The 115343-nt window shown below is 64.8% G+C and carries 102 protein-coding genes, 1 tRNA gene and 1 pseudogene (1 of these 104 running past the window's edge); 39 read left to right on the top strand and 65 right to left on the bottom strand.

Going from position 1 to position 115343, the window contains the following annotated elements; genetic code table 11:
* On the bottom strand, positions 1 to 856 hold the 5' portion of the coding sequence (locus J7359_RS14965) for a type III PLP-dependent enzyme (protein WP_209057806.1). 299 nt of this gene lie to the left of the window's left edge; the window shows 856 of its 1155 coding nt (coding positions 1-856); its start codon is at positions 854 to 856; its stop codon lies beyond the left edge, outside the window.
* Positions 857 to 1034: 178 nt separating this feature from the next.
* Between J7359_RS14965 and J7359_RS14960 the strand changes: the two genes are divergently transcribed.
* The gene (locus tag J7359_RS14960; protein ID WP_209057805.1) at positions 1035 to 1466 is read left to right on the top strand and encodes an Lrp/AsnC family transcriptional regulator; all 432 of its coding nucleotides are present in this window, start codon (positions 1035 to 1037) and stop codon (positions 1464 to 1466) included.
* A gap of 15 nt (positions 1467 to 1481) precedes the next feature.
* Here J7359_RS14960 and J7359_RS14955 read toward each other — a convergent pair whose 3' ends face one another.
* Positions 1482 to 2132, bottom strand: coding sequence for a winged helix-turn-helix transcriptional regulator (locus J7359_RS14955; RefSeq protein WP_209057803.1), 651 nt, complete (start codon positions 2130 to 2132; stop codon positions 1482 to 1484).
* Positions 2133 to 2207: 75 nt separating this feature from the next.
* Here J7359_RS14955 and J7359_RS14950 point away from each other — a divergent pair, with 75 nt between their 5' ends.
* From J7359_RS14950 to J7359_RS14920, 7 genes are read left to right on the top strand one after another with little or no spacing between them, the layout of a single operon-like run.
* Positions 2208 to 2924, top strand: coding sequence for a DUF1428 domain-containing protein (locus J7359_RS14950; protein ID WP_209057801.1), 717 nt, complete (start codon positions 2208 to 2210; stop codon positions 2922 to 2924).
* 12 nt (positions 2925 to 2936) lie between these two features.
* The gene (locus tag J7359_RS14945; RefSeq protein ID WP_247740432.1) at positions 2937 to 3731 is read left to right on the top strand and encodes a VOC family protein; all 795 of its coding nucleotides are present in this window, start codon (positions 2937 to 2939) and stop codon (positions 3729 to 3731) included.
* Entirely contained in the window at positions 3728 to 4384 is a 657-nt protein-coding gene (locus tag J7359_RS14940; protein ID WP_209057800.1) for a glutathione S-transferase family protein, read from the top strand. Before J7359_RS14945 ends, J7359_RS14940 begins: the two co-directional genes overlap by 4 nt.
* Entirely contained in the window at positions 4381 to 5262 is an 882-nt protein-coding gene (locus J7359_RS14935; protein ID WP_209057798.1) for an alpha/beta fold hydrolase, read from the top strand. Before J7359_RS14940 ends, J7359_RS14935 begins: the two co-directional genes overlap by 4 nt.
* A 1-nt stretch (position 5263) precedes the next feature.
* The gene (locus J7359_RS14930) at positions 5264 to 5611 is read left to right on the top strand and encodes a hypothetical protein (protein ID WP_209057796.1); all 348 of its coding nucleotides are present in this window, start codon (positions 5264 to 5266) and stop codon (positions 5609 to 5611) included.
* Complete coding sequence (locus tag J7359_RS14925; protein ID WP_209057795.1) at positions 5608 to 6276, top strand: glutathione S-transferase family protein; 669 nt, start codon at positions 5608 to 5610, stop codon at positions 6274 to 6276. Before J7359_RS14930 ends, J7359_RS14925 begins: the two co-directional genes overlap by 4 nt.
* Before the next feature lie 60 nt (positions 6277 to 6336).
* Entirely contained in the window at positions 6337 to 9426 is a 3090-nt protein-coding gene (locus tag J7359_RS14920) for a valine--tRNA ligase (RefSeq protein WP_209057794.1), read from the top strand.
* Positions 9427 to 9656: 230 nt separating this feature from the next.
* Here the strand turns inward: J7359_RS14920 and hrpB are convergent, their stop codons facing one another.
* Positions 9657 to 12131, bottom strand: a complete 2475-nt coding sequence (gene hrpB, locus J7359_RS14915; RefSeq protein WP_209057793.1) for an ATP-dependent helicase HrpB — start codon at positions 12129 to 12131, stop codon at positions 9657 to 9659.
* Between the two features lie 107 nt (positions 12132 to 12238).
* Here hrpB and J7359_RS19985 point away from each other — a divergent pair, with 107 nt between their 5' ends.
* The gene (locus J7359_RS19985; RefSeq protein WP_247740431.1) at positions 12239 to 13606 is read left to right on the top strand and encodes a YcjX family protein; all 1368 of its coding nucleotides are present in this window, start codon (positions 12239 to 12241) and stop codon (positions 13604 to 13606) included.
* Positions 13603 to 14670, top strand: a complete 1068-nt coding sequence (locus J7359_RS14910) for a TIGR01620 family protein (protein ID WP_348524397.1) — start codon at positions 13603 to 13605, stop codon at positions 14668 to 14670. Before J7359_RS19985 ends, J7359_RS14910 begins: the two co-directional genes overlap by 4 nt.
* Positions 14671 to 14702: 32 nt before the next feature.
* On the opposite strand, the gene J7359_RS14905 is transcribed toward J7359_RS14910, so the two are convergent.
* A complete protein-coding gene (locus J7359_RS14905; RefSeq protein WP_209057791.1) occupies positions 14703 to 15719 on the bottom strand; it encodes a hypothetical protein in 1017 nt (338 codons plus the stop codon).
* A 202-nt stretch (positions 15720 to 15921) separates the two neighbouring features.
* Here J7359_RS14905 and rimP point away from each other — a divergent pair, with 202 nt between their 5' ends.
* Genes rimP through infB form a run of 4 tightly spaced genes read left to right on the top strand, consistent with a single transcriptional unit; the run spans position 15922 to position 21422 of the window.
* On the top strand, positions 15922 to 16557 hold the full coding sequence (gene rimP, locus J7359_RS14900) for a ribosome maturation factor RimP (protein ID WP_209057790.1): 636 nt from the start codon (positions 15922 to 15924) through the stop codon (positions 16555 to 16557).
* 3 nt (positions 16558 to 16560) lie between these two features.
* The gene (gene nusA / locus J7359_RS14895; protein ID WP_209057788.1) at positions 16561 to 18204 is read left to right on the top strand and encodes a transcription termination factor NusA; all 1644 of its coding nucleotides are present in this window, start codon (positions 16561 to 16563) and stop codon (positions 18202 to 18204) included.
* A gap of 18 nt (positions 18205 to 18222) precedes the next feature.
* Complete coding sequence (locus tag J7359_RS14890) at positions 18223 to 18843, top strand: RNA-binding protein (RefSeq protein ID WP_209057786.1); 621 nt, start codon at positions 18223 to 18225, stop codon at positions 18841 to 18843.
* 8 nt (positions 18844 to 18851) lie between these two features.
* Positions 18852 to 21422 carry a translation initiation factor IF-2 gene (infB, locus tag J7359_RS14885; RefSeq protein WP_209057785.1) on the top strand — a complete coding sequence of 857 codons (2571 nt, stop codon included), beginning with the start codon at positions 18852 to 18854 and terminating at the stop codon, positions 21420 to 21422.
* A 117-nt stretch (positions 21423 to 21539) separates the two neighbouring features.
* Here the strand turns inward: infB and J7359_RS20175 are convergent, their stop codons facing one another.
* The 4 genes from J7359_RS20175 to J7359_RS14870 all read right to left on the bottom strand — a co-directional run bounded on the left by J7359_RS20175 (position 21540) and on the right by J7359_RS14870 (position 24283).
* Positions 21540 to 21668 (bottom strand): hypothetical protein, encoded by a 129-nt coding sequence (locus tag J7359_RS20175; protein ID WP_280637519.1) that lies wholly within the window; start codon positions 21666 to 21668, stop codon positions 21540 to 21542.
* A 121-nt stretch (positions 21669 to 21789) separates the two neighbouring features.
* Positions 21790 to 22188, bottom strand: a complete 399-nt coding sequence (gene mutT / locus J7359_RS14880; RefSeq protein ID WP_209057784.1) for an 8-oxo-dGTP diphosphatase MutT — start codon at positions 22186 to 22188, stop codon at positions 21790 to 21792.
* On the bottom strand, positions 22185 to 23438 hold the full coding sequence (gene argJ / locus J7359_RS14875) for a bifunctional glutamate N-acetyltransferase/amino-acid acetyltransferase ArgJ (RefSeq protein WP_209057783.1): 1254 nt from the start codon (positions 23436 to 23438) through the stop codon (positions 22185 to 22187). The genes mutT and argJ overlap by 4 nt, the downstream gene beginning before the upstream one ends.
* Positions 23438 to 24283, bottom strand: coding sequence for a peptidylprolyl isomerase (locus J7359_RS14870; protein ID WP_209057782.1), 846 nt, complete (start codon positions 24281 to 24283; stop codon positions 23438 to 23440). Before J7359_RS14870 ends, argJ begins: the two co-directional genes overlap by 1 nt.
* 207 nt (positions 24284 to 24490) lie before the next feature.
* On the opposite strand from J7359_RS14870, the gene secA reads away from it, so the two are divergent.
* A complete protein-coding gene (gene secA, locus J7359_RS14865; RefSeq protein ID WP_209057781.1) occupies positions 24491 to 27208 on the top strand; it encodes a preprotein translocase subunit SecA in 2718 nt (905 codons plus the stop codon).
* A 108-nt stretch (positions 27209 to 27316) separates the two neighbouring features.
* Here secA and fmt read toward each other — a convergent pair whose 3' ends face one another.
* The 4 genes from fmt to def (J7359_RS14845) form a co-directional block, all read right to left on the bottom strand.
* Positions 27317 to 28210 (bottom strand): methionyl-tRNA formyltransferase, encoded by an 894-nt coding sequence (gene fmt, locus J7359_RS14860; protein ID WP_209057780.1) that lies wholly within the window; start codon positions 28208 to 28210, stop codon positions 27317 to 27319.
* Positions 28211 to 28306: 96 nt separating this feature from the next.
* The gene (gene def / locus J7359_RS14855; protein WP_209057778.1) at positions 28307 to 28810 is read right to left on the bottom strand and encodes a peptide deformylase; all 504 of its coding nucleotides are present in this window, start codon (positions 28808 to 28810) and stop codon (positions 28307 to 28309) included.
* The gene (locus J7359_RS14850) at positions 28807 to 29322 is read right to left on the bottom strand and encodes a peptide deformylase (protein ID WP_209057776.1); all 516 of its coding nucleotides are present in this window, start codon (positions 29320 to 29322) and stop codon (positions 28807 to 28809) included. The genes def (J7359_RS14855) and J7359_RS14850 overlap by 4 nt, the downstream gene beginning before the upstream one ends.
* Positions 29315 to 29836: a peptide deformylase gene (gene def / locus J7359_RS14845; RefSeq protein WP_209057774.1), complete on the bottom strand. Its 522-nt coding sequence runs from the start codon at positions 29834 to 29836 to the stop codon at positions 29315 to 29317. Before def (J7359_RS14845) ends, J7359_RS14850 begins: the two co-directional genes overlap by 8 nt.
* A gap of 77 nt (positions 29837 to 29913) precedes the next feature.
* Here def (J7359_RS14845) and J7359_RS14840 point away from each other — a divergent pair, with 77 nt between their 5' ends.
* From J7359_RS14840 to J7359_RS14825, 4 genes are all read left to right on the top strand, one after another.
* Entirely contained in the window at positions 29914 to 31098 is a 1185-nt protein-coding gene (locus tag J7359_RS14840) for a MalY/PatB family protein (RefSeq protein ID WP_209057772.1), read from the top strand.
* Complete coding sequence (locus J7359_RS14835; RefSeq protein ID WP_209057770.1) at positions 31095 to 31640, top strand: L,D-transpeptidase family protein; 546 nt, start codon at positions 31095 to 31097, stop codon at positions 31638 to 31640. Before J7359_RS14840 ends, J7359_RS14835 begins: the two co-directional genes overlap by 4 nt.
* Before the next feature lie 114 nt (positions 31641 to 31754).
* Entirely contained in the window at positions 31755 to 32714 is a 960-nt protein-coding gene (locus J7359_RS14830) for an acetyl-CoA carboxylase carboxyltransferase subunit alpha (RefSeq protein WP_209057768.1), read from the top strand.
* 140 nt (positions 32715 to 32854) lie between these two features.
* On the top strand, positions 32855 to 34126 hold the full coding sequence (locus tag J7359_RS14825) for an MFS transporter (protein WP_209057767.1): 1272 nt from the start codon (positions 32855 to 32857) through the stop codon (positions 34124 to 34126).
* A 211-nt stretch (positions 34127 to 34337) separates the two neighbouring features.
* On the opposite strand, the gene J7359_RS14820 is transcribed toward J7359_RS14825, so the two are convergent.
* The 3 genes from J7359_RS14820 to J7359_RS14810 are packed head-to-tail and all read right to left on the bottom strand — an operon-like array spanning position 34338 to position 36717.
* Positions 34338 to 35120 (bottom strand): lysophospholipid acyltransferase family protein, encoded by a 783-nt coding sequence (locus J7359_RS14820; protein ID WP_209057766.1) that lies wholly within the window; start codon positions 35118 to 35120, stop codon positions 34338 to 34340.
* Positions 35117 to 36046, bottom strand: coding sequence for a cell division protein FtsX (locus tag J7359_RS14815; RefSeq protein WP_209057765.1), 930 nt, complete (start codon positions 36044 to 36046; stop codon positions 35117 to 35119). The genes J7359_RS14820 and J7359_RS14815 overlap by 4 nt, the downstream gene beginning before the upstream one ends.
* The gene (locus tag J7359_RS14810) at positions 36043 to 36717 is read right to left on the bottom strand and encodes an ATP-binding cassette domain-containing protein (RefSeq protein ID WP_209057764.1); all 675 of its coding nucleotides are present in this window, start codon (positions 36715 to 36717) and stop codon (positions 36043 to 36045) included. The genes J7359_RS14815 and J7359_RS14810 overlap by 4 nt, the downstream gene beginning before the upstream one ends.
* Positions 36718 to 36813: 96 nt before the next feature.
* Here J7359_RS14810 and J7359_RS14805 point away from each other — a divergent pair, with 96 nt between their 5' ends.
* Entirely contained in the window at positions 36814 to 37731 is a 918-nt protein-coding gene (locus J7359_RS14805) for a zinc-ribbon domain-containing protein (RefSeq protein ID WP_209057763.1), read from the top strand.
* A 63-nt stretch (positions 37732 to 37794) separates the two neighbouring features.
* Here J7359_RS14805 and hpbA read toward each other — a convergent pair whose 3' ends face one another.
* A complete protein-coding gene (gene hpbA, locus J7359_RS14800; RefSeq protein ID WP_209057762.1) occupies positions 37795 to 39831 on the bottom strand; it encodes an NADH:flavin oxidoreductase in 2037 nt (678 codons plus the stop codon).
* A 142-nt stretch (positions 39832 to 39973) separates the two neighbouring features.
* Between hpbA and J7359_RS14795 the strand changes: the two genes are divergently transcribed.
* Entirely contained in the window at positions 39974 to 40612 is a 639-nt protein-coding gene (locus J7359_RS14795; RefSeq protein ID WP_209057760.1) for a TetR/AcrR family transcriptional regulator, read from the top strand.
* Between the two features lie 16 nt (positions 40613 to 40628).
* Here J7359_RS14795 and J7359_RS14790 read toward each other — a convergent pair whose 3' ends face one another.
* Entirely contained in the window at positions 40629 to 41048 is a 420-nt protein-coding gene (locus tag J7359_RS14790; protein ID WP_209057759.1) for a Fur family transcriptional regulator, read from the bottom strand.
* Positions 41049 to 41287: 239 nt separating this feature from the next.
* Here J7359_RS14790 and J7359_RS14785 point away from each other — a divergent pair, with 239 nt between their 5' ends.
* The 5 genes from J7359_RS14785 (at position 41288) to J7359_RS14765 (ending at position 46923) form a co-directional block, all read left to right on the top strand.
* Positions 41288 to 42190, top strand: a complete 903-nt coding sequence (locus tag J7359_RS14785) for a metal ABC transporter substrate-binding protein (protein ID WP_209057758.1) — start codon at positions 41288 to 41290, stop codon at positions 42188 to 42190.
* An 88-nt stretch (positions 42191 to 42278) separates the two neighbouring features.
* Positions 42279 to 43178, top strand: coding sequence for a manganese/iron ABC transporter ATP-binding protein (locus J7359_RS14780; protein WP_209057757.1), 900 nt, complete (start codon positions 42279 to 42281; stop codon positions 43176 to 43178).
* A complete protein-coding gene (locus J7359_RS14775; RefSeq protein ID WP_209057756.1) occupies positions 43175 to 44038 on the top strand; it encodes a metal ABC transporter permease in 864 nt (287 codons plus the stop codon). The genes J7359_RS14780 and J7359_RS14775 overlap by 4 nt, the downstream gene beginning before the upstream one ends.
* Entirely contained in the window at positions 44038 to 44877 is an 840-nt protein-coding gene (locus J7359_RS14770; protein ID WP_209057755.1) for a metal ABC transporter permease, read from the top strand. The genes J7359_RS14775 and J7359_RS14770 overlap by 1 nt, the downstream gene beginning before the upstream one ends.
* 126 nt (positions 44878 to 45003) lie before the next feature.
* Positions 45004 to 46923: a BTAD domain-containing putative transcriptional regulator gene (locus tag J7359_RS14765; protein ID WP_209057754.1), complete on the top strand. Its 1920-nt coding sequence runs from the start codon at positions 45004 to 45006 to the stop codon at positions 46921 to 46923.
* On the opposite strand, the gene J7359_RS14760 is transcribed toward J7359_RS14765, so the two are convergent.
* From J7359_RS14760 to J7359_RS14750, 3 genes are read right to left on the bottom strand one after another with little or no spacing between them, the layout of a single operon-like run.
* Positions 46920 to 47642, bottom strand: coding sequence for a hypothetical protein (locus J7359_RS14760; protein WP_209057752.1), 723 nt, complete (start codon positions 47640 to 47642; stop codon positions 46920 to 46922). The two genes, J7359_RS14765 and J7359_RS14760, sit on opposite strands and share 4 nt — an antisense overlap.
* Before the next feature lie 4 nt (positions 47643 to 47646).
* The gene (locus tag J7359_RS14755) at positions 47647 to 49077 is read right to left on the bottom strand and encodes a hypothetical protein (RefSeq protein ID WP_209057750.1); all 1431 of its coding nucleotides are present in this window, start codon (positions 49075 to 49077) and stop codon (positions 47647 to 47649) included.
* A 24-nt stretch (positions 49078 to 49101) separates the two neighbouring features.
* Positions 49102 to 49989 carry a YcaO-like family protein gene (locus tag J7359_RS14750; RefSeq protein ID WP_209057748.1) on the bottom strand — a complete coding sequence of 296 codons (888 nt, stop codon included), beginning with the start codon at positions 49987 to 49989 and terminating at the stop codon, positions 49102 to 49104.
* A gap of 229 nt (positions 49990 to 50218) precedes the next feature.
* Here J7359_RS14750 and J7359_RS14745 point away from each other — a divergent pair, with 229 nt between their 5' ends.
* Together J7359_RS14745 and J7359_RS14740 are read left to right on the top strand one after the other, a co-directional pair.
* A complete protein-coding gene (locus tag J7359_RS14745) occupies positions 50219 to 51325 on the top strand; it encodes an efflux RND transporter periplasmic adaptor subunit (protein ID WP_209057746.1) in 1107 nt (368 codons plus the stop codon).
* Positions 51322 to 54396 carry an efflux RND transporter permease subunit gene (locus J7359_RS14740; RefSeq protein ID WP_209057744.1) on the top strand — a complete coding sequence of 1025 codons (3075 nt, stop codon included), beginning with the start codon at positions 51322 to 51324 and terminating at the stop codon, positions 54394 to 54396. The genes J7359_RS14745 and J7359_RS14740 overlap by 4 nt, the downstream gene beginning before the upstream one ends.
* 21 nt (positions 54397 to 54417) lie before the next feature.
* On the opposite strand, the gene J7359_RS14735 is transcribed toward J7359_RS14740, so the two are convergent.
* The 6 genes from J7359_RS14735 to J7359_RS14710 all read right to left on the bottom strand — a co-directional run bounded on the left by J7359_RS14735 (position 54418) and on the right by J7359_RS14710 (position 63019).
* Positions 54418 to 56355 carry a DEAD/DEAH box helicase gene (locus J7359_RS14735; RefSeq protein ID WP_209057743.1) on the bottom strand — a complete coding sequence of 646 codons (1938 nt, stop codon included), beginning with the start codon at positions 56353 to 56355 and terminating at the stop codon, positions 54418 to 54420.
* Between the two features lie 284 nt (positions 56356 to 56639).
* The gene (gene glyA / locus J7359_RS14730) at positions 56640 to 57905 is read right to left on the bottom strand and encodes a serine hydroxymethyltransferase (RefSeq protein WP_209057742.1); all 1266 of its coding nucleotides are present in this window, start codon (positions 57903 to 57905) and stop codon (positions 56640 to 56642) included.
* Between the two features lie 29 nt (positions 57906 to 57934).
* Positions 57935 to 58462: a sarcosine oxidase subunit gamma family protein gene (locus J7359_RS14725; RefSeq protein WP_209057741.1), complete on the bottom strand. Its 528-nt coding sequence runs from the start codon at positions 58460 to 58462 to the stop codon at positions 57935 to 57937.
* 10 nt (positions 58463 to 58472) lie between these two features.
* Positions 58473 to 61457 carry a sarcosine oxidase subunit alpha gene (locus J7359_RS14720; RefSeq protein ID WP_209057740.1) on the bottom strand — a complete coding sequence of 995 codons (2985 nt, stop codon included), beginning with the start codon at positions 61455 to 61457 and terminating at the stop codon, positions 58473 to 58475.
* Complete coding sequence (locus J7359_RS14715) at positions 61454 to 61753, bottom strand: sarcosine oxidase subunit delta (RefSeq protein ID WP_209057739.1); 300 nt, start codon at positions 61751 to 61753, stop codon at positions 61454 to 61456. The genes J7359_RS14720 and J7359_RS14715 overlap by 4 nt, the downstream gene beginning before the upstream one ends.
* A 12-nt stretch (positions 61754 to 61765) precedes the next feature.
* The gene (locus J7359_RS14710) at positions 61766 to 63019 is read right to left on the bottom strand and encodes a sarcosine oxidase subunit beta family protein (protein ID WP_209057737.1); all 1254 of its coding nucleotides are present in this window, start codon (positions 63017 to 63019) and stop codon (positions 61766 to 61768) included.
* 102 nt (positions 63020 to 63121) lie between these two features.
* Between J7359_RS14710 and J7359_RS14705 the strand changes: the two genes are divergently transcribed.
* Positions 63122 to 64147: a GlxA family transcriptional regulator gene (locus J7359_RS14705; RefSeq protein WP_209057735.1), complete on the top strand. Its 1026-nt coding sequence runs from the start codon at positions 63122 to 63124 to the stop codon at positions 64145 to 64147.
* 182 nt (positions 64148 to 64329) lie between these two features.
* On the opposite strand, the gene J7359_RS14700 is transcribed toward J7359_RS14705, so the two are convergent.
* The 13 genes from J7359_RS14700 to J7359_RS14640 form a co-directional block, all read right to left on the bottom strand.
* Positions 64330 to 65403 carry a flagellar basal body P-ring protein FlgI gene (locus tag J7359_RS14700; protein WP_247740433.1) on the bottom strand — a complete coding sequence of 358 codons (1074 nt, stop codon included), beginning with the start codon at positions 65401 to 65403 and terminating at the stop codon, positions 64330 to 64332.
* Between the two features lie 23 nt (positions 65404 to 65426).
* Entirely contained in the window at positions 65427 to 66443 is a 1017-nt protein-coding gene (locus J7359_RS14695; protein WP_209057731.1) for a hypothetical protein, read from the bottom strand.
* Positions 66444 to 66445: 2 nt separating this feature from the next.
* The gene (gene flgK, locus J7359_RS14690; RefSeq protein ID WP_209057730.1) at positions 66446 to 67903 is read right to left on the bottom strand and encodes a flagellar hook-associated protein FlgK; all 1458 of its coding nucleotides are present in this window, start codon (positions 67901 to 67903) and stop codon (positions 66446 to 66448) included.
* A 33-nt stretch (positions 67904 to 67936) separates the two neighbouring features.
* Positions 67937 to 69244, bottom strand: a complete 1308-nt coding sequence (locus J7359_RS14685) for a flagellar hook-basal body complex protein (protein WP_209057729.1) — start codon at positions 69242 to 69244, stop codon at positions 67937 to 67939.
* A gap of 87 nt (positions 69245 to 69331) precedes the next feature.
* Positions 69332 to 70096 (bottom strand): flagellar motor protein MotB, encoded by a 765-nt coding sequence (locus J7359_RS14680; RefSeq protein WP_209057728.1) that lies wholly within the window; start codon positions 70094 to 70096, stop codon positions 69332 to 69334.
* A gap of 84 nt (positions 70097 to 70180) precedes the next feature.
* Positions 70181 to 71401 carry a phenylacetate--CoA ligase family protein gene (locus J7359_RS14675; RefSeq protein WP_209057727.1) on the bottom strand — a complete coding sequence of 407 codons (1221 nt, stop codon included), beginning with the start codon at positions 71399 to 71401 and terminating at the stop codon, positions 70181 to 70183.
* A 10-nt stretch (positions 71402 to 71411) separates the two neighbouring features.
* Positions 71412 to 72233: an ABC transporter ATP-binding protein gene (locus tag J7359_RS14670; protein ID WP_209057726.1), complete on the bottom strand. Its 822-nt coding sequence runs from the start codon at positions 72231 to 72233 to the stop codon at positions 71412 to 71414.
* A gap of 53 nt (positions 72234 to 72286) precedes the next feature.
* Complete coding sequence (locus J7359_RS14665) at positions 72287 to 73573, bottom strand: ABC transporter substrate-binding protein (protein ID WP_209057724.1); 1287 nt, start codon at positions 73571 to 73573, stop codon at positions 72287 to 72289.
* A gap of 51 nt (positions 73574 to 73624) precedes the next feature.
* Complete coding sequence (locus tag J7359_RS14660; protein WP_209057722.1) at positions 73625 to 74701, bottom strand: branched-chain amino acid ABC transporter permease; 1077 nt, start codon at positions 74699 to 74701, stop codon at positions 73625 to 73627.
* Positions 74702 to 74809: 108 nt separating this feature from the next.
* Positions 74810 to 75793: a branched-chain amino acid ABC transporter permease gene (locus J7359_RS14655; RefSeq protein ID WP_209057720.1), complete on the bottom strand. Its 984-nt coding sequence runs from the start codon at positions 75791 to 75793 to the stop codon at positions 74810 to 74812.
* 24 nt (positions 75794 to 75817) lie between these two features.
* Positions 75818 to 76636, bottom strand: a complete 819-nt coding sequence (locus J7359_RS14650) for an ABC transporter ATP-binding protein (RefSeq protein ID WP_209057718.1) — start codon at positions 76634 to 76636, stop codon at positions 75818 to 75820.
* 4 nt (positions 76637 to 76640) lie between these two features.
* Positions 76641 to 76901, bottom strand: a complete 261-nt coding sequence (locus J7359_RS14645; protein ID WP_209057716.1) for a hypothetical protein — start codon at positions 76899 to 76901, stop codon at positions 76641 to 76643.
* A complete protein-coding gene (locus J7359_RS14640; protein ID WP_209057715.1) occupies positions 76898 to 78874 on the bottom strand; it encodes an AMP-binding protein in 1977 nt (658 codons plus the stop codon). The genes J7359_RS14645 and J7359_RS14640 overlap by 4 nt, the downstream gene beginning before the upstream one ends.
* Positions 78875 to 79099: 225 nt before the next feature.
* Between J7359_RS14640 and J7359_RS14635 the strand changes: the two genes are divergently transcribed.
* Both J7359_RS14635 and J7359_RS14630 read left to right on the top strand, forming a co-directional pair.
* A complete protein-coding gene (locus J7359_RS14635; protein WP_209057714.1) occupies positions 79100 to 80965 on the top strand; it encodes a PAS-domain containing protein in 1866 nt (621 codons plus the stop codon).
* Entirely contained in the window at positions 80962 to 81663 is a 702-nt protein-coding gene (locus tag J7359_RS14630; RefSeq protein WP_209057713.1) for a response regulator transcription factor, read from the top strand. Before J7359_RS14635 ends, J7359_RS14630 begins: the two co-directional genes overlap by 4 nt.
* A gap of 7 nt (positions 81664 to 81670) precedes the next feature.
* Here the strand turns inward: J7359_RS14630 and J7359_RS14625 are convergent, their stop codons facing one another.
* Positions 81671 to 83701: a hypothetical protein gene (locus tag J7359_RS14625; RefSeq protein ID WP_209057712.1), complete on the bottom strand. Its 2031-nt coding sequence runs from the start codon at positions 83699 to 83701 to the stop codon at positions 81671 to 81673.
* Positions 83702 to 83895: 194 nt separating this feature from the next.
* The gene (locus J7359_RS14620; protein WP_209057828.1) at positions 83896 to 85338 is read right to left on the bottom strand and encodes an aldehyde dehydrogenase family protein; all 1443 of its coding nucleotides are present in this window, start codon (positions 85336 to 85338) and stop codon (positions 83896 to 83898) included.
* A gap of 184 nt (positions 85339 to 85522) precedes the next feature.
* On the opposite strand from J7359_RS14620, the gene J7359_RS14615 reads away from it, so the two are divergent.
* Positions 85523 to 86176: a peroxiredoxin gene (locus tag J7359_RS14615; protein ID WP_209057711.1), complete on the top strand. Its 654-nt coding sequence runs from the start codon at positions 85523 to 85525 to the stop codon at positions 86174 to 86176.
* A gap of 63 nt (positions 86177 to 86239) precedes the next feature.
* On the opposite strand, the gene J7359_RS14610 is transcribed toward J7359_RS14615, so the two are convergent.
* The 5 genes from J7359_RS14610 to pnp form a co-directional block, all read right to left on the bottom strand.
* Positions 86240 to 87070: a glycosyltransferase gene (locus tag J7359_RS14610; protein WP_209057710.1), complete on the bottom strand. Its 831-nt coding sequence runs from the start codon at positions 87068 to 87070 to the stop codon at positions 86240 to 86242.
* Positions 87055 to 87849, bottom strand: a complete 795-nt coding sequence (locus J7359_RS14605) for a hypothetical protein (protein ID WP_209057709.1) — start codon at positions 87847 to 87849, stop codon at positions 87055 to 87057. Before J7359_RS14605 ends, J7359_RS14610 begins: the two co-directional genes overlap by 16 nt.
* A gap of 13 nt (positions 87850 to 87862) precedes the next feature.
* Positions 87863 to 88627: a hypothetical protein gene (locus tag J7359_RS14600; RefSeq protein ID WP_209057706.1), complete on the bottom strand. Its 765-nt coding sequence runs from the start codon at positions 88625 to 88627 to the stop codon at positions 87863 to 87865.
* A gap of 127 nt (positions 88628 to 88754) precedes the next feature.
* A complete protein-coding gene (locus J7359_RS14595) occupies positions 88755 to 89486 on the bottom strand; it encodes a glycosyltransferase family 25 protein (RefSeq protein ID WP_209057703.1) in 732 nt (243 codons plus the stop codon).
* Between the two features lie 60 nt (positions 89487 to 89546).
* The gene (gene pnp, locus J7359_RS14590; protein ID WP_209057700.1) at positions 89547 to 91685 is read right to left on the bottom strand and encodes a polyribonucleotide nucleotidyltransferase; all 2139 of its coding nucleotides are present in this window, start codon (positions 91683 to 91685) and stop codon (positions 89547 to 89549) included.
* Positions 91686 to 91963: 278 nt separating this feature from the next.
* On the opposite strand from pnp, the gene J7359_RS14585 reads away from it, so the two are divergent.
* Both J7359_RS14585 and J7359_RS14580 read left to right on the top strand, forming a co-directional pair.
* Positions 91964 to 92776 carry an alpha/beta hydrolase gene (locus J7359_RS14585; RefSeq protein ID WP_209057697.1) on the top strand — a complete coding sequence of 271 codons (813 nt, stop codon included), beginning with the start codon at positions 91964 to 91966 and terminating at the stop codon, positions 92774 to 92776.
* Positions 92777 to 92841: 65 nt separating this feature from the next.
* Positions 92842 to 93435 (top strand): YdeI/OmpD-associated family protein, encoded by a 594-nt coding sequence (locus J7359_RS14580; RefSeq protein ID WP_209057694.1) that lies wholly within the window; start codon positions 92842 to 92844, stop codon positions 93433 to 93435.
* Between the two features lie 244 nt (positions 93436 to 93679).
* Here J7359_RS14580 and rpsO read toward each other — a convergent pair whose 3' ends face one another.
* From rpsO to J7359_RS14555, 5 genes are all read right to left on the bottom strand, one after another.
* A complete protein-coding gene (gene rpsO / locus J7359_RS14575; RefSeq protein ID WP_209057692.1) occupies positions 93680 to 93949 on the bottom strand; it encodes a 30S ribosomal protein S15 in 270 nt (89 codons plus the stop codon).
* A gap of 152 nt (positions 93950 to 94101) precedes the next feature.
* Entirely contained in the window at positions 94102 to 95181 is a 1080-nt protein-coding gene (locus J7359_RS14570) for a calcium-binding protein (protein ID WP_209057690.1), read from the bottom strand.
* Between the two features lie 147 nt (positions 95182 to 95328).
* On the bottom strand, positions 95329 to 95832 hold the full coding sequence (locus J7359_RS14565; protein WP_209057688.1) for a DUF1643 domain-containing protein: 504 nt from the start codon (positions 95830 to 95832) through the stop codon (positions 95329 to 95331).
* 76 nt (positions 95833 to 95908) lie between these two features.
* Positions 95909 to 96034 (bottom strand): type B 50S ribosomal protein L36, encoded by a 126-nt coding sequence (ykgO, locus tag J7359_RS14560; RefSeq protein ID WP_209057686.1) that lies wholly within the window; start codon positions 96032 to 96034, stop codon positions 95909 to 95911.
* Between the two features lie 82 nt (positions 96035 to 96116).
* Positions 96117 to 96191, bottom strand: a tRNA-Val gene (locus J7359_RS14555).
* 156 nt (positions 96192 to 96347) lie between these two features.
* On the opposite strand from J7359_RS14555, the gene J7359_RS14550 reads away from it, so the two are divergent.
* Together J7359_RS14550 and J7359_RS14545 are read left to right on the top strand one after the other, a co-directional pair.
* Positions 96348 to 97214 (top strand): N-formylglutamate amidohydrolase, encoded by an 867-nt coding sequence (locus J7359_RS14550; RefSeq protein WP_247740429.1) that lies wholly within the window; start codon positions 96348 to 96350, stop codon positions 97212 to 97214.
* Positions 97211 to 97690, top strand: a complete 480-nt coding sequence (locus J7359_RS14545; protein ID WP_209057681.1) for an NUDIX hydrolase — start codon at positions 97211 to 97213, stop codon at positions 97688 to 97690. The genes J7359_RS14550 and J7359_RS14545 overlap by 4 nt, the downstream gene beginning before the upstream one ends.
* 3 nt (positions 97691 to 97693) lie before the next feature.
* Here J7359_RS14545 and pyrF read toward each other — a convergent pair whose 3' ends face one another.
* Positions 97694 to 98401, bottom strand: a complete 708-nt coding sequence (pyrF, locus tag J7359_RS14540) for an orotidine-5'-phosphate decarboxylase (protein ID WP_209057680.1) — start codon at positions 98399 to 98401, stop codon at positions 97694 to 97696.
* A 159-nt stretch (positions 98402 to 98560) separates the two neighbouring features.
* Here pyrF and clpB point away from each other — a divergent pair, with 159 nt between their 5' ends.
* Complete coding sequence (gene clpB, locus J7359_RS14535; protein WP_209057679.1) at positions 98561 to 101200, top strand: ATP-dependent chaperone ClpB; 2640 nt, start codon at positions 98561 to 98563, stop codon at positions 101198 to 101200.
* Positions 101201 to 101336: 136 nt separating this feature from the next.
* Here the strand turns inward: clpB and J7359_RS14530 are convergent, their stop codons facing one another.
* The 5 genes from J7359_RS14530 to J7359_RS14510 all read right to left on the bottom strand — a co-directional run bounded on the left by J7359_RS14530 (position 101337) and on the right by J7359_RS14510 (position 107552).
* Positions 101337 to 102089 (bottom strand): FCD domain-containing protein, encoded by a 753-nt coding sequence (locus tag J7359_RS14530; protein ID WP_247740428.1) that lies wholly within the window; start codon positions 102087 to 102089, stop codon positions 101337 to 101339.
* Positions 102070 to 103038 carry an oligopeptide/dipeptide ABC transporter ATP-binding protein gene (locus J7359_RS14525; protein WP_209057827.1) on the bottom strand — a complete coding sequence of 323 codons (969 nt, stop codon included), beginning with the start codon at positions 103036 to 103038 and terminating at the stop codon, positions 102070 to 102072. Before J7359_RS14525 ends, J7359_RS14530 begins: the two co-directional genes overlap by 20 nt.
* A complete protein-coding gene (locus tag J7359_RS14520; protein WP_209057825.1) occupies positions 103032 to 104909 on the bottom strand; it encodes a dipeptide/oligopeptide/nickel ABC transporter permease/ATP-binding protein in 1878 nt (625 codons plus the stop codon). Before J7359_RS14520 ends, J7359_RS14525 begins: the two co-directional genes overlap by 7 nt.
* Positions 104909 to 105856, bottom strand: coding sequence for an ABC transporter permease (locus tag J7359_RS14515; protein ID WP_209057675.1), 948 nt, complete (start codon positions 105854 to 105856; stop codon positions 104909 to 104911). The genes J7359_RS14520 and J7359_RS14515 overlap by 1 nt, the downstream gene beginning before the upstream one ends.
* 115 nt (positions 105857 to 105971) lie before the next feature.
* Positions 105972 to 107552 (bottom strand): ABC transporter substrate-binding protein, encoded by a 1581-nt coding sequence (locus J7359_RS14510; protein ID WP_209057673.1) that lies wholly within the window; start codon positions 107550 to 107552, stop codon positions 105972 to 105974.
* A gap of 64 nt (positions 107553 to 107616) precedes the next feature.
* Between J7359_RS14510 and J7359_RS14505 the strand changes: the two genes are divergently transcribed.
* Positions 107617 to 108318: a DUF1028 domain-containing protein gene (locus tag J7359_RS14505; protein WP_247740426.1), complete on the top strand. Its 702-nt coding sequence runs from the start codon at positions 107617 to 107619 to the stop codon at positions 108316 to 108318.
* Positions 108319 to 108492: 174 nt separating this feature from the next.
* Here J7359_RS14505 and J7359_RS14500 read toward each other — a convergent pair whose 3' ends face one another.
* A complete protein-coding gene (locus J7359_RS14500; protein WP_209057671.1) occupies positions 108493 to 110346 on the bottom strand; it encodes an ABC transporter ATP-binding protein in 1854 nt (617 codons plus the stop codon).
* 204 nt (positions 110347 to 110550) lie between these two features.
* Between J7359_RS14500 and J7359_RS14495 the strand changes: the two genes are divergently transcribed.
* Entirely contained in the window at positions 110551 to 111054 is a 504-nt protein-coding gene (locus J7359_RS14495; protein WP_209057669.1) for a DUF892 family protein, read from the top strand.
* Positions 111055 to 111161: 107 nt separating this feature from the next.
* Here the strand turns inward: J7359_RS14495 and J7359_RS14490 are convergent, their stop codons facing one another.
* The 7 genes and pseudogenes from J7359_RS14490 to tuf form a co-directional block, all read right to left on the bottom strand.
* Entirely contained in the window at positions 111162 to 111575 is a 414-nt protein-coding gene (locus J7359_RS14490; protein WP_209057666.1) for a GFA family protein, read from the bottom strand.
* Complete coding sequence (locus J7359_RS14485; RefSeq protein ID WP_209057664.1) at positions 111572 to 111967, bottom strand: VOC family protein; 396 nt, start codon at positions 111965 to 111967, stop codon at positions 111572 to 111574. The genes J7359_RS14490 and J7359_RS14485 overlap by 4 nt, the downstream gene beginning before the upstream one ends.
* Before the next feature lie 117 nt (positions 111968 to 112084).
* Positions 112085 to 113659, bottom strand: a complete 1575-nt coding sequence (locus J7359_RS14480) for a GMC family oxidoreductase (protein WP_209057662.1) — start codon at positions 113657 to 113659, stop codon at positions 112085 to 112087.
* A gap of 12 nt (positions 113660 to 113671) precedes the next feature.
* Positions 113672 to 114193, bottom strand: coding sequence for a Twin-arginine translocation pathway signal (locus tag J7359_RS14475; RefSeq protein ID WP_209057660.1), 522 nt, complete (start codon positions 114191 to 114193; stop codon positions 113672 to 113674).
* A 62-nt stretch (positions 114194 to 114255) separates the two neighbouring features.
* Positions 114256 to 114651 (bottom strand): VOC family protein, encoded by a 396-nt coding sequence (locus J7359_RS14470; protein WP_209057658.1) that lies wholly within the window; start codon positions 114649 to 114651, stop codon positions 114256 to 114258.
* A gap of 94 nt (positions 114652 to 114745) precedes the next feature.
* Positions 114746 to 115033: a ribbon-helix-helix domain-containing protein gene (locus tag J7359_RS14465; RefSeq protein ID WP_209057821.1), complete on the bottom strand. Its 288-nt coding sequence runs from the start codon at positions 115031 to 115033 to the stop codon at positions 114746 to 114748.
* A gap of 183 nt (positions 115034 to 115216) precedes the next feature.
* A pseudogene (tuf, locus tag J7359_RS14460) lies at positions 115217 to 115343 on the bottom strand (elongation factor Tu); the annotation flags it as partial.

Below are 115343 nucleotides of genomic sequence, written 5' to 3'. Positions count from 1 at the left end.
ACACGCTGCCGCCGTCGCGTACACCCTTCACACGGGTGATCAGCGAGAACGCGTCGGCGCACATGCCGCGCCCCGGCTCGCACACCAGCGCGGGCGCGTCATCGCCGAACGCCTCGGCCACCGTGTCGCCGATCTCGGTGAAGATCGAGGTCAGGTCCGGCTCGACCCCGCTGACGCGATGCGACGGAAAGCCGCCGCCGACATTCAGTCTTTTCGCACGCACCTCTGCGCTGTCGCAAATCTCGCGCGCCACGCTGATATAGCTTTCCCAGGCGATCGGATCGACGCATTGGGTGCCCGGATGGAAGGTCAGCGACGGAACATAGCCGCGATCGGCCACCAGCCGCAGCAGTTCGGCCGCCAGTTCCGGCGTCGCGCCGAACTTCGATCCGAAATCATAGACCGCGCCCAGCACCGGCAGCTTGAAGCGCGGCGAGATTTCGACCCCTTGCCCGCCGATCTGCGTCGGGACCATTTCGAACAGCTTCTCCAGCTCGCTGCGGCTGTCCACCGACCACGACGTGACGCCCGCCTGCACGGCATGAGCGATCTCGGATCTGGCGCGGACGGGGTTGTGGTAGTGCCGGGCGGCCTGCGGCGCCATGCGGCCGATCAGGTCGATCTCGAAGGGCGAGGCGACGTCGAACCCGGTCACGCCCGCGGCCAGCAGGTTCTGGATCACGGCCTCGCCGGGATTGGACTTCACGGCATAGGTCACAAGTCCCGGAAACCCGTCCAGAAACCGCCGCGCCGTGTCCTGCAGGACGGTCGGGGCAAGGACCATCACCGGGTTCTCGGGCTGAGTTTGACGGATCATTTCGGCCGGATTGTCCCAGACGGTCTTGTGATGTCCCATTGCGGTCCTTTCGCGCGTGCAGGTTCGTTTTGGCCGGATCGGCAGAAGCGGCCTTCTCAACCCAGAATGACGCTTTTGGTTTCCGATTTCACCGATGAAAAGGATGGAATCGCCATTCTGTCCGGTTAATATGCCGAAACCGATGACGATTTGACGAAACTGCCGGGGACCAAGCGCCGTGGACGAACTGGACCGCAACATCCTGACCCAACTTGCCCAGGATGCCCGCATGTCGGTCGCCGTCCTGGCGCGGCGGCTGAAGGTCGCGCGCTCGACGGTGCAGGCGCGGCTGGAACGGCTGGAAGGCTCGGGCGCGATCGCGGGCTATACGCTGCGCCTGGGCGAGGCGGTCCGCGCCAGCCGGATCCGCGCGACGGTGATGCTGGTGATCGAACCGCGCAGCCTGCCCGGCATCCTGGCGCGGCTGAAGACGCTGCCGCAGGTCGAACGGATCCACACCACCAGCGGCCGGGTCGATCTGCTGCTGCAGCTTGCGACCTCGTCGACAGCCGAACTGGACGATCTTCTGGACCGGATCGGCGCGCTGGACGGGGTGCGGTCGTCGGAAAGCCTGATCCATCTGTCAACCAAGCTGGACCGTGCCGTTTAGCCCCCTCGCCCACCGCTAGCGCAGCCGGAACAGATCCACGAAATCCTGCGCCGCCACCCGATCACCAGCCAGCGCGACAACGCCGGACGCCACCAGTTCGGCCAGCGGCGTCGCGCCATAGACCGCCCGCGCCAGCGTGTTGCCGCTGCCTTCCAGCACGAAATCGGCGTCGTTCCGGCGCACCGCCTCGGGCCGGGCCACCCCGTCGCCCTGCAGCCGCATGACGAAACGATCCGACCCCGCCTGAAACCCGCCGACCGCCACCCGGCCCCGCGCGGCCGTTGTGTCGATCATCGCCGTCATCGACAGCATCAGCGCCGTCGGGCTGATGAAACGGCGCGGATCATGGCCGGGATGCAGCGCGCCCCATCGGCACATCGCCTGCAGCACCGGCAGCAGCGCCTGCCCCGCGGCGGTCAGCGAATACACTCCCAGATCCGGGTCATGGTCCACCACATCCGCCGCGCGCAGCTGCGTCAGCCGCTGGGTCAGCACCGCCGCCGTGATCCCCGGCAACCCGGCGCGGATGGCCTGAAACCGCCGCGGCGTCAGCATCAGTTCGCGCACCACAAGCAGCGCCCAGCGGTCGCCGATCACGTTCAGCGCGTGGGCGGCAAGACAGCCTTCGTCATATCGGATGCGCGTGGAGTCGCCAGTCTTGGTCATTTATTAATACTAATGGTTGCTTTTAAATACTGCAAGCGCCATGCTGCGATTCGGATAAACCGATGGGAGGCCCAGATGACCTATTACTCCGGCTTCGTCGCCGCCGTTCCGACCGCCAACAAGCAGGCCTATATCGACCACGCGCGCGCATCCTGGCCGATGTTCAAGAAGCGTGGCGCGCGGCGCATGGTGGAATGCTGGGCCGAGGACGTGCCCCGCGGCAAGCACACCGATTTCTACCGCGCCACGCAGGCAACCGATGACGAGACGCCGGTCTTCTCGTGGATCGAATGGCCCGACCGCGCCACCTGCGACGCAGCGTGGCAGTCGATCATGGAAGATCCGGACATGCAGCAGATGGGCGACATGCCCTTCGACGGCAAGCGGCTGTTCTGGGGCGGGTTCGCACCGATCGTGGAAGAGGGCGAAAGCCGGCCCGGCAGCTATGTCCAGGGCTTCGTGCTGGCCGTGCCGTCGGGCAACAAGCAGCCCTATATCGACATGGCGAAAAGCGCGACCGAGATGTTTCAGGGCTATGGCGCGACCCATCAGATCGAATGCTGGGGCGAGGATGTGCCCCACGGCACGCAGACCGATTTCTACCGCGCCGCCGACGCAAAACCGGACGAGGTTCCGATCTTCTCGTGGATCGAATGGCCCGACCGCGCCACCTGCGACGACGCGGCCCGCAAGATGGAGGCCGACATGAAGGACATGGAATTTCCCGACATGCCTTTTGACGGCAAGCGGATGTTCTGGGGCGGCTTCACCCAGATCCTGGATCAAAGCTGAGGGCGGATGGACATGGTGAAGATACATGGACGCCCGGTCTGGTACGAACTGGCCAGCCGCCCTGACGACCGCGCCGCGGCCGAGGATTTCTATGCCGCGCTGTTGGGATGGACGATCGCGGATTCCGGGATGGAAGGGTTTGACTATCATCTCGCGACATCCGGACAGGAGATGGTCGCGGGCATGATGCCGATGCCCGACGACACGCCCGACATGCCGCCGTTCTGGATGATCTATTTCGGTGTCGATGACGCCGACAAGGCGGTGCAGGACGCGACCGGCGCCGGGGCAAGGGTTCACCGTCCGCCCGCCGACGTTCCCGGCACCGGCCGCTTTGCGCTGCTGGCCGACCCGCAAGGCGCCGCGTTCGGCATCCTCGAACCGCTGCCCATGCAGGGTGAGGGTCAGGGTCACGGCCATGCATTCGATCAGGCAAAGGCCGGGCATGGCAACTGGCATGAATTGATGACCAGCGATCCGGACGCTGGGTTGAAATTCTATGCCCGCCTGTTCGGCTGGTCGAAATCCACCGCCGTGCCGATGGGCGACATGGGAACCTATCAACTGTTCGCCCATGACGGCGCCGATATCGGCGGCATCCAGGGTCAGGGCAACGCGCCCTTCCCGCTGTGGCTGCCCTATTTCGGCCATGACGGCATCAACGAGGCGGTGTCCCGCATCGCCGAACTTGGCGGCACCGTCATCCACGGCCCGCAAGAGGTGCCCGGAGGCGCCTTCATCGCCATCGCACAGGACCGGCAGGGCGCGCATTTCGCCGTCGTCGGCCCGAAGGAGAAAAGCCAATGAACCCGACACAAGTCGTTCTGACGACCTATGACTGGGTACCCGACATGCCGCGCGGCCATGTCCGCGACATCCGCATCCGCTGGCTGCTCGAAGAGATCGGCCGCCCTTACCGGGTCGAGACGGTGCCGCTGCGCGACAAGACGGCCGCGCATTTCACGCGCCAGCCCTTCGGGCAGGTGCCGATGATCCAGGACGGCGACCTGTCGCTGTTCGAATCCGGCGCGATCCTGCTGCATCTGGCGCGGGGCACCGATCTGCTGCCCTCCGGCGATGACGGCGCGCGCGTCATGCAATGGGTGATCGCCGCGCTGAACAGCATCGAGACATTCTCGATCCCGTGGCTAGTCGCACGATTCATGGATCAGAACGAGGCCGCCGCCGCACGGCAGGAAGAATTGCTGCGCCCCAGACTGTCACAGGTGCAGGACGCGCTGCAGGATCGTGACTGGCTGGTGGGCGACAGGTTTACCGTGGCCGACCTCTTGATGGCCGAGATCCTGCGTATTCCAGCCGGGGCCGGTCTGCTGGACGACCTGCCGCGTCTGGCCGGGTATCTGGAACGCGCGACATCGCGGCCCGCCTTCACCAACGCACTGGCCGATCACATGGCGCATTGGCAGGCAGCCGATCAGACACAATCCGCCCCGGCATGATGCCGGGACGAGGTCTGGCGGCAATTGCGCTGACCCTCTGCGCGGTGGCGGCGTCGCTCGTCTTCACCGCCACCGCTGCGATGGCCGAGACGGTGACGGTCGATGGGCACCGGGTCTGGTATCGCGTCGACGGCGATCCCGCATCGGCGCCCGCCCCTATCCTGCTGCTGCATGGCGGGATGATGAACACCGATCTGTCCTGGTCCGACATGATCCCCCGCCTGTCGCAGGGCCGCGCCGTGATCGGCATCGACCAGCAAGGGCATGGCCACACCGCCGACCGCCCGACGCCGATCACGCTGGCCTCGATGCGCGCCGATACGCTGGCGGTGATGGATGCGCTGCAGATCGACCGGGCGCATGTCGTGGGATTCTCGCTTGGCGGCATGCTGGGTCTGGACATGGCGGTGAACGCGCCGGACCGGGTTGCCTCGCTCAGCATCATCTCGGCCGGCCAGAACGGTGACGGCTTTTTGCCCGAACTGGTCCTGATGAACCGCGACCTCAGCCATGTCCCCTCGCCCGATCTGGTGCCGCTGCTGCCGTCGCCCAAGGATTTCCTGGACATGCGGCGTGGATATCAGGACCAGAACCCCGACGGGTCCGGGGCCATGGTGCCGGTGATGCACAAGCTGGGTGCGCTGCTGAACTCCGACTGGGGGTTCAGCGACGACCAGATCGCCGCGATCGGGGTGCCGGTCATGGTGCTGATCGGCGATCGCGACTTCATCCGGCCCGCCCACGCCGTCCACATGGCCGAAACCATCCCGGGCGCCTGGCTGACAGTGCTGCCCGACAGCACGCATCTTGGGGTTCTCGACCGTCCCGAACTGCCGGACCTGGTTCTGGACCTGATCGCATCCGCGGAAGGAGACTGACATGATCAACCCCGGCAGGAACATCGCCATCAAGGTTCCGACGCATCAATGGCAGGAGACGGTCGAATTCTATCGCGACCGTGTCGGCCTGCCCGTCGCCCGAACGGTGCAGGACAGCGTCGGTTTCGCCTTCGGCACGCTGACCTTGTGGATCGACCGCGTGCCGCATCAAAGCCGCTCGGATGTCTGGCTGGAACTGTTCAGCGACGACCCGGACGCGGCTCTGGACCGGCTGCAAGGCCCGACCCGCGACGAACTGGAACCGCTGGACGGCGTGACGGGGCATTGGACATCCGACCCGTGCGGCGTCGTGCTGCTGGTCCGCCAACCACGAAAGGACGAGACATGAGCCTGACATTCTTCGGCCACCCGCTGTCCAGCTATTGCCACAAGGTGCTGATCGCGCTTTACGAACTGGACGCCGAATTCACCTATCGCCAGATCGACCCGTCATCGCAGGCGGACCGCGACCTGATGGCCACGCTGACGCCGATGGGCAAGATGCCCGCGCTGCGCGATGACGCGGCGGGGATGACGCTGGCGGAAACCTCGATCATCATCGAATGGCTGGACCGGCATCACCCCGGCCCCGCCCCCTTGCTGCCACGCGACGCCGACGCGGCACTGACGGCGCGGCAATGGGACCGGTTCTTCGACATCCACGTGATGAACACCGCCCAGCCGATCGTCGATGCGCGGCTGTTCATGGCCGATGGCGCGGTCGATGTGGTCGCCCCCTGGGCACACAGCCAGCTTGACCGCGCCTATGCCGCCGCCGACCGGCAGCTTGCCGGCCGCGACTGGATCGGCGGCGATTTCGGCATGGCCGACTGCGCCGCCACGCCGGCGCTGTTCTATGCGGGGATCCTGCACCCGTTCGACGCGCACCCGAACCTGTCGGCCTATTTCGAACGCCTGCTGACACGGCCATCGGTCGCGCGGGTGCTGGCGGACGCCAAGCCGTTCCTGCACTGGTTCCCGTTTGCAGATCTGATACCGGCGCGGTTTCGCTGACACTTGGCCTTTGCCCCTGCTTTCGCTAATCCATCCCCCAAGTGAAGGGGATCTGCCGCGATGAGCATGGACAAGAGTTTTGACGCACGGGCCGCCGAGGCCCGGATCAGCGCCGAATGGGAACGCACGAACGCCTTCGCCGCCGGGGCGAATGCCTCGCGCAGCGAGACTTTCACGGTGATGATCCCGCCGCCCAACGTGACGGGCAGCCTGCATATCGGCCACGCCTTCAACAACACGCTGCAGGACATCCTGGTCCGCTGGCACCGCATGCGCGGCTTCGACACGCTGTGGCAGCCGGGTCAGGACCACGCGGGCATCGCCACGCAGATGGTCGTCGAACGGCGGATGGCGGAACGGCAGGAACCCGGACGGCGCCAGATCGGGCGCGATGCCTTTGTCGAAAAGATCTGGGCCTGGAAACAGGAATCCGGCGACACGATCATCAATCAGCTGAAGCGTCTTGGCGCCTCCTGCGACTGGTCGCGCAACGCATTCACCATGTCCGGCGCCCCCGGCGCGCCCGCGGGCGAGGAAGGCAATTTCCACGACGCCGTGATCCGCGTCTTCGTGGATCTGTATGACAAGGGCATCATCTATCGCGGCAAGCGGCTGGTGAACTGGGACCCGCATTTCGAGACCGCGATCAGCGATCTGGAAGTCGAGAACCGCGAGGTTCCCGGCCATATGTGGCATTTCAAATACCCGCTGGCGGACGGCGAGACATATGAATATGTCGAACGCGACGAAGACGGCCGCGTCACCCTGCGCGAGACGCGCGACTATATCGCCATCGCCACGACCCGCCCCGAAACCATGCTGGGCGACGGCGCGGTGGCGGTTCACCCGGATGACGCCCGCTACGCGCCCATCGTCGGCAAACTGTGCGAGATTCCGGTCGGCCCAAAGGAACACCGCCGCCTGATCCCGATCATCACCGACGACTACCCCGATCCCGATTTCGGCTCGGGCGCGGTCAAGATCACCGGCGCGCATGATTTCAACGATTACGGCGTCGCCACCCGCAACGGCATTCCGCTGTATGCGCTGATGGACACCAAGGGCGCGATGCGCGCCGACGGCCTGTCCTATTCCGAAAGCGCCGAAATCGCGGCGCGTGCCGCGCGCGGCGAGGATGTGGGCGATGTCAGCAACGTCAACCTGGTCCCCGAAGACCTGCGCGGGCTTGATCGTTACGAGGCCCGCCAGCGGGTCATCGACCAGATCACCGCCGAAAAACTGGCCGTCACCTATCTGCACAAGGAAATCGAGCCCGAAACCGGCGCCGAGCATCTGGAAAAGCGCCCGCTCGTCGACAACAAGCCGATCATGCAGCCTTTTGGCGACCGTTCGGGCGTCGTGATCGAACCGATGCTGACCGATCAGTGGTTCGTGGACACCCAGCGCATCGTCGGCCCCGCGCTGGATGCCGTCCGCGACGGCCGCACGCAGATCCTGCCGGAACAGCACAAGAAGGTCTATTTCAACTGGCTGGAAAATATCGAGCCCTGGACCATCAGCCGCCAGTTGTGGTGGGGGCATCAGATCCCGGTCTGGTATGGTCTGGATCTGCGCCCCCAGAACTTCACCGATGACGAAGGCGACGGCGCGCTGGACGAGATCGAACTGTTCGGCCTTCTGGTCGATGGTCTGGTCCATGCCGGTCACCGCCAGCATTGCGCCGCGGATTTCGACGCGGTCCGCAAGAAGTTCGTGGACGATATCGCGGGCCTGCCGCAGCCGCTGGAAATCAGCCGCGTGGTCGAGGTCGCGGATCGCGAGGCCGCCATCGACATGCTGTCGCAAAGCCTGGCCGACTATAACCTGTCGCAGGACCCGACCCATCTGGTCTATCCGGTCTGGCGCGATCCCGACGTTCTGGACACCTGGTTTTCCTCGGGCCTGTGGCCCATCGGCACGCTGGGCTGGCCGGACAAGACGCCCGAGATGGAAAGATATTTCCCCACCGACGTTCTGGTGACCGGGTTCGACATCATCTTCTTCTGGGTCGCCCGGATGATGATGATGCAGCTCGAGGTGATGGACGACGTGCCCTTCCACACCGTCTATGTCCACGGGCTGGTGCGCGACGAAAAGGGCGCCAAGATGTCGAAGTCGAAAGGCAATGTCATCGACCCGCTGACCCTGATCGACGAATACGGCGCCGACGCCATGCGCTTTACCCTGACCAGCATGGCGGCGATGGGCCGCGATCCCAAGCTGGGCCCGAAACATGTCGAGGCGAACCGCAACTTCGTCACCAAGATCTGGAACGCGACGCGCTTTGCCGAAATGAACGGCGTGCGCGGCGGCGGCGCGCGGCCCCAGCCACAGCATACCGTCAACCGCTGGATCATCGGCGAGGTGGCGCGCATCCGCATGGCAACCGATGCCGCGCTGGAAACCTATCGTTTCAACGATGCAGCGTCCGGACTTTACGCTTTTGTCTGGGGCAAGGTCTGCGACTGGTATGTGGAATTCGCCAAGCCGCTGTTCGACAGCGATCATGCCCAGGAAACCCACGCGACGATGGGCTGGGTTCTGGACCAGTGCTATCTGATGCTGCACCCGATCATGCCCTTCGTCACCGAAGAACTCTGGGCGCTGACCGGGGACCGCTCGGGGATGCTGGTCCATGGCGACTGGCCCGACTGCGGCGCCGATCTGATCGACGCCGACGCGGATCGGCGGATGAACTGGGTCATCGCGCTGATCGAGGCGCTGCGCTCGGCCCGTGCCCAGATGGGCGTGCCCGCCGGTGCGCGGCTGGACCTGATCGTGACCGAGGCCGATGCAGACGCGCGCGCGGCGCTGGCCGCCAATGCGCCGCTGATCGAACGGCTGGCGCGGGTCAATGCGCCCGTCGACGGCGTGGCGGGCAAGGGCATGATCGCCGTGGCCGCGCAAGGCGCCAGCTTTGCGCTGCCGATCGGTGACGTGATCGACGTTCAGGCCGAAACCGCCCGGCTGCGCAAGTCGCTGGCGAAATCCGAAAAGGATGCCCAGGGGCTGCGCAAGCGTCTCGAAAATCCGAAATTCGTGCAGAACGCCGAACCCGAGGTGATCGAGGAAACCCGCGACAAGCTGGTCGCGCTGGACGACGACATCGCCCGCCTGAACGCGGCGCTGGCGCAGCTGGCGGCGATGTAGCACCGCGCGGGGTCGCGGCACCGGCCAGCGCCGGTGTTGCGCCGTTTGGCAATGCGGCGTGCGCAAGCTGTGTACAGGCTGTGCACGCCCGGTGCCGCCCCTGTGCACGCGCGGTGCGACGCGAAACCCGGCGTTTTCAGGGAATTCGCGTCACCCCCGGCGCATCTTGCGCCGGGATCGGACTCAGGCAACGCACGCCCGTGTTGCGCAACATCCCGGCGCGCTTTGCATCAGGTTCCGCGCGGCTTGGCCCGTGTCGTCGGATCGGCCTCGGTCGGGTCCTCGGGCCAGGGATGACGCGGATACCGGCCGCGCATGTCCTTGCGCACATCGGCATAGGATGACGCCCAGAACCCCGGCAGATCCGTGGTCACCTGCACCGGCTTGCCGCCCGGCGACAACAGGCTGATCCGCAACGGCCGCCCGGCCACCGTCGGATGCCGGGTGACGCCGAAAAGCTCTTGCAGTTTCAGTTCGATCGACGGGGTTTCATGGTCATAATCGATGGCCACCCTGCGCCCCAGCGGGGTGGTGAAATGGGCTGGAACCTCGGCCGCCAGACGCTGTTGGCCGTCCCAGCCGATGCGCGCCTTCAGCGGTTCCGACAGGTCCAGCGCCCGCAGATCGGCCAGCGTCCGCGCCTTTCCCAGCCACGGCAACAGCCAGTCGCCATCGGCCAGCAGGCTGTCGTCATCGACCGGCCCCAGCCCCTCGACCAGCGCGATCCGCGCGCGCAACCGCGCCGCCGCCCTCGTCCATGGCAACCCGTCCTGCCGCAGCCCCTCCAGCGCCGCTTGCGCCACCGCATCCTCGGGGGCCGCGGCCCAGATCCGATCCGACAGAACCAGCGCCCCGAACCGCTCCTGCAGGCGCGTCAGGACACGCCCCTCGCGCCGCGACCATTCGCAGATCTCGACCTCGGCGATCCTGTCGCCATGCAGTTCGCGCAGCTCCGCCTCGGTCAGCGCCGCCGCCATCCGGATGCGCGCCTCGCGCTGATCACCGTCCAGATCGACCGCGACGATCAGGCGCTGCCCGGCCAGGGCGTCGCCCGCATCCAGCGCCGCCCCCTTGCCCCCGGACAGCACGAAGCGGGGCGCCTCGCCCTTGCGGCGCAGCCCGATCCGATCGGGATAGGCCAGCGCCGCCATGGCGCCGGGCGACGATCCGCCGCCGCTTGCCGCGCCAGCGGCCGCCGGGGGGTCCGGGGGGCTGGCCCCCCGGCCGTCGCGGGACGCAATCACCCGGCGCAGGCGTCGCGCCTCGTCCCGGATCGCGTGCAGGGCCGGGCGGATCACGTCGTAAGGGTGCCGATCGGCAAAGGCCTTGGGATCGCGCATCGCGGCCAGCCGCAAGGACAGATCGGCGGGCGCGCCGCGCAGCGGATCGCGGCCCGACAGCAACGCCGCAAGATCTGCCGCCTCTGCACCTGACACAAGCAGCATATGCGCCAACCGAGGATGCAACGGCAACGCGGCCAGCGCCTTTCCGTGACCGCTGACGCGCCCGGCTTGATCCAGTGCGCCAAGCTGTGTCAGCAATGCGCGCGCCTCGCGCAGCGCCCCCTCGGGCGGCGGGGTCAGGAACGCCAGATCGCCGGGTTCCGCCCCCCATGCGGCCAGTTCCAGCGCCAGCCCCGTCAGGTCGGCCACCGCGATCTCGGGCGGCGCGAATGACGGCAGGGCGCCCTCTTCGGGGCGCGACCACATGCGATAGCAGATCCCCGGCGCGACGCGGCCGGCACGTCCCCTTCGCTGATCGGCCTCGGCGCGGCTGACCCGTTCGGTCACCAGCCGCGACATGCCGCTGCCGGGATCGAACCGCGCCCGCCGCGCCCGTCCGGCATCCACCACGACCCGCACCTGCGGAATGGTCAGCGAGGTTTCCGCGATCGCGGTCGCCAGAACGATCCGCCGGCGCGCCCCCGGCTCGGCCAAGGCCGCGCGCTGCGCGCCGGCATCCAGCGCACCGTAAAGCGGCAGCACCTCGCAGCCGGTCTGATCCAGCAATCCGCTGACACGCCGGATCTCTGCCTCGCCCGGCAGAAAGGCCAGCAGCGTGCCACCCGTGTCGCATGTCGCCGCCGCGGCCGCGGTGATCAGGCGCGCGGCCTCGGGGACCAATCGCGCGCCGGCAGGCAGCGGACGATCCAGCCAGATCGTCTCGACCGGAAAGGCCCGCCCCTCGGATCGGATCACCGGCGCATCGTCCAGAAGGGCGGCGACGGGTTCGGCCTCCAGCGTTGCGGACATCACGATGACGGCCAGATCCTCGCGCAGCGCCCCGCGCGCTTCCCAGACCAGCGCCAGCCCAAGATCCGCGTTCAGGCTGCGCTCGTGAAACTCGTCGAAGATGACGCAGCCGATACCGTCCAGCGCGGAGTCCGACTGGATCATCCGTGTCAGGATGCCCTCGGTCACCACCTCGATCCGGCTGCCCGCCACCGCTTCGCCCCGGATGCGATAGCCGACGCGATCCCCGACCGCCTCGCCCAGACCTTCGGCCAGCCGTTCGGCGGCAGCCCGCGCCGCCAGCCGTCGTGGCTCCAGCATCAGGATCCGGCCCGGCACAAGATCCAGCAGCGCCAGCGGCACCCGTGTCGTCTTGCCCGCGCCCGGCGGGGCGACCAGCACCGCACGCCCATGCGACGCCAGCGCATCGCGCAAGGCGGGCAGGATCTCGTCGATGGGCAACCTTTCTGACATCGCAGGGTTATGCCAAAGCGCCGGGGCATGGGAAAGGCCCGGACGGCCTATGAAAATCGCCGCGGCGACCCTATCTTCGGGGCAACCAGAACGACGAGGCAGGCAGAATGGGTATCGGCAGCGATCTGATGGCGGGGCTGGGCCTTGGCGATCCGGTGATCCGGCTGGGGGTCACGGGGTTGTCGCGGGCTGGCAAGACCGTGTTCATTACCTCGCTGGTCGCCAACCTGATGGATCGCGGGCGCATGCACGCCCTGCGCGCCGCCGCCGACGGCAGCCTGAAGACCGCGTGGCTGCAACCACAGCCCGACGACACCGTGCCGCGATTCGACTTCGAACGTCACCTTGCCGCACTGACCGGTCCCGACCCGCACTGGCCCGACGGGACCCGCCATGTCAGTCAGTTGCGCCTGTCGCTGCGGATGGACGGGCGCGGGCTGTTTTCCGGGCTGACCGGGCCGCGGACGATCCACCTGGATATCGTGGACTATCCCGGCGAATGGCTGCTGGATCTGCGGTTGATGGAACGTGACTTCGGGGCATGGTCGGACGAGGTGCTGGCGCGGATCGAGGGACGTCCCGGCGCCGATATCTATGCCGCCGCGCTGTCCGGGATCGACGCGGCGCGGTTCGACGAGCCCATCGCGCAGAGACTGGCCGAAACCTATACCGCGCATCTGAACGCCGCACGCGATGCGGGGTTTTCGGACTGCACGCCCGGCCGGTTCCTGATCCCCGGCGAAATGGCCGGATCGCCCGCGCTGACCTTTGCGCCGCTGCCCGCCGACCTGCGCGACGGCAAGCTGGGGCGCGAATTCCGGCGCCGTTTCGATGCCTACAAGTCGCGTGTCGTCAAGCCGTTCTTCCGCGATCACTTTGCCCGGATCGACCGTCAGGTGGTGCTGGTCGATGTGCTGGGTGCGATCCATCAGGGCCCACAGGCCGTCGAGGACATGCGCCGCGCGATGGCCGACATCCTGACCGCGTTCCGGCCCGGTCGCGCCGGCTGGCTGGCGCAGATCCTCGGCACGCGGCGGGTCGAACGCATCCTGTTTGCCGCGACCAAGGCCGACCATCTGCACCACATCCAGCACAACCGCCTGACGGCGATCCTGTCCGCGATGCTGCGCGAGGCGCGCGACCGTGCCGATTTCAGCGGCGCACGGACCGAGGCGATGGCAATCGCCGCGCTGCGCGCCACGACCGAGGACATGATCGCGCAGGGCAGCGACCAGCTGCCTGCCGTGCGCGGCCGGCTGCTGGATGGCCGGCAGGCGGCGTTCTATCCGGGCGAACTGCCCGCCGATCCCGCCGTGCTGCTGCAGCCCGCGCGCGAGGGATCCGAGGCATGGCTGGACGGCGACTACGCGATCATGAATTTCGCGCCTGCCGCCAGCACCATCCGCCCCGGCGACGGTCCGCCGCATATCCGGCTGGACCGCGCCGCCGAATTCCTGATCGGAGACCGCCTGTGAGCGAAGACCAGAACCGCAGGCGCGGCCCCGTGCTGATCGAACTGGACGCGCCCGAGAAACCGGCGACGGGCAGCGGACCGCGTCACGAAAGCCGCGGCGACGGCCCCAGCCCCGCCGATGCGCCCCCCATCGACGAGGCCAGCCTGACCCTGCCGCGCCCCCGCACGATGGAGATGGTGACGCGGCTGGTCGGACGCCCGCCCTCGGCGCTGACGCGGTTCTTCATCAACTCCGGCGTCGCGCTGTTCACCTTTCTTCTGTCCATCGCGGCGCTGGATTTCATCAACCGGCTGCTGGACAGCTATCCCGTGCTTGGCTGGATCGGGATCGCGCTGTTTGCGATGTTCACCCTGGCCGCGCTTGGCATGGCGTGGCGCGAATACCGCGCATGGGCCCGGTTCGCGCGGATCGACGCGATCCAGCGGCAGGCGGGTGCGGCGCTGGCCGATGACAGCATGGACAAGGCCCGGCAGGCGACCGATCAGCTTCTGGCCTTGTATCGCAGGCGTCCCGAACTGGAATGGAACCTCAAGCGACTGGCCGAGGCGCGCGGCGATGTCTTCGATGCGCGCAGTCTTCTGACCCTGGCCGAGACCGAATTGCTGGCCGCGCTGGATCAGGAAGCCCGCCGCGAGATCGAGGCCGCCTCTCGTACCGTCGCCGCGGCCACGGCGCTGATCCCGCTGGCGCTGGCCGATGTCGCGGCGGCGCTGGCGGCCAATCTGCGGATGATCCGGCGGATGGCGGAAATCTATGGCGGGCGGGCCGGCGCGGTCGGCGGCTGGCGTCTGGCGCGCACCGTGATGACCCATCTGGTCGCCACCGGCGCGGTCGCGGCGGGCGACGACCTGATTCACACGGTCGCCGGCGGCGGCGTTCTGGCAAAGCTGTCGCGCCGCTTTGGCGAGGGCGTGGTGAACGGGGCGCTGACCGCGCGGGTCGGCATCGCCGCGATGGAGGTCTGCCGCCCCCTGCCCTTCATGGCCCAGCCTCGCCCCAAGGTCGGCAATCTGGTCACGCGCGGCCTGCGCGGGCTGTTCGGCTCTGACGCACCCGACCGCTGATCCGCGCTGCATTTCCGGCCTGCCGATCGGCGCTAGATGTCCGCGCCGCGTGTCAGGCTGTCGATGCGGGCAAGTTCATCATCCAGCGCCGGCGTGGCGACTGACATTGCCTGCGCGATCCGCTTCAGGCTGTGCCGCCAGTCCAGCCGCTGCAGCGCCATGCGATGATTGTGCCGCGCCTGTTCGGGTGTCCAGGCCGCGACCGCCTCGGCCACCGCCTGCATGTTGTGGCGCAGATCGATCCGGTCGAATTCCAGCGTCGCGCCCGGCCACAGGATATTGCGATAGCTGCTGTCTCGCACCGGCTGCACGCCCGCGACCGAACAACCCGAGGCCAGCGCATCGGTCCAGCGCGCGGTGATGTATTCCTTGGTCTTGTGCGTGTTCGGATCGACCGAGGTCAGGTTGGAATGCGCCACCAGATATTTCGCGCGACCATAGGCGTCCATGATCCCGCGCAGGTTCTGCATCGGATCGGGGTGTTCCGGCGGACGGCCGGCGAAACCCAGCCCCATCTCGCGCGCGATTTCGGCGCTGCGCGCATCGTCGTTCCACGCCTCGGGCTGACGGCCAAGCCGCAGCAGGTCCACCGGGCGATCCGGTTTGTCGGTCCCCAGGCCCAGCACGTCCGCCCCCCAGTTCAGCGCCAGCACGTCGCGGCGGGTCAACCGGCTGTAATAGTCGCGCTCTTCCTCGCGGATCAGGCACAGAAGATCGATGCCGCCGAATTCGAACCCGCGGACATTCGCATCTTCCCAGAAGGAATCGATGATCCAGCCGACCACGAATCGGTAATCGTCGCGGAACGCGGCGGCCTGTCGCAGCTTGGCGATGTCGGACGGTCCGTACAGCAGCGCCAGCAATCCCGCATCCTGCCGTCCGCGCGGCCGTGGCCGCAAGCCCCACGCCTTTTTCAGCTTGCCGGGATATTCGGTCGGATAGTGAACGATCTGACCGCCGAAAAGGCGCGCGGCAAGATCGGCAAGCCCCACGATGGGGGCCCAACCGGCGGCGGCGCCGGGCGGAATGGCAACGTCTATTCGGGTCATGAACTGGCTCGGCCTGGCTCGTCGGTGTTCTTGGCGATGGGTCGGGTCGCGCGGTCATGAACCGCCCGTCGCGCATATGCTTGCATTTCCCGCCGCCCGCGTCTATATGCCTGCCTAACAGCGGTGCAGGCTTCCACCCCCTGCCCACCGGACGCATTCGCATGGGCCCGCTGCGGGCCCTTTTTCGTATCCGAAGGACCCCATGTCGAACGACCTGATTGCCAAGACCGCCATTGACCGGCGCCTGGCCGAGATCATCACCCCGGTGATCGAGGATCTGGGCTTCGAACTGGTGCGCGTTCGCTTGCAGGGCGGCAAGACGGCGACGCTGCAGATCATGGCCGACCGGCCCGAGGGCGGCATCAACGTGGACGATTGCGGCGAGATTTCGGTCGCGGTCAGCGCCACGCTGGATGTCGAGGACCCGATCGAGGACAACTATCATCTCGAGGTCAGCAGCCCCGGCATCGACCGTCCGCTGACCCGGCTGAAGGATTTCGCCGATTTCGAGGGCTACGAGGCCAAGCTGGAAACGAATCAGGCCATCGACGGGCGCAAACGCTGGAAGGGTGTGCTTGCGGGCGTGGAAGGCGACGAGGTTCTGGTGAACATCGAGGAGGCCGGCGAAGTGCAGACCATCGGGTTGAACTTCGACTGGCTCAGCGATGCCAAGCTGGTGCTGACCGACGACCTGATCCGCGAAATGCTGCGCCAGAAGAAAGAGGCCGGCGTCGAGATCGACAATCTGGATGAAAGCGCCTTCGACGCGGTCGAGACCGACGGCGATGGCGACACACAAGAACAGGAAGGCGCGAACGGCGCCCATACCAAGGAGTAAGTGATGGCGATCACCTCTGCCAATCAGCTGGAACTGTTGCAGACGGCCGAGGCCGTCGCGCGCGAGAAGATGATCGAGCCCGAGCTGGTCATCGAGGCGATGGAAGACAGCCTCGCCCGTGCCGCCAAGTCGCGTTACGGCGCCGAGATGGACATCCGGGTCAAGATCGACCGCAAGACCGGCAACGCCAGCTTCACCCGCATCCGCACCGTGGTCGAAGATGACGCGGTCGAAAATTACCAGGCCGAACTGACGGTCGAACAGGCCCGCCCCTATCTGGACGACCCCAAGGTCGGCGACGAGATCGTGGACGAGGTTCCGCCCGTCGAACTGGGCCGGATCGCCGCGCAGTCGGCCAAGCAGGTGATCCTGCAACGCGTCCGCGAGGCCGAGCGCGACCGCCAGTACGAGGAATTCCGGGATCGCGCCGGAACGATCATCAACGGCATCGTCAAGCGCGAGGAATACGGCAACATCATCGTCGATATCGGCCGCGGCGAGGCGATCCTGCGCCGCAACGAAAAGATCGGCCGCGAAAGCTATCGCCCGAACGACCGCATCCGCGCCTATGTCAAGGATGTGCGCCGCGAGACGCGCGGTCCGCAGATCTTCCTGTCGCGCACCGATCCGCAGTTCATGGCCGAGCTGTTCAAGATGGAAGTGCCGGAAATCTATGACGGCATCATCGAGATCAAGGCCGTGGCCCGCGATCCGGGTTCGCGCGCCAAGATCGCCGTCATCAGCTATGACAACTCGATCGACCCGGTCGGTGCCTGCGTCGGCATGCGCGGCAGCCGCGTGCAGGCCGTCGTCGGCGAATTGCAGGGCGAAAAGATCGACATCATCCCGTGGAACGAGGATCAGGCGACGTTCCTGGTCAACGCCCTGCAGCCCGCCGAGGTCAGCAAGGTCGTGTTCGACGAGGAAGCCAACAAGATCGAGGTGGTCGTTCCCGACGAACAGCTGTCGCTGGCCATCGGCCGTCGCGGCCAGAACGTGCGCCTGGCCAGCCAGTTGACCGGCCTCGACATCGACATCCTGACCGAGGAAGAGGAATCCAAGCGTCGTCAGGCCGAATTCAACGCCCGCACCGGCCTGTTCATGGAGGCGCTGGACCTGGACGAATTCTTCGCCCAGCTTCTGGTCGCCGAAGGCTTCACCGATCTGGAAGAGGTGGCCTATGTCGAGCAGGACGAATTGCTGACCATCGACGGCGTGGACGAGGGCACGGCCGCGGAACTGCAGGCCCGCGCCCGCGACGTGCTGGAAGCCCGTGCCAAGGCTGCGCTGGACAACGCCCGCGCCCTTGGTGCCGAAGACAGCCTCATTGAATTCGAGGGGCTGACCCCCCAGATGGTAGAGGCACTGGCCAAGGACGACGTGAAGACGCTCGAGGATTTCGCCACCTGCGCCGACTGGGAACTTGCCGGCGGCTGGACCACGGTGAACGGTCAGCGCGTCAAGGATGACGGCCTGCTGGAGCCGTTCGATGTCAGCCTGGAAGAAGCGCAGACCATGGTCATGACCGCCCGCGTGATGCTGGGCTGGGTCGATCCGACCGAGATGGAAGCCGACACCGCCGAGGACGAGGCCGAAACGACCGACTCCGCTGAGGACGGCGAAGCCGACAAGGAGGCCGGGGCGTGATGCCCCGGATCTTCCGGCTTGAGCCGTGGTGGACGCATAAAGGAACGCGATGAGCCCGAGCGGCGTTGCATCGCCACTGGCGAGGTGCAGCCCAAGCGCGGCCTGATCCGTTTCGTGGCGGGGCCCGACGGTGTGATCGTCGCGGATCTGGCCGAAAAATTGCCGGGACGGGGGATCTGGGTCGCCGCTGATCGCGCGGCGATCGAGAAAGCCGCCGCAAAGGGGTTGTTTTCCCGCGCCGCCAAGGCGCAGGTGAAAGCCCCCGATGGCTTGGTCGAACTGGTCGAGGCCGCCTCGGCCAAGCGGGTCGTGGAACTGGTCTCGCTGGCCCGCAAATCCGGGCGCGCGGTGGCTGGTTTCGAGAAGGTAAAAGGCTGGCTGGCCGAGGGGCGCGCAAAGGTGCTGCTGCAGGCCAGCGACGGGTCGGAACGCGGCAAGGGCAAGCTGTGGACGCCCACGGGCGGACGCTGGTTCGGCTGCCTGACCGCATCAGAATTGGGTTTGTCCTTCGGGCGCGATCATGTCATACACGGCGCGCTTGCGGCGGGTGGCCTGACGGACAAGGTGATCTTGGAAGCCGGCAGACTGACGGGTCTGCGCGGGCATGACGACGGCAATACGGCCGTCGGGAAGGAATGAAGACGCAGATGAGCGACAAAGACGGAAAAAAGACCTTGGGTGTCGGCGGCACGGGCCGCTCGGGCCAGGTCAAGCAAAGCTTCAGCCACGGCCGCACGAAAAACGTGGTCGTCGAAACCAAGCGCAAGCGCGTCGTGGTTCCCAAGGCGGGTGCCGCGCAGGGTGGTGGTAACGGTGACAAGCCGAAATCGCCGCTGGTTTCGAAGCATGCAGGTGATCCGTCCAGGCGTCCCGCAGGCATCTCGGAAGCCGAGATGGAGCGCCGGCTGAAGGCGCTTGCCGCCGCGAAGGCGCGCGAGGCCGACGAGGCTGCCGCACGCGCAGCCGATGAAAAGGCCCGCGAGGAAGAACGCGAACGCCGCCGCGCCGAGGCCGAGGCCAAGGAACGCGAAGATCGCGAACGCGAAGAGGCCCTGAAGGCCAAGGCGGAAGAAGAAGCCCGCCGTGCCCGAGAGGCCGAGGAAGCGACGCGCCGCAAGGACGAGCCGAAGAAAGAGGTCGCCAAGAAGGCAACCGCCTCTGCAGCCGCCCCTGCCGCCCCCGACCAGGCCGCCATCGAGGCCGCCGCCGCCCGCGCCGAGACCAAGGGCGTGACCGCCGCCGGTCCGCGCAAGACCGACCGCGACCGCACGGATCGCGGCAACGACCGCGACAATCGTGGCAAGGGCGGACGCGACGACAACCGCCGGTCGGGCAAGCTGTCTCTCAATCAGGCATTGTCGGGCGAAGGCGGGCGTCAGCGCAGCCTTGCTGCGATGAAGCGCAAGCAGGAACGCACCCGCCAGAAGGCGATGGGCCAGTCGGTCCGCGCCGAAAAGCAGGTGCGTGACGTTCAGTTGCCGGAAACCATCGTCGTGCAGGAACTGGCCAACCGGATGGCGGAACGCGCCGCCGACGTGGTCAAGTCGCTGATGAAGATGGGCATGATGGTGACCATGAACCAGCCGATCGACGCCGACACCGCCGAACTGGTGATCGAGGAATTCGGCCACAACGCCGTTCGCGTGTCCGATGCCGACGTCGAACAGGTCATCGATTCGGTCGAAGACAAGGCCGAAGACATGAAGTCACGCCCGCCGATCATCACGATCATGGGCCATGTGGACCACGGCAAGACCTCGCTTCTGGATGCGATCCGGCACGCGAATGTCGTGTCGGGCGAGGCCGGCGGCATCACCCAGCATATCGGCGCCTATCAGGTGACGACCGAAAGCGGTGCGGTGCTGTCCTTCCTGGATACGCCGGGCCACGCCGCGTTCACCTCGATGCGGGCGCGCGGTGCCAATGTCACCGACATCGTCGTGCTGGTCGTGGCTGCCGATGATGCGGTCATGCCGCAGACCATCGAGGCGATCAATCACGCCAAGGCCGCCAAGGTCCCGATGATCGTGGCGATCAACAAGGTCGACAAGCCCGACGCCGATCCCGACAAGGTGCGCAGCGCGCTGCTGCATCAGGAAGTGATCGTCGAGAAGCTGTCCGGTGACGTGCAGGACGTCGAGGTTTCCGCCAAGACCGGCCAGGGCCTGGACGAATTGCTGGAAGCGATCGCGCTGCAGGCGGAAATCCTGGAACTGAAGGCCAACCCGGGTCGCGCCGCACAAGGCGCCGTGATCGAGGCGCAGCTGGATATCGGACGCGGCCCCGTTGCAACGGTTCTGGTCCAGCACGGCACGCTGCATCGCGGGGACATCTTCGTCGTCGGCGAACAGTGGGGCAAGGTCCGCGCCCTGATCAACGACAAGGGCGAACGCGTCGAAGAGGCCGGTCCCTCGGTTCCGGTCGAGGTGCTGGGTCTTAACGGCACGCCCGAGGCGGGCGACGTGCTGAACGTCGTCGAGACCGAGGCTCAGGCCCGCGAGATCGCCGAGTTCCGCACCCAGCAGGCCAAGGACAAGCGCGCCGCAGCCGGTGCCGCGACGACGCTGGAACAGCTGATGGCCAAGGCCAAGGCCGATGAAAGCGTCGCCGAACTGCCGGTCATCCTGAAAGCCGACGTGCAGGGCTCTGCCGAGGCGATCGTCCAGGCGCTGGAAAAGGTCGGCAACGACGAGGTTCGCGTGCGCGTGCTGCATTACGGTGTGGGTGCGATCACCGAATCCGATATCGGTCTGGCCGAAGCAAGCCAGGCGCCGGTCATGGGCTTCAACGTCCGTGCCAACGCCCCGGCCCGCAATTCGGCCAACCAGAAAGGTGTCGAGATCCGCTACTACTCGGTCATCTATGACCTGGTGGACGACATCAAGGCGGCTGCATCCGGCCTGCTGTCGGCCGAGGTTCGCGAAAACTTCATCGGCTATGCCGAGATCCGCGAAGTCTTCAAGGTCACCGGCGTCGGCAAGGTTGCCGGCTGTCTGGTCACCGAGGGCGTTGCCCGCCGCAGCGCCGGCGTCCGCCTGCTGCGCGACAACGTGGTGATCCATGAAGGCACGCTGAAGACGCTCAAGCGCTTCAAGGACGAGGTCAAGGAAGTCCAGTCCGGCCAGGAATGCGGCATGGCGTTCGAGAACTACGACGACATCCGTCAGGGCGATGTCATCGAGATCTTCGAGCGCGAGGAAGTCGAACGGACGCTGTAAGGCACGCGCCTTCCGGATTGGAAATGCAAGAAAGGGCGGCCCGTGGGCCGCCCTTTTTCATGGCATGATCAATAGACGGGCCGGCAGGCAGCCCTCATCTTCTCGCGGATGGACGTATCAGCCCGAAACCGGCTTGCCTTCGTAGAACCGGCTGCCCACGCGGATGATGATGTTGCCGTTCGGCGTCAACCGCTCGAACAGGCCCTGCACGGAAATATAGTGTCCCAAAGAAATGGTGCGAATCATGTCAAGCTCTCCCTCTCCTCAAGGATCAGCCTGTCATGAAAAAGTTAACAAAGCTGTATTTTTCGGCAGACCCGCGACCTTTTGGGGCAATTCCAGCATCATCAGGGCCCGATCAGAGACATCAAAGCCACATCTGAAGGATCGGAATCAGCGGAATATCTGCCGGTGGCATGGGGTAATCGCGCAAATCGGCGGCCCGAACCCATTTCAGGCCCTGCCCCTCGCGCGGCTGGACGATCCCCTGCCATTTGCGGCAGGCATAAAGCGGCATCAGCAAATGGAAATCGTCATAGCCGTGGCTGGCGAATGTCAGCGGCGCAAGGCACGACGCCCAGGTGTCGATGCCCAGTTCCTCCTGCAATTCGCGGATCAGCGCGGTTTCGGGCGTCTCGCCGGGTTCGACCTTGCCGCCCGGAAACTCCCACAGTCCGGCCATCGACTTGCCTTCGGGGCGCTGTGCCAGAAGCACGCGCCCGTCGGGGTCGATCAGCGCGACGGCGGCGACCAGAACCGTCTTCACGACCGGTAATCGGCGTTGATGTCGATATAGCCGTGGGTCAGGTCGCAGGTCCACACGGTCCGCGCGCCCTGCCCCAGCCCCAGATCGACCGAGATCACCAGATCCTGGTTCTTCATGTAGGCACTGGCAGCGGCCTCGTCATAATCCGGCGCGCGCCAGCCGTTCTGGGCCAGGATCATGTCGCCGAAACGGATTGTCAGCCGGTCGCGATCGGCTTCGGCGCCCGACTTGCCGACCGCGGCCACGATCCGCCCCCAGTTGGCGTCCTCGCCCGCGATGGCTGTCTTGACCAGCGGCGAATTGGCGATGGCCATTGCGACCTTCCTGGCGTCCGCATCCGATTCCGCGCCGGTCACGCGCACCTCGACGAATTTCGTCGCCCCCTCACCGTCGCGCACGACAAGCTGGGCCAGTTCGCGCATGACGCCGTGCAGCGCCTTGACGAAGGCGATCCCGTCGACGGAATCCAACGAGGTGATCTCGGCGGCCGCGCTGCGCCCTGTCGCCGCACAGATCAGCGCGTCCGAGGTCGAGGTGTCGCTGTCCACCGTGATCGCGTTGAAGCTGGTTTCAAGCCCTGACGACAGCGCGTCCTGCAGCAACGGCGCGGCGATCCTGGCATCGGTGAAGACATAGACCAGCATCGTCGCCATGTCGGGCGCGATCATGCCGGACCCCTTGGCGATGCCCGAGATGCGGATCTCTCCGCCTTCGGCCGCGACGGTCGCGGATGCGCCCTTGGGGAATGTGTCCGTGGTCATGATGGCGCGGGCCGCGTCGGCCACGCACCCCTCGTCCAGCCCGCGCACCAGATCGTCCACCACCGCCACGATCCGGTCGTGGGGCAGCGGCTCTCCGATCACGCCGGTCGAGGATGAAAACACCCGCCCCGCCGGAACAGCGGTTGCCCCGGCAACAGCAGCCGTCACGGCATCGACCGATTCCTGTCCACGCGCGCCGGTAAAGGCATTGGCGTTGCCGGAATTGACGATCACCGCCGCACCGTCAGGCGCATCGCCGCCCTGCGCAAGCTTGGCCTGGTTGTCCAGCACACAGGCGGCGCGGGTCGAGGATCGGGTAAAGGCCCCCGCCACGGTCGATCCGGGGGCGATGCGGATCAGGGTCACATCCGTGCGACCCTGATACTTGACGCCCGCGGCGGCACTGGCGAACTCGACGCCGGCGATGACCGGCAGGTCGGGAAAGCCGGCCGGGGCCAGCGGCGAAACCGGCAGTCCCGCCTTTCCCATCACTCGGCTCCCAGCAGGTCGCTGTTGTTCATCAGCGCGGGATCAAGGTCTTCGGTCTTCTGGACCTCGGCCTCGGTCACGATCTTCTCGATCTGCGCCTCGACCTTCTCGCGACGAACCAGTTGCACCAGCTGGTCGCGAACCTCGTCCATCTTCGGCGCCTCCTTGACGCGCGTGTCGTTCAGCTTGATGACATGCCAGCCGAAATCGGTCTGCACCGGGTCAGACACCTGGCCCTTTTCCATGGCCTGCACGGCCTCGGCGAAGGGGGGCACCATCTGGTCGGCGGTGAACCAGCCCAGATCGCCCTTGTTCGGACCGCTGGGTCCGGTCGAGTTCTCTTCGGCAAGCGTGCCGAAATCGGCGCCGTCATCCAGCTGCTGCTTCAGTTCCTTGGCCTTTTCTTCGGTCTCGACAAGGATATGGGCCGCCGAAAACTCGGTGCTCGGCTCGGCATTGGCAAACAGCTTGTCATAGGCCGCCTGGATCTCGTCGTCGGTGGGTTCCGGCTCGGCGATCTGGCTGACGGCGGCGGTGGCCAGGGTGTTGCGCCGCTGCAGTTCCAGCTGCGCGCGGGTGCCGGCGTTTTCCGTGCCGGTCTCGGCCACGGCGGTCTGGCGGATCAGCTGGTCCAGCATCATGTCCCACAGCGCCTGATCGGGCAGGTTCGCCATCTGCGGATCCTGCACCGACTGTTTCATGACGATCATCTGACCAAGGGTGATGTCCTGACCGTTCACCGTGGCCACGACGGTTTCGGCACCCTTGTCCTGCGCCAGCACGGCAACGGGCGCGGTCAGCGGGGCCGCGATCACGACGGCGGCCAGAATCGAACGTTTCAGCATGGAAAATCCTTTGCAAGTCATGCCCTGCCCCAAGACGGGACCGGGCCAGCGTTGACAGTCAGGCAGACGAGGCATACATCCCGACGCAACCGTGGAAGGCGCCGCCGCCGCCGCTTTCGTTCAGGCCTCTGATACGGCAATGCGGAAGGCAGGGGCAAGTGGCCCCCCTCTGACAGGCTTTCCCAACAACGTGATCGCGAAGGTAATATGCTGGGCATCGGAAATATGGCGAAGAAGGTCTTTGGCACGCCCAATGACCGCAAGGTGAAATCGACCCGCCCGCTGGTCGCCCGGATCAACGCGCTGGAGGACCAGTTCACCGCGCTGTCCGACGAAGCGCTGATCGAGAAGACGCACGAATTCCAGAAGCGGATCGCCGATGGCGAGTCGCTGGATGCGATCCTGCCCGAGGCGTTCGCGAACTGCCGCGAGGGCGCGCGACGGGCACTGGGCCTGCGGGCCTTCGACGTGCAGCTGATGGGCGGCATGTTCCTGCATCAGGGAAACATCGCCGAGATGAAGACCGGCGAAGGCAAGACGCTGGTCGCGACTTTCCCGGCCTATCTGAACGCGCTGACCGGCAAGGGCGTCCACATCGTCACCGTCAACGATTACCTGGCCAAGCGCGATGCCGAATGGATGAGCAAGGTCTTCGCCCAGCTTGGCATGACCACCGGCGTCGTCTACCCATTCCAGCCGGAACCTGAAAAGCGTCAGGCCTATGCCGCCGACGTCACCTATGCCACCAACAACGAACTCGGTTTCGACTATCTGCGCGACAACATGAAGGGCAGCGTCGAGGAAATGGTCCAGCGCGGACATCATTTCGCGATCGTGGACGAGGTGGACAGCATCCTGATCGACGAGGCGCGGACACCGCTGATCATCTCGGGGCCCAGCCAGGACCGCAGCGAACTGTATGTCACGCTGGACAAGTATATCCCGCTGCTGGCCGAGGAACACTACAAGCTGGACGAGAAGACCCGCAACGCCACCTTCACCGAAGAGGGCAACGAGGCTCTGGAACAGAAGCTGTGGGCCGACGGAATCCTGCCCGAAGACCAGACCCTTTACGATCCCGAATCCACCACCATCGTCCACCATGCCAGCCAGGCCCTGCGCGCGCACAAGCTGTATCTGAAGGATCAGCACTACATGGTGCGCGATGGCGAGGTGATGCTGATCGACGAATTCACCGGCCGGATGATGAAGGGCCGCCGCCTGTCGGACGGTCTGCATCAGGCGATCGAGGCCAAGGAAGGCGTCGAGATCCAGCCCGAGAACGTCACGCTGGCCAGCGTCACCTTCCAGAACTATTTCCGGCTTTATGACAAGCTGGCCGGCATGACCGGCACCGCCAGCACCGAGGCCGAGGAATTCGCCGAGATCTACAAGCTGGGCGTGGTCGAGGTACCGACCAACCGCCCGATCCAGCGGCTTGACGAACATGACCGCGTCTATCGCACGGCGATGGAAAAATATTCCGCCGTCATCGAAGCCATCAAGGAAGCCCACGCCAAGGGCCAGCCGACACTGGTCGGCACGACCAGCATCGAGAAATCCGAGATGCTGTCGGAGCTGCTGAAAAAGGACGCCATCCCGCACAACGTCCTGAACGCCCGCCAGCACGAGGCCGAGGCACAGATCGTCGCGGATGCCGGCAAGCCCGGCGTGGTCACGATCGCCACAAACATGGCCGGCCGCGGCACCGACATCCAGCTTGGCGGCAATGTCGAGATGAAGGTCATTGAGGCGCTGAACGCCGACCCCGACGCCAATCCCGACCAGCTTCGCGCCCGGATCGAAGAAGAACACGCCGCCGACAAGCAGGCGGTGCTGGACGCGGGCGGACTGTTCGTGCTGGGCACCGAACGCCACGAAAGCCGCCGGATCGACAACCAGCTGCGCGGCCGCTCGGGCCGTCAGGGCGATCCGGGGCGGTCGCTGTTCTTCCTGTCGCTGGACGACGACCTGATGCGGATCTTCGGCTCGGAACGGCTGGATTCGGTCCTGTCCAAGCTGGGCATGAAGGAAGGCGAAGCGATCGTTCACCCCTGGGTCAACAAGTCGCTTGAACGCGCCCAGGCCAAGGTCGAAGGCCGCAACTTCGACATCCGCAAGCAGTTGCTGAAATTCGACGACGTGATGAACGACCAGCGCAAGGCGATCTTCAGCCAGCGCCGCGAGATCATGGACAGCACCGAAGTGGGCGAAATCGCCGCCGACATGCGTCACCAGGTGATCGACGACCTGGTCGATGATTTCATGCCGCCGAAATCCTATGCCGACCAGTGGGACACCGACGGGCTGAAGACCGCGATCCGCGAAAAGCTGAACATGAACCTGCCGGTCGCCGAGTGGGCCGACGAAGAGGGCGTCGATCAGGACGTGATGCGCGAGCGCATCGAAGAGGCGACCGATACCTACATGGCCGAGAAAGAGCAGGGCTTCGGCGTCGAGAACATGCGCATGATCGAAAAGCAGGTCCTGCTGCAGATGATAGACCAGAAATGGCGCGAGCATCTGGTGACGCTGGAGCATCTGCGCAGCGTCGTGGGCTTTCGCGGCTATGCTCAGCGCGATCCGCTGTCGGAATACAAGACCGAGGCGTTCCAGCTGTTCGAACTGCTTCTGGACGGGCTGCGTGGCGATGTGACCCAGCGCCTGGCCCAGATCCGTCCCCTGACCGACGCCGAACGCGAAGAGATGCTGCGCCAGATGGCACAGCAGCAGAAGGCCGGGCAGGAACATCTGACGATGGAGCACGGCGCCGAGAAGCAGTCCGAGGACGACGCGGACCGCCCCGTGCCCCTGGTCGAGGGATTCGACGAGGCCGACCAAGCCACCTGGGGCAACCCGTCGCGCAACGACGCCTGCCCCTGCGGATCGGGCAAGAAGTTCAAGCACTGCCACGGCGCGATCTGAACCCGGCATCCCGCCGCCATCCCGATTGCGTCCCGCGACGGCGTTCGCGCCCGCCGGGCGGGGGCTACCCCCCGCCACGGGACGGGCGCGAAGGGCGGCTGCGCCGCCCTAGCCCAGTTGCGCCGGCAGGATCAGCCCCCGCAGCAGTTCATCCGCCGACATCGGTCTCTTGCCCTGTCGCTGTGCCTGGGTGATCTCGACCGCGCCATCGCTGCAGGCGACGCGGAATCCCCCCAGCACATCGCCCGGCGCCCCGGCGCCCGGGGCCAGGCGCGATCGCAGCAGCTTCACACGCTCGCCCGAGATCTCGCACCATGCGCCGGGGAAGGGCGACAGGCCACGGATCTTGCGATCGACCTCTGCGGCGGGCTGCGCCCAGTCGATCCGCGCCTCGGCCTTGTCGATCTTGCTGGCGTAGGTCACGCCGTCCTCGGACTGCGCGACAGCCGGCAGCGGCAGCCTGGACAGCACGTCGGCGATCAGGTCGGCGCCCATCGCGGACAACCGGTCATGCAGATCGCCGGTGATTTCCTCGGCCCCGATCTCTGTGCGTGCCTCGGACAGGACCGGCCCGGTGTCCAGCCCGGCCTGCATCTGCATGATCGCCACGCCGGTTTCGGCATCGCCCGCAATCACCGCCCGATGGATCGGCGCCGCGCCCCGCCAGCGCGGCAGTAACGAGGCATGGATGTTCAGACAGCCCAGCCTTGGCGCATCCAGAACCGGCTGCGGCAGGATCAGCCCATAGGCGACCACCACCGCGACATCCGCGCCCAGATCCGCGAACCCGGCCTGCTCCACCGGCTCGCGCAGCTTCAGCGGCGTCCGAACCTCGATCCCCAACGCCTCGGCCGCGCGATGAACCGGCGACGGGCGCGGCTTCTGCCCGCGCCCCGCCGCACGCGGCGGCTGCGAATAGACGGCGACGACATCATGCGCCGCCGCCACCGCCCGCAAGGCGGGCACCGAAAACTCGGGCGTTCCCATGAAGATCACGCGCATCGCTGGCTCCTTCCTCTTTGCCCAGATACCCATCTGACCGGCGGGCGGAACAGCGGGGTGTGGGCGGCGGTTTCCTGTGCCGAACGCAGCGGCCGATCAGGCCCTGCGGGCAAGCTTCGCCGATTTCTGCACCAGCATCTTGCGCCGCAGCGGCGACAGATGGTCCACGAACAGCCGCCCGTCCAGATGGTCGATCTGGTGCTGCACGCTGGTCGCCCACAACCCGACGAAATCCCGTTCTTCGGTCTCGCCCGCCGCGTTCAGGAACGCGACCGTGACCGCCCGTGGCCGGCTGATCCGCGCGGACACACCGGGCAGGTTCGGACTGGCCTCTTCGTGATCGCGTGACTGGATGCTGGCATGAAGGACGCGCGGATTGGCCATCCGGACCGCCTGACCCCGCTTGTCCGAGGCATCGACCACGGCCAGCCGCAGCATGATCCCGATCTGCGGGGCGGCCAGACCGACACCGGGCATCGCCTCCATCGTGTCGATCATGTCGTCCCAGACCATCCGCACCGTTTCGTTGACCTCACCGACGGGATCGGCCGGGATGTGCAGGCGGCGGTCGGAATAGGGCAGGACGGCGCGGACGGTCACAGGAAATCCACGATCAGGCGGCCGCCCAGATGGTCGGCTTCGTGTTGGGCCACGCGGGCCGCCGATCCGTCCAGCGCGGCGCGCTGATGGCTGCCGTCCAGATCATACCAGGCCATCACGATCTCGACCGGGCGGGTCACCATGACGGGCTGGTTGGGGATCGACAGGCATTGTTCTTCGCCCGGCGCGTGGCGGTCCGATCTTGCGACGATCTCGGGGTCCAGCATGACCAGCGGGCGGGACGCGCCGTCCTTCCAGCCGACATCCATCACGAACACCCGGCGCAAGACGCCGATCTGCGGCGCGGCCAGACCGCGCCCGCCCGCCTCGTACATGCTGGCCATCAGATCCCTGGCCAGCCGGTGCAGTTCGGGCCCGGTCATATAGCCCGCCGGCTGCGAGATGTCGCGCAGCATCGGGTCGGGATGGATCAGGATGCGCCGCACATCGCCACCCGCAAGCGCCTTGGGCAGCGCCGGTCGCGGAAGGATCGGGGCCGCGCGATCAGCCACGCGCCCGCTCGCGCTTCAGCTTGACCATCTTGCGGGTGATCATCTGGCGCTTGATCGCGGACAGGTGATCAATGAACAGGATGCCGTTCAGATGGTCCAGCTCGTGCTGGGCGCAGGTCGCCCACAGGCCGTCGAAATCTTCCTCGTGAGTCTTGCCGTCCAGCCCCAGCCAGCGCATCCGGACCTCGGCGGGCCGGGTCACGTCGGCATATTGATCGGGGATCGACAGGCAGCCCTCGTCATAGGTGTTCAGATCGTCCGACGACCACGCGATCTCGGGATTGATCAGCACCATCGGCCGACGCTCGGCCTCGGGGTCGCGGGTTGCGTCCATCACGAAGATCCGCGACATGACGCCGACCTGCGGCGCGGCCAGTCCGACACCCGGCGCATCGTACATGGTGGCCAGCATGTCATCGGCCAACGCCTCGATCTCGGGCGTGACTCGGGCGACGGATTCACACATCTTCTTCAGACGCGGGTCGGGATGGATCAGGATCTGACGCAGGCTCATGACAGCGATTTAGGCGATGGCTTCACCTGACGCAACAAGCGGCGTATTGAGAACCCGCAACAAAGACGAGGCCCGCCATGACACAACCCGATTTCGACGAGGTCATCGACCGCATCGGCACGCATTGTTCGAAATGGGACGACATGCAGGGCGCATATGGCGTCTGCCCTGACGAAGGGGGGCTGGCGATGTGGGTCGCCGACATGGATTTCCGTCCGCCTCGGTCCGTCCAGCGCGCGGTCGAGGGCGCGGCGCGACACGGCGTCTACGGCTATCCCGGCAGCAACGCACCGTATCATGAGGCGATCGCCTGGTGGATGGAACACCGCCACGGCTGGAAAATCGATCAGGGCTGGATCCTGACCGCCTCGGGCCTCGTCAACGGCGTGGCGATGGCGCTGGACGCCTATACACAACCCGGCGACGGCGTGATCGTCATGTCGCCCGTCTATCACGCCTTCGGGCGGGTGATCCGGGCTGCGGGACGTGAACTGGTCGAACTGCCGCTGGCAATCCGGGACGGCGGCTACCGGATGGACTGGTCGCGCTGGGAAACCATGTTGAACGGCAGCGAACGCATGCTGATCCTGTGTTCGCCGCATAATCCCGGCGGCCGCGTCTGGACCGAGGAAGAGCTGCGCGATGTCGCCGATTTCTGCACCCGCCACGACCTGATCCTGGTGTCCGACGACATCCACGCCGATCTGGTCATGCCGGGTCACAGGCACCGGATGATCGCCACCGTCGTCCCAGAGATACGCGACCGGCTGGTGACCCTGACCGCCGCCACCAAGACCTTCAACATCGCGGGCGCCCATATCGGCAATGCGATCATCGCCGACGACGATTTGCGCGCCAGGTTCAAGGCGGCGCTGATGGCGCGCGGTGTCTCGCCCGGCTTTCTGGGCATGGACATGGTCGCCGCAGCCTATTCGCCCGAAGGCGCGGCATGGGTCGATGCGCTGGTCGACTATCTCGACGGCAACAGACGGCTCTTTGACGACGGGGTGAACGCCATTCCCGGCGTGGCCTCGATGCCGCTGCAAGCCACCTATCTGTCATGGGTCGATTTCTCGGGCACCGGGATGAGCACGGCCGAATTCACCGCGCGCGTGGAAAAGTCCGCCCGGATCGCGGCCAATCACGGCACCAGCTTCGGTGTCGGCGGCGACAGCTTCCTGCGCTTCAACCTCGCCACGCCGCGCACCCGCGTGGTCGAGGCGGTGGCGCGGCTGCAGGACGCCTTTGCCGACCTGCAATGAGGCTGCTGGCGCGGCTGTTCTCGGGGCTGACGCTGGTCCTGCTGATCTGGGCCGGCTGGCTGATGCTGGTCCCGCAGCGGCCGGTCCTCACCCCGCCCCCGCCCGACAGCGCGGCGCTGACCGGCCCGGTGGACCGCATCGAGATCCGGAAATCGGCCCGGCGCATGACCGTCTTTCGCGACGGGCAGCCGCTGAAAACCTACCGGATCGCGCTTGGCTTCGCGCCGGTCGGCGACAAACGCCAGCAGGGCGACGGCAAGACCCCCGAAGGGCTGTTCCGGGTCGACCGCCGCAACACCGCCAGCGCCTATCACCTGTCGCTCGGCCTTGATTATCCGCGCCCGCAGGACCGCGCCCGGGCGGCCCGTCAGGGCGTCGATCCCGGCGGCGACATCATGATCCACGGCCAGCCGAACCAGCGCCCGGACGGCGAGGTTCTGGACGGCGACTGGACCGCCGGCTGCATCGCCATCGCCGACCCCCAGATCCGCGAGGTGTTCGCCGCCACCGCGATCGGCACCCCGGTCGAGATCCTGCCCTGATCGCTCCCCCTTCTTCTTTGCCCAAATACCCGCGTGCGTGCGGCCCGCGTTGCATTCCGACGCGTCCCCGCTCATATAGGGGCCGGAACGCCAACAGCCCCGGAGCCCCCGCGCATGGTCTATCTGGATTTCGAAAAGCCGCTGGCCGACATGGAAGGCAAGGCCGAGGAACTGCGCGCCATGGCCCGCAAGGCCGAGGATGCCGTCGATGTCGAGAAAGAGGCCGTCGCGCTGGACAAGAAGGCCGGCGACCTGCTGAAGGATCTCTACAAGAATCTGGACCCGTGGCGAAAGACGCAGGTGGCCCGCCACCCCGACCGGCCGCATTGCCGCAACTATATCGACGCGCTGTTCTCGGAATACACGCCCCTGGCCGGCGACCGCGCCTTTGGTGACGACCATGCGGTGATGGGCGGGCTGGCGCGCTTCAACGATGAACCCTGCGTGGTGATCGGCCACGAGAAGGGCAACGATACCAAGTCCCGCATCCACCACAATTTCGGCATGGCCCGGCCCGAAGGGTATCGCAAGGCGATCCGGCTGATGGACATGGCGCACCGCTTCGGCCTGCCGGTGATCACGCTGGTGGACACGCCCGGCGCCTATCCCGGCAAGGGCGCCGAGGAACGCGGCCAAAGCGAGGCGATCGCCCGCTGCACCCAGAAATGCCTGGATATCGGCGTGCCGCTGGTCAGCGTCATCATCGGCGAGGGTGGATCGGGCGGCGCCGTGGCCTTTGCCACCGCAAACCGGATCGCGATGCTGGAACATTCGATCTATTCCGTGATCTCGCCCGAGGGCTGCGCCTCGATTCTCTGGAAGGACGCCGACAAGATGCGCGACGCGGCCGAGGCGCTGCGGCTGACCGCGCAGGATCTGAAGAAGCTGGGTGTCATCGATCGCGTCATCGCCGAACCGCTTGGCGGTGCGCAGCGTGACAGCAAGGCCGCGATCGAGGCCGTCGGCACCGAGATCGCCGCGATGCTGAAGGATCTGACGGGCAAGAAACCCGCCGATCTGATCAAGGACCGTCGCCAGAAATTCCTGTCGATGGGCTCCAGATCGCTGGCCTGATCCGATTCTGTCCTTGCCACGCGCCCTGATGCGGCAGCTTTGTCGCAAACAGGCCCGGCAAGGACGCAAAATCGCCAGACCCGCGCGCGACCGCGACTAACCCTGTCCCGCAAGGCACACCGCGCGCGAGGGGGAAATCCATGATTCATGTCCTGTCCGGCGTCTGGGCGCTGCTTGTCGGGATCGTGCTGATCATGCTGGGCAACGGCATGCATTTCACGCTGATCGGCCTGCGCGGCGGGATCGAGGGATTCTCGTCGGTCGAACTGGCCGTGGTCACATCGGGCTATTTCGCGGGCTTCCTGTCGGGCGCGCGAATCACCCCACGGATGATCCGGCGCGTGGGTCATGTGCGGGTCTTCGCGGCACTGGGCAGTTTCATGTCCGCCGGTCTGATCGCGTTTCCCCTGCTGACCGAGCCATGGGCCTGGACGCTGCTGCGCCTGCTGGTCGGGTTCTGCATGTCGGGGATCTATGTCGCTGCCGAAAGCTGGCTGAACGCCGCCGCCACGAACGAGACGCGCGGCAAGGTGCTGTCGGCCTACATGATCGCGCAGACGCTGGGGATCATCGGCGCGCAGGGCCTGCTGACGCTTGGCGACGCCGGAACCTCGGTCCTGTTCATCGGCGCCTCGATCCTGGTGTCGATCTCGTTCGCGCCGATCCTGCTGTCCGTGACGCCCGCGCCGGTGGTCGACGTCGCCCGTCCGATGTCGCTGCGCGGCCTGTTCCGCGCCTCGCCCCTGGGGACGGTGGGGATCTTCCTGCTTGGCGCGGTCTATGCGACGCAATCCGGGATGGGCGCGGTGTTCGGCACGCAGATCGGCATGTCGGCGGCGCGCATCGCGCTGTTCGTGGCCATGCTGTTTGCCGGCGCGCTGCTGCTGCAATACCCGATCGGCTGGCTGTCGGACCGGATGGATCGCCGGCGGCTGATCTTCGGCGCGGCGCTTCTGGGGGCCGCATCCTGTGCCTTGGCCTGGATTGCCGGGGGCGGGCTGTGGGTTCTGATGGCGGCGGCATTTCTGGCAGGCGGGGTGACGACGCCGCTTTATGCGCTGTTTCTGGCCTATACCAACGATTCGCTGCCGGTCGAGGACATGCCCGCCGCCTCGGGCGGGCTGGTCTTCACCTTCGGGCTGGGCGCCATCGCCGGTCCGATGGTCGCGGGCTGGGCGATGCAACGGTTCGGTCCGTTCGCCTTCTGGCCCGCACTGGGATCGCTGTTCGCGGCGATTGCCCTTTATGCGCTGTATCGCATGACGCAAAGCACGACCCTGCCCGCCGATCAGACCGAAAGCTATCTGGGCGTCCTGCCCACCACCTCATCGGTCGCGGTCGAGGCGGCGGGCGTCTGGGCCGCCGAACAGGCCGAGGCTGGCTCTGACACTCAGCCCGCCGACGCGACGTGACGGCGCGCCGTCGCCCGGTTGATGAGGCCACGCAACACCCACCGCGCGCAAGCTGTGTACGTGCTGTGCACGGCCTGTGCTGCCACGGTGCACGCGGTGTGAGGCGCAATTCCCAGCATTTCCCGGCATTTTCGACGCGTCGCCCCGACCGGCGGCATCACGCAACGCACGCAGATGTTGCGCGCAACACGTCCCCCACAAGGACTGTGGATCAGGTCGCGTCCTGCCGGAAACCGGCCTCGGCCATCAGGCGGTCGGAATTCACCTCGATCTCTGCCTGAAGCCGCGGCATGAAGGCCTGTCGTGGCATGTCCGGTTCGATCACCGGCAGGAATTCGACGACCGCGCGTCCCGGCCTGACGCCCCAGCCCTTGCGCGGCCAGAACAGCCCGGTATTGACCGCCACCGGCACCACGCGCAGCCCCGTCGCTGCGCGCAGCGTTCCGGTCCCGTGCTTGTAGTCGCGCCGCTCGCCCGGCCGGGTCCGCGTGCCCTCGGGATAGATGATAAGCTGGCCCAACCCCTCGGCCGAGGTGATGCGGCCGTTCACCTCGGTCGAGATCGCGCGCAGCGCATCCCGGCCGCGTGACCGGTCAATCGGAATGCAGCCGACCTTCCAAGCATACCAGCCCATCACGGGCACCCGCATCACCTCGCGCTTCATGATGAAGGCGCGCCGCGGCAGGGCATGGGCGATGACCAGAATATCCAGGAAACACTGATGCTTGGCCGCGACGATGCAATCATCCGTCGGGGGTGTTCCGCGTACCTCGCAGGTGACGCCCAGATGCAACCGCGCCGCCCACAGCATATAGCCGATCCAGCGCGTCGCCACCGTGTTCGCGGCCTGCCGGCCACGCAACGCCACGAAGGGCAGACCGAACAGCCCGATCAACAGCGTCGCCACGCCGACATGCAGGTAGTAGATCGCGTTCTGCAGGTACTGCCATGGCCCCAGTCTGCCGGGCACGGGAGACGCCGAACGCGCGCTCATCTGACCGCTCCCAGCATCTTCAGTGCGGCCCACCTAGTTGCGAAGAAACCGACCCCGGCGGCGGTCACGGGGATCAGCAGCGGCAGAAGCCAGCCCCAGCCCTGAAATCCCAGCCCGGTCAGGAAGCCGCCAGCGGCATCCATGTCGGGAAGCAACGCCACCGCGCCCATCCCGAACATCGTTCCCACTGCCGCGCCGATCGCGGCCCGGTGGGTGAACCGGCGCACGAAGGCCGTCGCGATGGTGATATCCCGCGCGCCGATCAGACGCAGCACGCGGATCACCTGCCCGTTCGCGGCCAGCGCCGCCTTTGCGGCCAGCGTGATCATCGCCGCAGACGCCGCCGCGATCAGCAACAGCGAAATCACCCCAAGAACCCGCAGCCGGTTGGCCGCGGAAACCAGCGGGCGCCGCCACTGCGTGTGATCGTCCAGCACCGCGCCCGGCGCCTCGGCCTCAAGGCGCAGCCGCAGGCCATCGGGGTCGAATTCGCCGTTGTCGATCGGCAGGTCGATCAGCGACGGAACCGGCAACGCGTCCACCGGCATGTCGGGGCCGAACCACGGTGCCAGAAGCTGTGCCACCTCGTCCTCGGGCATCAGATGCGGCGTGCCGGCGCCGGGTGTCGTCTGCAGGATCTGCATGACCGCCTGGGTCCGCGCGTCCTGTTCGGCGGCGGGCGCGCTGACGCGCACCGTGACCGACTGCGCCAGTTGCGAGGACCATCGATCCGCCAGCCGCCCGGTCGCCAGCGCCAGCGCCAGCGCGAAGACCGCAAGAAACGCCATCGCCCCCGCCGCGAACAGCGTCAATTGCGCCGTGTAACCGGTCGGCGGAACGATTCGGTCGCCCTTGCCGCCATCGCTGCGCAGCAGCCCCTGCCACAAGGCCCGCAGGTTCAGCGCCCTGAAATCCCGTCGCATCACAGATCCGCCCCCGCCAGGTGCAAGGTTCCGCCCGCGATTCGCAAAACCCGCGCCGCCACCTGCGCCTTGGTGGCGCGGATCAGGTTCAGGTCATGGGTCGCCACCAGAACGGTCTTGCCCGATTTGTTCAGTTCGATCAGCAACTGCATCAGCCGCATCGACATGTCCCAGTCCAGGTTGCCGGTCGGCTCGTCCGCCAGCACCAGATCGGGCGACAGGATCACCGCACGGGCCAGCGCCGCGCGCTGCCGTTCGCCGCCCGACAGCGAAGGCGGCAACGCCCGCGCCTGCTGCGACAGTTGCACCCACCCCAGAAGATCGCGCAACGCCTCCATGTCCACCGCCTGCCCCGATACGGTCAGCGGCATCGCGACATTTTCGGCCACCGGCAGATGGTCCAGGAACTGCGGATCCTGATGCACCACGCCGACCCGGCGCCGCAGCATCGCGATGTCGTCGCGCCCCAGCCCCCGCAGATCCTGGCCGAAAACACCCATCTGCCCCGAACGTGGCAACAGATCGGCGTAGCACAGGCGCAGCAGCGTCGTCTTGCCCGCGCCCGACGGTCCGGTCAGGAAATGGAACATTCCCGGCTGCAGGCTGAGCGTCATGTTCGACAACAGATCAGAGCCTCCGTGATAGCCGAAGCCGACTTCCTGCATCTCGATCAAGCGCCACCCCCTTTTTGTTGCGGGATCGTTCGCCGGCCGCTTGGAAGCCGGACCCGCGCTTGATAAAACAGCACACAGACGAATGCGAGGGTCGGCATGGCTGAAATAACGTTGATCTGTCCGGGCTGCGCCGCGGAATACCGGCTGCCGTCCTCGGCGATCCCCGAGAAAGGCCGCGAAGTCGAATGCGCGGCCTGCGGTCGGGTCTGGTTTGCGTCGCAGTCCGAACCGGCCCGCGTTGCCGGCGCCGGTAAGGGGCGCGAACCGGCCAAGCCCGTGAAGATGTCCTATACCGTGGCGTTCGGACCCGGCGCCACGGTCCGTCGCGAGGGCGGTCGGGACGAAGCGGAATCGGATCCGCAGGATCCCAAGCCGCTAAGCCGTCGCGTTCCGGAAAGCGTGCTGAACATCCTACGCGACGAGGTCGAACACGAACGACGCGCCCGCATGGCCGAAACAGGCGGGGCAGAAAACATGTCGCCCGCCACCGCAGGACGGCCCATCGCGAAGGTCGCCCAAACCGAACCCGACTGGCCCGCGACCACCGTCACCGTGCAAAGCGATGGGGACGCTTCGCCACGCAGCTCGGTTCCACGCAAACGGGCTTCCCAATCGCAACCGCCCCGAAGTGAGGCGATGCAGCCCCCTCGCCTCGCGCTTCCGCGTCGGTCGCAGCCCGACATCCTCGAGGAACCGCAGCCTGTTGCCCCGGCCGGCGCGACAAGGGCGCTGGTCGGCGCCCCTGCGCCGCAGCCCGATCCGGCCGCCGAACTGGACCTGCCGACAGCGCATTTCCCCGCCGCCACCACGGATACGCCAAAGGCCTCGACGACGCCTGGCGCTGGCGGATACGGAACCGGCTTCGGCCTTGCCGCGATGATCGCCGCAATCGGGCTGGCGCTGTACCTGCTGGCGCCGGGCATGGCCGACGCTGGCGCACTGGGGGACGCATTGTCGTTGTTCCGGGAATCGGTCGATCAGGGCCGGATCTGGCTGCAATCGTTGATCCGCTGACCCGAAGGGCGGAAACGCTATCGTGAACGCACCGGACAGCCATGCTGACCGGCACGCTGACCGTCACAGATCCTTGACCAACCGCAGCGCGTCGTGGATCGCCGCGTGGGTATTTCGGGCAGCCACCGCGTCGCCGATCCGGAACAGGCGGAACCGCCCGTCAGAGTTGCGCGTCACGGATTGCGGAACGCCACCGGTCAACGCCTCGTAATCCACCTCGCCCAGATTCGAGGATAAGGGCTTCAGGTCGAAATAGATGTCGTCAAGCGGTCGGGTGCCGTGATTGATCACAACCTGATCGACCAGCCGATCCCGGGTCATGTCGCCATAGTCGCTGCCAAGCGTCGCGCGCAACAGGTTGCCGTCGCGCGCCACAGACATCAGTCGCCAGGTGACGGTGAAGGTCGCATCGCGCCGCTGCAGGCTGCGCATGTAGGGCACAAGGTTCATCGCCATGACCTCGGGCGCGAAGCTGCGATCCGGGGTCACGATCTCGACGCTTGCACCGGTAGCGGCGATCATGTCGGCCGCCTGCAGGCCCGCGTGGTCGCCCGCATCGTCAAAGACCAGCACGTTCGCGCCCGGCTTGACGTCGCCCGACAGGATGTCCCAGGCCGAACAGACCAACTCATTGCCATCGCGCAGCACCTCGGTATGCGGCAGGCCGCCTGTGGCGATGATCACGTCGTCGGGGAGCGTCTGCGACACGGTGTCCGCATCGGCGAAGCTGTTGAAATGAAACTTCACGCCGTGCTTTTCGCATTGCGCCATCCGCCACGCGATGATCGAGATCATTTCGCGGCGGCGTTCCTGCTGCGCGGTCAGGCGGATCTGGCCACCGGGCTGGTCTGCCGCCTCGAAGACCGTCACCTCGTGCCCGCGCTCGGCGGCGACGCGCGCGGCCTCCATCCCCGCAGGGCCGGCGCCGACGATGGTGATGCGACGGCCGCGCACGGCTGGCTGGATCGTCTGAGGCAGGGTCTGTTCGCGCCCCGTGGCCGGGTTGTGGATGCAGAACGCCATGCCGCCCTGATAAATGCGGTCCAGGCAGTAATTGGCACCGACACAAGGCCGGATATCATCCTCGCGCCCCTCGATGACCTTGCGCACCAGATGCGGGTCGGCCATGTGGGCGCGGGTCATGCCGACCATGTCCAGCTTGCCCGAGGCGATCGCATGGCGCGCCGTGGCCACGTCAGGGATCTTGGCGGCATGAAAGGTGGGAAACTGCGTCTCGGCGCGGATCCTTCCCGCGAAATCCAGATGTGGGGCATTGCGCATCCCCTGGATCGGGATCACGTCCGTCAGGCCCGGATCGGTGTCGATATGACCCTTCACGACATTCAGGAAGTCGACCAGCCCGCTGTCCTTAAGCTTGCGGGAAATCGACAACCCGTCCTGGGCGGTCAGTCCGCCCGGCAGATCCTCGTCGCCGGTATAGCGCAGGCCGACGATGAATTCGTCACCGCAGCGTTCGCGAATGCGGCGCAGGATGTCGAAGGTGAAGCGCAGCCGGTTGTCCAGGCTGCCGCCATAGGGACCGTCGAGATCGTTGGTCAGCGGCGACCAGAACTGGTCCATCAGGTGGCCATAGGCCTGCAATTCGATCCCATCGAGGCCCGCCGCCTGCATGCGTTCCGCAGCGTCGGCATAGTCCTCGATGATGCGGGCGATGTCCCAGTCTTCCATCTTCTTGGGAAATGCCCGGTGCGCGGCTTCGCGTTCGTGGCCCGGTGATACGACCGGCAACCAGTCGGCCTTGTCCCAGCGGGTCCGACGGCCAAGATGGGTCAGCTGGATCATCACGGCACAGCCATGATCGTGGCATTCGTCTGCCAACTGCTTCATCCAACCGACCACCTCATCCTTCCAGGCGAGGATATTGTTGAAGACCGGCGGGCTGTCGCGCGACACCGAGGCCGAACCGGCGGTCATGGTCAGCGCAACCCCGGCTTTGGCACGTTCGACATGATACGCGCGATAGCGGTCCTTGGGCATCCCGTCCTCGGGATAGGCCGGTTCATGGCTGGTGATCATGATCCGGTTGCGAAGCGTCAGATGCTTCAGCCGGTAGGGCTGAAGAAGGGGATCATTGGACATGGCCTGCCTCTTGCCGGTGGAACCGGCTTCCAGAAACACAAAATGTTCACTTGTGTCAATTGGTAACTCATTGATGAACATTTACCTGGCACCTGCGAACATTCCAGTTGCCAGAGGCCCGGTCGCCCGCTACAGGATCGGGATGAAGAACCGGGTGGATGCGGACACGGGATGGCGCGGATCGCGCCAAGGCTGGCTGGAGGCCGGGTATCAGGCATTGCTGGAAGGCGGCATCGACGCCGTGAAGATCCAGCCTCTGGCCAAGCAGCTTGGCCTGTCGCGAACAAGCTTCTACTGGTTCTTTCAGGATCGCGAGGCACTTCTGGCCGCGCTGATCGACGGCTGGGAAGACAGGACGACCGCCCCGCTGGTCAAGGCCACATCAGACTATGCCGAAACCCCGACCGAGGCGATGCTGAACGTGCTGGCCTGTTTCCTGGCTGGCGATTTCGACGCAAGGCTGGAGTTTGCGGTCCGCAGTTGGGCCCTGCAGGATCCTGCGGTCGCGAAACGCACCGAGGCTGCCGACGGGGCGCGGCTGGCGGCGTTGCGCGACATGCTAACGCGATGGGGTCACGCGGACGATGACGCCGATATCCGCGCCCGGACGATATATCTGACCCAGATCGGATATATCTCGATGCAGGCGCGCGAGGATCTGCCCACGCGCCTTGCACGCATTCCGATCTATGTTCAGATCTTTACCGGCCGCCCTGCCGAACCGCGCGAGATCGCCCGCTTCAACGCAAGGGTTCGGGACAGAGGTCGGATGCCGGGCTGATCGGGCCCGCACACCGTCAGTCCTGCGGTTTCACATAGATGTCCAGCCGGTGGCTGACGATCTGGAAACCGAATTCCTGCGCGATCTTCTGCTGCAGACGTTCGATCTCATCGGACCGGAACTCGACCACCTCGCCGGTCTCGACATTGATGAAGTGATCGTGATGGGTCGGTGGTGCCGCCTCGTATCGTGCCCTGCCATCGGCAAAGCTGTGCTTTTCGACCAACCGATGTTCCGCCAGCGTGTTCACCGTCCGATAGACCGTCGCAAGATTGATGCCGGGTTCGATCTCGACCACGCGCCGGTGCAGCTCCTCGACATCCGGATGATCGTCCGATTCAGCCAGCACTTTCAGGATTGCCTGTCGTGGGCCGGTCAGCCGCAAGCCTGCCTCGCGGCATCGCTGCATCAGATTGCGGCTTTCGCTTCTGGTCATGGTCTGAACCCCTGTCGGCTTCCGCTCCGCTCAAGGCGCGTTGTTGGGACGGCGAAGCGCCTGTCTAGCATGACTGACATGGGTCGTCACGCGGCGCGCCCCGCGCCAGATGCAAACAGATTGCACTTGAACTGCGGCGAAGGCATGTTATGTCCATCTGCAAATGACTTGCAACTAAGCTTGGTCTGCGAGGTCCGGACACGGGCCATCCGCGACGCGATCAGCAAAGGAAAGCGCATATGCCAGACACGTTCTCACGCCTGCTTGCAACGGTGGCCGCGACGGTGCTGGTCGCCGGACCGGCACTTGCCGAAGACAGGATGAAGGTGGTGACCACGTTCACTGTTCTGGCGGACATGGCCAGCCAGGTTGCAGGCGATGCCGCCGACGTCGTGTCGATCACCAAGCCCGGCGCCGAGATTCACGGCTATGAACCCACCCCGCAGGACATCGTCCGCGCACAGGGCGCGGACCTGATCCTGTGGAACGGCATGAACCTTGAACTGTGGTTCGAACAGTTCATTGCGAATCTGGGGGACGTGCCCTCGGCAACACTGAGCGACGGCATCGACCCCATCCCGATCGCGGCCGGCACCTATGAGGGAAAGCCGAACCCTCACGCCTGGATGGGTCTTGAGAACGCGATGATCTATATCGACAACATTGCCACCGCCTTTGCCGGTCAGGATCCCGACAACGCCGACACCTACAGAACCAACGCGCAGGCCTACAAGGAACAGCTGCGCAGCACGCTGGAACCGCTAAAGGCCGAAATCGCCAAGATCCCCGAGGCTCAGCGCTGGTTGGTGACCTGCGAAGGGGCCTTCAGCTATCTGGCGCGCGATCTGGGACTGCAGGAGCTGTATCTGTGGCCGATGAACTCGGACCAGATGGGCACGCCCCGGCAGGTGCGCGATGTGATCGACGGCGTTCGCGAACACGAGATTCCCGCCGTGTTCTGCGAAAGCACCGTCAACACCGCCCCGGCACAGCAGATCGCGCGGGAAACCGGAGCGCGCTACGGTGGCGAACTCTACGTGGACAGCCTGTCCCAGCCGGATGGCCCGGTGCCCTCGTATCTTGATCTGTTGCGTGTGACGACGGATACCGTTGCCAAGGGATTGACCGACACAGCGGATTGACCCCGCAGCACCGCCTGCCCCGACCGATATGCGTCAGGGCGGCGAGGCAGCGCGGGCCAGCACGCCATCCGTCAGAAAGCGAGCAGAAATGCACAAGGAAGGCAGCACCCCCACGGCGGACCAGCCGCAGGCCGATCCCGGTGGCGGGATCAGCGCGCGTGACGTCACCGTAACATATCGCAACGGACATACCGCCCTGCGCAGCGCCAGCTTCGGCATTCCGAAAGGCACGATCACCGCGCTGGTCGGCGTCAACGGCGCCGGCAAATCCACGCTGTTCAAGGCGCTGATGGGCTTTGTCACGGTGGCCAAGGGCGATATCCGCGTGCTGGGCATGACGATCAAGGATGCGCTGAAGCGCAACCTTGTCGCCTATGTCCCGCAGGCCGAGGAGGTGGACTGGTCCTTCCCGGTTCTGGTCGAGGATGTGGTGATGATGGGGCGTTATGGCCATATGGGCTTTCTGCGCCGTCCCTCGCGGGCCGACCACATGGCGGTGGACACCGCCCTGCGGCGGGTCAACATGCAGGAATTCCGCCATCGCCAGATCGGCGAATTGTCAGGCGGGCAGAAAAAGCGCGTCTTCCTTGCCCGTGCGCTTGCACAGGATGGGCAGGTGATCCTGCTGGACGAGCCGTTCACCGGCGTCGACGTCAAGACCGAGGACCAGATCATCGCCTTGCTGCGCGAATTACGGGCCGAGGGGCGGGTGATGCTGGTCTCGACCCATAATCTTGGGTCGGTCCCCGAATTCTGCGACCGGGTCGTGCTGGTCAAGGGCACGGTGCTGAGCTACGGCCCGACCCAGACCACCTTCACGCGCGCCAATCTCGAGTCCGCGTTCGGCGGTGTGCTGCGCCATTTCACACTTGGCGGCGACGCGCTGCACGAAGATCAGGACACCCGCAACGTGACCATCTTCAGCGACGACGAACGCCCGCTTGTTCATTACGGAGACCAGACACAGACCCGCGGAGCGCCCGAATGACCGTGCTGCTGGAACCCTTTTCCTACGGCTACATGACGAACGCGATGTGGGTATCGGCGCTTGTCGGCGGGGTCTGCGCGTTCCTGTCCAGCTATCTGATGTTGAAAGGCTGGTCGCTGATCGGCGACGCCCTTTCCCATTCGGTGGTGCCAGGCGTCGCCGGCGCCTATATGCTTGGCCTGCCCTTCGCGGTCGGCGCCTTCCTGTCCGGCGGGCTTGCGGCGGCGGCGATGCTGTTCATGTCCGACCGGTCCGGGCTGAAGGTCGATGTGGTGATCGGCCTGATCTTCACCTCGTTCTTCGGCCTGGGTCTGTTCATGGTCTCGGTCAATCCGATGTCGGTATCCGTCCAGACGATCACCATGGGCAACATTCTTGCCATCACGCCCGAGGACACGCTGCAACTTGCCCTTATCGGCTTCCTGTCGCTGGCGGTGCTGCTGGCCAAGTGGAAGGATCTTATGGTCGTCTTCTTCGACGAAAGCCACGCACGGTCGATCGGACTGCGGCCTCGGCTGCTGAAGGCTGTGTTCTTCGTCCTTCTGTCCGCCAGCGTCGTGGCCGCGATGCAGACGGTGGGCGCGTTCCTGGTGATCGCCATGGTCGTCACGCCGGGCGCGACGGCCTATCTGCTGTGCGACCGCTTTCCCCGGCTGATCGCCCTGTCCGTCGCGATCGGCACGATCACAAGTTTCCTCGGCGCCTATCTGTCCTATTTTCTGGACGGGGCGACCGGCGGGATAATCGTGGTCCTGCAAACGCTGATCTTTCTTGCAACCTTCATCTGGGCGCCGAAGCACGGCCTGCTGGCGGCACGGGCCAAGGCGCGGGCCGCCATCGCCTCGGAAGGAACGGCATGATGTTCGAGCAGATCCTGCTGCCGTTCCAGTTCGCCTTCATGCAGAAGGCATTCCTGATTGCCGTGATCGTGTCCGTACCGACCGCGCTGCTCTCTTGCTTTCTGGTACTGAAGGGTTGGGCGCTGATGGGCGACGCGGTCAGCCATGCCGTGCTGCCGGGTATCGTTCTGGCCTATATCCTGGGATTTCCGCTGATCCTTGGCGCCTTTGCGGCCGGAATGGTCACGGCGCTGGCGACCGGTTATCTGGCCGAAAACAGCCGGGTCAAGCAGGATACGGTGATGGGGGTGGTCTTCTCGGGCATGTTCGGGCTGGGCATCGTGATCTATACGTCGATCTCGTCCGACGTGCATCTTGACCACATCCTTTTCGGAAACATGCTGGGCGTCGGCGCCGGCGACATCTGGACCTCGTTGCTGATCGCGGTTCCCGTATCGGTCGCGTTGCTGCTGAAATGGAGGGATCTGATGCTGCACGCCTTCGACCCGGCACAGGCGCGCGCTTCGGGCCTGCCCGTCAATCTTCTGCATTACGGGCTGCTGACCATCCTGTCGCTGACGATCGTGGCGACGATGTCGGCAACGGGGCTTATCCTTGCTGTCGGACTGCTGATCGCGCCGGGTGCCATCGCCTTCCTGCTGACCCGCAGCTTTGGTCGGATGCTAGCGGTGTCGGTCATTGTCTGCATGGGCGCGATGCTGGCCGGGGTCTATGCAAGCTTCTACATCGACAGCGCGCCTGCGCCAACGGTGGTGCTGATCCTGACGGCGATCTTCCTGATGGCCTTCATCCGCACGCTGAACCGTCAGCGCCGGGTCTCCGCCGCCGCGCCGGACTGATCCGAAGTCGCGTTTCCGGGTAACAGAAGCGCGGCGGATTCGGCGAATGGGTTTATACTGTCTGGACAAGGACGCCTGACCACTTCAGCGTCGGCCCGTCCCAAGCCGGAACCGAATGCCCGTACCATGACTGATGTTTCGCCATTCCCAGCACTGCTAGAGACCCTGTCAGCGATACGGTCTCGCAAGGCGAAGGCGCTTTGTTTCTTTCTGGCCAACGACTTCAACACCTCGCACCGGGCCGAGAAGGTGGTTGACCTGCTGTGGCAGGACGCCGAGGCGACCCGCGCGGCCGCATCCTATCGTCAGGCTGTGCGGCAGATCCGCCGCGACATGCCCCCGGATTGCGGGCTGACGCTGAAAACCGAAATCGGACAGGTCTCGCTGATCCTGTCCGACCGGCATGCCGGACGGGTAACGCTGAAGGACCATTTCAGGCAGACCGTCCTTGCCCAGGCCTGGGACGCGGATGCAGCCAGCAGCATCCGCGAATTGCTGGCCTATACCACGCAGCTGGAAGGCATCAGCGGATCGTTCGACAGTTGGCTTGCGATCACCCGTTCGGGGCTTTCCGCGACGATCCGCACCGCGCTGGATGAACTGCTGGCCGGCGCCGAGACATCGCAGTTGTCGGCGCTGCGCCAACCGGCGGAACTGGCGGTCGAACTGGAACCCGCCAACGAAACCGCGGTGCGCCTGCTGATGAACCTGGACTGGCACAGCGGCCACGCCACGCGGGCAATCGAACGCTATGATCTTCTTTATCGATATCTGGACGAGGATTTCGATCAGGAACCCGAGGCCGAGACGATCGAGTTGCTGGCCGCGATCAAGCTGAACCCGACACCCCTGCCCGCCCCTGTCAGGGCCGTGTCGCGACGGCCCGAGGTCAGCATCGCGGTCAACCTGCTGCCGTCGCCCCAGCCGATCCCCGACGAAATGCGCGGTTTTGCCACGGTGCTGTATGCCGATCTGCGGATGCGGATGGGGCGGTTCCGGGAATGGCGCGTGCTGGACGACGACAGCGCCGAACCCGCGACCATCATGGTCAAGCTGCGGCCAGTCTTCGCGCTGGGTCGGTATCAGCTTTTCGCCGATGTCCAGACGGTCAGGGAAAGCCAGTTGCTGTGGTCCGAGGTGATCGACAGTCCCGAAACCGACTGGGAAGCCAAGGTCCGCCTGCTGCTGGCAAATCTGGCCAGCGCCCTGTCGGTTGCGGTGTCGGACCGTTCACTGTCTGATTCCGGGCTGGCGATCTATGACCGCTGGCTGAAGGCGCAGACCCTGCTGGATACATGGTCCCCCGAGACCGAGGGCGAGGCCCTGGAAATGCTGGACGAGATCACCCGCGCCGCGCCTGACTTCGGTCCCGCGCACGCGGAACTGGCCGGTGCGCTGAATGTCAGGCATATCCTGCTGCCCGGCACGCGACAGACCGAAGAGGTCAAGTCGCGCGCCCTGCATCATGCCAACATGGCGGTGACCGTCGATCCGCTGGATACCCGCGCACATCGGGTGGTCGGCTGGTGCTATTGCCACAAGCGCGCATTCGGGCTGGCGGAATTCCACTTTGAACAGGCACTGAACCTCAATCGCAGCAATCCGCTGACGCTTGCGTCTTGCGCGTTGGGTTTCGCATTTTCGGGCAATCCGGATAGGGCCCGCGGGCTGGTCGCAGAAGCGCGCCAGCACGATGCCGTCCTGAAACCCTTTCATCGAATCTATATCGCGATGGTCCACTATCTGCTGCAGGACTATGCCACCTCGGTCGCCGAATTCGAACAGGGAGCAGGAGTCATGCCGACCATCAGCGATGGATGGCACAGCCTGGCATTGTGGAAACTGGGCCGGCAGAGCGAGGCCATGAAGTTCTTCGATCAGCACCTGATCACCGTCCGCAACGGCTGGCACGCCGCCACGGCGGCCGACAACGACAGCATCGTGGACTGGTTCGTGAACTGCTTTCCGCTGCGCGACGACGACACCTATCGGGATCTCTGCGCAACGACCACGAAGATCTTCGAGGCCTGCACCACGCGCCGCTAGCGGCAGGCGTTCGTGGCATAGATCCCGACCGAGCGATGGAATGCCCTGACCGGGCTGCCCATGATCTCGTTCTTCACGTCATCCAGCGGTGCGCCTGTCGGGTCACGGAAGGTGCAACGGGCATCGACCGCGTCAGACATGTGGGTTTCCAGCGCGGCCTGCATGTCCTGGGTCCATCCCGGCACCCCCTTGGCCGCGAACTCGCGCGCGATCTCGACCAGTTCGGATTTCAGGCTGGCCATCAGCAAGGCCTTGTCCATCTCGTAGGACAGCGGCGGGCGAAAGCCTTTGGAATCCCCCTGCGACCTGATCAGCTTGTCGGCGACGTCCAGCGTCTCGTCGCACGGCACGATCAGCAGGCGGATATTGCGGTCGGCATGACCGTCCAGCCGATAGCGCGGCTCAAACTGGATCTTCACGCGGGTCCGGTCAAGGATCTGCTGACGTTCGCTGTCGGACAGCGGTGCATTGCCGGTTCGAACCGAGAAATCCTGAACGGTCAGCGCATATTTCAACTGATCTTCCAACTCCATCAGTTCGGCTTCCGAGACGTTCTCGGGACCGCGACGGGACAGATCGACCATCAGCTTGCCGACAAACTCGACGTTCAGCGGCTGGCCGTCGGCGCCTTTGTCCCGGTCGATGCGTCCGTCGTCGTGCAGGAAATATTCGGCCTGATCGACCTCGGAGCCAACGATCACATACTTGCTGTCACTCATGGGATCATACCTTTCTGACTAGTTCTATGAGTTTCATCATCGTTTCGGGGCGCGGAAGATCCCTGGCCTCACCACGCTCGGGCGCCAGGATCACCCTGTTGATCGACCCGGCGATCGAACCGCGCAGCAGCGCGCTGCCAAGCGGCCCCAACCCACCCTTTTGGCCGTGAAGCTGCGCCTCGATCATGACGGCCTGGAACAGCGGCCCCCATTCGATCATTTCGGAGGTTACGCGCACCGGCGAGGCCGGATGCCGGGCCTGGAAATCCTGTGCGATCGCCTGCGGCGTCAGACGCGCCGGCCACGGATCGGGCAGTCCCGCGATCGCCGCCTCGATCTTGTTGTTGCCCGCGCGCAGCGGGCGCGCATCGATGGCGGTGGTGTTGTCCAGCGCGATCACTGCGGCGGCGGATACGGGCGCGCGCAGTTCCGGGGCAACGCTGGCCGACAACCCGGTGCGGGGCCCACCCGGCCGTTCGCCGAAGAACAGCGGCCAGTCGATCACCCAATCGCTTTCCGCCTCGCTGATCTCGTATCCCGCCTTCAGCAGATCGGCCAGATTGTGAACCCCGTGGCGCCCAAGGTCATAGGCCGCCAGCGGCAGTGAATGGAACGCCCGGAACAACCCGTGCAGCAAGGTCGTCTCGTCCAGTTGCCATTCGGGTGGCAGATCGTCTGCCGGGATCGCCGCGATATCGGGATGCAGGAAGCGCGGCAGGACATCGTCACGGACGATTCCATGCCAGACCCGAACGACATGGGCACGCACCATGGCATAGGCCATGAACGGGCTGGCCCCGTTCGCCATCAGTGTCCGGGCGCAAAGATTGTGGAACTGCATCCACGCCACCGCCAGTTCGTGCAGCATCAGCGTGTCGCGGTTGCGTTCGTCATACAGCGCGCGGATCGGGCGGTCATCGCTGCTGGATAACGGATCGTGGCTGGCGCGATAGACACGCGCAAGCCTGGCACCGGGCGTCAGGCGGAACAGCATCGTGTCGGGGTCGTAGAGATGCGACAGCATCATCGGTCCCGGCCCGTAGACCGTTTCCAGCGTCAGGGGATTGTCGATCAGGTTATAGCGCCTTGGCCCCAGGATCGAGACCGCATCGGTCGCCTCGGCGCGCTGGACATGCGGCACGCTGGACAGCGCGACGCTGCTGCCCATGTCATGGCCCATCAGCTGTCCAAGATAGGTATAGGCCGATGGAATATGCGCGGCACCGGTCAGGCATTGCCGTCGCCACTCGGGCGTGGTGCGCAGCAGGATCTCGGGCGGCTGGCGCGTCACATAGGCCGCGCCATCGGTGGGGTCGACATTCGGCTGAACGCCCCGGATGGATACACGGTCCGGCACGCGCAGCGCCGGTGCCGGACCGGGGGCGCAGCCGTAGCGGGAATCCTCAAGCTCGTGAAGGTCGGGACCCTTCGGCATGTGCAGTACCTCCTTCGCCTCGATCTACAGATAGGGCAGCCCGGTTCCGGCGTCATCGTCATGATGCGCCAAGATCGGCCTGCAAATCCAGACATTTATGGGACCGCCCTGGGGGGTTATGTCGCGCAGTTCGGCCTCGCCTCCGAACCAGTTGCGCGCACCGTCGATGCTGATCTCTGCCGCCTCGTGCCATGACGGGGCCCAGTCGGCGCCAGGCGGCAGCAGGGCCGGGCAGCGGCGGCCATAGGTCGCGATCTTCTCACCCACAACCCGAAGTGGATCGCTGACACCCGAGTTTCGCGCAGCAAGCAGTTCCATCAGGTTCATTTCCATCAGGAACGCCTCGCGCAATGCCTTGCGCGCCGCCCTGGCGGGGCAGGCAGCGGCGCCGAAACCAAGGATCAGGTTCTGGCCTTCAGGGCTCATGCTGCGGCAGATCATGACATGCGGGCAATCGGCATCGGTCTTGATCCGCCACCATGCGGTGCGTCGTTTCAGCGCCGCACCATGCCGTGCCTGCAACAGATGCGACGTCAGCCCGATCTGTTGCAGCCAGGTTTCGGGGATCTGTGTGGCGGCGCGCCTGCCGTACCACCATTCATGCGCCGCGAACCGCTCGAATGCTTCCAGCATCGCGTATACCTGCGCCTTCCCTGCGTCGATATGCGCGGCGATTCCGACCATTGACGTGTCGATCTGCGCGTCCAGTTCCTGCAGGGCATGAAGCTCGGCCGTCTCCCCAAGGCATCGCCGGAAGGCGCTTTCGCGTGTGGATCCGGCGCCGCTGGCGGTCCGTCCCGCCGCAGTCAGTGCCTGCAAGATCGAGATGCCGGGCGCAAAAAAGCTTTCGCGCCAGTCGTAGCGTGTCCAGTAAGCCAGAAGGTCGTTTGGCTCTTGTCTCAAATCGTTCATGTCCAAGCCGCTTCAGATGTTGCTAGCTGGGTATCTGCAGCGTGTGAAAAAATTGTGAGTGACCGACAGCATGGCCGGTCCCGGACGGAAACGACAGGTTTCACGACGGCAGACGATCACGACACACGCGAATATCAGTTGCCCACAGCCATGAATTCGCACACGATTCGTTCATCACGACCTGTTGCCTCGGAAATGCCGGTGCTGATCACCCCGGCCGGAGAACTTGATGCGCGTTCTGAATGCCCTTGCCGGTCTGGTCGTGCTTGCCGCAGCGGCGGCGGGCGGGCTGTATCTGACCGATCGCATTCTGGCCGCACCTGATCCCCAGGCCGAGGATCGGGACAACAGCAGCGCCGCGATCCGCGTCGAAACGATTTCCCCGCAGATCGCCACATTTCAGGACAGCGTGCGGGCCGTCGGCACGGCTCGGGCAAGGCACGCGATCGAGATCACCCCCGAGGCGGACGGTCGGATCGCCGAAATCACGTTCCAGCCAGGCGCACAGTTGGCCGCAGATGCGGTGCTGATCCGCCTGGACGACCGCGCGGCCCAGGCCGACCTGAAGGCGGCCGAGGCGACGCTGGCCGAGGCAGAGGCGGCGTTTCAGCGGCAGGAACAGCTGAATCGCAGCGGCAGTTCATCGGACGCCGCGTTTCAGACCGCCCGGGCCGCGCTGCTGCGGGCCGAGGCCGAACGCGACCGTGCCCAGATCGCGCTTGAAGATCGCACGATCCGCGCCCCCTTCCCCGGCGTCGTCGGGCTGACCGATCTTGTCGAAGGACAGATGATCGACACCGGCACGGTCATCGCAACGCTTGACGATCTTGAGGTGATCGAGGTCGATTTCAGCGTGCCCGAGACATTGTTGCCGCAGCTAAGGGTCGGCCAACGGGTCGCGCTGACGTCCTCTGCATGGCCCGATCGCGTTTTCGATGGCCGGATCAGCCGGATCGATACACGCGTCGATGCTGCCACCCGCTCGATCGCGCTGCGGGCCGAGGTGCCCAACGATGACAGGGCAATCGCCGGCGGGATGTTCATGCAGGCCGAACTTGTGCTTGCTGAACGCCAAAGCGTCGCGGTCCCTGAACGCGCCATCACCGTCAGCGGCGACCGCAATCTGGTTCTGGTGGCGCAAGAGGGCGTGGCGCGGCAGGTTCAGGTCCGCATCGGCCGGCAGCGCGGCGATCTGATCGAAGTTCTGGACGGGCTTTCCACGGATGCCCGGATCATCATGACCAATCTGCACCGCGTCCAGCCCGGCATGACGGTCGATCCGGTTCCAAGCGCAAGGTCCGCAGCAGCCCCCTCGGCCGACGGGGGCGAGGGATGAGCCTGCCCAATCTGTCCCTGCGCCGCCCCGTCCTTGCGACCGTTCTGAACCTGCTTCTTGTGCTGATCGGTGCGTTCGCGATGACCCGCCTGCCGGTCCGCGAATTGCCGCAGGTCGACGCGGCAGAGGTGACGGTCCGGGTCAGCTATACCGGCGCGGCACCCGATGTCGTGGACAGTCAGGTGACCACCATAGTCGAAGGCGCGCTGGCCGGGATCAGCGGGCTGGAATCGATGTCGACCGAATCGGAACGGGGCAGCATGCGCACCGTTCTGACCTTCGATCCGTCGCGCGACATCGACGGCGCGGCGAACGATGTCCGCAACGCCATCGACCGGATCACCAACGATCTTCCCGACGCCGCCGGCCAGCCACGCGTGGACAAGAACGACAGCGAAGGCGATCCAGTGTTGCGTCTCAGCCTGTCCAGCCCGGACATGACGCCGCTGGAACTGTCGGATTACGCCTCTCGCTTCCTGACCGATCGGCTGGCGCGGCTGCCCGGTGTCGCGAACACGGCGATCTATGGCGAACGTGCCCCGGCCATGCGGATCTGGCTGGATCAGACGCGCATGGCAGCCTACGGCATCACGACCAGTGACATCATCTCGGCGCTGCAGGCGAACAATGTCGAATTGCCCGCTGGCGAGATCGAAACCAGCGCGCGCCAGTTGCAGGTGCTGGCGCAGACCCGGTTCACCTCGGCAGACACGTTCCGTCAGATGGTCGTCCGCGACGGGGGCAGCCGCCCCCTTCGCCTGGGGGATGTCGCCCGGATCGAACAGGGGCCCGAGGAAAGTGAAACGATTTTCCGGACCAACGGCCAGATCGCGCTGGGGATGGGCGTTCAGCCACAGGCACAGGCCAATACAGTCGCCATCTCGGGCGCGGTCCGTCGGGAACTGGACCGTATCCGTCCCACCCTGCCGGACGGTATGCAGTTGCAGATCACCACCGACGAGGCGGTCTTTATCCAAAGTTCGATCCAGCAGGTCGCAAAGGTCTTTGCCGAGGCCGTGGCGCTGGTCACCGCGGTGATCTTCCTGTTCCTCGGCTCGGCCAGGCTGGCCATGGTGCCCGTCGTGACGATCCCCATCTCCGCCTTCGGGGCCGGGCTGGCGATGATGATGCTGGGTTTTTCCATCAACATCCTGACCTTGTTCGCGCTGATCCTGGCCATCGGGCTTGTCGTGGACGACGCCATCGTCGTGCTGGAAAACATCCAGCGGCATCGCGCCAGAGGCGAAACCCGGGCCGAGGCCGCCCGCAAGGGCGCCGGACAGGTGGGCTTTGCGGTCATCGCGACGACCGCCGTGCTGATCGCGGTCTTCGTGCCCGTCAGCTTCATGGAAGGCGAGATCGGCCAGCTGTTCGCGGAATTCGGCATCGTTCTGGCGGTCGCGGTCGCGGTATCGGGTTTCGTCGCGCTGACCTTGTCGCCGGTTCTTGCCTCTTTGGTCATGCCACGAGAGGATCGGCCCAATCTTCTGACCCGCAGTGTGGACCGCGTGATCGGCATGCTGGAACGCGGTTATGGCGCGGTGCTGACATGGATGTTCCGCAGGCCGCTGCCGATCCTTGCCATCACCGCCTTCATCATGGCCTCGGCCTTCGCGATCCATCAGAACCTGCCGCGCCAATTGACCCCGGACGAGGATCGCGGCCAATTCCGCATCTATGTCGCGGCGCCGCAGGGTTCGAACCTGGCCTATACCGACGCAGCGACGCGCAAGATCGAAGCGACGCTGGAGCCGATGCGCGAGGCCGGTCTTGTCCGCAACGTCACCGCAATCGTGGGGATCTGGGGCGAATTGCGGCGCTCGCTGATATTCGTCAACCTGGCGCCATGGGATCAGCGCGATGTCGGCGTCGATGAGGTCATCGCGGATCTGCGAACCAGGCTTGCGGATGTCACCGAAGTGTCGGTGTTCCTGCGTCCGTCAGGCGGCTTGGGTCTGGGCGGGTCCGGTGGCAGCATCCGATGGATGGTCGGCGGCCCCGATCTGGACCGCGCAGCGGACTGGGCCGGGCAGATGGCCGAAACCCTGGAAGGCGATCCCCGCCTTGCCTCGGTCGAGGTCGGGTATGATGCCAACCAGCCGGGCGCGACGCTGTCGATCGATCGCGCCCGTGCGCAGGATCTGGGGCTGGATTCGGAAACCGTCGCACAGACCATGCAGGTGCTGTTCGCATCGCGGACGGTCGGCGAATACAGCAACGACGGACGCCAATATCCCGTCATCCTGCAGGCCGCGCGCGAGGATCGCGACTCCGTCGCGGACATGATGTCTGTATTGCTGCGAAACGACCGCGGCGATCTGGTGCCGCTGTCGGCCTTTGCCGAGGTGCAGCAGGGCGCGACGGTGCCGGCGATCAACCGCTATGATCGCCTTGTCTCGGTCGAGATGGAGGCCGACATCGCCCAGGACGTGGACCTGGCGCAGGCCATGGCGGCCGTCGAAGATGCGGCTGCCGATCTGCCCGCGGGCGCGACACTGGCGTGGGAAGGGCAGGCTCGCGACTATCTGGAAAGTTCGGGCGGGGTCGCGATGGTCTTCGCGATGGCGCTGTGCATCGTATTTCTGGTCTTGTCGGCCCAGTTCGAAAGCTTTCGCACACCGTTGACGATCATGCTGACGGTTCCCCTGGGGCTGGCAGGCGCGGTGGTCACACTGATGATCACCGGTGCATCGCTGAACATATTCTCTCAGGTCGGGATGATCCTGCTGATCGGGATCATGGCCAAGAACGGCATCCTGATCGTCGAATTCGCCAACCAGTTGCGCGACCGCGGCATGCCCCTGATCGAGGCCGCGCGCGAAGGCGCGGTGACGCGGCTGCGACCGGTGATGATGACCACCATTGCCACCATCCTGGGCGCGGTGCCGCTGGCGGTCGCGTCAGGCGCGGGTGCCGAAAGCCGGCGCGCCATCGGGTCGGTCATCGTCGGCGGTCTCAGCCTGGCATTCGTGCTGACGCTGCTGCTGACACCGGTCGTCTATGTGCTGATCGAGGGGCTGCGCCGGGGCGAACCTGAACCGGAACGGCAGGCCGCAAACCCGGCGGAATAGGCCCGCCGGGCCGACCGCCCCCTACCGGCCACCCTTCGGACGACGCGGCACCGCACCACCACCGCGGGCTGCGCGCGGGGAGGGCTTGCCAGTTCTGGCAGCGGCGCCCGGTTTGCCCTTGTTCTTGCCCTTTGGTCCCTTGGGCGTGTCGCCATGGGTTGCAGCGTCCTTGCGAGGCGCATGGACCTTCTTCGACGGATCACGCGGGGCAGGCGCGGGCTTTTTCGTCGTGCGGGGCTTTGGTGCCTCGGACTGTGCAGGCTTTGGCGCGGCAGGTTTGGCCTGATCGCGGTCCTCCGCGGCCTTGGCGGGGATTGGCGCAGGTTTCGCACGCGCGGGCTTTCCGGCACGTGGCTTGGCAGTGGGCGAGCGGCGTTCAAGATCCGGCTCGGTCGCCAGACGCGTCATCGACAGGCCGGGTTCGACCTCCAGCCCGTCGCCAAAGCGGGATGCCTCGGCGGTGGCGATCTGGACATAGGTTTCGTTTTCGCGGACGCGGATCGCGCCGATGGCATCGCGGGTGATGCCGCCCGCCTCGCACAGCTTGGGCAGCAGCCAGCGCGCCTCGGCCCGACCGGTATGACCGACCGAAAGCGCGAACCAGACCGCCGCGCCGAATTCGCGGGGTGCGCGGGGCGCGGCGCTGGACGGCGGCGGGGCGTCGGTCAGTTCCTCGGGCGGCGGACGACCCTCGCGCCACAATTGCACGAAGGCTGCCGCGACCTGTTCGGCCCCAACCCGCGCCAGCAGGTCCTGCGCGATCCCCGTATCTTCCAGCGTCGCGCTGAGGGCCGGATGATCCAGCATGCGCAGATCGTCGCGCGCCCTGACCTCGTCGGCGGAAGGCGCCTTGCCCCAATCCGCCGTGACCTTGGCCCCCTGCAGAAGACGCTGCGCCTTCTTGTAATCCGCGGGGGTGACGATCAGCGCCGACACACCCTTCGCCCCCGCACGACCGGTTCGGCCGGACCGATGCAGCAGCGTTTCGGAATTGCTGGGCAGATCCGCGTGGATCACCAGTTCAAGCCCCGGCAGGTCGATCCCGCGCGCGGCAACATCCGTCGCGATACAGACCCGCGCGCGTCCGTCACGCAGCGCCTGCAGGGCATGGGTTCGTTCCTGCTGGGACAGTTCGCCCGACAGGGACACGACGCGAAAGCCGCGATTGCCCATGCGCGCCAGAAGATGGTTCACATTGGCACGTGTCTTGCAGAACACGATGGCGGTGCGCGCCTCGTAGAAACGCAGCAGGTTGAAGATCGCGTTCTCGCGGTCGCGTGCGGTCACCGACAAGGCGCGATAGGCGATGTCGCCATGCTGCCGTGCCTCGCCCATCGCGGCGACCCGCAGGCCGTCACGCTGAAAATCACGGGCCAGCTTCTCGATCGCGGGGGGCACCGTCGCGGAAAACATCAGGGTGCGGCGACTTTGGGGTGCCGATTGCAAAATGAATTCCAGGTCCTCGCGGAAGCCGAGGTCCAGCATCTCGTCGGCCTCGTCCAGAACCGCGACGCGCAACGCGGACAGATCCAGGCTTCCACGTTCGATGTGATCGCGCAGACGGCCGGGTGTGCCGACGACGATCCGCGCACCGCGGGCGAGCGCGCGCCGTTCGGTGCGAAAATCCATGCCGCCCACGCAGGTCGCGATGCGCGCACCGGTGGCGGCATAAAGCCAGTCAAGTTCCGACGCGACCTGCAGCGCAAGTTCGCGCGTCGGCGCAATCGCAAGGGCCAGCGGTGCATCGCCTTCGGGCAGCACGTCGCCGCCATCCAGAAGGTCGGGGGCTGCCGCGATGCCGAATGCCACGGTCTTTCCCGACCCGGTCTGCGCGGACACCAGAAGATCCCGCCCCCGCGCATATGGCGCCAGCACTGCCTGCTGCACGGCGGTCAAGGTCGTGTAACCCCTCTCGGCCAGGGCTGTGGCAAGCGGGGCGGCTATGTCGTTCTGGGTCATCGGTTCTGCCTGCTGAGGGGCCCTTGGGCCGGGACCGGGGCGCGGTGCCGTCGATACGGCGATGCCGGCCAGCGCCCCGAGACGGCCGATCCGTCGCAGTATCGTCCCGCGCGGTCAGAGTCAAAGCAAGTTCGTCCGGATCGACAAGCCGATCGCCCGCACCGCGACAGCAGAAGGCTGGGCATGTCCGGTCATGGTGTCAACGGCCGCGAAGGCTCGCGGCCGTTGACATGCAGGTGACAGATCTTCCTAAGGCATCGCCGCCTCGGGTCAGCGGCGCGAGATCACGACGCGTAGATAGGGAAGCGGTCGCAGAGCGCCTTCACCTCGGCATGCGTCGCGGCCTCGGTTTCCGCATCGCCATCCGCATTGTCGGCCAGCGCCCGCAGCACCCGCAGGATCATCGCGCCGATCTGGCGGAACTCGGCCTCGCCGAAGCCGCGCGTGGTGCCGGCCGAACTGCCAAGCCGGATGCCCGAGGTCACGAAGGGCTTTTCGGGATCGAACGGGATGGCGTTCTTGTTGCAGGTCAGGCCGGCACGCTCCAGCGCGATCTCGGCGGCCTTGCCGGTCACGCCCAACGGACGCAGGTCGCACAGCACCATGTGGCAGTCGGTGCCGCCCGACACGATGCCGACGCCGCCTTCGGTCAGCGTGTGGGCCAGCGCGCGGGCATTGGCGACGACCTGCCGGGCATAATTCTTGAAATCGGGGCGCAGGGCCTCGCCGAAGGCCACGGCCTTGGCGGCGATCACATGCATCAGCGGGCCGCCCTGATTGCCGGGGAACACCGCCGAGTTCAGCTTTTTCGCCAGCGCCTCGTCATTTGTCAGGATGATGCCGCCGCGCGGGCCGCGCAGGGTCTTGTGGGTGGTCGATGTGATGACATGGGCATGCGGGATCGGGTCGGGGTATTCGCCCGCCGCGATCAGCCCCGCGTAATGGGCCATGTCCACCATCAGCCAGGCCCCCACCTCGTCGGCGATGGCGCGGAACGCGGCGAAGTCGATCTGGCGCGGATAGGCCGAGGCACCGGCGACGATCAGCTTCGGACGTTCGGCCAGCGCCTTTTCGCGGACCTTGGCCATGTCGATCAGATGGCTGTCCTCTTCGACCTCGTAGGACACAACCTCGAACCACTTGCCCGACATGGTGACCGGCGATCCATGCGTCAGGTGCCCGCCATGGGCCAGCGACAGGCCCATGATCTTGTCGCCCGGATTCAGCAACGCCAGGAACACCGCCTGATTGGCCTGCGCGCCGGAATGCGGCTGGACGTTCACGAAGCCTGCGCCGAACAGCTGTTTCAGGCGGTCGCGGGCAATATCCTCGACCTCGTCCACGAATTCGCAGCCGCCGTAATAGCGTTTGCCGGGATAGCCTTCGGCATATTTGTTCGTCAGCACCGAACCCTGCGCGGCCAGCACGTCGCGGCTGACGATGTTTTCGGATGCGATCAGTTCGATCTGGTCCTGCTGCCTGCCCAGTTCGCGGCCGATGGCGGCGGCGATGGCGTCGTCGGAAATGGCGGGCGTCTTCGTGTCGAGCATCGGGGAACTCCGTTGGATTGTGGGGCGGGTCACAGACCGGCGGCCAGTTCGGCCTCGGTCAACGCCATCAGGTTGCGGACATGGGGCAGGAAGCTGCGCCAGACATCCATGCGGAACGCGGTCGTGCCATCACGCCACAGCGTCACGGTCGCGCTGTCAAAGACGGTGCGGCAGCCGCGCCCCACGGCCAGCGCGCCGACATCGCGGGGGCAGCAGGTCGCCAACAGGTCCAGCACCGATGGACCCGACAGACGCAGGGTGATCTCTCGGTCGCTGATCTCTGTCAGGCTGTGCGGCGCGGTCGGATAGACCGCGGCAGCATCGGCGATCAGGTCGGCCGCCTCGGGGGCAAGGATCAGCCATTCATCGGGGCCAAGGCACAACGCCTCGCGCCCGTCCAACGCGGCCCGGTCGCCGATCCGCGCGGGCAGGTCCAGCCCAAGGGCATCGGCCAGCGCGGCGCGATGATCCGGGCGGACGCGCAGCGATAGCCGCGCGACCGGCGCCAGCTCCTCGATCTGGACCGGGGCTGCGAAGTCGTGTTTCTGCGTGGTCATCGGTTTCTCCTTACGCCTTCAGCCGTTCGCCGGTCGGGTCATAGAACACGGTCGAGGTGATCCGCGCACGCCGCACGCCGTCGGGCATGGGGATGTGGACGACCTCGCCCATCCGGTCATGGCCGCCCTCGATCACTGCCATGGCGATGGGATGGCCCAACGCGGCAGAGTCGTAGGACGAGGTGACATGGCCGACCATTTTCATCGGCAAGGGCTGGTTCGGGTCCAGCACGATCTGCGCGCCTTCTTCCAGCTTGCTGCCATCCTCGGTCAGCAGACCGACCAGCTGCTTGCGGCCCTTGGCAACGATATCGGGACGCGACAGGGACCGCTTGCCCACGAAATCGGGCTTGGCCTTGCCGATCGCCCAGTCCAGCCCTGCATCCTGCGGCGTGACGGTGCCATCGGTGTCCTGACCCACGATGATATAGCCCTTTTCGGCGCGCAGGACATGCATCGCCTCGGTGCCATAGGGGCAGATGTCATAGGATTTTCCGGCCTCGATCAGCGCCGTCCACAGCGCCAGCCCGTGACGGGCGGGCACGTTGACCTCGAACCCCACCTCGCCGGTGAAGGACAGCCGGAACAGCCGCGCGGGAAGGCCGACGACACTGCATTCGGCGACGGACATATGCGGGAAATCGTCCCAGTCCACCCCTTCGACCAGCGGCTTCAGCAGCGCCAGCACATTCGGGCCGTTCAGGGCAACCGTCGCCCATTGCTCGGTCGTCGAGGTCAGCCAGACATTCAGATCGGGCCATTCGGTCTGAAGGTAATCCTCCATCATGTTCAGAACCCGCGCGGCCCCGCCCGTCGTCGTGGTGACGTGGAACAGGTCGCTGGACAGCCGCCCGATGACGCCGTCATCGCGGATGAACCCGTCCTCGCCCAGAAGCAGGCCATAGCGGCAACGGCCCGGCGCCAGCTTGGTCCAGGGATTGGTATACATCCGGTTCATGAACTCGACCGCGTCCGGGCCCGCGACCTCGATCTTGCCAAGCGTCGAGGCGTCGAAGATCCCGACCGAGGCGCGCGTGGCGCGACATTCGCGGGCCACGGCGGCGTGCATGTCCTCGCCGGGCTGCGGGAAATACCAGGCGCGCCGCCACTGGGCGACAGGTTCGAACACCGCGCCGTTCGCCTCGGCCCAGGGGTCGATCGGCGTCTTGCGGGTCAGCTGGAACGTCTCGCCGCGCAGATAGCCGGCGAAGGCGCCGAAGCTGGTCGGCGTATAGGGGGGCCGGAACGTGGTCAGGCCGACCTGCGGCGGCTGTTTCGCCAGCGCGTCGGCGGCGATCATCAGACCGTTGATGTTCGACATCTTGCCCTGATCGGTCGCCATCCCGTTGGTGGTATAGCGTTTCACATGCTCGATCGAGCGCATGCCCTCGCGCACGGCCAGCCGCAGGTCCTTGGCGGTAACGTCGTTCTGGAAATCGACGAAGGCCTTGGCCTTGCCGGCAGGCAGATCGGTCGGCAGTTCCGTGTGGCTGATGCCGCTGCCGGGGCGGTCGTTTCCGACCGGCAGATCGCGCGGATTGCCGCTGCGCGACAGCGCCTCGACGGCGGCCACCCCGGCCTTTACCCCGTCTTCCAGAACCGGACCATAGCCCCACAACCCGCGACCGGCACCCGCGATCTGGCAGGCCTCGGTCTTGCGGTCGGGCAGGAAGGTGTTGCTGTCCGCATCCCAGGCCAGCGAACCCTTGGTATGCGAGAACAGGTGCAGCGACGGAGTCCAGCCGCCTGACATCAAGAGCGCGTCGCAGGCGATCTGGACCGGCTTGCCGACCTTGCCGCCCTGCACCGGATTGACCCGCACCGATGTGATGCGCAGCCGGCCTTTGGTGCCGGTCGCCGTATGGCCCTGCATGACGCGGATGCCGCGCTGCGCGGCGGCGTCGATCAGGTCGGGACGCACATCGCAGCGGGTGTCGATGATGGCCGCGATCCTGCTGCCCGCATCGGCCAGATCGAAGGCGGCATGATACGCGCTGTCATGGCAGGTCAGCACGGCGGGGTTGTCGCCCACGCGCACGCCATAGCGGTTCAGATAGGTCTGCGCCGATCCGGCCAGCATGACGCCGGGACGGTCATTGCCGTCGAACACCAGCGGCTTTTCCAGCGCGCCCTGCGCCAGCACCACCTGATCGGCGCGCACCCGCCACATGCGTTCGCGCGGCGCATCGGCGGGCGGCGTGTCGAGGTGGTCCGTCAGGCGTTCGCACAAGCCCACGAAGTTCTGGTGATAATATCCGATGGCCGTGGTGCGGGTCATCAGCCTGACGCCCGCCGCGCGCAGTTCGGTCAGGCTGGCGTCCAGCCATTCCCATGCGGGCGCCCCGTCGATCATCACCGAGGGATCGGACAGCAACGCGCCGCCCATTTCCGGGTTCTCATCGACCAGCACGACGCGCGCGCCCGATTTCGCCGCGACCAGCGCCGACGCGATCCCGGCCGGCCCGCCCCCCACGATCAGCAGATCGGTGTGCAGATAGCGCGCGGCATAGCGGTCGGGATCGTTCTCGGTCGGCGATTTTCCCAGACCGGCGGCGCTGCGGATGAACGGCTCGTAAACCTTGTCCCAGAAGGATTTCGGCCACATGAAGGTCTTGTAGTAGAACCCGGCGGAGAACAGCATATAGGCGCGGTCATTGATCGCGCCGATGTCGAAGGACAAGCGCGGCCATTTGTTCTGGCTTTCGGTGACCAGCCCCTTGCGCAGTTCCTGCACGGTGGCGCGGGTATTGGGCTCGAACCGTCCCGGATCGCGCGAGGTGCCGATCAGGGCGTTGGGCTCTTCCGAACCCGCCGTCACCGGGCCGCGCGGACGATGATACTTGAACGACCGACCCATCAGATGCACGCCATTGGCCAGCAGGGCCGACGCCACCGTATCGCCGCGCAGACCCTGATAGGTCTTGCCATCGAAGGTAAAGCTGACCGGGGCGGCGCGATCCACGCGACCATGTCCGGGGGTGCGATAGCGGCTCATTCGGCGGCCTCCTTCTTGGTCAGGTCGGGGCGGGTCTCGCCGGCCTTGTAGGTCACGATGAAACGGTCAGTGACGGTGTCCCGCGCCGCGTTGAAGAAGCGTGCGCAGCCATGGACATGGCGCCAGCGTTCGAAATGCGTGCCCCGCGCATTGGTCCGGATGAACAAGAAGTCGCGCCATTCCTCGTCGGACAGCGCCGAGGGATCGGCCGGCCGGGCGATATGCGCCTCGCCGGCATAGGCGAATTCCAGTTCGGGCAGGGTTTTGTCACAATAGGGGCAGTGGATCAGCAGCATGTCTCTTGCTCCTCAATGCGCGACGGCGGCGGCGGCGGCTTCGTCGATCAGCCGGCCGGTGGTGAAACGTTCCAGGGTGAAGGGCGCGTTGATCGGATGCGGCTCGTCCTTGGCGACGGTCCAGGCCAGCATATGGGCGGCGCCGGGCGTTGCCTTGAAGCCGCCGGTGCCCCAACCGCAGTTAACGTAAAGCCCCTTGACCGGCGTCTTGCCCAAGATAGCGGACCGGTCCGGCGTCACATCGACGATGCCGCCCCATTTGCGCAGCATCCGCATGCGGGTGAAGATCGGGAACACCTCGCAGATCGCGGCGACGGTATGTTCGATCAGCGGCAATCCGCCACGCTGGCTGTAGCTGGTATACTGGTCGGTGCCCGATCCGATCACCAACTCGCCCTTGTCGGACTGGCTGATATAGGCGTGGACGGTGTTGGACATCACCACGCAGGGGAAGATCGGCTTCACCGGCTCGCTGACCAGCGCCTGCAGCGGATAGCTTTCCAGCGGCATCCGGACGCCTGCTGTGTCCATCACCACGCTGGTATGACCGGCCGCCGAGACGGCCACTTTCTTGGCCTTGATGAAACCCCTGGCGGTTTCGACGCCGATCACCGACCCGTCGGGGCCGCGACGGATTGCGGTGACCGGGCAGTTCTGGATGATGTCCACGCCCCGCGCCGCCGCCGCACGGGCATAGCCCCAGGCCACCGCGTCGTGACGTGCCGTGCCCGCGCGCATCTGCAGCGCAGCACCCATGACCGGGTAACGGGCATCGGGGCTGATATTCAGCGGCGGGCAGAAGGCCTTCGCCTCTTCCTTGGTCAGCCAGCGGTTGTCGACGCCGTTCAGACGGTTGGCGTGAATATGGCGCTGGAAGGACTGCACATCATGGACGTTATGCGCCAGCATCATCACGCCGCGCTTGGAATACATGACGTTATAGTTCAGTTCCTGGGACAGGTTGTCCCACAGATCCAGCGCGTGGTCGAACAGCCGCGCGCTTTCGTCATAAAGATAGTTCGACCGGATGATGGTCGTGTTCCGCCCGGTATTGCCGCCGCCCAGCCAGCCCTTGTCGATCACCGCGACATTGGTGATGCCGTGTTCCTTGGCCAGGTAATAGGCCGCGCCCAGACCGTGTCCGCCCGCACCCACGATCACCACGTCATACTCGGCCTTGGGCTGACTGTCGGGCCATTGCTCGCGCCAGTTCTTGTGGCCGGTCAGCGCGTTCTTCAGCAGCGACATGGCGGAAAAATGGGTCATGGCACCTGTCCTTGCTTGGCGATTCCTGTGATCGATGGAAAATGCAGGATGCGACACTGCCAGAACTGGATGTTTGCGTCTTTTCGATGTTATATTTGCGCCATGCGCGACGCGACCTTCCCATCCGACACTCCCCGATTGCGGGTCGGCTTTCTGCTGGCCCGAAGGTTCACCCTGTCCGCCTTTGCCAATTTCGTGGATGTGCTTCGTCTGGCTGCGGACGAAGGCGACAGATCGCGCCCGATTCGCTGCACATGGCAGGTCATCGGGACCAACCGCGATCCGGTCCGCTCCAGCTGCGGCGTGGCGATCAGCGCCGACGAGAGGCTGGGCGATCCCTCGCGCTTCGACTACATTGTGGTGGTCGGCGGGTTGATGGACGAAATCGCCCGTATCCCGCCGGATTACGCGGCATTCCTGCATGAGGCGGCAAGACTGGGCGTGCCCCTGGTCGGCGTCTGCACAGGCGCGTTCATCCTGCACCGCGCAGGGCTGATGCAGGGCTATCGCTGCTGCGTCAGCTGGTTCCACCACGACGACTTCCTGGAACAGTTCGACGGGCTGCATCCCGTGTCTGACCGCATCTTCGTGGTGGACCGCGACAGGTTGACCTGTTCGGGCGGCGCAAGTTCGGCGCATCTGGCCGCATTTCTGGTCGATCGCCATATTGGCAAGGCGGCTGCACAGAAAAGCCTGCACATCATGATCATCGATGAGGCGATGGCAGCCGACGATCCGCAACCCGGACTGCCGCTGGAGCTGAAATCGGACGATCCGCTGGTGCGGCGGTCGCTGCTGATCCTGCAGCAGAACATGGACGTCCCGCCAAGTGTCGCCCAGATCGTTGACCGGCTGGGGGTCAGCCGACGCAAGCTGGAACGGCACTTCAACGATTCTCTGGGACTGCCGCCGGCAGAAGCATTCCTGCTGGTCCGCCTGTCTCAGGTCCGATTGCTTCTGATGCGGGACGACCGCACGATCAGCCAGATCGCAGCCGAAACCGGTTTCTGCGATGCTTCGCATCTGATCCGCATCTTCAAGGACCGAACCGGCACGACACCCGAAGCATGGCGGCGCGGCCATTTGTCCGATCCCATTCAGGCCCGGCCTCTCGACCTGAACGCCTAGGGTCGGCAAAGGCTCGTCGAACCACGCATCATCAGCCGGACTTGGACCGTGGCGCGATGGGCTGCATCGCTAAACCCTTGGGCAACGTCACGTTCTTGTCAGCAGCAAATCTTTTGCCATTCGAGAGGTCTGTTGACGGCAGGACCAGAATGCGCTCGCGAACGCCCCGATCCTGCAAGTATCTACTGCACGATCAGGTCGGCATGAAGCGCACCGGCGGCATGAATCGACTTCAGAATATCGATCATGTCTCTAGGCCTCACACCCAAGGCGTTCAGCCCTTCGACAAGATCGCTCAGCGATGTGTTTCCGGCAACTTCCGCAAATCCGATCCCAGGTTCCTCGCGCAGTTCGGCAAAGGTGCGGGGCACGGTCACCGTCTCGCCTTCCGCAAACGGATTGGGCTGCGACACTTCCGGCGCTTCGCTGACGCGCAACGTCAGGCTTCCCTGCGATACCGCGACGCGAGAAATCCGAACTCGCTCTCCCATCACGATCGTCCCGGCCTTGTGATCGATCACGACCTTCGCACGGTCCTCTGGTTCGATCAGAAGGTTTTCGATCCGGCCGACAACCCGCGCGGGATTGACGTCGCCCAGTTCACGAAATTCGACCACGACGGTGCCGCTGTCCTGAGTGACCGCCAAACGCCGATTGAAATCACGATTTATCGCATCCTCGATTCGCGTAGCGGTGGTGAAATCGGCATTGCGCAGCGCGATGCGAATATTCTGCACCTCTGCAAAGTCGAACTCGACCTCACGCTCGACCCGGGCGCCAACCGGGATCGATCCAGCCGTTGGAACACCTTGGACGACGCGCGCTGCCTCGCCCGAGATCGACACGCCGCCAGCGATGATCGACCCCTGCGCGACAGCATAAATATTTCCGTCCGCAGCCTTTAGGGGGGTCATCACCAGGGTGCCGCCAAGCAGGCTTTTGGCATCGCCGATCGTCGACACGCTCACATCGATCCGACTGCCCGAACGGGCAAAGGGCGGCAACGTCGCCGTGACGACAACAGCGGCGACGTTCTTTGAACGCAACGCGTCGTCGGTCACGTTGACACCCAGCCGTTCCAGCAGGCTCGCCAGCATTTCCTCGGTGAAAGGGGCATTCCGAAACCCGTCGCCGGTCCCATCCAAGCCCACCACCAAGCCATAGCCGACAAGGTCATTTCCCCGGACGCCATCAAAATCGGCAAGATCCTTGACCCGAACCGGTGCCGCCGCAAGACTGGCGGGCAGCAGAAGCATCAGCAAGATGACACAAATTCTGTTCACCGCAGGAAATCCACAAGTTTGAGAGAGGAAAGCCGGGCGGTGACGGCATAAAGCGCCTCGAGCTGCGCCTCGACCTGCTTCAGGGCGCCAGCTGTCTCGTAGGGGTCCGCCGCACGCAGGTCATTCCTTGCGATCTGCAACGTCGCAAGCGCTGATGCGCTTTCGGTCTGCGCGCGATCGACGATTTGCTGCCCAAGGCCGATGCGCCCCATCTCGCTCAGCAGGTTGCTGTTGTTGTCCAGCAGGATCTGACCCCCGATCTGCATCAGGTCACGCCGCTCTTGATGCTGGCCGGCCAGGACCCCGCGATCCACCAAGGCGGCAGTCGCAAGCCCTTTGAGGACATCCCGCAACGCCGGCGTTGCAGCACTTGTGGACAAACCGATCGCCTCGCCTTCTCCGATCTCGATCCTCTGTGGCTGGCCAAGCGTCCCCTGATAGGCGACATCCAGGAAGCCACCAGCCCCCTGCGGCGCGTCGAACCATTCCGATACCGCCTGTGCGATATCAGCAGCGTTCGTCAGGCCCGTCGTTGCCATTTCAAGCGCGTCCATGATCTCGGACGCCTGCGCCAGGGCAGCCATATCGCTGTTCAATCCCGAAAACAGGAAGCGGTCTCCGACCGACCGGTTGAAGCGGGCCACCGCCGTCTCGAAGGCTCCGGCGACTTCTCCGGCCCGCATCTCCAGAAGCGATTCGGTCTCGTTGAAAGGTTCAGCGACCAGCGACAAGCCCAACGCGCCCACGTCCGACTGAACCGACACCAGCACATCCTGCATGCCCCGGACGATCAAGGCAGCTTCTGTCGCATTGCGCCTGAACTGGTCCAGACCGGTGATGCGCGCCTCGATATGCCCCAGCACCTGGGTGTTTCCGTTCAGCCGCTGACCGAGATCCGCGACCTCGCCGGTTGCCATTTCATCGGTCAGCGTCGCCAGTGTCGTCTTGAGACGATAGGACGCCGCCTGAAGCGCGAAGGCACGCGCCTGATCACCTATGGAGTGAACGCTCATTTTCAAAGCCTCAGTATCTGATCCATCATCTCTTCGATCGCCTGGATGACCCGGGCGTTCGCGGCGTATGCCTGTTCGTATTGCAGCAGGCGCTGCATTTCGGCGTCACTGTCCACGCCATCGGCCATCAGGCGGCCCGAAATGGTTTCCGACCTGCTGTTTCGCACCGAACTTTCCGACTCGGCAGCGACCCGTCGAAGGGCGACGCGCGATTCAAGTTCTGAGAATCGCGACGACAGTGAGCCATTTCCCTCGAAACCAGCGCCACCCGCGAACGCGGTCGACGCACTCAGCGCGTCCGCCATGGCAAGCAGCAATGTCGAATCCGCGACGGGACCGGAGGACGCGCTTCCCAGCCCGTCACGGACACGAAAAAGCTCTCCTCCCGCGTCGGGGTTCACAAGCGGGTTGAGCGTGATTCGCGCCGAAAGCCCTGTGATCGTCGGAAGTGACGCACGCGCGCCACCATCCGCGAACAGGCCGGGTGCGGTCGCGGGATAAGTCGCATCGATCGCCGCATCCGCCAGGCGTTCGTGAAGATCGAAGGCTAAGGCGTCCAGTTCCATTTGCATCTGCGGGGCCAGTTGATCACGCACCGCGAAATGCGCCGCCAGCGAGCCCCCCTCGAATAACCGCATCTGTGCAGCGGACAATTCGATCCCGTTCTGCAAAATCCGCATGACCGGTGGGGTACCGACCGAAAGGTCAGGCGTCATCTGTCCGACCGCCGAGAATTCGAACCGACTTGGTCGGCTGCCGTCCAGAAGAACGGCACCACCCGTCGTGAAAAGCGCGACTCTGCCGCCGTCGCGCGCCACTTCCTGAACAGGAACGATTTCCGCGATCGCATCGATCGCCGCCTGGCGCTGATCGAGAAGAGACGACGGATCGTTGCCTTCGCTTTCGATGATCGCGATGCGGCGGTTGAGATATGCCACCTGCTCAAGCTTGGTGTTGATGGTCGCCACCTCGGATTCTATGGCCCTGTCGGCGGCGGCACGCGCATCCTGAACGGCACCGGACGCCGCATTCAGCCGTTCAGCAAGCCGTTCGGCGGCATCCACGACCCCGGCCAGACGCAATTCGTCATCCGGGCGCGTCGCGGCGGCTTGGAGGGCATTCGTGAATTCGCCGAGGATTGTCGAAAGGGCACCCTCCTCGCCAGGCAATCCGACGATGTCGCCCATCTGCGACAGAAAATCGAGCCGCGTCCGGGCGTCTGCGCTGCCCGACTGGGCAAGACGGGATTCGGCCACCAAAGTCGCGTTGACAGCACGAGAAATGCCGTCGATCCTGACCCCTCCGCCATAGCCCCCAAGGGTCTGCGCGCTCTGCGTAACCTCGCGTCTGGCGTAGCCCGGGGTCATGATGTTGGCCAGATTCGACGCCACAGTCTCGGTTCCCCGCGCTGTTGCGGTCAAGCCCGACACGGCGTTGTTCAGCGCCTTTGCAATACTCATCCCGGCTCTCCTGGACTGGTGATCTTAGGATCCTCAGCGTTTGATATTGGTGGTTTCCTGCAGCATCTCATCGACGGTCTGAATGATCTTGGCATTCGACGAATAGGCGCGCTGCGTCTGGATCAGATGGGTCAGTTCGGCAGCAACGTCAGTGGTCGATGCCTCGCGTGCGAAACCAAGGATCGTTCCAGTCGGCCCGTCGCCCGCATCCCACAGGAAGAAGCTTCCCGAATCCTGCGACACCTTGAAAGCCTGAGCGTCCAGTGAGATCAGGCCATTCGGGTTCGGCACATCGACCAGCGGAATCTGGTAGAGGGTCTTTACGAACCCGGTGTCGTAGGTGGCCTTGATAAAGCCGTCCTCGTCGATCTCGACGCTGGACAATTGCCCGACAGGTGACCCGTTCTTGGCGATGTTCGTCGGCGAGAAGCTTGCAGAAAGCTGTCGCAGGCCCGACGCGCCAAGGGGCGTGCCGATGAACATGTCTATGCTGCCGCCACCGGCCACTGCAATCGGCAGAACCCCCTCGACCGGATCGTAGGCGGCACCGGTGATCGTGGTCACGGCGGCAATACTGCCACCGCTGGTCGGTGTATCGTCGAAAGTGATTTCATAGCTGCCGGCCAGCGTCACCGGGTCGGTCGCCGTGTCGTGAACACTCATCGTCCAGGTATTCGCGGCACCGGCCACCGGGGTGAAATCGATGTTCAGGGCTTCGGACGTGCCAAGATTGCCGAAATACTCGACGCTCAGCGTCGGCAGCGGATCGCCCGTTCCGGTCGGGTTGGCCTGCGCAGCGGGCAGGTTGACGCCAAGATGGATCTCGGTGGTCGGATCGCCGGCCGTCTGATGGTCTGGAACCCGCACCGGTTCCAGCGAAGCCATCGTGTCGCGTCCGACAACGGGGACGGTCCCATCCTGCATCGCGGGCCAGCCCAACAGCACCAGACCGGATTCGGTTCGCAGCACCCCGTCCTCGTCGGTGCGGAACGCGCCGGTCCGGGTCATCATGAACGGCAACTGCTCGAACCCGTTATCCAGATCTACGGACGATGTGACGGGCAGCATGCCGCGTCCGCTGACCGCGATATCCAACGGATGCGACGTCGTTTCCAGCGCGCCTCCGTCCATGATGTCCCGATAGGTCGAGGCACGGACGCCACCGGCCGAATGCAATCCACCGACCTGGTTCTGATTCAGGACGAAAGCGTTGAATTCCGTTTCCATCCGCTTGTAGCCATAGGTGCCCGAGTTCGCGATATTATCCGAAATCGTCGCCAGGCGGGTGGAGTTCGCCGCCAGGCCGGACACACCGGCGCTCATCGCGGAAGACATCGACATGGGCGTAGATCCTTTTCACATCAGCGTTGATGCCGACTATCGGCCAGACAGCTTAAGATTCGCCTAACCGCACCGGCGGGCGGCCGGTCATCTAAGTAAAATCACCTCGATCCGGTTGTTCACCGGATCCATCGGATTGGCCGACCGGTTCTTGCGGTCCGCATAGCCGGTCACTCGTTGAATGCGACGTTCAGCAAGGTCGGTGCGTTCCAGCAGGTTGCGCACCGCGTGCGCGCGGGCATCGGACAGTGCCCAGACGGGCGAGGCCACCAGCATCTCGGGATAGGATCGGACATGACCGGCGATCGCCACGTCGTTGCGCACATGGCCAAGAACGCGCGCCAGGATCCTGGACAGTTCGACCAGCGCGGGCTGGGGCTGGGCGGTGTCGTCAACGAACAGCGGCTCTCCGGTCAGGTCGGTCAGCTCGATCACCAGCCCCTCGTCCGTCATGCGGGTGACGACGTGCCGCAGCAGGTTCGACAGTTGCATGGATTCTGCACCCGTACCGGTCAGCTGCTGCTGGACATGCTGGGCCAGCTGTTCGAAATCGGCAGATTTCTCGCTGTCGGGCACCTGTTCGAGGATGGCATGGCGGACCCCCTCCTCGACGCCGTCGCCCGCAGCGCCGGGCGTGTGGACGATGGTCGGGTTGAAATAATCGGCAAGCCCCGCCCGCTGTTTTTCGGTCGTCGCGTTCAACAGCCACATCAGCAGGAAGAACGCCATCATCGCGGTGACGAAGTCGGCATAGGCCACCTTCCACGCGCCACCGTGATGCCCGGAATCTGCCGCGGCGGCACCCCGCTTTATGATGATCGTGGGTCCGTTCGGACCTTTTGCCGCCGCCATGTCGCCACCCGTTTCCAAGACTTCGGAAACCAATGTCGCTGCGGCGCGGCGGCCAAACAAGTTAACGGATCAAATGCATTTCATTCAATCATAGCTGCGGCGGTCCTCGATGACCTTGCCATCGTTGGGCAAGCTGCCCGGTGCAACGATCTGCACACGGCCCTTCATCTTTAACGTATCCACCACCGAGGCGGCATAGTTGTCGACCGAATCGGCAGGCGATTCCAGCTGCACCGTCATGATGTCCATCTCGCCCTCTCGGTCGGCGATGACACGGGCGCGCGCGATCTCGGGGTGGCGCGACACCAGTGCAGCGACCTGTTCTGGGCGCACGAACATACCCTTGATCTTGGTGGTCTGATCCGCGCGCCCCAACCATCCCTTGATGCGCATATTCGTGCGGCCACAAGGGCTTGTGCCCGGAAGAACCGCCGAAAGATCGCCGGTCGCGAATCTGACCAGCGGATAGTCGGGGTTCAACGTGGTCACCAGAACCTCGCCGACCTCGCCCTCGGGCACAGGATCGCCGGTGCCGGGGCGCACGATCTCGACGATCACGCCTTCATCGACGATCAGCCCCTCGACCGCCTCGCTTTCATAGGCGATGTTGCCAAGATCGGCGGTGGCATAGCACTGACGCGTGACGATCCCGCGATCCGCATAGCCCTGACGCAGCGACGGAAACAGCGCCCCGCCGCCGACAACGGCGCGCGTAATCGCCAGCCGCTCGCCCATCTCATCGGCGCGGTCCAGAATGATCTTCAGGAAATCGGGCGTACCGGCATAGCAGGTGGTCCCGATATCGACGGCCGCCCTGACTTGCAGATCGGTCTGCCCTGTCCCGGCGGGCAGCACGGCCGCATCGACGGCCCGCGCGGCACTGTCGAACATCATGCCCGCAGGCGTCAGGTGATAGCCGAAGCAGTTCTGGACGATATCGCCACGCCCGACACCCGAGGCGTGCAGGAACCGTCCCAGCCGCCACCAGTCGCCCTCGCGTCGGCCCGGTTCATAGATCGGGCCGGGGCTTTGAAAGATATGATCGAATTCCGCTGCCAGACGGGTGGTATAGCCGCCGAAGGGTGGCGATTTCTTCTGCGCCTCGGACAGTTCCGCCTTGCGGACCACCGGCAGGCGCGCCAGCGCCGCCCGGTCCCTCACCTTGTCCGGATCGACCTCGCGCAGCAGCCTGGCCAGCGCGGGCGCTGTCTTGGCCCGGGCCAGCGTCGCGGGCAATTCCCGCGCCAGCGCCTCTTGCCGCTCGGCGTTATCGCGGGTTTCCAGATCGTCGTAATGGGATGGCATCGCGATCTCCTCAGGCCAGCCAGCGTTTGCGGCGGCGATAGCTGCGCACGTCGCGGAAGGATTTTCGGCCCTCGTCCGACATGCCCAGATAGAATTCCTTGACGTCCGGGTTCTCGCGCAGTGCCGCCGCCGGCCCGTCCATCACGATGCGACCGTTTTCCAGGATGTATCCGTAATGGGCATAGCGCAGCGCGACATTGGTGTTCTGTTCGGCCAGCAGGAAGGTGACGCCCTCGCCCTCGTTCACGGCCTTCACGATCTGGAAGATCTGCTCGACCAGCTGCGGCGCCAGCCCCATCGACGGCTCGTCCAGAAGGATCATCTCGGGGCGCGACATCAGTGCGCGGCCCATGGCGACCATCTGCTGCTCACCGCCCGATGTGTAACCCGCCTGACTTTTGCGACGCTCCCGCAGACGCGGAAAATAGTCATAGACCATCTCGAGGTCGCGCTTGATCGCGGCCGTGCCATCCGCACGGGTATAGGCGCCGGTCAGCAGATTTTCCTCGACGGTCAGATGCTCGAAGCAGTGGCGTCCCTCCATCACCTGAATGACCCCGCGCTTGACCAGCGCAGCCGGGTTCCGGTCGGCGACCCGTTCGCCGCGATAGACGATCGACCCCTTTGTGACCTCGCCCCTCTCGCTTGCCAGAAGGTTCGAGATCGCTTTCAGTGTCGTGGTCTTACCGGCGCCGTTGCCGCCAAGCAGCGCGGTAATTCCGCCCTTGGGCACCGACAGGCTGACCCCCTTCAGCACCAGGATGACGTGGTTGTAGATCACCTCGATATTGTTGACTTCCAGCAGCGTCTCTGGCGTGTCGGCATCGAACATGACGGCCTCCGGATTGCGGTGCCCCGGCGGCGCAAGGCCGCCGGGGACGGTGATCAGTTACACTCGCGCGGGGTGATCCCCGCTTCCTTGGCATAGGCCTCGGAGTCCGCGGCGATCAGCGGATCCAGAACCTCGTTGTCGGGCTCGGTGAATTCGGTGATCAGGTTCCAGGTCTTGGCCGAGGCGTCCCATTGCTGGATACGCGCCATGCCGCTGCCGCCGTGATTGGAACAGCTCAGCGCGATCTCGGGACCGAAATCGGGCAGGCCGATCTCGGCAAGGCGGTCGGTGCTGATCTCAAGATTCTCGAACCCCTCGCGCAGCTGTTCGGGATTGATCTGCGCCGTTCCGGCCAGTTCCTGCGCCTTGCGGATCGCCTCGGCGATGACGACGGCGGCATACATGCCGCGCGAATAGACGGCCGAGCCGACATGTTCGCCGCCCTGGCTGGCCTTGCCCGTATCCAGAACATGGGTCTTCAGATCGTCATACAGCGGGTAATCCATGCCGACCCCGTTGAAGGTCAGCGACTTGTAGCCATTGGCCCCCGCACCCGCCGGACCCACGTCGATCTCCGAACCGGCCCACCAGATGCCGATGAAATTCTCCATCGGGAACCGGATATTGGCGGCTTCCTGGATCGCGACCTGGTTCATCACGCCCCAGCCCCACATCAGGACATAGTCCGGCTTGTCGCGACGGATCTGCAGCCACTGGGATTTCTGCTCCTGCCCGGGCGCCTCGACGGGGATCGCGCTCAGTTCGAAGCCGTGCTTGGCGGCAAGTTCTTCCAGCGTGCGGATCGGCTCCTTGCCATAGGCGCTGTTGTGATAGACCAGCGCGATCTTCTTGCCCGACAGGTCTCCGCCGTTCTCGTCCAGCAGATACTTGATCGCGACCGAGGCGCCGTCCCAGTAGTTCGCAGGGGCGTTGAAGACCCACTCGAACACCTTGCCGTTCTTGGCCGAGGTGCGCCCGTAGCCCGGCGTGTAAAGAACCTTCTTGTCCACGCCAACCTTGGGGATCAGCTGATATGTGATGCCGGTGGACAGCGGGTTATAGACCAGCGCGCCCGTATCCTTTGTGGCCTCGTAACACTCGACGCCCTTTTCGGTGTTATAGGCCGTCTCGCATTCGGGCACCTGGATGATCTCGCCGCCGATGCCGCCATCGCGTTCGTTCAGCAGCGTAAAATAGTCGTTGAACCCATCGGCGTATTGCGTCCCGTTCGCCCCATAGGGGCCGGTCCGATAGCTGAGATTGGGCACGACAAGGTCGGCCAGCGCGGGCGCGGCGGTCACCATGCCGGCCAGCACGAAAGCGGTCAGTTTGGTCTTCATTCGGGTCTCCTCCCAATTTTGTCTTCTGCCGGTTGCCCGGTCTTGTTCATGTCAGTGCGGGAACGGCCACAGCCGCAGCTTTTCCTTGGTCAGCGACCACAGCCGTGCCAGCCCGTGCGGCTCGACGATCAGGAACATCACGATCAGCGCGCCGACGATCATCAGTTCGATATGGGCGGCCAGATCGGTGGGCCATCCCAGCGAGCCGACCAGCACGTTCTTCAGGAAGACCGGCATCATCACCATGAACGCAGCGCCCGCGAAGCTTCCGAAGATGCTTCCCAGCCCACCGATGATAACCATGAACAGGACCAGAAAGCTCTTGTTGATGCCAAAGGCCTCGCCGACCTCGGCCGCGCCCAGATAGACCGCAAACAGCAGCGCCCCGGCGATGCCGATGAAGAAGCTGCTGACGGCAAAGGCCGACAGCTTGGCGGTCAGGGGGTTCACGCCGATGATCTCGGCCGCGATGTCCATGTCGCGGATCGCCATCCATTTGCGCCCCAGCGTGCCGCGCGTCAGATTGCGCGCGATCCAGGCCAGCGCGAAGACGAAGACCAGACAGATCAGGTATTTCGCCGAAGCCGTGCTGGCCGGTCCCGTCACCGCATGCCCCAGGATCGTCCGTTCGGGCGCGGTGATCTGGCCCGAGGCCGAATAGTTGTAGAACCACGGCACCTTGTTGAACAGCCAGACCAGAAAGAACTGCGCGGCCAGCGTCGCGACGGCCAGGTAGAACCCCTTGATGCGCAGGCTGGGCAGGCCGAACAGCACCCCGACCATGGCGGTGATCCCCCCCGCGAGCAGGATGTGGATGACGATGCTGATGTCGGGGAACGCGGTCATCAGCTTGTAGACCGCATAGGCACCTACCGCCATGAACCCGCCCGTGCCAAGGCTGACCTGTCCGGCATAGCCCGTCAGGATGTTCAGCCCCAGCGCCGCGATTGCGTAGATCAGGAACGGCACGAAAACCGCGCTGGCCCAGTAATCGTTGATGACGAAGGGGATGATGCCGAACGCCACAGCCAGCGTGACATAGTATCCCCAGCGATCCAGCCGGATCGGAAAGGTCTGGCCATCGTCGCGATAGGTCGTCTTGAAATCGCCCGCCTCACGATACAGCATCGAAGCCTCCCGCCACATCCGTCATGTCATTGGTTTTCTTGTGCAAAGAAGATGTCGGCTTCTTCTTTGTCCCAATACCCGTTCTTCCGTCGGCCTCGCGCTCCATGGTCAGACCCTCTCGATGATGCGTTCGCCGAACAGGCCCTGCGGCCGGAAGACGAGGAAGATCAGCGCCAGCACATAGGCGAACCAGTTCTCGGTCGCGCCGCCGACCATCGGGCCGATGAAGAATTCGAACAGTTTCTCGCCCACGCCGATGATCAGCCCGCCGACGATGGCGCCGGGGATCGAGGTAAAGCCGCCCAGCATCAGCACCGGCAGCGCCTTCAGCGCGATCAGCGACAGGCTGAACTGCACGCCCGACTTGGTGCCCCACATGATGCCCGCGACCAGAGCGACGAAGCCCGCGATCGACCAGACCATCACCCAGATGAAGCGCAGGCTGATCCCCACCGACAGCGCCGCCTGGTGATCGTCGGCCACGGCCCGCATCGCCCTGCCTTGCTTGGTGTATTGCGCGAAGGCGACCAGCGCCGCGACCAGCAGAGCGGCAATCAGCGTCGCCCAGATGTCCAGCCGGTCGATGAAGAAGCCATAGCCGAACCATTCGGCGGTGGTGCCTTCGATCGCGTCCGAGATGCCCTGCGGCAGACCGACATCCAGCGTCTTGATGTCCGCGCCCCACATCACGTCGCCCAGGCCTTCCAGGAAATAGGCCAACCCGATCGTCGCCATGAACAGGATGATCGGTTCCTGTCCTACCAGATGCTGCAGGACCAGCTTTTCGATCAGGAAGGCCAGAGCCACCATCACCCCGGCAGTCAGCGCGATGGCCAACACCGCAGGCACCGTCCAGCCGAAATGATGCAGGCTGGTGCCAAAGGCCGCGTTGATCAGATGCGCAAAGGGGATCTGCCCCTGCTGGATACCGACCAGCGTCAGCGCCGCGAACAGTGCCAGAACACCCTGCGCATAGTTGAACACGCCCGACGCCTTGAAGATCAGCACGAAGCCAAGCGCGACCAGCGCATACATGACCCCTGTCATCAGCCCGTTCGCCAGCACCTCGGCGGCAAAGAAGAACTGGTCCATCACTCGGTCCCCCGCTTGGTGTCGTCAGTCATGTGCCACCCCCAGATAGGCGTCGATCACGTCCTGATTGCGCCGCACCTCGTCCGGGGTGCCGTCGCCGATCTTTCGGCCGTAATCCATCACCACCACCCGGTCGGACAGGTCCATGACCACGCCCATGTCATGTTCGATCAGCGCGATGGTGGTGCCGAATTCGTCGTTCACGTCCAGGATGAAGCGGGACATGTCCTCTTTCTCCTCGACATTCATGCCGGCCATCGGCTCGTCCAGCAGAAGGATCTGCGGCTCGGCGGCCAGCGCGCGGGCCAGTTCGACCCGCTTCTTCAGGCCATAGGGCAAACGCCCGACCGGCGTCTTGCGAATGTTCTGGATTTCCAGGAAGTCGATGATCTTCTCGACCTGTTCGCGGTTCTCGTTTTCCTCGCGCTCGGCGGCGCCCCACCACAGCGCCTGGCTGAGAAGCCCCGATTTCATCCTGTTCAGGCGACCGGTCATGATGTTGTCCAGCACGCTCATCCCGTCGAACAGCGCGATGTTCTGGAAGGTGCGCGCAATGCCAAGCCGAGCAACCTCATAGGGTTTCATCGGCCCGCGGCGATAGCCCTTGAACCAGACCTCGCCCTCTTGCGGGTGATAAAAGCCCGAGATCACGTTCAGCATCGACGACTTGCCGGCGCCGTTCGGGCCGATGATCGCACGGATCTCGCCCTGCCGGATGTCGAAGCTGATATCCTTGATCGCGACCACGCCGCCAAAGCGCAGCGTGATGTTCTTCATTTCCATCAGCACGCCACCGATCTGGCGGCCATCGGCGGTGGTATAGCCTTCGGTCTTGTCCAACATCGGCTCAGTTCCCCGCGATCAGGCCGATGACGACGCCGTAGAGCGCCACCGCAGGGCCATACTGGATCATCTGTTTCAACGGCAGTCCCGGCCACAGCCGGCTGGCCGACGCCACGCCGAAGCCGCCGGTCAGGGCGCCGGCGACAAGATCGCTCATCCAGACCGGCAGGAAGCCCGGCAGCAACCAGGCCAGGACCAGACCCGCCAGCGCGATCAGGCCGCCGCTGACATAGCTGGGTTTGTAGGTGATCACCGCCCTGTTCATTCCGCCGCCACCTTCTGCCCCTGCGCATCGCCGAAGACCTGTGCATCCTCGATCTTCAGCGTCGCTGTGATCTTGCCCTTGCGGCCATCCTCGTAGGTGACCTCGGTTTCGGTATAGATGCTGTCCGACCCGTCATAGAGTGCGGCGACAAGATCGGCGAACTTGTCGTTGATGACCGCGCGCCGGACCTTGCGCGTCCGCGTCATTTCGCCGTCGTCGGGGTCCAGTTCCTTGTGCAGCACCAGGAATCGGTGCACCTGGCAGCCCGACAGCATCGGATCCTCGGCGACGGATCTGTTCACCGCCTCCACATGTTCCCTGATCGTCGCATAGACCTGCGGATGGCCGGCCAGTTCCTGATAGCTGGCATAGGCGATATTGTTGCGCTCGGCCCAGTTGCCGACCGCGTTCAGGTCGATATTGATCATCGCCGTGCAGTAATCGCGGCCATTGCCGATCACGACCGCTTCCAGGATGTTGGGATAGAACTTCAGCTTGTTCTCGACATATTTGGGCGCGAACATGCTGCCGTCGGCCATCTTGCCCACATCCTTGGCGCGGTCGATGATCCGCAGATGCCCGGTCGCATCCTCGAAGAACCCCGCATCGCCGGTCGCCACCCAGCCCTGCGCGTCCTTGGTCGAGGCGGTGCTGTCGGCATTCTTGTAATATTCGACGAAGGTGCCGGGGCTGCGATAGAAGACTTCGCCATTCTCGGCGATCCTGACCTCGACACCGGGGCTGGGCACGCCGACCGTGTCGGACCGCACCTGCCCGTCGGGCTGCTGGGTGATGAAGACCGATGCCTCGGTCTGGCCGTAAAGCTGCTTCAGGTTGATGCCGAGGCTGCGATAGAAATCGAAGATCTCGGGTCCGATCGCCTCGCCCGCGGTGTAACCGACGCGAACGCGCGACAGGCCCAGGGTATTTTTCAGCGGACCATAGACGAACAGCTTGCCCAACGCATAGGACAGCCTGTCGCCTGTCCCGACCTGCTTGCCGTCCAGCAGCGCCGGACCGACCCGGCGCGCGACCTCCATGAAATGCCGGAACAGCCAACGCTTGACGCGTCCGGCATCCTCCATGCGGATCATCACCGTGGTCAGCTGGTTCTCGAAGACCCGCGGCGGCGCGAAGAAATAGGTCGGCCCGATTTCGCGCATGTCGGTCATCATCGTATGCGCGCCTTCGGGGCAGTTCACCGTGAACCCCGCCCACAGCGCCTGTCCGACCGAAAAGATGAAATCGCCCACCCAGGCCATCGGCAGATAAGCGACGATTTCTTCGCGCTGGCTCAGATGATCGAACTGGGCGCTGTTCTTCGACGTCTCGATGATGTTGCGGTTCGACAGCACCACTCCCTTGGGCTTGCCGGTGGTGCCGCTGGTATACAGCATCACGCAGGTGCTGTCGTAATCCAGCGCCTCGATCCTTGCGTCCAGTTCCGCGCCCAGACGCTGCGCCGCGGCCCGACCCTCGTCCTGCACATCGGACAGCGCGTTCATGCGCGCATGGTCGTATTTCCGCATCCCGCGCTTGTCGTTGTAGATGATCTGTTCGATGCCGGTCACGGTCTCTTCGACCTCAAGCACCTTGTCGACCTGTTCCTGATCGCCGCACAGAACGAAACGCGCGCCGCAATGATCCATCACATAGGCCATCTCTTCGGCGACGGCGTCCTGATACAGCGGCACCGGAATGGCCCCGCACATCTGCGCCGCGATCATGCCCCAGTAATGGGCGGGCCGGTTGCGCCCGATGATCGCCACATAGTCACCCGGCTTCAGGCCCAGGACCAGCAGCCCCAGCGCCAGTGCGCGGATCTCATCGGCTGCCTCGGCCCAGGTCCAGCTTTGCCAGATGCCGAATTCCTTTTCGCGATAGGCCGGCCGATTGCCGAAACGGCCCACGTTCCGCGCCAACAGCGCAGGAATCGAATGCAATTCGCCTGTCGGCGCCTGCGGGTCCGTCATGTATCCTCCCTTGTCGCGGTCTCCTGCCGCGTTGTCCCGGACACCTCCTCCGTGCCCCGGACGCGCCCACTGTTGCCGCCAATCATTGCCGCAGTTTTTCGGAAATCCAACGAAATGTTACGACGCTTTTGCGGATCGCGCCGCGGTGCTATCGCTGCGCAGGGGAGGATCCGACGTGACACGCGAAAGCATGGGGCAGCGCCCTGAAACCAGCGGACGGCACCGATGACATCGGAACGGCTGCGCGCCGACCTGACCCGCTCCGGGCTGAATCTGATCGGGCAGGCGCTGTCGATCTTCGACGCCGATCTGCGGCTGGCCGTCGCCAATGACCAGTATCAGGCGATGTTCGACCTGCCCGAACCGCTGACCCGCCCCGGCACCAGCTTCGAGGATACGATCCGTTTTCTGGTCGAACGCGGCGAATACGGCCCCCAGGACGATCCGGACGCCGCCGTGGCCTTCCGCGTGGAACAGGCCCGGACCTTTCAGCCGCATTATTTTGAACGGATGCGCGCCAATGGCCGCTGGGTCGCGGTCGAGGGCGCGCCGCTGTCCCAGGGCGGCTGGGTGACGGTCTATACCGACATCACCGACATGAAGCGGCAGGAAGCATTGCTGCGCGCCCGGTCCGAGGAACTCAGCGAACAGGTGCTGGATCACGCCGAACGCCTGGCCGCCGCCAACCGCGAACTGGCCGCCACCAACGCCGCCCTGCAAGAGGCGCAGCGCGTCCTGACCCGGACCGAGGCGCGGACCCGCCAGGTGACGGAAATGGTTCCGGCCCATATCGCGCATGTCGATGCAGATTACCGCTACACGTTCTCGAACCGCCGCCTGCCGTCGATCTTTCCCGGCGCGGCGGGCGAGATCGTCGGCCAGACCGTCAGGGACGCGCTGGGAACGGCGACATTCGCCACATTGCAGCCCTGGCTGGACCGGGCGCTGGCCGGTGATCCGCAGGTGTTCGAGATCACGCACCCGACCTCGGGCCGCCGTATCCGTATCGCGCTGACCCCCGACCGGGCGGGGCATGGCGTCTATATCCTGTCGACCGATGTCAGCGCCGAGGTGCAGGCCCGCGAGGCGCTGGCCCATGCCGGCAAGCGCAGTCTGGCCGCGCAGCTGACCTCGGGGATGGCGCATGATTTCGGCAATCTTCTGACCATCATCCTGGGGCTGCAGGGCCGGCTTGCGGCACTGGACCTGCCCGAAGGCGCGGCGCAGGACGTGCAGGCGACGCTGGCCGCCGCCCGTCGCGGCGCGACCTTGCTGGACCGGCTGGCCAAGATCAGCGGCCAGCGCGAATTGTCGCTGCAGCCCGTCGATCTTCCCGCGCTGCTGCGCGACCTCGGCACGCTGGCGCGGCCCTCGCTGACCAAGGGTACCACCCTGATCCTGCGTCTGGACCTGCCCAAGGACCAGTTGCTGCTGGACCCCGGCGCGCTGCAGGATTCGCTGCTGAACCTGATCTTGAACGCCAACGCGGCGATCAACGGGCCGGGCTGCATCACCCTGACCGCCCGCGTCAGCGGCGAATGGATCGAACTGGGCGTCACCGACACCGGGCCCGGCTTCTCGGACGAGGCGCTGGCCCGCGCGACCGAGCCGTTCTTCTCGACCAAGAAGGGCCAGGGTTCGGGGCTTGGCCTGTCGATGGTCTACGACCAGACAAAGCTGGTCGGCGGCACCATGCGGCTGGACAACACCGACAGCGGCGCGCGTGTCACGTTGCGCCTGCCGCTGCGCCCTGTCGCGCGCCAGATGGTGCTGCTGGTCGAGGATGACGACACGATCCGAGCCGATATCCGCGAGATGCTGACAGGGCTGGGCCACGCCGTGCTGGAAGCCGCCAGCCTTGACGAAGCGCGCAGCATGACCGACCTGCCCGGCCTGACGATGATCCTGTCGGACATCCAGCTTGGCGACGGGCTGGGCCTTGATCTGGTTGCGGGGCTGCCTGTCGTGCTGATGACCTCGCTACCCGCCACGGACCCGCTTCGCGCCGGTGCCACCGTGCCGGTGCTGACCAAGCCCTTCACGCCCGCCCGGCTTGCCACGGCGCTGGCAGATGCAAGGATGCCCGCATGACCGACACCCCGCTGATCGCCATTCTGGATGACGAGCCCGAGATTCGCAGGCTTCTGTCGGCGGCGCTGGAAGATGCCGGCTTCCGCACCCAAAGCTTCGCCCGCGCCACCGAATTCGAGGCCGCACTGCGCCGCATCACCCCCGATGCCTGCCTGATCGACCTTGGCCTGCCCGACCGCGACGGGCTGGCGCTGGTCCACCGGCTGGCCACCGAATCGGGTGCGGCGATCATCATCATCTCGGGCCGTGCCCAGGTGCAGGATCGGGTGACCGGGCTGGAACTGGGCGCCGATGACTACATCATCAAGCCGTTCGAGCCGGCCGAGGTCGTGGCGCGCATCCGCGCCCGGCTGCGCCGCCCCGCGCAGACCCCGCGCGGCAGCAGCAGCACGGTGCGGTTTGCGGGCTGGACCGCGGATTTCGACCGCTACCTTCTGATCGCGCCCGACGGGCGCGAAACCCCGCTCAGCCATGCCGAGGCCGAGGTTCTGCGGATGTTCACCGACAATCCCCGCCGGCTGATCACCCGCAGCCAGATGCTGGAAACCCTGGGCGGAGCGGCGGGCGACAGCTTCGACCGCGCGATGGATGTGCGGATCTCGCGGCTGCGCACCAAGCTGGGCGAAGACCCGAAGAACCCCCGCCTGATCAAGACGATCTACGGCGCGGGCTACATCTTTCTGGCCGAAACCGGGTGAGCGGGGATCAATCGGCGATCCGGTCGAACATCTCGGCGGCACTGCGCCGGGCTAGATCCTCGAATGCATCGACCCGCGCCATCCAGCCAGCCGGATAGCTGTCCAGTTGCCGACGCGCCGAATCCCAGAACCGGCCCGCATCCCCAGTCTCGGGTGTCCCGATCAGGATGTCGGGCAGGTCGATTTCTTCGGCAAGCTGCCGCAGCTTGGCGGTGTTCGATTCCAGCGCCACGACGGGCTGGCGATGACGCAGCGCAAGGATCGTGCCGTGATAGCGGCCGCTGATCCAGCAGCCCGCATCCTGAAAATCCCCCGGCTCCAGAACCTTGGGCAGCCGCAGAGGATCGTCGCCCGACATGATTTCCTGCTGGATCTCGAACAGATGCCGACCCATCACGAAGAACGGGCTGGTGGTCTTGCGCGCCGCGGCAGCAAGGAGCCTGCAACTGTCGCGCAGGACATTGTCCTGAACCCGTATCCCCGCGCCGTCGCCGTTGGACCCGGCTGGCGGCACAGGATGGCTCCAGGACAGGTCGGGGACATAGCCGGCCTTGATGTCCGCCCGCGCAAGCGCCGCCGCAGACGCACGGTCCCGAACCGTCACGGACCGAAACTGCCGCACGGGTTCAAGGAAATGCGCGGGGTTTTCTTCCCAGAGCGAGTTCACGAGGTGCACGGCCTTTCCCCGCCGTGCCAGGGCCTGCCCCATCATCAGGATCTCGAAGGCCCGCGGCCTTGCATGGTGCAGCGTGCCTTCGCCGTTGATCACGACGGTATCGAAATCCAGATCGGGGTCGGACGACAGGATCCTGTTCAGCCCCTCGAGGCTGTTCGCCCATCCGGCGATCTCGAAGCCACGCGCGGTCAGTTCCTGCTCGATCCGCTCGGACACGATCCGGCAACCAAGATGCTGGGCATTGGGTTTCAGCCAGACCGTGTGGTTCAGGATCAGGACCCTTCGCACGGTATCGGGCCCGCGCAACGAATAGGTGCCGTGATCACCGAAACGCTGGTCGAACACGTGCATTCCCACGGTGAAATCGACGGGTTCCAGAATGCGTCTTGCCCCGTTCAGCGGCATCAGCCGGTATCCGTCCGGTTTTTGCGGCACGATCACCTGCACCTGCGCGTCGGAATAATCCTGACGGTCCTCGGCCGCGACCTCTGCATCCAGCAGAAGACGCAGGTTGCCGCCAACATGACGTGGCTCGAACCACAGCGCGTATCTGGACAGTTCGGCCGACAATTCGGTATCGCCCTCGTGGAACGCCGATTTCGAAAGCAGGCTCATCAGCGACGATCTGTCGGCCTGCATGAGGTCGAACCCCTGAGGAATCATGTTGCGCAGGTTCGACCGCACCCGATCATCGGCGGGACGATAGGGCACAACCTGCGCATCCTGATCCACGCAGAACAGATCGCGCCTGCCTTCGTAATAGGCTTGCTCGAACGCGAAATCGTGGCGAACGAATACGGCATGCGGATAGGCGCCGGTAAAGCCCGCCAGCACGATCTGATGCGCGGGCAGTCCGCAGGAGACGCGAAGCCGGTTGATGTGCAGAAGCAGAAGAACGGCGGTGAAGCCGATCGACGGGATGATCCGCGCCGGGATCGCAGCGGCCGATTCCGCGATCAGCGCATCGTAATCCAGAAGCGGAAGGCGCTGGTCATTTGCCCGCGCGATCGCATCGGGGCTGACGAAGCGGCTGCCGTGGCAGGCGATCGCGACGGGCTGCCCCTGTGTAAAGTCATTCCTGCCGATCCGCCGGGCCAGTACGTCGCCGCCGATGATCCGGCCCCCGACCGGCCGGACATGCAGAAAATAGATCAGTTCGGCCGCCGAACCCTGGAAGCTGTCGAAATGCCGGCAACCGTTGAACTGAACCACAAGGTCGCGGTCGCTTGCCTGTCGGGCGATCCGGTCGGCGCAGTCCAGTTCGCCGTTCGAGATCACGAAGATACGCCGGCTTTCGGCACCCGAAAGGCAAAGTCCCAGCGGTGTCGGCACGACCCCCGCCGTCTCAAGCGCACGGATCATTGCTCGCCTGCCCTGATCGCGACGTGCGCGGCGAACCCATTCGAAAAGCCCCATCACGCCCCTGCCCTGATGTGTCTGAACATCGCTAGCAGACCGGCAGGATCATGGCCATATCGCAGCCGTCCCGCCAACAGCCCTAAAAAGCGCGGCGGCCAACACCGCCGCGCTTTCGCGCGACCTGCTCGCGCAGGGGTTCAGGCGTCGCGGTCCCAGCCGCTGATGGCCTTGCTGTCCATGAATTCCTCAAGGCCCATGACGCCGCCCTCGCGGGCGCGGCCCGATGCCTTGACGCCCCCGAAGGCCGATCCGGCACCGCGCGAGATGCCGTTCATCTCGACCATGCCCGACCGCAACTGCCTTGCAACCCGGTTGCGCTTCGCGCCGTCCTGAGTCTGGACATAGTTGGTCAGACCATAGGGCGTGTCATTGGCGATCCGGATCGCCTCTTCCTCGCTGTCGAAGGGAATGATCGACAGCACCGGTCCGAAGATTTCCTGCTGCGCGATGGCCATGTCATTGCTGACATCCGCGAAAACCGTCGGCCGCACGAAATAGCCGCGGTTCACGCCCTCGGGCAGGCCCGGTCCGCCGGCGACCAGGCGCGCGCCCTCGTCTATGCCGGTCTGGATCATGTCCTGGATCTTTTCCCACTGCCCCCTGCTGACGACGGGGCCGATATGCGCGCCCGGCTGATGGGCCGCGGCCACGGCGGTGTCGTTGGCAACCTTCGCCGCCGTCTCGACCGCGCGATCATACACCGACCGTTCAACCAGCATCCGCGTGGGCGCGTTGCAGGACTGGCCGCTGTTATAGAAACAATGCGTGGCACCGCGCGCCACCGCCTTGTCGTCGGCATCCGCAAACACGATGTTCGCGCCCTTGCCGCCCAGTTCAAGACAGACCTTCTTCAAACTGTCGGCAGCGGCCTTGGTGATCGCGATCCCCGCGCGGGTCGAGCCGGTGAAGCTGATCATCTCGACATCGGGATGGGTGGACAGCTGCGTGCCGACGCCCGTCCCGTCGCCGTTGACAAGGTTGAAGACGCCCTTCGGCAACCCGGCCTCGTGGATGATCTCGGCGAAGACCATCGAGGACAGCGGCGCGATCTCGGACGGTTTCAGCACCGCCGTATCGCCGGCCAGCAGCGCCGGGATGACCTTCAGCGTGACCTGGTTCATCGGCCAGTTCCAGGGCGTGATCAGGCCGACCACGCCCACGGGCTCCCACGCGGTCATGCTGGTCGGCGCGTGGTTCCCCAGCGGACGGACAAACTTGAAATCCTTGAACGCGTTGATGAAATTCGTGATGTGATAGATCCCGGCGCCGGTCTGGTCTTCCAGCGACATGTCCTGCGGCGCGCCCATTTCGTGGCTGATCGCCCACGCCATGTCCTTGGCCCGGCTCTTGTAGACCTCAAGGATCTTCTCGACATGGGCCAGCCTTTCGGCCGGGCTGGTGCGCGACCATGCGGGAAAGGCGCGCTTGGCGGCGGCAACCGCGGCGTCCGTATCGGCCTGATCGCCCAGGCTGATCACTGCCACCGGCTCTTCGGTCGAAGGGTCGATGACCTCAAGATCGCTGACCTTGACCGGATCGACCCATGTCCCGTCGATATAGAATTTGCGCTTGTCCAGCAGCGTGTTCATCGCTGTCCTCCTGTAGAGTGTTGCTGGGAAGGTGGCACCGCGCCCTGCCGTCTGCAAGGCCGCAGCGCGCGGCACTTCGCCCAAGCCCCTGTCAATCTGTCACGCCCGGACCTCTGGCAATCCCCGGCGCGGCACATATGTTCAGGGCAACGCAACCAACCGGAAAGGACGTCCCATGGCCCTGCGCATCAACGATATCGCCCCGGATTTCACCGCAGATTCGACCGAAGGCGAAATCCGCTTTCACGACTGGCTGGGCGACAGCTATGCGATCCTGTTCAGCCACCCCAAGGACTTCACCCCGGTCTGCACGACCGAATTCGGCGCCGTCGCGCAACTGGCCGCCGAGTTTGAAAAGCGCAATACCAAGGTTCTTGGCATCTCGGTCGACTCGGTCGACGAACACAAGAAATGGAAGAACGACATCGCCCAGTTCGCCGGCACGCCCGCGAATTTCGCGATCATCGACGACACCTCGCTGAACGTCGCCAAGGCCTATGACATGCTGCCGGCCGAGGCCTATCTGCCCGACGGCCGCACCCCGGCGGACAGCGCGACCGTGCGCAGCGTGTTCATCATCGGCCCTGACAAGAAGGTGCGCCTGATGATGACCTATCCCATGTCCATCGGCCGCAACTTCGCCGAGATCCTGCGTGCGCTGGACGCGGTCATCAAGACCGACGGCGTGCCGCTGGCGACGCCCGCCAACTGGGTGCCGGGCCAGGATGTGATCGTGGCGCTGTCGCTGGACGACAAGGCCGCGGAAGAAAGGTTCGGCGCGCTGGACATCCGCCTGCCCTATCTGCGCTTTGCCAAGGACCCGGCCTGATCCCGGGCGATCCGCGGCCCAGACCGACCACGAAACGCCCCGCGATGCGCGGGGCGTTTGCGTTCAGGGCCAGCCGTAATGCCCGATCATCGCCGCGATGGCCGCATCGTTGCCGCTGTTCTGCCTGTTAGCCGTGCGCAGGTTTCCGGCCTGCGATCCCGACCATTCCAGAATCCGCGCCCGCCCGCCGATTTTCTGCGCCTCGACCCCGGCAAGGCGGTGCATGAAGTAAAGCCACACATCGTCAGCCGAAGGCGCCAGCCGCGTGAACAGATCGTCGCGGGTCACGTCGGGGTGAAACACATCCGGGGCATAGATCACCCCCGAAACGCCGGTCAGGAAGACATCTGGGCCACGCGCCGGTGCGGCAAGATTGTGTTGCCATTCCTCATAGGGCGCGGGCTGACCCGGCCCTGCCATGACCACCTTGTGTGCACGCAGGCAGGCGATCGCGGCCCCGTCCCGTGCCGCCCCGACAAGCCGTTCCAGCCAGTCGACGGGATAGTAGCAGTCATCGTCGGCTGTCACGATATAGGCGCCCGGCGCAGCCAGAAGCGTCGGCACGATCTTGGTGTAGGACCGGAAATTGGGGGCGCCACGGATCTCAAGCCGCTCAAGGGCGCGAATTTCCGGGGGCAGTTCACCGATATCCTCGGGAGCCAGCCAAAGTATCACCCGATCCGCGCGCACGGTCTGGCGCAGGATCGCCTGCAGCGTCGGCATCAAGGTGCCGAACCGCGCAGGATAGCTGGTCAGCGACACCACCAGTTCAGACCCCAGCCCATGCGCCTGCCCGCCACCTTCGGGCCGCGCCGCGATCTCGGCCAGCGCCCGCGCCTCGCGGCGGCCATGCTTCCACGCGCGGAACGCCGACCGGATCACGGGTTTTCCCATGCCTTGCGCAGCCAGCCGATATCACCGATGCGGCGATACCATTTATGGCCGCGACCGGCGAAAACATCCTCCATTTTCGGCGCGCCCGCGAACAGCACGATCTTCGCACCCTCTGGCAGGGTGGGGTCACGCAGATAGCTGGCCAGATTGCGCGGCACACAATCGTTCTTGAAGCTGACGCACCACCCTTTGGGCCAGTAATGCAGATGCCCGTGCGCGGCCAGCTGCGCCGACTGGAACTGCTGGCTGATCTCGTAATCGCGAGTCGCGGCGGCAGGATCGGCCAGATAGGCGTCAAGGATATATGCGTGATCGCCGATCCGGTAACGGAAGACGCTGGAATTGCCGACGCTGTGCAGGAACCGGTCGCGGGCCGGGTTGATCTTGCGCAGTGGTTTCTTGCGGAACAGGTCGTCGTCGCGAATGATGAAGAAATCGCCCGGAAGATCGAAGAACGGCGACAGATCGTCCACCACCACCAGATCGATGTCCAGAAACAGCGCCGTGCCCGTCAGCGGCGCATCGGGACCGCCCAGATCGCGGCGGAACAGGCCCAGCTTGCGCCACCGCGTATCGCCATGCCCCGGCGGCAGGCCCAGCTCGGGCAGCGGCAACGCCTCGATGCGGGGATCAAGCCCGGTCGGATCGTCGGTGAAGCAGACGAACCGATGAGGGCGCGGCAGGTGTCGGCGCACCTGTGCGGCCAGCCGGTTCACATCGTCCGAACTGTAGATCGTGCCCCAGCGCATGCACAGGACGTTGACGGTTTCTTCGGTCATTGCATCCGGCCTTTCATTTTCGTCCGCGCAGCATGTGCAGCATCCGCAGCACGGCAGGCGATCTGCGCGCCGCCGCCGTCACCTGCCGCAGCCCCGGCAGCCGGTCCCAGAATCGCAATTCTGCGATGTCGCTGCGCGACGATCGCTGCACGGCCAGCGGCTTGCGGGTGCCCAAAATGGTCAGGTCGGGGCGATCCGCCCGCAGCCAGCAATAGGCCCCATCGACATGCATCGGCCCGCCCGCCGGATCGCCCGGCTTGCGCCCGTAGATTGCCTCAAGATACGGCACGGCGGTTTCCGAGAACCGGCGGCTGAAGCCGACGAAATGCGCCAGCGGGAAGGTATGGTCCGGTGACAGCCGCAGCAGATGCCGTCCCACCGCCTCGTCACCCGGTTGCTGGTCCAGCGGCGACACCGAATACAGCATGTCCCAATCGACCCAGCGCAGATCGTCGCGGATCGCGGCCAGCAACGGGCGGAAATCCGGCACGAAGCTGGCGTCGTCCTCCAGCATCAGGGCGCGGGAGACGCCGTCGGCCAGGATCGCCCGGTGCACGCCAAGCTGGCTTTCAAAGCAGCCGCGCGCGCCTCGCGTCGGGAAATCGCCCTGATCTGGCGGAAAACTGGCCGGAAACAGGGTGATCGCCGGATGATCAAGGCTCAGTCCGATGCGCCGCAACTCGGCATCCATCTCGCGGCGGCGGTCATCGCGATGCGCAAGGTTGATGATGTAGATGCGGTCGAAGATCGACAGCAGTTCGTTCAACTCGGATCGCACCTGCGGGCCTCTTGTGACAGCCTAGTAACCCCGGCGGGCTTCGCCTCCAAGGCCTACAGCACCGGCGGCGCCGTCTCAAGCACGCCTTGCGCCAGGGCCAGCGCGCCGGTCGGAATGATCCCGACAATCACCGCTGCCCCTTGGCGCGCCCGACGCGGACCGAAATCCGCGACCGCAGCCAGCGCAGGAACCCGCCCGGGCGCCGCGCTTTCGACGTCCCGGCGGCAGGACGGCCCTTGTCCAGATGCGACACCCTGTCCCCGGGCGCATCGTGGCGCGCCAGACGTGGCACCATCAGCCACGCGTCAAGCTCGAACAGTTCGCAGGGCCAGTCGGCGGGATGGCTGACGGGCGAGGTCCGATCCAGCAGCCGAACCGCCGCGCCAGCCGAAACGGAATAGGCGGTTGTCACCGTCGCCTGAACCGCAGCGCGATGCAGATGCCCCCCCGCGACCTTGCGGCGCAGCAGCGGAAATGCGCGCCCAAAGGCGAAATCAATCAGCACCATGGGGACCGACTGATAGTCCCGCGACGCCACGAAACGAGAAAAGTCCGGCTCAAGCCTGGCGTCGTCTTCAAGCACGATTGCACCCGGCAACCCGGATTTCCGCACATGGTCATAGATCGCGCGGTGCGACAAAGCACAGGCAAATTCGCCATCACTCATATCGCGACCCAGACGCGAACGCGCCATCTGGCGATCGATCATGGCTTCGTATTGCGCCGGAAGACCGGAACGCCCGTCGACGCCCATGAACAGTTGATAGGACAGTCCGAACCCCGCCAGCTGGTCCAGCAAAGGCGCACGGCGGGTGTCATCGCCCGGCAAGGTCAGCACCAGGATCGGCCAATCGGTCATATGGCTTCCCATGCAGGGTGGTCACCGGCCCCACGCATGCGGGGCCGGCACGCCGAGGTCTTACTCGGCGTTCTCTTCTTTCTTCTCGGTGATTTCCTCACCGGTCTCCTGATCGACCATCTTCATGCCAAGGCGCACCTTGCCACGGTCGTCGAAGCCCAGAAGCTTGACCTTCACTTCCTGACCTTCCTGCAGCGCCTCGCTGGGATGGCCCAGGCGCTTGTTGGCGATCTGGCTGACATGCACCAGCCCGTCACGCTTGCCGAAGAAATTCACGAAGGCGCCGAAATCGACCAGCTTGACCACCTTGCCGGTGTAGATCTGGCCTTCTTCCGGCTCGGCCACGATCGAATAGATCATGTCATAGGCCTTCTTGATCGCGTCGCCATTGGCCGAGGCGATCTTGATGACGCCGTCATCGTTGATGTCGACCTTGGCGCCCGAGACCTCGACGATCTCGCGGATCACCTTGCCGCCCGAACCGATCACTTCGCGGATCTTGTCGGTCGGGATCTGCATGGTCTCGATGCGCGGCGCGTGGGTCGAGAAGCTGCCCGCCTCGCTGATCGCCTTGGACATCTCGGCCAGGATGTGCATCCGGCCGTCCTTGGCCTGGGCCAGCGCCTGGTTCATGATTTCGGGCGTGATGCCCGCGACCTTGATGTCCATCTGCAGGCTGGTGATCCCGGCTTCGGTGCCCGCGACCTTGAAGTCCATGTCGCCCAGGTGATCCTCGTCACCCAGAATGTCGGTCAGAACCGCATAGCGGCCATCGTCTTCCAGGATCAGGCCCATGGCCACACCCGCGACCGGCGCCTTCAGCGGCACGCCCGCATCCATCATCGACAGCGAACCACCGCAGACCGACGCCATCGAAGACGAGCCGTTGGATTCGGTGATCTCGGACACCACGCGGATCGTGTAGGGGAAATCCGTCCCCGCCGGCAGCACCGCCTGCAGCGCACGCCATGCCAGCTTGCCATGGCCGATCTCGCGGCGGCCGGGCGAACCGACGCGGCCAACCTCGCCGACGGAATAGGGCGGGAAGTTGTAGTGCAGCAGGAAGTTCGACCGGAAATTGCCGTGCAGCGCGTCGATGATCTGCTCGTCGTCACCGGTGCCAAGCGTGGTCACCACCAACGCCTGCGTCTCGCCGCGGGTGAACAGGGCCGAACCATGGGTCCGCGGCAGGAAGCCGACTTCGCTTTCGATTCCGCGCACGGTCCTGGTGTCGCGGCCGTCGATGCGCGCACCACCATTGATGATGTCGCCACGCAGGATGCCCGATTCCAGCTTCTTCAGCGCCGAACCCAGATTGGGATCTTCCAGATCCTCGGCCGACAGGCCTTCCTTGACCTTCGCCTTGGTGGCGGCCACGGCGTCCTGACGCTCGGACTTGTCCTTGATCGCATAGGCGGCGCGCATGTCGGCCTCGCCCAGATCCTTCACGCGGGCATACAGCGCGCTGTAATCCGGCGACTGGAAGTCGAACGGCTCTTTCGCGGCCGTCTCGGCCATGTCGATGATCATGTCGATCACCGGCTGCATCGCCTCGTGGCCGAATTTGACGGCGCCCAGCATCTCGTCCTCGGACAGCTCATAGGCTTCCGATTCGACCATCATCACGGCGTCCTTGGTGCCCGCGACGATCAGATCCAGACGCTGCTCGGGGTTGTTGCGCAGCCCCTGCATGTCCTCGACCTCGGGGTTCAGGACGTATTCGCCATTCGCGAAGCCGACGCGCGCGGCACCGATGGGGCCCATGAACGGCACGCCCGAAATGGTCAGCGCGGCGCTGGCGGCGATCATCGCGACGATGTCGGGATCGTTGACCAGATCGTGGCTCAGCACGGTGCACATCACCAGCACTTCATGCTTGAAGCCGGCGGCGAACAGCGGACGGATCGGCCGGTCGATCAGACGCGCGGTCAGCGTCTCTTTCTCGGTCGGACGCGCCTCGCGCTTGAAGAAGCCGCCCGGCACCTTGCCGGCGGCATAGTATTTTTCCTGATAGTGGACCGTCAGCGGGAAAAAGTCCTGACCCGGCTTCGGTTCCTTGGCGAAGGTCACGTTCGCCATCACGCTGGTCTCGCCCAGCGTGGCGATGACGGTGCCATCGGCCTGACGGGCAACCTTGCCCGTTTCCAGTGTCAGCGTCTCCTGCCCCCACTGGATCGATTTCTTCACTTCATCAAACATCTGATTTCCTCTGGGCGCGTGTCCGGCCCTCCGGTCGCGCCATGTCAAATGGCGGCCCCATTGCCGCCGCCCCGATCCTTATGCGTCGCCCCGGGGCCGGGCGTCACGTCACAGATTGCTGGGCAATACAGGAAAAAAACCAACTTGGAAAGTGTGCCGAACCGGCGCTGACATGCCGATGCAATGGCCGGGCCGATCACACGAAAGTGTCAGAAACAGCAAGTGCCCGGCACGCGTTGGATCGATGAATTCCTGCGGGAAAGGCAAGGAGGATCCGCATGACCACCGATACAATCGCACTGAACGTCAAGGACAGCGGCGAGCACGGTCGCCCCGTCATCCTGATCCACGGCTGGCCGCTGTCCAGCGACGCATGGCAGGACCAGATGCCCGCGCTGGTCGCCGCCGGGCTGCGGGTGATCGCCTATGACCGTCGGGGGTTCGGCCGGTCGGAGAAACCCGACGCCGGCTATAACTATGACACGCTGTCCGACGATCTGGCCGGGCTGATCGAACACAACGATCTGCGCAACGTGACGCTGGTCGGCTTTTCGATGGGTGGCGGCGAGGTCGCGCGCTATGTCGCGCGCCACGGGCAGGATCGGCTGCATTCGGTGGTGTTCGCATCGGCCGTGCCGCCCTTCCTGATGAAAGGCGACGACAATCCCGACGGCCCGCTGACCCCGGAACAGGCACAGGAATTCGAACGCCACCTGCGCGCCGACCGGCAGGCGTTCTTCGACGGGTTCACGACCGATTTCTTCTCGGCGAACGGCGATCTGAAGGTGACGCCCGAACAGCGTCAGCAGGCCGTGCAGCTTTGCCTGCAATCGGACGAAGACGCCGCGCTTGGCTGCATGAAGGCTTGGGCCACGACGGATTTCCGTGACGACTTGGCCAAGGTGACGGTGCCGGCGCTGGTGATGCATGGCGACGCCGACGGCATCGTTCCGATCGAAGGGTCAGGCCAGCGCACGCATGAGGCAATCGAACACAGCAAGCTGCATGTGCTGAACGGCGCACCGCATGGCTGCAATGTCAGTCACGCGAATGAATTCAATCGGGTGCTGATCGATTTCCTGCTGAACTGAATCGGTATCGCCAAAGGCGCGCGGGCAGGCTGGACAGGCGCTTTCCCGCGCGCCAGACTGCCGTCATGACCAAGCCGACCGCACCGAACCTGGCCGACCAGTATTTCGCCGGTTTGACCGACTGGCGGGAACAGCTTCTGGCGCTGCGCGCCGTGCTGCTGCAGTCGGATCTGACCGAGGGTTTCAAATGGTCCTCGCCCGTCTACACGCTGGACAATGCAAACGTGGCGATCCTGTGGGGATTCAAGGATCGTGCCACGATCGGCTTTTTCAAAGGCGTTCTGCTGACCGATCCTGACGGCCTGCTGACCGCACCGGGCGAGAATTCGCGCTCGTCGCGGGTCGCGAATTTCACCGACAGCGCGGCAATCTCGCGGGCCGAACCTGCCCTGCGCGCGCTGATCGCCGAGGCGGTGCAACTGGAACGCGAGGGCCGCAAGGTCGATCTGCCAAAGGACGACCTGACCTATCCGGACGAATTGACCGATCGGCTGGATGCGGACCCCGATTTCCGCGCCGCGTTCGAGACGCTGACCCCCGGCCGCAGGCGCGGCTGGGTGCTGCATTTCGGGTCCGCCAAACAGTCCGCCACGCGAACCGGACGCATCGACAAGGCCGCGCCGCGCATTCTTGCCGGCAAGGGCATGCAGGACCGCTGACCTGATCATTCCGTGCCACCTTGCGGCGGAGCGCAACGCCCACCGTTCGCAAGCGGTGTACAGGCTGTGCACAGCCTGTGTCGCCCCGGTGCACGCGCGGTGACACTGAATTTCCAGCATTTGCTGGTCCGCCCCGCGAAGAACCCGTCCGACCGGCATCACGCAACGCGCGGCCCGTTGCGCAACAGCAAAAACGCCCGCCGCTGTGGCGACGGGCGTTTATTTCATCCGGAAACCGGAAAGCTCAGCGGCGGATGCCGAGGCGCTTGATCAGGTCCTGATAGCGGGCTTCTTCCTTGCCTTTCAGATAGTCCAGCAGCTTGCGGCGCTGTGCCACCAGCTTCAGAAGGCCACGACGCGAGTGGTTGTCCTTCTTGTGGGTCTTGAAATGCTCGGTCAGCGTGGAGATGCGCGAGGTCAGGATCGCGACCTGAACCTCGGGCGAACCGGTGTCGCCATCCTTGGAACCGAATTCCTTGATGACGCGGGCTTTTTCTTCGACAGTGATCGACATCGGGGTCTCCTTTCGGGTTAGGGTCATGGCGCAGGCCGGGATGTCGTCCAGCACAGGCCCGTGGAGCACCGCCCGGCCCAACCGGACCGCACGGATAGGCGCCTATAAGAGAATTCGTCCCGAAAGAAAAGCCCCTGCGCGCGACGCCGAGATCAGCTTGGCGCCCGCACCACGACGATGTCTTCGACCCGCAATCCGCCGGACTGCAACAGGCGGCCGATCGCTGTGCCGTCGACCTCGATCAGTGTGGTTCCGTCCAGATCCTCGTGCAGGGTTATCGCAGGATCGTCGCCAATCGCTGGCGACAGATGCAGATGTATCTGGTCCTCAGCGGCGCTGAAATCGGCAATGACCGGCAACGCCCCATCGACCTCGCGAAGCACGAATTGATCTGCGCCTTCAAGGCCTTCCGCGAAATCACCCGCACCGGGCATCAGCGTGTCGTCCCCGTGCCCGCCATGCAGCCACGCCATGCTGTCGTCATCGCCGCCGATCAGCAGGTCATCGCCGGTGCCGCCATCCAGATCGTCCGCGCCACCGCCAGAGATCAGCACATCGTCGCCATCATGACCCGAAAGCCAGTCGTTGCCCGCGCCACCGTCCAGTGTATCGCTGCCCTCGCCGCCAAGCAGCGTGTCGTTCCCGTCGCCACCGGCGATCCGGTCGTCTCCCCCCTGTCCACACAGGGAATCATTGCCGGCACCGCCGTCGATGACATCGTTTCCGCCGGGACCATAGACCGCATCGCCCTGCACCCAGTCGTCACCAGCCCCCGCAAGAATCATGTCATTGCCCAATCCGCCGCGCAGATCGTCGGCACCGCCATGTCCCAGCATCACATCGTCGCTGTCGCCACCCATCAGCAGATCGACAAGATCGCTGCCAGCGATGGGATCGGGGCCCGGGCCATGATCATCCTCGACCGGATCGGCAATAACGTGGGACTCACCTTCCGCCCCGGCCTCGCCTGCTTCGTCTTCGTCTGGATCGACTGACGGATATGGGCCATCCGCCAATTCATCTTCGACCGGCACCTCGTCCAGCACACCCACTGGTTCCGGGCCTGGATCGCCGGCATTCTGATCGGTGTCATCCAGACTCGGCGCGTCATCACCGGCGTAGTCCTCTGGATCAGGCATGATCGGTGGCAGGAAATCGTCATCGCCGTCGCGCCCCATCGGGGGTATATCGTCCTGATCCGGTTCTGGCTGGGTTGATGTCAATCCGGTCATGTCTACGGCAACGCCCGCGACAAGAAGCCCCATAAGACCCGCAAGCATCAACATCGAAACTACCCCTGGAAAGGCCCACGATCCGCGGGTCAGGATTTTAATATACCGTCAACGGCGGCACGGATAAAATGATTTCTTAAGAGAAGGTTAACACCACTCGGACGGACGAACCGCATAGCTGGTATAAAGAGGGTGCCGCGGCATTCCAGTGCGAGTGAGTCCAAGGTGCCACAACCTTGCCGCGCACCCCCGCAATAGCGCCTCGACCTCTGCACCGCGCCCGCGCAGAACCCCATGCGCGCCCCAGGCGCACAGAACCAACTGCGCCCGCATGGCGGCGATCCTCAGCACCCTGTCATTGTCGGCACCCACGGGATCGTCCACGGATCTGAGCACACGCGGATCAGTCGCGCGATAGGCAAAGATGTTCACAACCTGCATCCCGCCGAAGCCCATCTGCTGCGCGCGACGCTGGCAGCGTTCGACAGTTGGATCATTGCGTCGTTCGTCGGCGGTGGACGGGTTCAGCATCACAAAGACCGCCCTTCCACCATCGCCCCACCTGCGCGTCAGGGAATAGCGATAAGCCTCGCACCGGGAATAGACGGCCGAGGATCGCACAGCTTCATTCTGATGGGTCCGTGTCTTCATCTGCGCCAGATCATGAAAAAACCCGCCTGCAAGGGCGGGTGATTTCGTTCTCGGTCCAGTGATCGCGGCAGCCGGATCAGCCCTGACGGGCCTTGAAACGGCGGTGCGTCTTGTTGATCACGTAGATGCGGCCCTTGCGGCGCACGACCTGGCAGTCGCGGTGCCGGCTCTTGAGCGAGCGGAGCGAGTTGCGAACCTTCATCGGTCTTCTCCATCGTCGCGGCGCGTCGCAGCCGCTTGGAAAACGAAATGCCCCCGACAAACGGCCGGGGGCGGCGAAACAATGGTGGGCGGTACTGGGATCGAACCAGTGGCCACTACGATGTCAACGTAGTGCTCTACCGCTGAGCTAACCGCCCGTCCTTCGGTGATTCTGTCCTGATTCCCTTTGAAATCTGGGCCGAACCGCCTCGGTCCGCGTTCCTATATAGACCGTGTTCAGGGGATTCAAGACCTATCCGCACGCTATTCTTATGTCTATAAAAGGCCAGTATTTCTGGCGCCGGGGTCCGATCTTGACGATCTCTGACCTTTCAGTATCGATTTCCCGCCCCGACCGCTGGGTCAGCGGCGTGATCTTCGCGTCTCCGCATTCGGGCAATGTCTATCCCGACTGGTTTCTGGAAAACACCCGCCTGACGATGCCGCAGCTGCGATCGTCCGAGGACGCGTTCGTGGACCGGCTGATTGGCTGTGCGCCCGAATTAGGCGCGGTCGCGCTGTCGGCGCAGGTGCCCCGCTGCATCATCGACCTCAATCGCGGCGCGGACGAAATCGACCCGTTGGTGGTGCGCGGCGTGCCCCGTCACCCGCTGAACCAGCGGACCCTGGCCGGGCTGGGGGTGATTCCGCGCGTGGTATCGCAGGGGCGCGCGATTCATGAACGTCCGATCGACCGGGCAGAGGCCGAGCGCCGCATCGCGGCCTATTGGCGTCCCTATCACCAGACCCTTGGCAGCCTGATCACCGAGGCGCGCGCCCGTTTCGGCCAGGCCATCCTGATCGACATGCATTCGATGCCCCATGACGCGCTGTCTCACCTGAACGGCACACGTCCCGAAATGGTGCTGGGAAATCGCCACGGCCTGTCCGCCGCGGCGCGCGTATCGGATGCTGTCAGCGCGGCGCTTGAGGCCGAGGGATGGCGCGTCCGGCGAAACTCGCCGTTCTCGGGCGCATATATCTGTTCGGCCTATGGAAGGCCGGGCCAGAACATCCATGTCGTTCAGGTGGAAATCGACCGCTCGCTTTACATGGATGAGGCGACGATCACGCCTCGGCCCGATTTCGCCGACTTCGCCGCCAGGATCCGCAGGGTTGTGGCGCGTCTTGCGGCGATCGAGGCCACGGGCGGCACCGGCGACGCCATCGCGGCCGAATGATACAGCCGCGCGCAGCGCACCCAGACCCAGATCCGGGTGAGCCGTTTCACGGGGCGAAACTGTTCCTGACACACGGCGATCGGATGCTGACCTGCCTGCGCGACGATTATGCCCATATCCCCTACCCCGATCACTGGGATCTTCCGGGCGGTGGGCGCGAGGCCAGCGAATCGCCCGTCGTTTGCGCCCTGCGCGAACTGCACGAGGAATTCGGGCTGACATTGCCGGCATCGCGCCTGCACGGGCGCAGCTTTCCGTCACATCAGGCGCCGGGCATGACATCATGGCTGTTCAGCGGCGTGCTGGACCTGCAAGAGATCGCGGCAATCCGCTTTGGCGATGAAGGACAGGAATGGCGGATGATGCCTGTTGAGCAATTCATCGCCCATCCCCGTGCCGTGCCGCATTTCAGGGATCGGGTCAGAACGCTGTGGCAACCGCCACAACGCGAATCGATCTACGCGGCCTGGCTTTGATCCCTATCGCGCCAGCCGGTGCGCAGTGACGGGTCCCATCTCGGTCAGGATCGCGCGCGCGGCGGCCTTGGGATCGGCGGCCTGCCAGACCGGGCGCCCCACCACGATGTGATCGGCGCCCGCCGCGATCGCGCTGGCCGGCGTTTCCACCCGTTTCTGGTCTCCCAGATCGGCTCCGGCGGGTCGGACGCCGGGCGTGACGATCAGCCCGGCCCCAGGCAGGGCGCGGATCGCCTGCGCCTCGCGCGGCGAACAGATGATCCCGTCGGCACCGGCGTCGAAGGCACGGGCCGCGCGTTCGACGGTGATCTGATGAATGTCGCCCGGCTGGATCATGCCCGCATCCAGATCCGCACGTTCCAGCGAGGTCAGGATCGTCACGCCGAGAATCTTGAGGCCGGTGCCAGCAGCCCCCTGCTTTGCGGCATGGACGACATGAGGGTCGCCGTGAACGGTCAGGAAATCCAGATCGAACTGTGCCAGCCCGCGCACCGCGGCCTCGACCGTGGCGCCGATGTCGAACAGCTTCATGTCCAGAAAGATGCGCTTTCCATGTTCCTGCTTCAGTTCGTTCGCCAGGGCCAGCCCACCTCCGGTCAGCATGCCCAGCCCGATCTTGTAGAAGCCGACGGCGTCGCCCAGCTTTTCGGCCAGTGCCAGCCCTTCAAGCGCGTTCGGCACGTCCAGTGCCACGATCAGCCTGTCATCCATCCCTGCCCCCGTTCGCCACGAAATCGCGGCGTTATGGCACAAGCAGAAGGCGCTTGAAAGCACCGTGAAACATCCCAAATCATAACCGAAGACCCGAACCGGGGCGTGCCGCAACAGGGCGCCCGCGACACGGGGGCTAGTGAAAAGGAGAACATGCCGATGAACATGGAAAAGTTCACGGAACGGTCGCGTGGCTTCCTGCAGGCCGCCCAGGCCATCGCGATGCGCGAGGAAAATCAGCGCGTCGTTCCCGAACATCTGCTGAAGGCGCTGATGGATGACGATCAGGGGCTGGCGGCCAATCTGATCAACCGGTCGGGCGGCGACGCCAAGCGGGTCCAGCAGGCGGTCGATCAGGCCGTGGCCAAGCTGCCCAAGGTGTCGGGCGGCAACAATCAGGTCTATGTCGATCCCTCGATGGTCCGCGTTCTGGACGAAGCCGAAAAGGTCGCCAAGAAAGCCGGCGACAGTTTCGTTCCGATCGAACGGATCCTGATGGCGTTGGCGATGGTGAACACCAACGCCAGGGACGCGCTTGAGGCCGGGGCGGTGAACGCCCAGAACCTGAACAGCGCGATCAACGACATCCGCAAGGGCCGCACCGCCGATTCGGCAAGCGCCGAAGACAGCTATGAGGCGCTGAAGAAATATGCCCGCGACCTGACCGAGGCCGCCGAAAAGGGCAAGATCGACCCGATCATCGGCCGGGACGAGGAAATCCGCCGTGCCATGCAGGTTCTGTCGCGGCGCACCAAGAACAATCCGGTGCTGATCGGCGAACCCGGCGTGGGCAAGACCGCGATCGCGGAAGGGTTGGCGCTGCGCATCATCGACGGCGATGTGCCCGAAAGTCTGCGCGACAAGCGGTTGATGGCGCTGGACATGGGCGCGCTGGTCGCCGGGTCCAAATATCGCGGCGAATTCGAGGAACGTCTGAAGGCGATCCTGAAAGAGATCGAGGCAGCCGCCGGCGAGATCGTGCTGTTCATCGACGAGTTGCACACGCTTGTCGGCGCCGGCAAGACCGACGGCGCGATGGATGCCGCGAACCTGATCAAGCCTGCGCTGGCGCGGGGCGAGTTGCACTGCATCGGTGCGACCACGCTGGACGAATACCGCAAGTATATCGAAAAGGATGCGGCCCTGGCCCGGCGTTTCCAGCCGGTCATGATCGAAGAGCCGACGGTCGAGGACACGATCAGCATCCTGCGCGGCATCAAGGAGAAGTACGAGCTTCACCACGGCGTTCGCATCAGCGACGCGGCGCTGGTGGCGGCTGCGCAGCTGTCGAACCGCTATATCACCGACCGTTTCCTGCCCGACAAGGCGATCGATCTTGTCGATGAGGCAGCCAGCCGTCTGCGCATGGAGGTCGACAGCAAACCCGAGGAACTGGACCAGCTGGATCGCCAGATCCTGCAGCTGCAGATCGAGGCCGAGGCCCTGAAGAAAGAGGACGACGCGGCCAGCAAGGATCGCCTTGAACGACTGGAAAAGGATCTGTCGGATCTGCAGGAACGCAGTGCGGAAATGACTGCCCGCTGGCAGGCCGAACGCGACAAGCTGGAAGGGTCGCGCAGCCTGAAGGAACAGTTGGACCGCGCGCGGGCCGAGCTGGATCAGGCCAAGCGCGAGGGCAATCTGGCGCGTGCGGGCGAGTTGTCCTACGGCATCATCCCCGGTCTGGAAAAACAGCTGTCCCAAGCCGACGATGCCGACGATGACGGGCTGATGGTCGAAGAGGCTGTTCGGCCCGAACAGATCGCCGAGGTCGTCGAACGCTGGACCGGCATCCCGACCAGCAAGATGCTGGAGGGAGAGCGTGACAAGCTGCTGAAGATGGAAGAGGAAATCGGCCGTCGCGTGATCGGTCAGTCCGAAGCCGTCACCGCGGTCAGCAACGCCGTCCGTCGCGCCCGCGCGGGCCTGAACGACGAGAACCGGCCGCTTGGCAGCTTCTTGTTCCTTGGCCCCACCGGCGTCGGCAAGACCGAACTGACCAAGGCGCTGGCCGAATACATGTTCGACGACGATCAGGCGATGGTCCGCATCGACATGTCCGAGTTCATGGAAAAACATTCCGTGGCTCGGCTGATCGGGGCGCCTCCGGGCTATGTCGGGTATGATGAAGGCGGCGTGCTGACCGAGGCGGTGCGGCGCAGACCCTATCAGGTGATCCTGTTCGACGAGGTCGAAAAGGCCCATCCCGATGTCTTCAACGTGCTATTGCAGGTGTTGGACGATGGCGTTCTGACCGACGGTCAGGGCCGGACGGTGGATTTCAAGCAGACGCTGATCATCCTGACCTCGAACCTGGGGTCGCAGGCCTTGTCACACCTGCCGGAAGACGCCGATTCGACCGAAGCGCGGCATCAGGTGATGGAAGCGGTGCGGGCACATTTCCGCCCCGAATTCCTGAACCGGCTGGACGAGATCATCATCTTCCGCCGTCTCTCGCGAGAGAACATGGATGGCATCGTCGATATCCAGCTTCTGCGGCTTGAACAGCGGCTTGCGCAACGCAAGATCGCACTTGATCTGGACGGCGGCGCACGGAAGTGGCTGGCCGATCAGGGCTATGATCCGGTCTTCGGCGCGCGTCCGTTGAAGCGCGTGATCCAGCGCGCATTGCAGGATCCGCTGGCCGAACTGCTGCTGTCGGGCGACGTGCTGGACGGGCAGACGGTTCATATCGGTGCGAATGAGGACGGATTGATGGTCGGCAATCGCATCGGCAAGGCCGGTCACAAGCTGGGTGCGGTGGGCGAAGGGCCCAAGCCCGAAGCAACGCTGCACTGACGATCAGGCATTCCGTCGGACCGAGGCGGTTCACCCTGCGTGAACCGCCTCACCTGATGCGGGGCGAACGGGGGCGCGGGATCATCAGCCCCACCACCCGCACAAGCATCCGCAACGAGAATCGTTCTTCCGCCGCTTATTCCGAGATGAACTTGCTGCACATCTCGGCCTCCTGCCTGCACATCAGGGTCCATGCCGTCTGCATGTGTTCGGCCATGACGGCGCGTGCGCGGTCGGCGTCACCGGCCCGCAGCGCCTTGACCAGATCTTTCTGGTGGTCGCGTCCCCGCTGCCAAAGTTCAAGATTCGGTCGCGAATACAGCCGCCGATAGACCGTCAGGTCGGCCAGCAGGTTCACCATGAAATCTATCGCGAAACCCAGCAGGGGATTGCGGGCCTGTTCTGCAAGGATCGCATGAAATCGCAGCGAGGCGACATGTTGCTCGCGTTCTTCCTCGATGGTTCTGGCGGGATGCGAATACTCCGAGATATTGGCTTCAAGCGCCTGCAGGATATCTTCGTCAAGCTGTCCGGCCAGCGACGCCGACAGTTCGGGTTCAAGGGCAAGGCGCAGCTGATAGATGTCGCCGATCGTCAGATTCTTGAAATAGAAATAGTTACCCAGAAGCGCCTTGGCACGCTGGCGGCTGACCTCGTGGACAAAGCTGCCGCCGCCCGGTCCGGTTCGCGTCTTGATCAGCCCCTGAGCCTCGAGGATCCGCATCGCCTCTCGGATGGTGCCCTTGGCCATGCCGAAGCGCGCCATCAGGTCGGTCTCACCCGGCAGCCGGTCGCCCGCTTGAAGGCTCTGTTCCACGACCCAGTCCTTGATCGCTTCGGCGACTTGGACCGGGCGGCTGGTCTTTGGCTCAGCCTTCGCGCGCTTCAATCGGGTGGTGGCAGGCGGCAAATTGATCCTCTCCCATGGATTGCAGCACCGGCTCGATGGTCCGGCAATGCTCGGTCGCGCGGGGACAGCGGCCCGCGAAGGCGCAGCCGGGCGGCGGGTTCAACGGATCGGGAAGCTCGGTTCCCTTCTGTTCGGGCGCTGTCAGCGGACGGCCCACCACCGGCGCGCTGTCGGCCAGAAGCTTGGTATACGGATGCCGCGGCGATGCAAATATCTTCTCGGCCTTGCCCACCTCGACGACCGAACCGAAATACAGCACCATGATCCGGTCGCTGACCGCCTCGACCACCGCAAGATCGTGCGTGATGAACAGATAGGTCAGTCCGAATTCCGCCTTCAGCCTTGCCAGCAGGTTCAGCACCTGCGCCTGAACCGACACGTCCAGCGCCGAGACAGGTTCATCAAGGATGATGATCTGTGGATCCGCCGCCAGCGCGCGGGCGATGCCGATGCGCTGCGCCTGCCCGCCCGAGAATTCATGCGGGTATCGTTCCAGAAACTCCTCTCGCAGATTGACCGAATCAAAGATCTCGCGGATGCGCGCATCGCGTTCGGCCCTCGGCATCTTGTGAAGCCGCTTCAACGGCGACTCCATGATCTGCCGGATGTTTTTGCGGGGGTTCAGGCTGCTGTTCGGATCCTGGAACACATACTGGATCAGCTTGCCAAATTCGGCCGGATCGGCGTTGTCCAGCGCCTTTCCATTGATCTCGATGGTTCCCTCGGACGGCTCCAGCAGACCCACCAGCATGCGCGCCAGCGTGGACTTGCCGCATCCGGATTCACCCACCACACCAAGCGTTTCGCCGCTTTCCACCGAAAAGCTGACCGGACAGACCGCGCGGACACCGCCCTGAGACCGGCGAAACAGGGTTTTCTTCGTCGCGAATGTCTTGGCGAGGTTCTGTACCTTCAATGCGGTCATGATGCTGCGACCTCCAGCGTTTCTTCGGGATAGAGGCAGCGCACGGCACGCCTGCCGGCACGGTCCAGCCCCACGTCACCTTCGCGGCAGGTCGATTGCGCCTTGGGGCAACGGGGCGCAAACGCGCAACCGGGCGGCAGATCGTCCACCACCGGCGGCAGCCCGGGGATCGCCGCCAGCTTGCGTCGGCCTTGGCCCAGTTCGGGAACGCATTCGATCAGGCGCTTGCTATAGGGGTGCAGCGGATGCCGCAGCACGCTGTCGGTCGGCCCTTCCTCGACGATGCGACCGGCATACATCACCGCCATCCGGTCGCAAAGCTGTGCCACCACGCCGAAATCATGGGTGATGAAGATGATCGCCAGCCCGCGGTCGCGGCGCAGATCGTCCAGCAGGGACAAGATCTGTGCCTGCACCGTGACATCCAGCGCGGTCGTCGGTTCGTCCGCGATGATCACGTCGGGATCATTGGCCAGCGCCATCGCGATACCGACCCGCTGACGCATGCCGCCCGACATCTCGTGCGGGAAATCATCGACCCGGCTTTCGGCGTTAGGGATGCGCACATCCTTCAGCAACTGGATGGCGCGGCTGCGGGCGTCTGCACGGGACAGCTTGTGGTGCGAACGGATCGCCTCGGCCAGTTGATCGCCGATCTTGTACAGCGGATGCAGCGTGGAAAGCGGATCCTGGAAGATATAGGCGACACGGTCGCCGCGCTTCCGCCGCAAGGTTTCGTAGGATGCCCCGACCAGATCCTCGCCCTGAAACCGGACCGCGCCGCCGGTGATCACCCCAGGAGGCGATGCGACCAGCCCCATCACCGATAGCGCCGTGACCGATTTTCCGGACCCGGATTCGCCGATGATGCCCAGGCATTCGCCCGGCCTGACGGCCAATGACACGCCGCCAACCGCCTTGTAGATGCGCTTGCCGACATGGAACTGGGTTTCAAGCTGCTGAATGGCCAGAAGATCGTCGGTGGCGTCGGGAACCGGTTGCTTTCGGCTGACCAGGGTCGTGGGCAGCGGCCGCGACAGCGCACCCGACCGCAGGCGCGGGTCCAGCGCATCACGCACCCCGTCCCCCAGCAGGTTGATCGACATGACGATAAGAAAGATCATGATGCCGGGCACGATCGAGGTATGCGGGTGAGAGATCAGCGCCGAACGCGCCTCGCCCAGCATCGAGCCCAGATCGGCCTGCGGCGGCTGCGACCCCAGTCCCAGGAATGACAGGCCCGCCGTTTCAAGGATCATCCAGCCGACGGTCGTGGACATCGCGATGATGATGACCGGCAGGACATTGGGCAGCAGTTCGGTCACGATGATCCGCGTATGGCCCATCCCGGCAAGGCGCGCAGCGTCGATGAATTCACGTCCGGCAAGCCCCACCGTGATGCCGCGGATGTTTCGCGCGAAGAAGGGAATGTTGACGGCCGCCACCGCGATCAGCGCGTTCATAAGCCCCGGCCCAAGTGCCGCGACAATGGCCAGCGCCAACAGGATATAGGGAAAGGCCATCAGCATATCGACGCCGCGCATGAAGATATTGTCGATGCGACCGCCGAAATAGCCCGCCGTGATGCCGATCGCCGACCCGATGAAAGCCGCGATCACCGCCGCCGCAAACCCGACCGCCAAAGACAACCGCGTGCCCCACAGAAGCCGGCTTAGAAGATCGCGGCCCAGATGGTCGGTTCCCAGCAGGTGCCCGTCGGTGAAGGGCCGTTTGAACCGATCCGCGGTGGCCGTCACATCCGGATCGTGCAGTGGCAGAAACGGGGTCAGCAGAACCAGCAGGACGATGATGGACAGAACCACGGCCCCCATAGCCGCCAGCCGATTGCGAAACAGCAGTTTCAGGAACGCCATCATGTCTTGATCCTCGGATCCAGAAGGCTTTGCGCGACATCGACCGCGATGTTGAAGAAGACATAGCAGGCGGCGACGAAGACCACGCCGCCCTGAACCAGCAGAAGGTCTCGGGTCAGGATCGCGTCGACCAGCATCCTGCCGACGCCGGGCCACTGGAACACGATCTCGATATAGACGGCACCGGACAGCACGAACCCGGCCTGGATGCCTAGCACCGGGATGATCGACACCATCGCGGCGCGCAGTGCATGGCCCATGATGACCTTGCGTTCGCCGACTCCCTTGGCGCGCGCGGTGCGGATGTAGTCCTGCCGCAGGACTTCCAGCATGGCCGACCGCGACAAGCGTGCGATGACGCCGGTTGCCACCGCCGACAGTGCCAGTGCCGGCATGATCAGATGGCGGATCAGGTCGGTCAGATCGCCACCGCCATAGATTGCGTACATGCCCGAGACGGGAAACCACTTCAGGTTCACCGAAAACAGCAGGATCATCATCATCCCCAGAAAGAAGGACGGGACCGAAATCCCGATAAGCACGATGAAGGTGATCACCTTGTCGGCCAGCCCGTATTGCCGCGCCGCCGACACGACCCCGGCCAGCACGCCCAGGATCGAGCACAGGACCAGGCTGGTGCCGGCAAGGATCAGCGTGGCGTTGAAACGCTCCAGCACCTCGTCGATCACCGGACGGTTCAGCGAGAACGATCGCCCGAAATCACCCTGCAGCATGTTGCCAAGCCAGATGAAGTACCTCTGCACGACGGGCTTGTCCAAGCCCAGGTCGCGGTTCAGCTTCTCGACATTCTCGGGGGTCGCGTAGGATCCCAGAATGGCAGTGGCCGGATCACCCGGAATCAGCGACATGATCAGGAATACGATCACCGTGATGCCCAACAGCACCGGGATCGCAGAAACCAGCCTTCTTAGAATATAGCCGCCCATGTTTCCCCCCGGGTGCCTCTGTGCGTTTTGTCAGGAACGAGAACGTGGCGGAATCGCGCAAGGATTCCGGCGGGTTCCCGGACGCGCCAGATCGGGCGCGTCCGGGAACATGGTCTCAGTTCTTCACCACGCCCTGCAGGTTCAACAGGAACGACGGCTGCAGATCGAAGTTCTCGACCCGGTCGCTGGTCACGGCGTTCTGTTTCCAGTTTGCGACAAAGACCCAGGGCGCGTCTTCGTGAACGATCGCCTGCATCTCGCGGTAAAGCCGCGCGCGTTCTTCCTGATCGGTCGCGGTCCGCGCGCTTTCCAGCAATTCGTCGACTTTTTCGTTGCTGTAATAGCCCGAGTTGAAGCCGCCATTATCTGGCAGCGCCTCGGTGCGCAGCGTCAGATAGGGCAGCGTGTCAGGATCGTTCGTCATCCAGGCCATTTCGGCCATGTCGGCCTTGCCCTCGAGGCCCGGGTTCACCTCGCCGAGGAAGGTGTTCCATTCATAGGTCTCGATGGCGACATCGAAGCCGACGGCTTCAAGATCGGCCTGGATCGCCGTGCCCATCGGCACCGGGTCCAGCATGCCCGAACCACCCTCGGTGACATAGAAGGTAAGCTCGGTTCCCTCGGCCCCGGCTTCGGCAATCAGTTGCCGGGCCTTTTCAGGATCATGGGGATAGGACGCCAGTTCGTCGTTATAGGCCCATGCGAAGGCGGGCGGAGTGGGTCCGGCCGCAACCGTGGCCGTGCCCTCCAGCACGTCGTTCACGATCGCTTCCTTGTTGATCGCATAATTGGCGGCCTGACGCAGCTTCACATCGGCGAAGGGCCCTTCCTTGGTGTTCAGGATCAGAAACCACAGATGCGGGCCGGCCTGTTCATGGATGGTGTATTCGTCACCCTGGAACTGATTGATCGAGGTGGGCGGAACTTCCACCATCATGTCGATGCCGCCTGCCAGCATCTCGGCCACGCGGGTATTGGCGTCGGTAATCGGTCGGAACACGACAGCCTGCGCGCCCGCCGCCTCGCCCCAGTAATCGTCATAGCGGTCGATCACGACGCGTTCGTTCGATTTCCATTCGACGAACTTGAACGGGCCGGTGCCGACAGGGTTGCGACCGAAATCGGCGCCGTTCGCCTTGACCGCCTCGGGCGACACCAGCAGGCCGGTGGGATAGGCAAGGTTCGACAGGAACGGTGCATAGGGTTCGTTCAGCGTGAACCTGACAGTCAGATCGTCGATCGCCTCGGTCTTCTCGACGGCACCGAAGAAGAAGGCCAGCGGAAACGGGCCGGTATCGTGATAGGGGTGATCCTCGTCAAGCATACGGTCGAAATTGAACTTCACCGCTTCGGCGTTGAAGGGGGTTCCGTCATGGAACGTGACCCCGTCGCGCAAGGTGAAAGTATAGACAGTTCCGTCGTCAGAGATGTCCCAAGCCGTCGCCAAACCAGGCCCCGGCTGCAGGGTGCCATCCTCATAACGAGTCAGCCCTTCATAGACATTCACAAGAATTCGGAAGTCATTGACCGCCGTCACGGCCGCCGGGTCCAGCGATTTCGGTTCGGCGATCTGGCCGACGATCAGAACATCCGCGGGGGTCTGCGCCGTTGCGGGGTGCGGCTGGAGACCCAGCGTCAGGGCGGCGACGGCCGTCACCGCCAGCAGGCCCCGGCGGGTCCGGTTGATGAGTGTCATTGGAAGCTCCCTGTTGGTTTTATGTCTCATATTTATCACAATAAATTGCATCGGTCAATTTTTCATGATAAATCTTCAGGACAATGACGAAGATTGCATCATGACCTTTTCGATTCTTGCGCGCGATCCGCAGACGGGCGCGATCGGTGGTGCGGCGGCGACCGGCAGCTATTGCGTCGGGGGTTGGGTTCTTCGCGGCAGTCTGACCGCCGGGATAAGCGCCAGCCAGGGTGCCTCGACCTCGACGCTGTGGGGCGAAGATGTTCTGGCAGCCATGCAGCGCGGCCAATGCGCGGCCGAGGCCGTTGCCTGTGTGACCCGGTCCGATTCCGGCCGTGCCTTTAGACAATTGGCGGCGCTTGACCTACGCGGAAGCACCGGCGTCTTTACCGGCGCCCGGAACACCCCTGAAACCGGCAGCCGTGTGTTTGAAGGCGGCGTTACCGCCGGAAACATGCTGGCGCGGGCGGATGTTGTCGACACGCTGGCAAAAACGTTTCAGACAACACACGGGGCGTTCAGCCAACGTCTTCTGACCGCCCTGCGCGCCGCCCAGACGCGCGGCGGCGACCGGCGAGGGCTGTTCTCGGCCGCGCTGCTGGTCCTGCATCCCGACCACGCTCCGCTGACGCTGCGGGTGGATCATCACCCGACCGATCCGATCGGCGCGTTGACCGACCTGCACCGGCTTGCCACGACCGGCGACTATGCACGCTGGCTTGGCCATGTACCGGTCCTGAGCGACAAGGAGCGTGGATTAGACTGATCGGGGCGCCAGCGCGGCAAATCTGCTTGGCTGAACTTCGTGCATCTCGGCCTTCGGGCCGGGCGCGACCCGACTGACCTTGACCACGCAGCATCGCGCCTCGCTTGATCTTCTTACAGCACCGATGCGGCACGCCAGTCTATGTGCGCTCGGCCGCAGCCGTGGATCATCACCCTACTCCGCCGCGTCCGCGGCCAGAAAACCGCCCGACTGCCGCGTCCACAGCCGTGCGTAAAGCCCGCCCTGCGCAAGAAGCTGGGCGTGGCTGCCCTGTTCGACGATCCGGCCCGCATCCATGACGATCAGACGATCCATTGCCGCGATTGTGGACAGCCGGTGCGCAATGGCAATGACGGTCTTGCCCTGCATCAGCAGGTCCAGCCGGGACTGGATGGCGGCCTCGACCTCGCTGTCCAGAGCGCTTGTCGCCTCGTCCAGGATCAGAATCGGGGCATCCTTCAGGGCCACGCGGGCAATCGCGATGCGCTGACGCTGACCGCCCGACAGCTTGACGCCGCGCTCTCCGACATGTGCATCCAGGCCGTAGCGGCCGTAGCTATCGGACAATCCCGGCACAAAGCCATGCGCCTCGGCCATCCGCAGAGCGTCGGCGATCTCGTCCTCGGTCGCATCGGGCCTGCCGTAGGCGACATTGTCGCGAACGGAACGGTGCAGAAGCGAACTGTCCTGCGTCACCACCCCGATCGCGGCACGCAGACTGTCCTGCGTCACGCCCGCGATATCCTGACCGTCGATGGTGATCCGGCCGCCCTCGATATCGTGAAAACGCAGCAGCAGGTTCACCAGCGTCGATTTCCCCGCCCCCGACCGGCCGACCAGCCCGACCCGTTCGCCCGGCGCGACATGCAGCGTCAGATCGTCCAGAACCGCCAGCGGGCGCGCGCCGTCAGGCCCGGAATAGCGGAAGGTGACATGATCGAAACTGACCGCACCGGGGCCGGGTTGCAGGGCGCGCGCATCCGGCGCGTCCAACACCTGGCGCGGCAGCGCAAGACTGGCGATGCCGTCTCGGACCGTGCCGATATTCTCGAACAGCGAGGCGAATTCCCACATGATCCAGTGCGACATGTTGTTCAGGCGCAGCGCCAAGGGCACCGCGACGGCAACCGCGCCGACAGCCACCCGCCCCTCGGTCCACAGCCACAGCCCAAGCGCGGTTACCCCGCCGACCAGTGCAACATTCAACACATTCAGCGCCACATCCTGGATGGTGGACAACCGCATCTGCCGGTGGACGGTGTGCAGAAAGCCATCCATGCCGTCACGCATCCAGGCTTCTTCCCTGGTTGAATGCGAGAACAGCTTGACGGTCGCGATATTCGTATAGCTGTCAACGACCCTGCCCGTCATCTGCGACCGCGCGTCGGCCTGCGCCTGAGCCACCCGCCCCAGGCGCGGAACGATCTGCCACAGCATGATCGCATAGCCCGCCGCCCAGGCCGCGAAGGGCAGCGCAAGACGCCAATCCTGCGACCCGGCCAGCACCAGCGAACCGAGAAAATAGATCAGGACATAGCTGCCGACATCCATGATCTTCATCGCCACTTCGCGAACCGCCAGCGCGGTCTGCATCAGGCGCTGCGCGATCCTGCCCGCGAACTCGTCCTGGAAATAGCCGATCGACTGGCGCAGCAGATAGCGATGCGCCTGCCAGCGGATCCGCTGCGGGAAATTGCCCATCAGCGACTGGTGCAGGACCAGCGAGGCGAGAAGGTTCAGCGCGGGCAGGCCGATCAGCAGCACCACCGCCATCATCGTCAGCCGCGCGCCTTCCTGCTGCCAGAACACCTCGCGCGGGGTGTCGGCCAGCCGGTCGACCAGATCGCCCAGCCAGCCGAACAGCATCACCTCGATGACCGCGATCACGCCCGAAAACAGCGCCAGCGCCACAAGCCAAGGCAGCGCGCCATGGCTGTAATGCAGCAGGAACCGCCACAGTCCCCGCGGCGGCATGGCGGGTGTGTCGGACGGATAGGGATCGATGCGTCGTTCGAACCACGCGAACATGAGGCTTACCCGGAAAATACATGGGTGAGATTTGCAGAGGCCACTTGCTGGCCCGCAGACCGGGGCAAGTCAAGCCCGCCCGGCGGGGTTAGGCCGGTCCGGCTTGATCTTTGATGCGTGATGGAACGCGCCAGGCTTCGGCAGGGTTGGTCCGCCGAATGCCGCGCCCACCGCGCGGCAACGAAATCCGTCAAGGAGGACGACATGGCCATCAAGAATCTCAAGGACCTGTATCTGGACCAGTTGAAGGATCTGTATTCGGCCTGCAAGCAGTCCATGCCCATGGTGACCGAACTGGGCCGCGCCGCCAAGTCGCGGGAACTGTCCGAGGCGCTGATCGCCGGCAACCAGGGGATCGCGCGCGGCATGGAGGTGCTGTCCGAACTGTGCAATCGCCACGATGCCGACCCCACCGGAGAACATTGCCGCGGCATGGAAGGTCTGATCATCGAGGCGAAGAAACACGCCATCGAGGCCGAATATGCCGACGAGGACGCGCAGGATGCCGCGATCATCACGCAGTATCAGCGCATGATGCATTACGCGATCGCGGGTTATGGCTGCGTTCGCAGCTTTGCCAATCGTCTTGATCTGGACAGCGACGCGGCAGTCTTGCAGGAATGTCTGGACAAGACATGGGAAGGCGATCGCCACATGACGAAGATCGCGGAAGGCGGCGTCAACATGGCGGCCATGGACGGACGCTGACAGGCGGTCGGCGCCTGCACGAAAATCCTGATGCCGAACATCAGACCGGCCCCTTCGCATCGTCACTGCGAAGGGGCTTTTCCTTTTTCAGCGCATGAGGGTCGCCGTCACAGATGGCGCGTTTCGGGGGCCGATTGCCACCAGTTGTCGTTCGCACCATCGGCCCAATGGACGGGCGCCGCAATCAGTTCTGCCTCGCTGGCATCATCCAGTGCGCCGATGCAAACCTGCACGAAGCGCCCACCAAGTTCCGCCATTTCACCGTCCGTCCAAAGGCGCGTCCCGCAGCGGGCACAGAAATGGTGGTGCATGTCGATCCCGTCATCCTGCATGCGCGGTGTCTGGGCCAGGTCCTGCGCGCCGCGCATCAGGCGAAAGCCGTTCGGGTCGGGAAGGCGCATCTCCCAATAGCGCATCTTGCGGCAGAACCGGCAGTTGCAGCGCATCGTGCCATCTGCAAGATCTCCGTCGGCCTGAAACGCGACCGCGCCGCAAAAGCAGCTTCCGTGGTAGGTCTTCATTCCGCTGCCCCGCCGTGATGGACGGCCTCGATGTTATTGCCGTCGGGGTCCAGGACAAAGGCGCCATAATAGTCGGGATGGTATTCGGGGCGTAGCCCCGGCGCACCGTTGTCGCGCCCCCCCGCCGCCAGGGCGGCCCGGTGGAATTCGTCCACCGTCGCACGGTCGGGTGCGACAAACGCGACATGGGCCGACCCCGAGGCCGGCTTTCCGGTGCCGATCCAGAAGAATGGCTTGCCATCCTTTCCGAAACCCGTATGCGCGCCATGTCCACCGGTCATCTGTTCAGTCACATCCATCAGCACCAGAATGCCAAGCGGCGCCAGCGCGCGTTCGTAAAAGCCGCGCGCGGCTGACAGATCCGAAACTGCAAATCCGATATGGTCGATCATCTCAAAGCTCCTTGGGCCTGATGCTGCTATGATGGTTCGACCATGCTGACAATTCGCGTCAGCAATGACATGACCGACCCACAGTTGCGGGGCGGTCAAACGATGGATCAGGCGTGATCAGATGTTGCCTGCAGCCATTTCCCTCGCGATGTGGTCTGCCTGCCTGATTGCCAGCGCCACGATCGTCAGCGTCGGGTTTTCCGCGGCGCCCGTGGTGAACTGGCTTCCGTCGCTGACAAACAGGTTCGCGACATCATGCGCCCGCCCATTGCGGTCCACGACCCCGTCCTCGGGCTTTTCCGACATCCGGTTGGTGCCCAGATTGTGGGTCGAGGGATAGGGCGGCGTCGGCAGGGTCCGCGTCGCACCAACGGCGTCGTAGATCGCCACGCCCTGCTTGTAGGCATGGTTGCGCATGGCGATATCGTTGGGATGATCGTTGAAATTGACGTTCGCGACCTTCAGCCCAAAGCTGTCCTCGGCATCGGACAGGGTGACGCGGTTGTCGGCCTGTGGCATGTCCTCGCCCACGATCCACATGCCGGCCATGTTCTCATAGCTGTCCAGCGCCGTCGTGAATTCACGACCCCAGGCACCCGGATCAAGGAAAGCCGCCATGAAAGGCAGGCCCAGTGCCAGCGTCTCCAGTTCATAGCCGCCTACGAACCCGCGCGAGGGGTCGTGTTTGGCCTCATCGCGGATGATGCCTGCCATGGTCGTGCCGCGCCACATCCGCACCGGTCTTTCGAAGGTCGCATAAACCGATCCTGTGGTGTGTCGCATATAGTTCCGCCCGACCTGACCCGAGCTGTTCGCCAACCCGTCGGGAAACATAGACGAGGCAGAATTCAGCAGCAGGCGCGGGCTTTCAAAGCTGTTGCCGGCGACGCAGACAATGCGCGCCTTCTGCATCTGCAGATTGCCGTCCTTGTCGAAATATTCGACCCCCGTGACCTTGCCGCCATCGTCATGCAGAATGCGGGCGACATGGGCGTGGTCGCGCACCTCGAGGTTACCGGTCGCCTCGCCGCGCGGAATGTCGGTATAGGCCGAGGACCATTTCGCCCCCCATTTGCAGCCCTGAAAACAGAAGCCGGTCTGCTGGCACGACATCCGGTCGTCGTATTCGACGCTGTTGATCGCCATGTTCCCGGTGTGGACGTCCTGGTAACCCAGCGCCTTGGCCCCCTTTTCGAACACCAGATAGTTGTTGTTGCCCGGCAGGCGCGGACGCCCGCCGACGCCGGTCACGCCCAGCTTTGCCTCGGCCTTGTCGTACCATGGTGCCATCTCGGCGGCGTCCAGCGGCCAGTCCAGAAGGCTGGCACCCTCGACCTCGCCATAAGTCGTGCGCGCCTTCCACTCGTGATCCTGAAACCGCAGGCTGGCGCCGGCCCAGTGGATCGAGGTGCCGCCGACCGCCTTCACGATCCATGCCGGAAGCCCGGCAAAATCCTTTGCCACCCGCCAGTCGCCGCTGGTCGTGCGCGGATCGGTCCAAGCAAGCTGACCAAAGCTTTCCCATTCGTCGTTCACATAGTCCTCGGGCAGATAGCGTCCGCCCGCCTCCAGCGCGACCACCTTGACGCCCTTCTGCGCCAGCTCGTTGGCCAGCACGCCGCCGCCAGCGCCGGTTCCCACGATGACGACGACGCTGTCGTCGCCCAGTTCGAATTTCGCTGCCTCAGCCATGATCTTCCCCCCTCACAGCCAGTCGATGTCATCGAAGCCGCGATTGATGTAGCCGCCTTCGGAATAGGACTCACCTTGATAACCGAAAATCGGCCAGACTTCCTTCTGGTTATAGAGCCCGGTCACCAGCCCGCCCCGGACGGTCTGGAAGAATGGCGTGTCCTCGATCCGGCGCAGGATCGCGACCCGGTCGGCCTCCCACCCCGTCGAGAGATAGTCGTCAAAGCCCGCCTCCTTCGCGGCGGCGTCCAGCGCGGCGATCCCCTCGGCGACCGCCTGTCTCTGTTCCTCGCTGTCATAGGATTTGACCGCGATCGCATAGAACCGGTCGCCGACCTTGTCATGCGGATAGATGTCACGCGCCATCTGCAACAGCGTCGCCATTTCATGTTCGCTGACATTACTGACTTCGACCGCCCACGCGGCGTCGGGTGCGGCGATGAAGCCCGCGCCCGCCACCGCCAACGCACCTGCCGCCGCAGCGCGCGACAACAATGCACGCCGGGACAGCCCCTGCTTGCTAACTTGAGACATTTCCTTCCTCCTCCCTGGTCTTGCAACGCGCGGCGGACGCCCCTCCTCATCCGCCGCGCGCATCACTTGAAGCGGCCACCCCGCTTCAGAACCTCGATCTGATAGCCGTCCGGATCGGCGATAAAGAAAAAGCGCGCGATCAATTCCCCGCCCGGCGCAAAATCGACCAGCTTGCGTGGCGCGAACCCTTCGGCTTCCAGGCGCGCGTGCAGCGCATCCACATCCTCGACCGAGAAGGCGACATGGCCATAGCCGTCGCCCAGGTCATACGGTTCTGTCCGGCTTTTGTTGATCGTCAGTTCAAGCTCGGTCTCGCTTTCGTCGTTCGACAGATAGACCAGCGTGAAATCGTCGAAATCCAGCCGGTCGGCGACCTTCAGCCCGAAACAGCGCTGGTAGAAATCGACCGAACGCGCCTCGTCCAGAACCCGGATCATCGAATGGATGTATTTCGCCATGAAGGCCGCCTCCTTGATTGCCCGTCTTCCGGCAATTCTAGATGGCGGTGCGCGAGACCGGGTAGTAACGGCTTACTACAGGTGCGTTTTTCGCCTATTCGGCGGCGATGGCGGTGATCTGCTGATCCTCGCCCAGATGAATCGTGCAGGCGCAGCGCAGCAGCGAGGTGAAGTTCCGCGCCTCGCCATGCAGTTCCAGAACCTCGGCGTGAAGCTTGGAAATGAAGGCAGGCGTGCTGACGCCCTCGCGCGCGGCGATGTCATCGAGGATCCGCCAGAACGCCCGTTCCAGCCGGATCGAGGTCGATTGCCCGTTCAGCCGCAGGCGGCGGGTTTCGGATTCATAGCGGTCGGGGTCCTGCCCCGCGAAGATCTGGCACATCAGCTTGATCTCGGGTGATGATGGGTGCCCGATCTTGCGGCAGATCGCGGAACGCGTCAACGCCACCTTTGGTCAGGTATCGCACCATTCGGTGTCCTCTGGCTGGCTTGCCGAAAACCGCCCGCGCCAACGAAAAAGGGGCCGTCCTTCCGGACGGCCCCTCAGTCGCGATATCCTTGCGGATCACTCGATGATCTTGGAGACGACGCCAGCGCCGACGGTGCGGCCGCCTTCGCGGATGGCGAAGCGGAGGCCGTCTTCCATGGCGATCGGGGCGATCAGTTCGACGGTGAACTTCAGGTTGTCGCCC

It is taken from the genome of Paracoccus sp. R12_2, assembly GCF_017744015.1.
Lineage (GTDB): Bacteria > Pseudomonadota > Alphaproteobacteria > Rhodobacterales > Rhodobacteraceae > Paracoccus.
Note: the sequence above shows the minus strand (reverse complement) of the source record. Positions and strands in the feature narration are given on the sequence as shown.

Coding starts and splice junctions, on each gene's coding strand:
- J7359_RS14955 (WP_209057803.1), bottom strand. CDS start 2,132: ATGACCAAGACTGGCGACTCCACGCGCATCCGATATGACGAAGGCTGT.
- J7359_RS14950 (WP_209057801.1), top strand. CDS start 2,208: ATGACCTATTACTCCGGCTTCGTCGCCGCCGTTCCGACCGCCAACAAG.
- J7359_RS14945 (WP_247740432.1), top strand. CDS start 2,937: ATGGTGAAGATACATGGACGCCCGGTCTGGTACGAACTGGCCAGCCGC.
- J7359_RS14940 (WP_209057800.1), top strand. CDS start 3,728: ATGAACCCGACACAAGTCGTTCTGACGACCTATGACTGGGTACCCGAC.
- J7359_RS14935 (WP_209057798.1), top strand. CDS start 4,381: ATGATGCCGGGACGAGGTCTGGCGGCAATTGCGCTGACCCTCTGCGCG.
- J7359_RS14930 (WP_209057796.1), top strand. CDS start 5,264: ATGATCAACCCCGGCAGGAACATCGCCATCAAGGTTCCGACGCATCAA.
- J7359_RS14925 (WP_209057795.1), top strand. CDS start 5,608: ATGAGCCTGACATTCTTCGGCCACCCGCTGTCCAGCTATTGCCACAAG.
- J7359_RS14920 (WP_209057794.1), top strand. CDS start 6,337: ATGAGCATGGACAAGAGTTTTGACGCACGGGCCGCCGAGGCCCGGATC.
- hrpB (WP_209057793.1), bottom strand. CDS start 12,131: ATGTCAGAAAGGTTGCCCATCGACGAGATCCTGCCCGCCTTGCGCGAT.
- J7359_RS19985 (WP_247740431.1), top strand. CDS start 12,239: ATGGGTATCGGCAGCGATCTGATGGCGGGGCTGGGCCTTGGCGATCCG.
- J7359_RS14905 (WP_209057791.1), bottom strand. CDS start 15,719: ATGACCCGAATAGACGTTGCCATTCCGCCCGGCGCCGCCGCCGGTTGG.
- rimP (WP_209057790.1), top strand. CDS start 15,922: ATGTCGAACGACCTGATTGCCAAGACCGCCATTGACCGGCGCCTGGCC.
- nusA (WP_209057788.1), top strand. CDS start 16,561: ATGGCGATCACCTCTGCCAATCAGCTGGAACTGTTGCAGACGGCCGAG.
- infB (WP_209057785.1), top strand. CDS start 18,852: ATGAGCGACAAAGACGGAAAAAAGACCTTGGGTGTCGGCGGCACGGGC.
- J7359_RS20175 (WP_280637519.1), bottom strand. CDS start 21,668: ATGATTCGCACCATTTCTTTGGGACACTATATTTCCGTGCAGGGCCTG.
- argJ (WP_209057783.1), bottom strand. CDS start 23,438: ATGGGAAAGGCGGGACTGCCGGTTTCGCCGCTGGCCCCGGCCGGCTTT.
- J7359_RS14870 (WP_209057782.1), bottom strand. CDS start 24,283: ATGCTGAAACGTTCGATTCTGGCCGCCGTCGTGATCGCGGCCCCGCTG.
- secA (WP_209057781.1), top strand. CDS start 24,491: ATGCTGGGCATCGGAAATATGGCGAAGAAGGTCTTTGGCACGCCCAAT.
- fmt (WP_209057780.1), bottom strand. CDS start 28,210: ATGCGCGTGATCTTCATGGGAACGCCCGAGTTTTCGGTGCCCGCCTTG.
- def (WP_209057774.1), bottom strand. CDS start 29,836: ATGAGCCTGCGTCAGATCCTGATCCATCCCGACCCGCGTCTGAAGAAG.
- J7359_RS14840 (WP_209057772.1), top strand. CDS start 29,914: ATGACACAACCCGATTTCGACGAGGTCATCGACCGCATCGGCACGCAT.
- J7359_RS14835 (WP_209057770.1), top strand. CDS start 31,095: ATGAGGCTGCTGGCGCGGCTGTTCTCGGGGCTGACGCTGGTCCTGCTG.
- J7359_RS14830 (WP_209057768.1), top strand. CDS start 31,755: ATGGTCTATCTGGATTTCGAAAAGCCGCTGGCCGACATGGAAGGCAAG.
- J7359_RS14825 (WP_209057767.1), top strand. CDS start 32,855: ATGATTCATGTCCTGTCCGGCGTCTGGGCGCTGCTTGTCGGGATCGTG.
- J7359_RS14820 (WP_209057766.1), bottom strand. CDS start 35,120: ATGAGCGCGCGTTCGGCGTCTCCCGTGCCCGGCAGACTGGGGCCATGG.
- J7359_RS14805 (WP_209057763.1), top strand. CDS start 36,814: ATGGCTGAAATAACGTTGATCTGTCCGGGCTGCGCCGCGGAATACCGG.
- hpbA (WP_209057762.1), bottom strand. CDS start 39,831: ATGTCCAATGATCCCCTTCTTCAGCCCTACCGGCTGAAGCATCTGACG.
- J7359_RS14795 (WP_209057760.1), top strand. CDS start 39,974: ATGAAGAACCGGGTGGATGCGGACACGGGATGGCGCGGATCGCGCCAA.
- J7359_RS14790 (WP_209057759.1), bottom strand. CDS start 41,048: ATGACCAGAAGCGAAAGCCGCAATCTGATGCAGCGATGCCGCGAGGCA.
- J7359_RS14785 (WP_209057758.1), top strand. CDS start 41,288: ATGCCAGACACGTTCTCACGCCTGCTTGCAACGGTGGCCGCGACGGTG.
- J7359_RS14780 (WP_209057757.1), top strand. CDS start 42,279: ATGCACAAGGAAGGCAGCACCCCCACGGCGGACCAGCCGCAGGCCGAT.
- J7359_RS14775 (WP_209057756.1), top strand. CDS start 43,175: ATGACCGTGCTGCTGGAACCCTTTTCCTACGGCTACATGACGAACGCG.
- J7359_RS14770 (WP_209057755.1), top strand. CDS start 44,038: ATGTTCGAGCAGATCCTGCTGCCGTTCCAGTTCGCCTTCATGCAGAAG.
- J7359_RS14765 (WP_209057754.1), top strand. CDS start 45,004: ATGACTGATGTTTCGCCATTCCCAGCACTGCTAGAGACCCTGTCAGCG.
- J7359_RS14760 (WP_209057752.1), bottom strand. CDS start 47,642: ATGAGTGACAGCAAGTATGTGATCGTTGGCTCCGAGGTCGATCAGGCC.
- J7359_RS14755 (WP_209057750.1), bottom strand. CDS start 49,077: ATGCCGAAGGGTCCCGACCTTCACGAGCTTGAGGATTCCCGCTACGGC.
- J7359_RS14750 (WP_209057748.1), bottom strand. CDS start 49,989: ATGAACGATTTGAGACAAGAGCCAAACGACCTTCTGGCTTACTGGACA.
- J7359_RS14745 (WP_209057746.1), top strand. CDS start 50,219: ATGCGCGTTCTGAATGCCCTTGCCGGTCTGGTCGTGCTTGCCGCAGCG.
- J7359_RS14740 (WP_209057744.1), top strand. CDS start 51,322: ATGAGCCTGCCCAATCTGTCCCTGCGCCGCCCCGTCCTTGCGACCGTT.
- J7359_RS14735 (WP_209057743.1), bottom strand. CDS start 56,355: ATGACCCAGAACGACATAGCCGCCCCGCTTGCCACAGCCCTGGCCGAG.
- glyA (WP_209057742.1), bottom strand. CDS start 57,905: ATGCTCGACACGAAGACGCCCGCCATTTCCGACGACGCCATCGCCGCC.
- J7359_RS14725 (WP_209057741.1), bottom strand. CDS start 58,462: ATGACCACGCAGAAACACGACTTCGCAGCCCCGGTCCAGATCGAGGAG.
- J7359_RS14720 (WP_209057740.1), bottom strand. CDS start 61,457: ATGAGCCGCTATCGCACCCCCGGACATGGTCGCGTGGATCGCGCCGCC.
- J7359_RS14715 (WP_209057739.1), bottom strand. CDS start 61,753: ATGCTGCTGATCCACTGCCCCTATTGTGACAAAACCCTGCCCGAACTG.
- J7359_RS14710 (WP_209057737.1), bottom strand. CDS start 63,019: ATGACCCATTTTTCCGCCATGTCGCTGCTGAAGAACGCGCTGACCGGC.
- J7359_RS14705 (WP_209057735.1), top strand. CDS start 63,122: ATGCGCGACGCGACCTTCCCATCCGACACTCCCCGATTGCGGGTCGGC.
- J7359_RS14700 (WP_247740433.1), bottom strand. CDS start 65,403: ATGCTTCTGCTGCCCGCCAGTCTTGCGGCGGCACCGGTTCGGGTCAAG.
- J7359_RS14695 (WP_209057731.1), bottom strand. CDS start 66,443: ATGAGCGTTCACTCCATAGGTGATCAGGCGCGTGCCTTCGCGCTTCAG.
- flgK (WP_209057730.1), bottom strand. CDS start 67,903: ATGAGTATTGCAAAGGCGCTGAACAACGCCGTGTCGGGCTTGACCGCA.
- J7359_RS14685 (WP_209057729.1), bottom strand. CDS start 69,244: ATGTCGATGTCTTCCGCGATGAGCGCCGGTGTGTCCGGCCTGGCGGCG.
- J7359_RS14680 (WP_209057728.1), bottom strand. CDS start 70,096: ATGGCGGCGGCAAAAGGTCCGAACGGACCCACGATCATCATAAAGCGG.
- J7359_RS14675 (WP_209057727.1), bottom strand. CDS start 71,401: ATGCCATCCCATTACGACGATCTGGAAACCCGCGATAACGCCGAGCGG.
- J7359_RS14670 (WP_209057726.1), bottom strand. CDS start 72,233: ATGTTCGATGCCGACACGCCAGAGACGCTGCTGGAAGTCAACAATATC.
- J7359_RS14665 (WP_209057724.1), bottom strand. CDS start 73,573: ATGAAGACCAAACTGACCGCTTTCGTGCTGGCCGGCATGGTGACCGCC.
- J7359_RS14660 (WP_209057722.1), bottom strand. CDS start 74,701: ATGCTGTATCGTGAGGCGGGCGATTTCAAGACGACCTATCGCGACGAT.
- J7359_RS14655 (WP_209057720.1), bottom strand. CDS start 75,793: ATGGACCAGTTCTTCTTTGCCGCCGAGGTGCTGGCGAACGGGCTGATG.
- J7359_RS14650 (WP_209057718.1), bottom strand. CDS start 76,636: ATGTTGGACAAGACCGAAGGCTATACCACCGCCGATGGCCGCCAGATC.
- J7359_RS14645 (WP_209057716.1), bottom strand. CDS start 76,901: ATGAACAGGGCGGTGATCACCTACAAACCCAGCTATGTCAGCGGCGGC.
- J7359_RS14640 (WP_209057715.1), bottom strand. CDS start 78,874: ATGACGGACCCGCAGGCGCCGACAGGCGAATTGCATTCGATTCCTGCG.
- J7359_RS14635 (WP_209057714.1), top strand. CDS start 79,100: ATGACATCGGAACGGCTGCGCGCCGACCTGACCCGCTCCGGGCTGAAT.
- J7359_RS14630 (WP_209057713.1), top strand. CDS start 80,962: ATGACCGACACCCCGCTGATCGCCATTCTGGATGACGAGCCCGAGATT.
- J7359_RS14625 (WP_209057712.1), bottom strand. CDS start 83,701: ATGATCCGTGCGCTTGAGACGGCGGGGGTCGTGCCGACACCGCTGGGA.
- J7359_RS14615 (WP_209057711.1), top strand. CDS start 85,523: ATGGCCCTGCGCATCAACGATATCGCCCCGGATTTCACCGCAGATTCG.
- J7359_RS14610 (WP_209057710.1), bottom strand. CDS start 87,070: ATGGGAAAACCCGTGATCCGGTCGGCGTTCCGCGCGTGGAAGCATGGC.
- J7359_RS14605 (WP_209057709.1), bottom strand. CDS start 87,849: ATGACCGAAGAAACCGTCAACGTCCTGTGCATGCGCTGGGGCACGATC.
- J7359_RS14595 (WP_209057703.1), bottom strand. CDS start 89,486: ATGACCGATTGGCCGATCCTGGTGCTGACCTTGCCGGGCGATGACACC.
- pnp (WP_209057700.1), bottom strand. CDS start 91,685: ATGTTTGATGAAGTGAAGAAATCGATCCAGTGGGGGCAGGAGACGCTG.
- J7359_RS14585 (WP_209057697.1), top strand. CDS start 91,964: ATGACCACCGATACAATCGCACTGAACGTCAAGGACAGCGGCGAGCAC.
- J7359_RS14580 (WP_209057694.1), top strand. CDS start 92,842: ATGACCAAGCCGACCGCACCGAACCTGGCCGACCAGTATTTCGCCGGT.
- rpsO (WP_209057692.1), bottom strand. CDS start 93,949: ATGTCGATCACTGTCGAAGAAAAAGCCCGCGTCATCAAGGAATTCGGT.
- J7359_RS14570 (WP_209057690.1), bottom strand. CDS start 95,181: ATGACCGGATTGACATCAACCCAGCCAGAACCGGATCAGGACGATATA.
- J7359_RS14565 (WP_209057688.1), bottom strand. CDS start 95,832: ATGAAGACACGGACCCATCAGAATGAAGCTGTGCGATCCTCGGCCGTC.
- ykgO (WP_209057686.1), bottom strand. CDS start 96,034: ATGAAGGTTCGCAACTCGCTCCGCTCGCTCAAGAGCCGGCACCGCGAC.
- J7359_RS14545 (WP_209057681.1), top strand. CDS start 97,211: ATGATACAGCCGCGCGCAGCGCACCCAGACCCAGATCCGGGTGAGCCG.
- pyrF (WP_209057680.1), bottom strand. CDS start 98,401: ATGGATGACAGGCTGATCGTGGCACTGGACGTGCCGAACGCGCTTGAA.
- clpB (WP_209057679.1), top strand. CDS start 98,561: ATGAACATGGAAAAGTTCACGGAACGGTCGCGTGGCTTCCTGCAGGCC.
- J7359_RS14520 (WP_209057825.1), bottom strand. CDS start 104,909: ATGGCGTTCCTGAAACTGCTGTTTCGCAATCGGCTGGCGGCTATGGGG.
- J7359_RS14515 (WP_209057675.1), bottom strand. CDS start 105,856: ATGGGCGGCTATATTCTAAGAAGGCTGGTTTCTGCGATCCCGGTGCTG.
- J7359_RS14510 (WP_209057673.1), bottom strand. CDS start 107,552: ATGACACTCATCAACCGGACCCGCCGGGGCCTGCTGGCGGTGACGGCC.
- J7359_RS14505 (WP_247740426.1), top strand. CDS start 107,617: ATGATAAATCTTCAGGACAATGACGAAGATTGCATCATGACCTTTTCG.
- J7359_RS14500 (WP_209057671.1), bottom strand. CDS start 110,346: ATGTTCGCGTGGTTCGAACGACGCATCGATCCCTATCCGTCCGACACA.
- J7359_RS14495 (WP_209057669.1), top strand. CDS start 110,551: ATGGCCATCAAGAATCTCAAGGACCTGTATCTGGACCAGTTGAAGGAT.
- J7359_RS14490 (WP_209057666.1), bottom strand. CDS start 111,575: ATGAAGACCTACCACGGAAGCTGCTTTTGCGGCGCGGTCGCGTTTCAG.
- J7359_RS14485 (WP_209057664.1), bottom strand. CDS start 111,967: ATGATCGACCATATCGGATTTGCAGTTTCGGATCTGTCAGCCGCGCGC.
- J7359_RS14480 (WP_209057662.1), bottom strand. CDS start 113,659: ATGGCTGAGGCAGCGAAATTCGAACTGGGCGACGACAGCGTCGTCGTC.
- J7359_RS14475 (WP_209057660.1), bottom strand. CDS start 114,193: ATGTCTCAAGTTAGCAAGCAGGGGCTGTCCCGGCGTGCATTGTTGTCG.
- J7359_RS14470 (WP_209057658.1), bottom strand. CDS start 114,651: ATGGCGAAATACATCCATTCGATGATCCGGGTTCTGGACGAGGCGCGT.
- J7359_RS14465 (WP_209057821.1), bottom strand. CDS start 115,033: ATGTGCCAGATCTTCGCGGGGCAGGACCCCGACCGCTATGAATCCGAA.